The following is a 113,229-nucleotide window of genomic DNA, read 5'->3' on the forward strand; positions in this document are numbered from 1 at the left end:
TGCGGTGTACCCGCGGCTAGACGGAAAGACCCCGTGAACCTTTACTACAGCTTGGCACTGAACATTGAACCTACATGTGTAGGATAGGTGGGAGGCTTTGAAGGCGTGACGCCAGTTGCGCTGGAGCCGTCCTTGAAATACCACCCTTGTATGTTTGATGTTCTAACGCAGGGCCCTGAATCGGGCTCGCGGACAGTGCCTGGTGGGTAGTTTGACTGGGGCGGTCTCCTCCCAAAGAGTAACGGAGGAGCACGAAGGTTGGCTAATCCTGGTCGGACATCAGGAGGTTAGTGCAATGGCATAAGCCAGCTTAACTGCGAGACGGACAGGTCGAGCAGGTACGAAAGTAGGTCATAGTGATCCGGTGGTTCTGAATGGAAGGGCCATCGCTCAACGGATAAAAGGTACTCCGGGGATAACAGGCTGATACCGCCCAAGAGTTCATATCGACGGCGGTGTTTGGCACCTCGATGTCGGCTCATCACATCCTGGGGCTGAAGTCGGTCCCAAGGGTATGGCTGTTCGCCATTTAAAGTGGTACGCGAGCTGGGTTCAGAACGTCGTGAGACAGTTCGGTCCCTATCTGCCGTGGGCGTTGGATGATTGAAGGGAGTTGCTCCTAGTACGAGAGGACCGGAGTGAACGAACCTCTGGTGTTCGGGTTGTCACGCCAGTGGCACTGCCCGGTAGCTAAGTTCGGAATCGATAACCGCTGAAAGCATCTAAGCGGGAAGCGAGCCCTGAGATGAGTCATCCCTGACCCCTTGAGGGTCCTAAAGGGCCGTTGGAGACCACAACGTTGATAGGTGGGGTGTGTAAGCGCGGCGACGTGTTGAGCTAACCCATACTAATTACCCGTGAGGCTTAACCATACAACACCCAAGAAGTGTTCTGGGCCTTGTAGCGAATGAACGAACTACTTAAAAAATTCAGTGATAGCGACAAGCATCAAGCAACATCGTTATTCACGTCAGCTTTCCAAGATTGAAGAATTTGCCTGGCGGCCATAGCGCCGTGGAACCACCTGATCCCATGCCGAACTCAGAAGTGAAACGCGGTAGCGCCGATGGTAGTGTGGCATTCGCCATGCGAGAGTAGGACACTGCCAGGCACCCAATACAAGAAACCCCGCTCGATGAGCGGGGTTTTTTATTGCCTGATATTCAGAAAGTCGTCTGATAATTAAACTGTTTTACCCCTTATCCTCTGAAATTCTTGTCGCTCGCCGTTGTTTTCTGGTTCCACATCTCCCTTCACTGAACCGTTGTCGCGCTGTATGGCGGCTCTGGCGTAGTCATGACCCACGAATCCTATGCTCGCCTGTACGCCACGAGATCTTTCCTGGGTATCTGCGTCCTGTGTTAGCTGAAGTCTTTCTTTTTGAGCCCTCTGCTTGCCCATGACTGTGTTAGTCGCCCGCTGACGTTATGCCAGAGAGTGTGTTGGCTGCTCTAACATTGGTTGCTGTGTTATGTCGTTGTGGTTTGGGGTAATAAGGAAATGGGTAGGGATGTGTGCAGGAGCGCAGAGGTTCGAGGTTGATTGGTGATTTTCTGGTGGTTATTGAGCCTGCAGGCGAGAAGATTAGGAGGGTGTTGAAGAAGACTAATGTGTTGAAATCTATGAAAAATGGCAAATCGTAGGCAAACAAAAAGCCCACGCAACATGGTTGCATGGGCTCGGTATGAATGGCGGAGGAGGTGGGATTTGAACCCACGGATGGTCGCCCATCGCCGGTTTTCAAGACCGGTGCATTCAGCCGCTCTGCCACCCCTCCGCAGCAGTGCGGCGAATATTACCATGCTGATCCGGCTTGTAAATCCCTGCCCGGTTCGATTGCTGGTTAATTGCGCGAAATGACATGAAAAAGTGGCAATCAGGGCGCATCAAGCGCTTTTTTGGCCAGATAACTTGACTTGAAAACAGACTCAACCACTATAGTGCCCTCTATCATATCCTCTGCAAGATAACGTTATGACTATTAAAAATGCCCTGTTTTGCGCGCTGGCTGGTGTGACCCTGTTGGCGACGCCGGTACATGCGAGCGAGCTGACCAAAAGCGATGTTGAGCAAATCGTTCGCGACTATCTGGTCAAGAATCCCGAGATCCTGGTCGAGATGTCCAATGCCCTGCGTGCCAAGCAGGAGAGTCAGCAGGCCGAGAGTGACAAGTCGCTGATCAAGGCTCACTCCAAGCAGCTTTATGCCAATCAGGATCCAGAAATGGGAAATCCGAAGGCATCGCTGACCATTGTGGAGTTTTTCGATTACAACTGCGGTTACTGCAAACGGGCCCATCCGCTGGTCAAGCAGTTGATGGCGGAAGATAAAGACATCCGTTACATCTACAAGCAGTTCCCCATTCTGAGCGAATCCTCCTACTTCGCTGCCCGTGCTGCGCTGGCGGTTCAACTGGGCCAACCTGACAAGTATCAGGCGTTCCACGAAAAGCTCTATACCCATCAGGGCCCGCTCTCTGATGAGGCTCAGGTCAAGCAGCTGGCGCTGGCGGCCGGTGTTGACTGGAGCAAGGTGGAAGCCAAGATCAAGGATGGCAGCATTGACCAGAACCTCGGCACCAACCGAGCGCTGGCTGAAGCGCTCGGTATCTCAGGTACCCCCGCCTTCATCATCGGTGATCAGATCCTGCGCGGTGCGCCCCGCGATCTGGCCAGCCTGAAGGGGTTTATCAAGGACGTGCGTGCCGGCAAGAGTATTCAATAAGCGCGTGTAATGGTCGGGGGTTTTGTACTTCGGCCAGATACAGAAAGAGGGTCGGTATCACTACCGGCCCTCTCTTTCATTATGTCCTTTGGCACAGGTGGTCGTCGCGAAAGGACCATAACAACGTGCTCAGGACCCGGCCTGTTGGCCTCAGTAACAAGTATTAGCAGAGTCGTTCGACTTCCATCTGGAAAAGTTTCAACTCCTCTTGGCTGGCTGCGAAGCTTGCTTAATTACAGCCAAGACTTTTTCTGCGCCCTGCCTTAGAATCGCCGCCCGGTGCAGGAGAAACCCATATGTTAGTTGATATTTTGCGGATTATTTTTATAGCCGGTGGCTTGGCATTTGTCTTTATGCTGGTGCAGGCCTGCTGGCAGAAGAGGTGCAACGGCACGCTCGAATCTACTCCCTTCTGGCCGGTGGCGTTGATCGGTGGGGTTGCCAACTTCCTCGATACCCTGGGGGTGGGCAGCTTTGCGGTAAAGACCGCCTGCTACAAGCAGTTCAAGCTGATCGACGATCGCCTGCTGCCGGGCACCCTCAATGGGCAGTGCGTGCTGCCGACCGTGACCCAGTCGCTGATCTTCATCGGGGCGGTGGCGGTCGAGCCAATGACGCTGATCAGCATGATGATTGCCGCCGCAGCGGGCGCAGCCTGGGGCGCTCGTCATGTGGCCTCGTTTGATCGGCAGACCATCCGGCTGGTGATGGCCATCTCCCTGCTGGTCGTCGCCGGGTTGATCTTTGCCGGTCTGCTGGGTCTTTTCCCCGTTGGTGGGGATGCGATGGGGCTCGGTGGCTACAAGCTGGCGATCGCCCTGCTTGGCAACTTTATCTTCGGGGTGCTGATGAATGTCGGTATCGGCCTGTTTGCACCCTGCATGACGCTGGTCTATCTGCTGGGGATGAATCCGCTGGCGGCATTCCCCATCATGATGGGCTCCACCGCCGTGCTTAGCGTCTTCTCTGCAGGCACCTTTATCCGCAAAGGGGCGTTCGATGCCAAAGCGGTGCTGGCGGTGGCCATCTTCGGCCCCATCGGTGTGGTGCTGGCCGCCATGCTGGTCAAGTCCATGGATATGGAGATGCTGAAGTGGTTGGTTGCCTTTATCGTCATCTATACCTCCTGGACCATGTACGCCTCCTGGCGGGCGGCGCGTCGCTCCCCTGTGCAACTGGCGGTGGAGAGCGCAGGCTAGCCTGTACCAGTGCCGCTTCGGCCTTGGCCCCCAGAAAGACATAGAGGCCGAGCGCCAGCAGCAAACCCACCGCACACCCCATCACTCCGACCGCAGGCCAGAGCAGCTCGCTCTGGCCAAGCGACCCTTTGAACAGCAGCAACAGCCCCTCGATGGAGACCGCGATCAGAATGGCAGCGATAAAGCGGGTGATGGTGCGACGAATGGCGCTGTGGCGGAAGATATCCTTATGCAGCAGCACCTCCTCTTCCAGAATGGTCTTGCCCAGATCGAACACCGCCAGTGCCAGCGTCAGGAAGATGATGGCGCTAAAGGCGCCGAGCCGGTTCTGCTGCTCGCTGCACAACAGCTGGTAGAGCTGCTCCAGCCCGTGCCAGATCAGGGTGGCGACGATGAGAAACAGCGCCATGCTGAGCACCACATAGACCGCCTTGAACCAGGGCATGGCGCGGCGGCGTTCCCTGTCCCCCATCAACCAGCCAATCAGCTGATTCAGACAGACGGTGATCTCCCGTCCCTGCCCCTGCACGATGAGGTGCAGCCGGTTATGGGCCGCCGGTGCCGCAGGCTGGATGCACATCGGCCCCTGATAGTGGTCAATGCTGATGACAAAGGGATACCGCTTGAGCGAGGCAAGGGGGGCGCTGAGCAGCCCCTGCAGTAGCGGGGTCAACTCCTCCTGATACTCCTGATAGCGCCGCAGCACATCGATGGGGCTCATCTCTGCCATATGGACCTCGGTGACGTGGGCTCTGTTGCGGATGTGCAAATAGTGGGCCTGCTTTATGACAGGGATGGCGGGGCAGGTTGCACCAGAGGATGACAAAGCGACGGATGACGAGGGGGGAATGCACCAGAACTGGGCGTATTGCCGCCCTGCGTGATGATGGAGGCACTTCGATAGAAAAGGGCCCATGACGGGCCCTTTGCGACAACCGGCGGCGATTTAGCCTGCAAGCTTGGCGAAGCTGCGCTCGGCGGCAGCCAGGGTGTGTTCAATCTCCTTGTCGCCATGAGCCAGCGACAGGAAGCCCGCCTCGTAGGCGCTCGGTGCCAGATAGACCCCCTCTTCCAGCATCAGGTGGTAGAAGCGCTTGAAGCGTTCCATGTCGCAGCGAGTGACCTGCTCGTAGCGGGTAATTTCTGGTTCGTCGGTGAAGAAGAAGCCGAACATGCCGCCCACATAGTTGATTGCGAGCGGAATGCCATGCTTGGCGGCGGCCGCTTTCAGCCCTTCTGCAACCCGTGCAGTCTTGGCGCTCAGTTGCTCATAGAGGCCCGGCTCCAGCAGCAAGTCCAGCATGGTCAGACCGGCAGCCATGGCCACCGGGTTGCCGGAGAGAGTGCCGGCCTGATAGACGGGGCCGGTCGGGGCAATGTATTGCATCACCTTCTTCTTGCCGCCGAAGGCGCCGACCGGCATGCCGGCACCGATGATCTTGCCAAGGGTGGTGAGATCCGGGTCGATGTTGTAGTGGCCCTGAGCGCCGCGCAGGGAGACACGGAAGCCGGTCATCACCTCGTCCAGGATCAGCAGGGCGCCGAACTCGTCACAGATGGCGCGCAGCCCTTCCAAGAAGCCCGGCACCGGTGGGATGCAGTTCATGTTGCCTGCGACCGGTTCGACGATGATACAGGCGATCTCGCTGCTGTACTGGGTGAAGGCTTCGCGCACCGACTCCAAGTCGTTGAAGACGCAGGTCAGGGTGTGTTTGGCGAAATCAGCCGGAACGCCCGGGCTGTTAGGTTGACCCAGGGTCAGGGCGCCGGAACCGGCCTTGACCAGCAGAGAGTCGGCGTGGCCGTGGTAGCAGCCCTCGAATTTGACGATCTTGTCGCGGCCGGTGTAGCCACGGGCCAGACGAATGGCGCTCATGGTGGCTTCGGTGCCGGAGTTGACCATCCGCACCTGCTCCATGGAGGGGACGATCTGGCGTACTTTCTCGGCCATCAGCACTTCGATCTCGGTCGGCGCACCGTAGCTCAGCCCCTTCTCCACCGCCTTGATGACGGCGGCTTTGATGGCCGGGTGGTTGTGACCCAGCAGCATGGGGCCCCAGGAGCCGATGTAATCCACGTAGGCCTGACCATCCACATCATAGAGATAGGCGCCATCGGCGTGATCGATGAAGCGGGGCGTGCCGCCGACCCCATTGAAGGCGCGGACCGGTGAGTTGACGCCACCCGGAATGGTCTGGCGGGCCTGTTCAAACAGCTGATCTGATTTTGACATGGATCATCCTTAATGGGATTTTGGGCGTCACACAAGGGATTGCAGCCGATTGAGACTCGGCAGGCCGGGGCATGAGGAGTATGCTTTGCGCTCTCGCCACCCGGACTCTCGGTCTGCTCCCGTGACAAAAATTTAACGGGCCGACTATAGCAGAAAGCCCCAGCCCTTGGCAGCCGAGCAACGTGCCGGGTGATCCTGATCTCAGCTAGCTGACGATATGGTTTTTCCAGGTTGGTGTAACAAGATGGCGCAACAAGCTCTCTCCTCTGAACCCGAAACCGCTTCGCGGGGGCCGCTTTCCCGCATTATCCGGCAAGACAAGATGCCCTTGTTGGTACTGCTGCTGGCGGCGCTGGTCGGTACCCTGGCCGGATTGGTGTGCGGTCTGTTCGAATCGGGTGTCCACTGGCTGGCAGAACAACGCATCGCCTTGCTGGCCGACCGTCCCTGGTGGCAGCTCGGTCTGCTTGGCTTTGGCTTCAGCGCCTTGCTGGGATTTGTCGGCTACTTCCTCACTCATACCTTTGCCCCCGAGGCAGGCGGTTCCGGCATTCCCGAGATCGAGGGGGCGATGGACGATCTGCGCCCGGTACGGTGGTGGCGAGTGTTGCCGGTCAAGTTCTTCGGTGGCATTTGCACCCTGAGCTCCGGTATGGTGCTGGGGCGGGAGGGGCCCTCGGTACAGATCGGCGGCAACCTCGGCAAGATGGTGGCGGATATCTTCCGGTTGCCCAAGGAGCATGGCCACGCCCTGTTGGCTGCCGGTGCGGCGGGCGGTCTGGCGGCCGCCTTCAATGCGCCGCTGGCGGGCATTCTGTTTGTTATGGAGGAGATGCGACCGCAATTCCGCTACTCCTTTCTGGCCATCAAGGCGGTGGGGATCTCCGTCATCATGGCGACCCTGATGTTGCAGAACATGAAAGGGCAGGGGGCGGTGATCTCTCTGCCCCACTTCGATGCGCCCGCCCTCAAGGCACTCTGGCTGTTCCTCTTTATGGGGGCCACCTTCGGGGTGCTGGGTTTTGTTTTCAACAAGCTGGTGCTGGCCTGTCAGGATGGCTATCTGGCGCTGCATCAGAACAAGCGCCACCGTTTCGTGGCCATCGGCATGCTGGTCGCCGGGACCTTTGGTGTGCTGTCGCTGTTCGCCCCCTCGGTGACAGGCGGCGGCACCGAGCTTATTCCACATCTGATGGGGGATGAGTATGCGATGGCGACCCTGTTTCTCATCTTCTCGGTGCGGCTGGTCGCGACCCTTATCTGCTTCTGCTCCGGTGCGCCGGGCGGGGTGTTTGCGCCGACCCTGGCGTTGGGCACCCTGTTTGGCGTGGTGTTCGGCCATCTGTTTCATGCGGCGTTTCCCGAGCTGGGCATCGAGCCCGGCGCCTTTGCCATCGCAGGGATGGGAGCGCTGTTTGCCGCCACCGTGCGAGCCCCTATCACCGGCATCGTGCTGGTCACCGAGATGACTGACAACTATCAGCTGATCCTGCCGATGATGATCACCACGGTCGGGGCGACCCTGGTTGCCCAGTGGCTGGGTGGCCGACCCATCTATTCCCAGATCCTTGAGCGAACTTTAAGGCTCGCCGCGCGTCAAAAGCGGGGTGATGGCAGCGCCACGGCCAGTTAATTTTTCCCTTTATCGCGTTTGACCCCGGTCCGGGCGGTATAGTGAAGGGAGAGGCGCTGCCGTAAATGGCGTGATAACGGGATGAGGGGCTATGTCCAATCTATTGAAGTTATTGGTCGTGTTAGCCGTTGGCGGGCTCATCGGTTACTTTGTCGGTAACCGTCAGGAGCTGGCCCAGAGCAGTCTGTTGGTGGTGCAGCAGGAGACGCTGGATCGCCAAGGCAAGGCCATCGGCCAGCTCAAGACCGAGCTGGGAGTGAAAGATACCCGGCTGGCGACCCAGAAAGCGGCATTCGAGCAGTTGCAGACCACCCTGAAGAGTCAGGAGGCGCAGGTGCAGGAGCTCAAGCGCCAGCTGGCCTTTTTCGAGCGGATCATGCGCCCTACCGGCGAACAGGTGGGGGTAGTGATCGACAACCTGACCCTGCAGGAGACCAGCATTCCCGGTCGCTATCACTACCGTCTCGCCCTGACCCAGCCCGCCAAGAAGCGGGAGCTGTTTCGTGGTCAGGTGCAGATCCGGGTCGAGGGGAGTCTGGCCGACAAGCCGAAGACACTGACCGGTCGCGATCTCGGGATGAAGGTGAGCGAGTGGCGCTATGCCCTGCGTTATTTCCAGCTGCTGGAAGGGAACTGGCAGTTGCCGGAAGGCTTTGTGCCGGATCGGATCCGTGTCACCATCAACAAGGACGGCAGGCAACCGGTACAAGAGCTGCTGGTTGAGTGGGGCGAGGTGATCAAGCCGCTGGTCGCCGCGCCGCCTGCTCCGGTTCCCGCTGCCGGTTAAACGTGGTGAATACTTGAACTGAATGGTCGGGTATTGGATAATTTCGCGGTTTCCATGTTTGTGGATCTAATGGTTGTGAGGTCAGTAATGAGTGCAGTAGCAGAAGCCCCGCTGCCCATCCAGATGACGGATGCGGCGGCCAACAAGGTGAAGAACCTGATCACCGAGGAAGAGAATCCCGAGCTGAAGCTGCGGGTGTACATCACGGGTGGGGGCTGCTCCGGTTTCCAGTATGGCTTTACCTTTGATGAGAAGATCAACGACGGGGACACCGTGGTCGAGAAGAACGGCGTCACCATGGTGATCGATCCCATGAGCCTGCAATATCTGGTAGGCGGCAGTGTGGATTACACCGAGGGTCTGGAAGGTTCACGCTTCACCGTGACCAACCCCAACGCCACCACGACCTGTGGTTGTGGCTCCAGCTTCTCCATCTGATCGGCGTTATCGGTCTGATGAAACGGCTCTCGGCGACGAGGGCTGTTTTTGTTTGTGGTGATCAGTGAACGTCATCAAACAGCATTCCCTTAAGACAACAAAGGCGCCTCGATGGCGCCTTTGTTGTTTGCAGGATGGCTTAGCGGGAGCTTGCCGCCGCGACCAGCGGGATCCGGTTCACTGCCTTGCCCATGTAGGCGAGGGTGATGGTCACAATGATGCAGGTGAAGCTCAGCCACATATAGGGCAGGTAGTCGAGGGTCGCAACCCCCAGTACCCCGGCCATGAAGATGCCGTTGTCGCTCCAGGGCACCATGCCGCAGGTGAGGGTGCCGCCAAACTCGGCGTTGCGAGAGAGGTTCTTGCGTGCCAGTCCCAGCCGATCGTAGTTTTTGGCCATGATCTTGGGGGTCAGGATCAGCGACACATACATGGCCGAGCCAAACACGTTGGCCAGAAACGCGGTGGCTATGGTGTGGCTGGTCAGGCTGCCGATGCTGTTGATGCGCTTCTCGAAGGCGCTGGCGATCACTTCCAGAATACCGACCTTCTCCAGCAGGCCGCCAAACCCGAGGCCGAAGATGATGACCGCGACCGAGCCCAGCATGGACTCCATGCCGCCGCGGCCGAGAATGTTGTCGATAAAGTCGATGCCGGAGGTGATGGCAAACGGACTATAAGCCGAGTGCATCGCCTTGACCGGATCCATGCCCTGGAAGGCGATGGCCCAGATCAGGCCCAACAGGGCGCCGAAGCTGATCACCGGGAAGGCGGGCTTGCGATTGGCCAACAAGCCCAACACCAGTACCACCGGCACTATGGCCAGCGGGGTGATGTTGAACTGGTTGTCGAGAGCCTCCATCACCAGATTGACCTGCTCCAGGCTGACATTACCCGAATACTGCATGCCCACCACGGTGAACAGCACGGCGGTGATGACATAGGAGAGCAGGCTGATAGGCAGCATCCCCTTGATATGCTCCACCACGTCGACGTTGGACATGGTCGAGGCCAGCACCACTGAGTCGGAGAGCGGGGAGAGCTTGTCACCGAAGTAGACGCCGGAGAGCACGGCACCGGCTACCAGCGGCGCAGGCACGCCGAGGCTGTGGCCGATCCCCATCATGGCGATACCGGCGGTGGCGGCAGAGCCCCAGGAGGTGCCGGTAGCCAGCGAGGTCAGGGAGCAGATGATCAGGGTTGCCAGCAGGAAGATGGACGGATGGATCACCTTGAGGCCGAAGTAGATGATGCTGGGGACAATGCCGCCGGCAATCCAGGTGCCGACCAGGGCACCGACGGAGACCAGGATCAGGATGGCCCCCATCCCCTTGGCGACACCGTCAACGGCCGCCTGCTCCAGGGATTTGTAATCGTGGCCGAGCTTGATGCCGAGCCCCATGATAACGAACCAGGCGATGAACAGCGCCAGCTGGATCGGCAGATCGAGCACGCTGGTGAACGAGAATGCCAGGGCCAGGAAAATGGCCAGACAGATGAACACCTGCGCCATGCCCGGTAGTCGGATGTGGTTTTGTTGGTTTTGCATAGATACTTCCTAAACTCTTGCTCGCCAAGGTCAGTCCCTCTCGTCCTGTGGATACACGTATCCCGAGGGGCCAACCCAAAAAGAGGCCGCAATCTACCACAAACCTGATGGGTTAAAGCCCCATCAAATTGGTAAAAATGCACATTTGATTGAAAAAATCACAAATTAGTTGATCTCATAACCCGTTTTTGAGCGCCCTGTTGACATAAATGGCCACATACGAAGCCTGCTCACGACGCGACTTGCATCCTCGATATATGAAGATGATAATTATTATCAATTGTTGGTCGGGGAGAAAACAATGCGCTGGATATTGCGGGGGATGATGTTGCTGGTGGCGGTGGCCGTACTCGCATGGGGTCAGGATAAAGAGTACTGCACCTGGAGTGCCGGTTTTCTGCTGGCTGCCTGGGTGATGCTGGAGCCCGGATTGCGGCCTGCCTTGATCTTGCTGCCAGTCGCTGGCTTGACCGGTATCGCCACCCTGCTCTGGCAGCAGCCTTGGTTATGAGGTTTTGGCGGGAGCCTGCTCGATCTTCTGTAGCGCTTGCTTAAGGGAGGTGACGACCAGCTTTTCCATTTCGGTGCGCTTGGCATCGGTCAGGAAGTAGATCATGTCGACATCGTGGCGAATATAGTGGGAAGGGAGCTGGTTGAGAGTCAGGCAGCAGAGATCGGCCATCTGGTCGCCGGTGAGCTTCTGTTGCAGATCCTGCTTCTCAATCTCCTTGAGCACCAGATGTTCGTAAAAGTTGTGAATGTCGGTATCCAGTATCATATGCGTTCCTTGGCATGACGATGAGCGGGGAGTCGTCAAAAGCATAGCCATAACAAGGAGTAAAAACAAAAGGCCCGTCACTTTCGTGATGGGCCTTTTGCGTAATGAATGGTGCGAAGAGAGGGACTCGAACCCTCACATCCGTGGGACACTAACACCTGAAGCTAGCGCGTCTACCAATTCCGCCACCTTCGCACACTGATTTTCTCCAGCTGGTTTTTAAATGCGGTTGGAGCGCATTGCTCTGTTTTTACATGTCAGAATCATGGTGCGAAGAGAGGGACTCGAACCCTCACACCCGGGGGGCACTAACACCTGAAGCTAGCGCGTCTACCAATTCCGCCACCTTCGCACATTCGGGTTTCCAGTCTGGATTTACATGCTGTCTGGATAAAGCATGGTGCGAAGAGAGGGACTCGAACCCTCACATCCGTGGGACACTAACACCTGAAGCTAGCGCGTCTACCAATTCCGCCACCTTCGCACATTGTGTTACCAGTTTTGATTTACATGCTGTCTGGAGAAGCATGGTGCGAAGAGAGGGACTCGAACCCTCACACCCGGGGGGCACTAACACCTGAAGCTAGCGCGTCTACCAATTCCGCCACCTTCGCACATTCGGGTTTTCTAGTTGGATTTACATGCTGCTGAATCAGCATGGCAGTATTGGTGCGAAGAGAGGGACTCGAACCCTCACATCCGTGGGACACTAACACCTGAAGCTAGCGCGTCTACCAATTCCGCCACCTTCGCATCACTGCGGAGGGGGATTCTATAGAGTTTTGGGGGAGCGTCAACAGCCAAAGGGGACTTTTTTCGCTGTTGACGCCCAAAGTGGCGCCAAGGGTACAAAACTTCAGCAATTAGCCGACGTTTGGTGCTCAGTAACGGCCCAATGCGCTCTGATACATCAGCTCATACTGGGTGACCGAGTCAGGCCAGTTGAAGCGGGTCTTCATGGCATTGTGCTGCACCTTGGCAAAACGCTCCTTGTCCTGCAGGAAATAGAGCAAGCTGCGGCGCATGGTATCGAGCAGGATGGCGGCCGTTGGATCGTTGAAGCAGAAACCGGTGGCCCGCTCGGGATCGGCATCCCAATCCACCACGGTATCTTTGAGACCCCCCACGGCGCGCACCAGCGGCAGGGTGCCGTAGGCGAGGCTGTACATCTGGTTGAGGCCGCAAGGCTCGAACAGCGAGGGCATCAGGAAGAAGTCGGCACCGGCTTCGACCAGATGAGCCAGCCGATCGTCATAGGTGTTGATGAAGGCGAGCTTGTCCGGGTAATCCCGGGCCATGGTTTGCAGTTGTGTGGCGAGCGCAGGATCGCCAGAGCCGACGATCACCACTTGCACCTGATGGTGGAGGAATTTCTCCAGCGCAGGGAGCAGCAGGGGAACACCCTTCTGTTCGGTCAGGCGGCAAACCATGCCGTAGATCGGCAGATCTGCCACGGCCAGCCCCGCTTCCTGCTGCAGGCTCTGCTTGCAGATCTGTTTGCCAGCCATGTTGTCGATGCTGTAGGTCGCAGGCAGGAACTCGTCGAACTCAGGATCCCAGTCCTTGTAGTCGCAGCCGTTGAGGATGCCGCAGAGATCGGCCGCCCGCTGCTGGAAGATGCTGGCCATGCCGTGGGCGCCGAGGTGAGTCAGCAGCTCCTGGGCATAGTTGGGGCTGACCGCATTGATCTTGTCGGCGTAGAGCACCCCGCATTTGAGCAGATTGACGTGGCCGTAGTCGTAGTTGATGCGGCGTTCGTAATCGGCGATCTCGGGCATGGCCCAGAACTGCTCGCGGCCAAATACTCCCTGAAACGCCGCGTTGTGAATACTGATCACGCTGCGGGTCTGCTGGAAGAAGGGGTTCTGAGCATGGCGGGTTTTCAGCAGCAGCGGCAGCAGGCCGGTGTGCCAGTCGTTGCAGTGGACGATGTCCGGGGCGAAGCCGAGCTGCTCGCAGGCATGGAGGGCTGCCGCTGAGAAGAAGGCAAAGCGCTCGCCGTTATCCGGATAGGCCTGATTGTTCTCGGCGTAGAGCTGGGGACGATCGAAATATTGCGGGCAGTCGAGCAGATAGACGCAGACGCCATCCAGCTCCATCTGGTAAATGCGATAACCGATATCCGGCAGCCCCGGATGGGTGGGCAGCCAGCGGGACGCGACCAGTTTGGCCTCATCCCGTCGCTTTATCGTCTTGTAGAAGGGCAGCATGATCCTGACATCATGTCCCTTCTGGGCCAGGTACATCGGCAGGGCTCTGGCAACGTCTGCCAGGCCCCCGGTCTTGACCAGCCCCTCAACTTCCGAGGCAACAAACAGGATTTTCAGTGGGTTAATAGCCAACTCTTGCTCCCTTAGGTACCACCACGATACCGCCTTCGGATACGGTAAATCGCTCTCTATCGTGGTCGAGATTTTCACCGATAACGGTGCCGGGCGCAATTTCAACGTTTTTATCTATGATCGCGCGCCGGATGGAGCACCCTTCACCAATCTTCACATCCCCCAGCAGCACGGATTCACTGATGTGGCTGCAGGGGCCGATATTGCAGCGAAAACCGAGGATGGAGCGCTGGATCTGGCTGCCCTGAATGAAACAACCGGCGGAGATCAGAGAGTTGGCGATCTTCACCTTGCACTCGTCGCTGTCGATGAAGGTGGCCGGTGGCAGCGCCGGGTAGTGGGTGTGCAGCGGCCACTTGCGGTTATAGAGGGAGAAGGGGGGATTGTCGGCTACCAAATCCATGTGCGCCTGCCAGTAGGAGTCCAGAGTCCCCACATCTCGCCAGTAGACGCTCGGTCTTTCACCGGGGATGACGTTGGTGCTGTAGTCGTAGACATAAACGGGGGCGCGCGGGTAGAGGCTCGGGATCACATCCTTGCCAAAATCGTGGCTGGAGTTCTCCTCGGCGGCATCCCGCTTCAGCTCGCGGCAGAGGGCGTCGGTCTCGAAGATGTAGTTGCCCATGGAGACCAGCGCCTGGGTCGGATCGCCGGGGATGTGTTTGGGCTGCTTCGGTTTTTCCTGAAAACCGATCATCCGTCCTTCGGTATCCACCTCGATCACCCCGAAGGCGCTCGCCTCTTCGATGGGCATGCGCAGGGCGGCGACCGTCATGGCGGCATTTTTTTGCTTGTGGAAGGTGACCATCTGACTCACATCCATCTTGTAGATGTGGTCGGAGCCGAAGATGCAGACGTGATCCGGTTCGGCCCGCTCGATAAAGCCGAGGTTCTGGTAGATGGCGTCGGCGGTGCCGTCATACCAGCGTTTGCCCATCCGCATCTGGGCCGGGATGGGGTCGATGAAGCGGTCGGTGATGCCGACGATATTCCAGCCCTTCTTCATGTGCAGATAGAGGGATTGGGATTTGAATTGGGTCAGTACATAGATGCGCAGAAAGTCTGCGTTGACGAAGTTGTTGAGGACAAAGTCGATCAGCCGGTAGCTGCCACCGAAGGGGACGGAAGGCTTGCTGCGGGTGGTGGTCAGAGGCTGCAGGCGAGTACCTTCGCCACCAGCCAGGATCATGGTCAAAATGCCTGCCATCGTATTTCTCTCCCTGAATGAACCACATGAAAAGGTTTTCAACATCCGGTATAAAAACACCCCTTAAGGGGTGGTTTTTATAGTGCTCTTAGTACCTTATCAGATCCCGTATGGCGCTCTCTAGCTGTTTTATTGTGCGGCTTACACTTATTTACACTTTGCTCAGATAGACCTTGAATTTGGCATCACTGCTGATTACTTCAGTCCGTTTGAAGTGTGTCTCCAGTATAGGCTGGTAGCGCAAGAAGGCGTTGGCAACAATGGTCAGCGAGCCAGTTGGCAGCAAAAATTCCGGAGCCTTGGCCAGGAACTGCTCGGTCGCCGCATAGAAGGTTTTGAGACCCGCATGGAATGGCGGGTTGGAGACGATGTGCTGGAAACGGGTGGAGACATCGGAATAGACATCGGAAGGGGAAACCTTGCCCTCTAACCCATTGATCGCCAAGGTGCGGCGGCTCGATTCCAACGCCAGCGCACTGATATCCACCATGTTGACCCGCAGATCCGGATTGCGCTTGGCCAGCACAGACCCAATCACCCCGGCGCCGCAGCCGAAATCGAGCAGCTCGCCCTTCATCGGTGGCACCGCGGCCAGCAGCATCTGGGTGCCGAGATCCAGCTCGGCGGCGCTGAAGACGCCGGGCAGTGCCAGCACGGTCAGCTCGGTATCACCGGCCTTGCACTGGTAGCGGCCAAACCAGCTATCCAGCTCGAACGGGGCGACCGGTTTGCTCAGCTCACCGTGATAGAGAGAGCAGCGGCGGGCCGAATCGCGCTTGATCGGCTTTTCGCCATAAGGGGCCAACAGCTTGTCGGCGCCATTGATGCCGCCGCGGTTGTCACCGGCCAGAAACAGGTCGGCACCTGCCTCCAGCAAGGGAGTCATCATGGCCAGCAGATATTGCGCCTCGGCCTTGGCCTTGGGCATCAGCAGCAGCAGGGCATCGAAACGGGGGGCGCCAGCGAGCTGGTGGTCGAACAGGATGGCTTCATCGAGGGCGGCCTGCTGGCTGCGGTAGTAGCAGTAATCGGTGGTAAAGACGGTCAGGGTCTGGGCCAGGGTCGCCAGCTGGCGGGGGTAGTCATCCTCCAGCGCGCCACAGACAAGTAGCCGCTTGCCGACAAAGAGGGCTTGGTTTCGTTCCAGCATCTGGCTGACGGCACTGATAGGGCTGCTCATCGGGTCTCTCCACGCAATTTTGGGCGGCCATTATACATAGCCCCTTTCGCCTTGACATTTATGCCGTGTTCCCGAAATATGCCCAGACACCATTTTTTGACCAGAGATGACGAAATGCGGTTCAACGGGTTGAAACGAAAGCACAAAAAAAGCCTGAAATTCGGGCCTGCCGACGTTCGCGCGTAACCTCTCATCCCTGAGAAGCTTCAAACCCCGGTTGCGCACATCGTACCGGGGTTTTTTATTGCCGTATGCGCGTCATTTAGGAGAAGGAGATCCCATGTTTCAAGGTTCAATCGTTGCGTTGATCACCCCGTTTCGACAGGGAAAGCTGGATGAAGAGGCGCTGCTGCGTCTGGTGGAGTGGCATATCGAGCAGGGCACTCACGGCATTGTGCCGGTGGGCACTACGGGTGAAAGTCCGACCCTGACCCATGACGAGCACTGCCGGGTGGTGGAGCTGGTGGTCAAGCAGGTGGCGGGGCGCGTTCCTGTCATTGCCGGGGCCGGTTCCAACAACCCGGTCGAAGCCATTGAGTACACCCTCCATGCCGAGCGGGTCGGCGCCGATGCCACCCTGCATGTGGCCGGTTACTATAACCGTCCCAATCAGGAGGGGCTCTACCACCACTTCAAGGCCGTCCACGACGCTACCGCCAAGCCGATCATTGTCTACAACATTCCGCCGCGCGCCATCGTCGACGTGCAGCCCGCGACCCTGGCCCGTCTGGCCGAACTGCCGCGCATTGCCGGGGTGAAAGATGCCACTGGCGATCTGGCCCGCCCGTGGACCGAGCGCCAGCTGATCAAAAAGCCCTTCGCCTGGCTCTCCGGTGAAGATGCCACCGCCGTTGCCTACAACATCGGTGGCGGTCAGGGCTGTATCTCGGTGACCGCCAATGTGGCACCCAAGCTGGTGGCCGAGGTGCAGAACCTTACGCTGGCGGGCAAGTGGCAAGCCGCGCGTGAACTGCAAGACCAGCTCATTCCGCTCCATCAGGCGATGTTTGCCGAACCGAGCCCGGCCGGTGCGAAATATGCCGCTTCCCTGCTCGGTTTCTGTAGCGAGGAGTGCCGCTTGCCGGTGATGCCGCTGTCGGACGCAACCCGCGCGCGCATTCGCAGCGCCATGCAGCAGCTCAACCTGCTGTAATGCAAAACGGGTGAGCCAAGGCTCACCCGTTTTATTTCTGGTCTTTAGTTCCGACCTTGGGTTCCTACATAGCCCCGCTCAGGCGGTGTGATGCAGCCAGGCGGCGATGGCCAGCTGCAACTCGACATACGCCGGATAGAGGAAGAGATCGGCCAGCTCGGCAGGCCACTCGTCATGCTCGCCCGATTGGGCTTGCAGATGGGCTTGCAGGCTGGTCAGGGCGGGCAGCCAGGGCGTTGGTTGTGGCAGCGTGGCCGCACTGCGGACGATCAGATCAACTCCCTGACGCAAGGCGTCGAACGCCTGCTGTTGAACGCCTTCATCCTGCAGATGCTCCAGCCAGAGTTGTTCGTGATGCTGCCAGTGGCGCAGCCCCTCGCTTACCCCCGTTATGCCATTCATACCTTCATGCTCGACCAGCGCTTGCAGGGCCAGCGGTTTGCCAAGGCCTGCCAGCCGATAGCCGCGCTGGGCCTTGGATTGGGCGCCAAGGCGCAACCCGCCAAGCTTGGCGAGGTGTTGGGCCAGTGCAAACAGCGCCGTGGTATCGCCGGATTTGAGCTCCAGTTCCAGTTCGTTGATGGTGGTGCGGCCCTGACTGCCGACAATCTCTCCCTGATCCCAGGCCAGCTCAATCTCGGCGTTCTCGAAGGCGATCAACCAGTGGCGACGCAGGAAGTCGGTGCGAAACTGGGCGACCAGCTGCTGCTGGATGTGGTCGCGCTCGGTCAGGGTCGGCCAAATCTCATCGGGAAAGGCCGAGAGGGTCGGCAGATCGCCGCTGACGGGGGCGTTGTACTCGGGTCTGGCGTGCAGGCCGCCTACCACCTGACCGCGGCATTTGATGGTCTGTTCGGCGAAGGCATCGCAGCGGCGGATCCGCAACCCCATCTCCAGCTGGCGCAGGGCAAGGGTCGGCGTATCGAAATAGACGTTGCCGAGCTGCTGTCGGGAGGATTCCTTAATTTCAAGAGAATTCAGCAGGTTGGATAACGCGGTTTGAATGTCGCTGGCGACAAAAAACTTTATCTCGATCTCAGTTTGCATAGTCATTCCGGGCTGGCAGGCAACTTTGGGGGGCAGGATTCGGGTCGCGGGGATATAATGCCCGCGATACAACCAGATTAATTCGCGGTTTAATTGAGTGCGCAGTTCGGTTATCCTGCGCGCCTCATAAAATCGTATCGAGTGTTTTTTCACCGACACAGGTTTGGCCATGCCAGTAAATACTATTTTGGGGCTTTTTGCCAAGTCCCCCATCAAGCCGCTGCAGAAGCATATCGTCAAGGTTCACCAGTGCTCCCAGCAGTTGGTTCCTTTCTTTGATGCCGTTGCCGAAGACCGTTGGGAAGATGCCGAGCAGATCCGGCAGCAGATCGCCCAATTGGAAAAAGAGGCGGACATCCTCAAACGTGAAATTCGTCTGAAACTGCCTCGCGGCCTGTTTCTGCCGGTTGCGCGTACCGACCTGCTGGAGCTGTTGACCCAGCAAGACAAGATTGCCAACCGTGCCAAGGATATCTCCGGCCGCATGCTTGGCCGTCGCATGGAATTCCCCTCAGAAATGCGGGCGGATTTCATGGCTTACCTCAAACGTTGTATTGATGCGACCGCTCAGGCCGAGAAAGCGATCGGGGAGCTCGACGAGCTGCTCGAGACCGGCTTCAAAGGACGGGAAGTGGAAATGGTTGCCGAGATGATCCACCAGCTGGATCTGATCGAGGACGATACAGACACCATGCAGATCGGTCTGCGCCAACAGCTGCAAGCGGTTGAGCAGAAGTACAATCCGATTGATGTGATGTTCCTTTACAAGATCCTCGAATGGGTAGGTGACCTGGCAGATCAGGCCGAGCGTGTAGGCGCCCGTCTGGAACTGATGCTGGCTCGTTCGTAATCGACTGACTGGGTAAACACTATTAATGGACATTATCGCGAATTACGGCACCACTCTGGTGCTCGTGGCGGCCTTGTTCGGCTTTTTGATGGCCTGGGGCATTGGCGCGAATGACGTTGCCAACGCCATGGGCACATCGGTCGGCACCAAATCCCTGACCATCCGTCAGGCGATCATCATTGCCATGATCTTCGAGTTTGCCGGTGCCTATCTGGCCGGTGGCGAAGTGACGGCCACCATCCGTAACGGCATCATCGACAGCAATGCCTTTGTCGACAGCCCGGATCTGCTGGTGCTCGGTATGATCGCCTCCCTGCTGGCGGCGGGCGCCTGGTTGATCCTGGCCTCCTACTTCGGCTGGCCGGTCTCGACAACTCACTCCATCATCGGCGCCATCGTCGGTTTTGCGGTAGTGAGCATTGGCCCGGAAGCGGTGCAGTGGAGCAAGTTTGGCGGCATCGTGGGCTCCTGGGTCATCACCCCGGCCATCTCCGGTGTCATCGCCTACTTCATGTTCATCAGTGTTCAGAAGCTTATCTTCAACACCGATGATCCGCTGAACAATGCCAAGCGCTATGTGCCGTTTTACATGTTCCTGACTGCGCTGGTGATCTGTCTGGTGACCATCAAGAAGGGGCTGACCCACGTTGGTCTGCACCTGACCGATGGCGAGGGCATTCTGCTCTCCGTTGCCATCTCCATCGCAGTGGCCTTTGCCGGCTGGATCTACATTCGCGGCCAGAAGTACAACCCGCAGGATGACAGCAAGATGCACTTCGCCAACGTGGAGAAGGTGTTCGGCATCCTGATGGTGATCACCGCCTGTGCCATGGCCTTTGCCCACGGCTCCAACGACGTGGCGAACGCCATTGGCCCGCTCTCTGCGGTGGCCTCTATCGTGGCTTCCGGCGGCGAAATCGGCGGTAGCTCCCACATTGCCTGGTGGATCCTGCCGCTCGGCGGTATCGGTATCGTGATCGGTCTGGCGACCATGGGCGAGAAGGTGATGGCAACGGTCGGTACCGGCATCACTCACCTGACCCCGAGCCGTGGTTTCGCCGCCCAGCTGGCGACTGCCGCGACCGTGGTGATTGCCTCCGGCACCGGTCTGCCCATCTCCACCACCCAGACCCTGGTCGGTGCAGTCATGGGTGTGGGTCTGGCGCGCGGTATTGCGGCGCTGAATCTGGGTGTGCTGCGCAACATCGTAGTCTCCTGGGTCATCACCCTGCCTGCCGGTGCCATTCTGGCCATCGTCATCTTCTACGTGCTGCAGGCCTGCTTCTCCTAATCGAAGCGCCATTCAGCAAAAAGCCCGAGTCATCGACTCGGGCTTTTTTATTGTGCGCGGGAGCTGAGCTGCTCCCTTTGCATTATCTGCCTTAGAGGCTGGCGCAGATCTGCCACAGATCGTACTGGATAGCGGCGGCGGTCACTTCGCGACCCGCCCCCGGCCCCTGGATCACCAGCGGGTTGGTGCGGTAGCTGTCGCTCTCGATGGCGAAGATGTTGTCGCACGGCAACAGGTTCGCAAACGGGTGGTGGGGCTCCAGCGCCTCCAGCCCGACCCGCGCCTTGCCATCGTGCTCGAAGCGGGCCACGTAGCGCAACACCTTGCCAAGCCGCCTGGCCCCTTCGAAGGCGGTCTGGATCGGGCCATCCAGCTCTTTCAGCCGGTCCATGAACTGATCGGCGGTCACCTTGCGCAGCGGGACGGGCACCAGATTCTCCAGCTCGATATCGGCGGAGTCGAGTTCGAAGCCCGCTTCCCGCGCCAGAATGAGCAGCTTGCGGCGCACATCCTGACCGGAGAGATCTTCGCGGGGATCCGGCTCGGTCAGGCCGTGCTGCCACGCCTCATCCACCAGCTCGGAGAAGGGGCGGGTGCCGTCATACTGCTGGAACAGCCAGGAGAGGGTGCCGGAGAAAATACCCGAGACCCCCTGAATGCGGTCGCCGCTCTGGCGCAGCATCTGGATGCTGGACTGGATCGGCAGCCCGGCGCCCACGGTGGCGTTGTAGCGCCACTGCACCTGATGGTCGCGGCAGGTCTGCTTGATGCGCTGGTAGAACTCGCTGTCGGCGGCACCGGCAAACTTGTTGGCGGCGATGATGTGAATGCCGAGCTGGGCAAAGTCCGGGTAGTAGCGGCTCACCGTCTCGCTGGCGGTCATGTCCAGTGCAATCAGCGCATCGAAGCCGTGTTGCTCAAGCTGGGAGAGCAACTCCGGCCAGATCAGCGGTTTGGGGTTGAAGTTGTCCTGTACCTTGAGGGGGTTAAGCCCCTCTTCATCCAGCAGACCCCCTTCCGAGCTGAACACCCCGTAGAGGGTAAGCGCCAGATTGAGTTCATGTTCCAGCCGTGACTTTTCCCGGGCGTAGAGGCTCAGCCAGTGGCCGCCGATATTGCCCTTGCCGAACAGCACCAGACCGACCCGGGTCGGGCGACTGAACAGGGCGCTGTGCAGGGCGATCAGCAGCGGCTCCAGCACCACCTGACGCAGCACAGCCACCAGACTCAGGCCATCTCGGGCCACCTGGACGAACTCCAGCGGCTGATCCGCCAGCAGCTGATAGAAGCGGTGACACTGCTCGGCGTTGTCGGTGACACCGGCCCCCACCAGCGCCACCAGACTGTACCCCTCTTTCTGGATGAGGCCAGTGAAGCTCCCCTGCAACTGGAAGTCGCGCAGCAGCTCGAAGGCTCCTTGTGCCACTTCGAGGGTGTAGGCGAGGCGCAGGATCCGGCGATCCGGCTGGCGCTGCAGGGTGAGCGGGTTGAGGCGGTGACGAGCGAGATAAGCCTCGATGGTGGCCACGGTTTGTTCATAGTTGGTCTGCGGCAGCACCTTCAGCTCGATGAGTGCAATTTGATCTACCGAGGAGACGATGCGGGCGCCGCCGGAGCGCGGAGCGCGGCGCAGAATATGGGTACAGCCCTCGTCCGGGTTGTAGCTGCAGCGCAGAGTGAGGCGCTGGCGGCTGTCGGCCACCGGTTGCAGGGTGCGTGAGTGCAATACCGATGAGCCAAGGCGGGCCAGCTCGTTCGCTTCGGCCAGACTGAGACGCTCCAGCAGGCGCGCCTCCTTCACACGGCGCGGGTCGGCGCTGTAGACACCGGCCACGTCGCTCCAGATGGTGGTGGATTCACCGTCCGCCAGCAGCGCCAACAGGCTGGCGCTGTAGTCGGAGCCATTGCGACCGAGCAGCAGGGAGCGTCCCTCCATGTCGGCGGCGATAAAGCCGGTCACCACGATACGACCGGCGTGCTCGGCCAGTCGCGCCTTGAGCAGTTCGCTGGAGAGCGCGGTATCCACCTTGACCAGTGCGCCATCCTCGGCGCGCAGGAAGCTGCGGGCATCTAGCCAGATAGCCTTGTCGCCGCGGCTGGTGAGCAGCGCCGCCAGCAGGCGCGCCGACCACACCTCGCCAAAGGCGAGCAGGCCGTTGCGGGCGAAGCGGTCAAACTGCCCCTCCAGCGTCTTGGCGATCAGCTGCATGTCGTCGGCCAGCTGCTTGCTCAGGTCGAGCTGCAGTTCACCTTCCAGCAGGCCGTCGATCAGGCTCTGTTGATAGGCCTGCAGGGCCGAGATGGCTTCACCGGCGGCTTCATCCCCCGCTTCGGCCAGTTCAACCAGCTGGATCAGCCGGTTGGTGGTCTTGCCCGCGGCGGAGACCACGATCAGCTCATCCCCGCCCACCTGTTGTTCAACGATACTGGCGACCCGGCGATAACAGACCGGATCCGCCAGACTGCTGCCACCAAACTTGTGGACGTGACGTCGCTTCAATCCTGCTTCTGCTGCCACCGCGATCTCTCCTTGTTGCTGCTGTTCCATTACTTCGCTACCTGTTCTGCCTGCTGCGCCTGTTCAAAAGCCTGAGCCAGATCGGCCACCAGGTCTTCACCGTGTTCAATACCGACCGACAACCGCAGCAGCTGGCTGCTGATGCCTGCTGCCTGCTGCGCCGCCGGGGTCATGGCCCTGTGGGTCATGCTGGCCGGATGGGCCACCAGACTCTCCACCCCGCCGAGGGACTCGGCCACCGAGAAGAGGGTGAGGGCCGCAAGGAAGGCGCGAATGCCCGCCTCGCTGCAATCGAGTTCAAAACTTAGCATGGCGCCGAAGCCGGACTGTTGACGGCGCGCAATATCGTGGCCCGGATGGCTCGGCAGGCTGGGGTGATAGATGCGTTTCACCAGCGGCTGCTGTTGCAGGAAGGCGAGAATGCGGTCGGTGTTCTCCTGATGGGCGCGCAATCTGGGGGCCAGGGTGCGCAGGCCGCGCAGGGTGAGGTAGGAGTCGAACGCCCCGGAGGTGAGCCCAAGACAGTTGGCCCACCACACCAAGGATTCGGCCAGTGCCGCCTCTTTGGCGATCGCCACTCCGCCCACCACGTCGGAGTGACCGTTGATGTATTTGGTGGTGGAGTGCACCACCACATCGGCACCGAGGGCCAGCGGCTGTTGCAACAGGGGGGAGAGGAAGGTGTTGTCCACCACCACCTGCGCACCCACCTCGTGGGCGGCGCTGGCGATGGCGCTGATATCCACCACCCGCAGCAGCGGGTTGGAGGGGGTCTCGACCCATACCAGCGCAGGCTTTTGCGCCAATGCGGCGGCCAGTGCGGCCCCGTCACCCTGATCGACAAACTGCACCCGGTAGTGGCCCTTGGCCGCCAGATACTCGAACAGACGCCAGGTGCCGCCGTAGCAGTCGTGGGGGGCGATCAGCAGATCCCCCGCCTTGAGCAGGGCGGTAGTGACCAGATGGACGGCGCCCATGCCGGTGCCGGTGACCACGGCGCCGGCGCCCCCTTCCAGCGCCGCCAGCGCGTCCGCCAGATTGGTGCGGGTCGGATTGCCGGAGCGGGCATAATCGTATTGACGGGGCTCGCCAAAGTCGGCAAAGGTGTAGTTGCTGGAGAGGTAGATGGGGGGCACCACGGCACCGTGCTGTGTGTCTGTCTCAATCCCGGTGCGAACCGCCAGGGTGGCCTTGTGGGTCATGTTACTCTCTCCTTGAACTGTCTCTGGGCGATGGCTGCGTTGCCTGCGCCACGGCGATCCTGCCATTACTGGCCTATGGTGAACCACCTTACGCCAGCGCAAAAAAGCCGTCAACACTTCCAGACGTCTAAATGGCTTTGCTGTTGGATTGCCATTAATTTCCTTAAGGGTTAAAATCCGCGCTCACGGCTAAATGAGAACAGGTGAGTCATGGGAACAGAGTGGAACGGCGACTACGTCAGCCCCTACGCGGAACACGGTAAGAAGAGCGAACAGGTCAAGAAGATTACCGTCTCGATCCCGCTCAAGGTGTTGAAAGTGTTGACCGATGAGCGCACCCGCCGTCAGGTGAACAACCTGCGTCATGCGACCAACAGCGAGCTGCTCTGTGAAGCCTTCCTGCACGCTTTCACCGGCCAGCCGCTCCCTTGCGACGAAGACTTGCGCAAGGATCATCCGGATAGCGTCCCCGCCGAAGCGCGCGCCATCATGGAAGCGCTGGGCAAAGAGATCGAAGATTTCGACAAAGAGTAAGCGATTTGCCATGCACAAGAGGCGACCCTGGGGTCGCCTCTTGTCGTTTCAACGGCCCCGTTTACGGGGCTGTGATTATTTCAGCAGGCTGAAGATCAGCGCCGATACCGCCAGCGAACCGGTCAGCAGGATAAAGCCGTTGGTCCAGCCGTGACGGAAGCGGGCCAGCGCCTCCACCTTGTAGATGGCAATGACCGGCATGATGAACAGGATCATGGCGATGACCGGGCCGGAGAGGGTCTCCATCAGCCCCAGAATGCCCGGGTTGATGACGGCGGCACCCCAGATGGCGAAGAACATCAGGGCGATGCCCAGCTTGTCCGCCTTGGCCAGCGGCAGGCCGGTGGGCTTGGCGATCAGGCTTTTCAGGCTCTCACGGGCACCGAGGAAGTGGCCTAGGAAGGAGGAGCTGATGGCGATAAAGGCGATCAGCGGCCCCAGAGTCACGATCACCGGGTTGTCGGTGATGTTGGCGAGATAGGAGAGTACCGAGACGTTCTGGGCTTTGGCTTCAGCCAGCTGGGTGGGCGAGAGGCTCAGCACGCAGGAGAAGACGAAGAACAGCACGAAGCCCACCAGCATCACTGTGGTGTTGCGCAGGATCAGGCCGCTCTTGGCTTCCGCCTGCTCGCCATACTCACGGCGCTGCACGTTGGCAAAGCCGGAGATGGCGGCGGCGTGGCTGAAGGCGAACACGGTGACCGGCAGCGCCAGCCAGACGGTATTGAGGAAGCTGACCCCTTCAAACGCGGTCACTTCCGGCCACTGCCACTGGGGAATGAGATAGCAGGAGAGCGCCGCCAGAATAGCCGCCAGCGGATAGACCATAAAGGCGAAGGCGCGCAGCATCGCTTTCTCACCCGCCAGCATCACGGCGATCATGGCGAACACCAGCACGCCGGAGAGCATCACCCGATCCGGGGTTGCCATGCCGAGCTGGTTGACCATGAAGCTCTCCACCGTGTTGGTCAGCCCGACCCCGTAGATGAGCAGGATCGGGAAGATGGAGAGGAAGTAGAGCGCCGAGATGAGGCGACCGGCCATCTTGCCGAAATGCTCCTCCGCCACTTCGGTGAAGTCGGCGTGGGGGCGTGAAGAGGAGAGCACGAAGCGCGCCAGCCCGCGGTGGGCGAGGAAGGTCATGGGGCCCGCCAGTACCGCAACGATGACGAGGGGCCAGATCCCGCCCAGACCCAGATTGATGGGCAGGAACAGGATGCCGGCGCCAACGGCGGTGCCAAACAGGCTGATAACCCAGTGGGTGTCGTGACGGCGCCAGCGGGTGGTGCTGGCCGTGGTGGAGCAGGAACCGGATAGCTCCTTGGTAGCCTCTACAGATAAACTCATTACTAATTCACTTTTTGTCAGTGTTTTAATCTGAGTTCATTGTGGTTTATCGGGATTTAATTCTCAAAAAGCGAGACTGAAACATATCACTGCCATTGCAGGCTTTAGCCAGTGAGATTGGGAATGGAATCTGGATCACGGAATGCAACAAAACTGAAATTAATCTATTTTGCAAAATATAAAACCAAAATTTGATCTGGTCTCATTTTTTTATTTTGGCTAATTAGGTGTTTTCAGGATTACATGAAAAACAGCACCATTTCTCACCGACCGATTGTGATGTTTCACTATCATTTTGCTGCTTTGCCAGCGTATCACGCTGTTCAAAAGCGCCTTGGGTAGCGGATCACACCGGCCATCACCCCGGACCACGACTCTGAAAAAGCAGGCGGCCATCGGGCCGCCTGCTTGTCTGGTGTGGTGACATCGCTATCCGTCTAGTGAGCCAGAATGCTGCCCCAGGCGAGATCCGGATCTCCCATCACGATAAAGTCCGGGTTCTCCAGCGACTCTGTTTCGTTGTAGCTGAGTGGCTGCAACGCCAGGCTGAGGATACGGCCACCGGCCGCCTCGACGATGCACTGGGCGGCGGCGGTATCCCACTCGCCGGTGGGGCCGAGCCGCACGTAGCAATCGGCTGCCCCTTCCGCCACCAGACAGGATTTGAGGGAGCTGGAACCAAGCGGGATCAGCTCGTAGTTGATGGCCGGGTTGAGACGGCGGGTGAGGTTCTCCAGCTTCTGGCGGCGGCTGATGGCGACCACCAGCGAGTCGGGCTGATCATGCTCGTGGTGCATGGCGCTGATGGGCAGCACCTCGCCGTTCACCTCCTTGAAGGCGCCGTAGCCGCGCACCGCCCAGTAGAGCACGTTGGACTCGGGGGCATAGATGACTCCGAGCACTGGCACATTGTCCCGCACCAGGGCGATCAGGGTGGCGAAGTCGCCGCTGCCCGCGATAAATTCGCCAGTGCCGTCGAGGGGATCCACCAGCCAATACTGCCGCCAGTTGGATCGCTGGCTGAAGGGGATGTCGGCCGCCTCTTCGGTCAGCACCGGCACATGGGGGGTGAGCGCCGACAGTGCCTGTTTGAGGTAGGCATCGGCAGCAAGATCGGCACTGGTGACCGGGGTCGCATCCTCCTTCAGCTGACGCTCGAACTGACCGCCGTGATAGATGTCGTGAAGGATCCTTCCGGCTTCGCGGGCAATCTCCTTGACCCCCGGCACCCAGGCCAACAACTCCTGCATCTCGTTATCCTCTGTCTGTTAACTGCCCGTCTGCGGGCTACTCTGCCTGCTCCGCCAGCCACTTCTGGGCCAAGAGCAGGGCACTGATGCTACGCGACTCGGTGAAGTCGGGTCGTGCCAGCAATTCGTCGATCCGGTTGAGGGGCCAGGGGATCACCTCGAGGGGCTCAGGCTCGTCGCCGATCCGTTGCTCGGGGAAGAGATCCCGGGCCAGCAAGATATCCATCCGGCTGGAGAAGTAACCGGGCGCCAGCGACACCTGCTTGAGCAGGGTCAGGTTATTGGCGCCAAAGCCCGCTTCTTCCATCAGCTCCCGGTTGCCCGCCTCGAAGGCGTTCTCGCCCGGGTCGATCAGCCCCTTGGGAAAGCCCAGCTCATAGGAGTGGGTGCCCGCGGCGTATTCGCGCACCAGCAGCAGGGTGTGGGCGTCGAACAGCGGCACCACCATGACGGCGCCCCGGTTACCGCCGCGCATCCGCTCGTAGACCCGCTCTTCGCCGTTGGAGAACTTGAGGTGTAGCGATTCCACCTTGAACAGTCGGCTCTCGGCCACGATATCGGCCTTGAGGATCTCCGGCTTGCTCTTGGGGTGATCCAGTTGGTCGGCTGAGATGTGCTCGGGTTTGCTCTTGTGGGGGTCGCTCATCGGACGCTGGCTGCTCGTTAAAAAATCGTGCTTCAAGAGTAAACGACTCTCACACCGAACACCACGGGCCAGGGAGGGCAAAAGGGGAGGAAAAATCCGCTATACTGCCGCTCCATTTCTTTCGCGACACCGAGATCAAGAGGCCCGATGCCACACTCCCGCTCCACCACCTTGCCCTGGCACCAGATAGATACCGTCTTGCTCGATATGGATGGCACCCTGATCGATCTCCATTTTGACAACCACCTCTGGCAACAGCTGGTGCCGGAGCGTTATGCCGAGCGGCGCGGTCTGCCGCTGGATGAGGCAAAGGCGCAGATCGAGGTGCACTATCAGGCGGTCAACGGCACCCTCAACTGGTACTGCGTGGATTACTGGAGCGAGACCCTGGGGCTCGACATTCGCGCCCTCAAGCAGGAGTTGCTGGCGAAGATCCAGTGGCGTCCTCACGCCATCCCCTTTCTGGCCGAGCTGCGTGCCGCGGGCAAGCAACTGGTGCTTTTCACCAATGCGCACCCAGCCAGCCTGTCGGTGAAGGATGCGCAGCTCGGCCTTGCCGAGCATCTGGATCTGATGGTGAGCACCCACGAGCTGGGCTGGTCGAAGGAGAGCCAGCACTGCTGGCAGGCGCTGGCACAGCGGCTGGCGTTCGATCCGGCCCGCACCCTGTTTGTGGATGACAGCGAGCGGATCCTGCGAGCAGCTGCCGACTATGGCATCGGCTATCAGTTGGCGATCCAGAATCCCGACAGTTGCAAGCCCGAGCAGAGCATTACCGCTTTCCCGGCGATCCGCGACTATGCCGAATTGTTGCCGTTAGCAATCTGAGTCAGCAGAAACGACAGAGGGCTGCATCATGCAGCCCTCTTTCTTTGATTTGAATTTTGTTTATCTGACGCCTGATGGCGAAAAATCACAGTTCCCGAAATGGGCGCCGTTTCTCTTCCTCTATGACGATCGCCTCCAGATTGGCGACCCGCTCCTGCAGCTCCCGGATGACCAGATCCTGCTTGCCGAGGCGGTCGGTGATGCGGGCATCCCCCATCTGGTAGCGCGCCCGCTTGCCGAGATATCCGAACAATACGCTGATAAATACGATCAGGACTATGCCTGTCCACATGGTCATGTCACGACTCCTTGTCGATATCAATATGGTCGTCATAAACGGCGAAAACGCTGATGGATCCGCTCTGTTTTCTCACAGCCGTCGGGCGGCCGCAATGGGGCCCATTGTCCCTTTGTGACGCAGACAGCTATTGCTGCCAGAGGGGGCGGCCAAGCCAGAGCGCCCACAGGGTCAGGTGCAGCAGCACGATAAACCAGAAGACCAGCCGGTAGCTGCGCTTCTGGGTCTTGTGGCGCAGCCACTGGCGGGCCACCAGCGCCCCCGGCCAGCCGCCGCACAGCTCCAGCAGATGGAGCCTCGATTCGGGAATGCGCCACTCACCGCGCACCGCCTGCCGTTTGTCCCAGGCGTAGGCGGCCACCGTCAGCAGGCTCATGGTGAGCAGCATGGCCAGCGGCCACCACTGCTGCTCGCCGAGCCCGAGCCAGAGGACGGCGCCCAGTGGCAGCAGCGCCAGTACCATCATTGGGCCAGCTCCCAGCAGCGCTCCTCATCCTGCTTGAGGGTGCGGATCACCCTGGCCGGATTGCCCACCGCTACCGAGTCGGCCGGGATGTCGCGGGTCACCACGGCGCCCGCGCCAATGATGGATCGTGGCCCTATGGTGACGCCGGGGCAGATAATGGCGCCGCCGCCAATCCAGCAGTCGTCACCGATCCGCACCGGCTTGTTGTAGGCAGTCCAGTTGCGCCGCTCCAGATAGTTCATGGTGTGGGTGGCGGTGTAGATCTGCACGTTGGGGGCCAGCAGCACATGGCTGCCGATGTGCACTTCGCCTACATCGAGAATGGTGACGTTGAAGTTGAAGAAGGTCTTCTCGCCGATATGGATGTTGCGGCCAAACTCGCAGGTAAACGGCGTGCTGATCCAGCAGGAGTCGGGGCAGTGGCCGAAAAGCTCGCGGCAGATCTGCTGGCGCAGAGGGCCATCACCTGCAGGTGAACCATTGAGTTTGGCCAGCAGCGCCTGACCGCGGATCCGGTCGTTGGCTATCTCCTCGCTCTGGCTATCCAGTGCCCCGCCTGCCAGTACCTTGTCCCAGTCGCTCGCCATTACTACCTCCTCATGCTGCAAGAGCAGGCAGTATACGTGACTGTCAGGGGCGCCGTCAGTCTGTCACTTGTTGCAGGTGATCCCCGTCAACCTGCGGGCCAGACGAGGGGCAGGATCAGCAGGGCCGAGACGAAGTAGGGGAGCAGCACCCGCAGTCCCAGCCGGCGGCCGCCGATACCGAGGGCCAGCAACCCCTTCACCAGCGAGTTGACCAGCCCGGCTAGCAGGATTCCGCGGGCCGCCACCTCCAGCGCCAGCTCCTTGTGGGAAAGCTGGGAGAGCGACAGCGTGATGGCGTCCACATCTGTGATCCCCGACACCAGCGACAGCAGATAGACCCCGGAGTTGCCCACCTTGTCTTGCAGCAGCGTTGCCATAAAGCCGATCAGCGCCAGCAGCAGGCCGAACTTGATGGCGGTGGCCAGATCGAGCGGGTTGCTGGTTTCCGGTTTTACCGGGCCGTCGGTCAGCTCCTCGCGCTGACGCCAGAACCAGAAGGCAAAGCCGTAGACTGTGGTGGCCAGCAGCAACAGGGGGGCGACGAGGCGCATCGCCAGTTCGCTGTGAATGAGCAGCACCAGCACCAGCAACCGCAACCACATGGTGGCCCCCGCCAGCAGGATGCCGGTGGCCAGCAGCCGCTCCAGCCCGCCCTGCTCCTTGTTAAGGCGGGCAAACTGCAGGGTGAGGGCGGTGGAGGAGGCCAGCCCGGCCAGTATGCTGGTGAGCACCAGCCCGGAGCGGGTGCCGAGCAGCCGCACCGCGAAGTGGCCACAAAACGAGATGCCGGCGATCACCACCACCATCAGCCAGATCTTGAAGGGGTTGAAGGCATCGAGGGGCCCCATCTCCTCGTTGGGCAGCACCGGCAGCAGCACCAGCGAGATAAGCAGAAAACGCAGGGTGGCGTGGAATTCGGTTTCACTGAGAAACAGCATCCCCTGCTGGATCTGCCCCTTCAAGCCCATCAACAGGGCGGCCAGTACGGCGCAGGCGACCGCCTCGCTCGGGCTGAGCAGCACCGACATCAGGCCGAGCAGGTAGGTGAGCAGCATGGCCACCGAGCTGGTGAGGCCGAACTCCCCCTGCCAGCGCTGGGCCAGCCAGACCGAGAGGCCGCAGCCGGTTACCACCGCCAGCAGGCCGAGCAGCGGTAGCCAGGGGCCCAGGGTGGGCAACAGCAAACCGCACACCCCGCCGAGCAGGCCGATAAGGCCGTAGGTCCGCATCCCGGCGATGCGCTGGTTATCCCCCAGCTGGCGTACCTGCCAGCCCCGCTCCAGCCCGATGATAAGGCCGATGGCCAGCGAGACCAGGGCTCCGTTGACGGGTTCGGCATTGATCCACATGGCGGCTTCCTTTTCGCGTTGTTGCTGCCTGATCCCATGATGGCACAGGGCGTAAGGAGGCAGAGGGGCATGGCTCACAGAGTCTGCGTCCGGCTCCCGGTGCAAGTGGCTGATATGAGCAAAAGAGATAAGCAAAGAGTTATTTCTTCCTTCTGGGCATAACAACTCCACGGCATGCTGTTCTCAACCCAACAAGATATGGAGAATCACCATGAAACTGCGAATGACCGCCCTGACCCTGCTCTCCCTGCTGGCATTTGGCCAGGCCAATGCCGCCGAGATCCGTTTGCTCAACGTCTCTTACGATCCGACCCGCGAGCTGTTTCAGGAGTACAACGCCGCCTTTGCCAAGGAGTGGAAGGCGAAGACCGGCGACGACGTGGTGGTGAGCCAGTCTCACGGTGGCTCCGGTAAACAGGCCCGCGCCGTAGTGGATGGACTGGAGGCTGACGTGGTGTCGCTGGCGCTCGCCTACGACGTCAATGCCGTCGCAAAGGCGGGATTGACCGCCGCCGACTGGCAGAGCCGCCTTGGCAACAACGCGGCGCCCTATACCTCTACCATCGTCTTCCTGGTGCGCAAGGGCAACCCCAAGCAGATCAAGGATTGGGACGATCTGGTGCGCAAGGATGTCGCCATCGTCACCCCCAACCCCAAGACCTCCGGCGGTGCCCGTTGGAACTATCTGGCCGCCTGGGGTTACGCCCTGAAGAAGAGTGGCAGTGAAGAGGGGGCCAAGCAGTTTGTCGGCGATCTCTTCAAGAACGTGAAAGTGCTGGACTCCGGCGCTCGCGGTGCCACCACCAGCTTTACCGAGCGCGGGCTCGGTGACGTGCTGCTGGCGTGGGAGAACGAAGCCCTGCTGGTGCTCGGTCAGGCGGGGGCCAGCGACAAGTTCGAGCTGGTGGTGCCTTCGGTCTCCATACTGGCGGAGCCGCCGGTTGCGGTGGTGGACAAGGTGGCCAGGAAGCACGGTACCGAGGCGGTCTCCAAGGCCTATCTCGATTATCTCTACTCTGACGAGGGGCAGCATATTGTCGCCAAACATCACTATCGCCCCAGCAACCCGGCGATCCTGAAGGAGACGGCGGCCCAGTTCCCGAAACTTGCCCTCTTTACCGTCAAGGATCTGGAAGGGGATTGGGAGAAGGCCCAGAAGAAGCACTTCGCCCAGGGCGGTCTGTTTGACCAGATCTATCAACCGGGTGGCTGAGGCTGACCAGCACTTATCCCATCTTTAGCACTGGCCCCTGTGCCAGCCGATAGGAGCACCAAGATGAACAAGATCCTCCTGGTTCCCGGTCTGCACAACAGCGGGCCGGATCACTGGCAGAGCCGCTGGCACGATCACTTTCCCCACTGGCAGCGGATGACCGGGCTGCCGTGGGACAAGCCGGACCTCAGGGTCTGGAGTGCCAAGCTGGCGAGCAAGCTGAAGAGTCGCCGCAGCCGGGTCCATCTGGTGGCCCACTCCTTCGGCGCGCTGACCGCCATCGCGGCGGCCCGCTTGCAGCCGGAGAAGGTGGCCTCGATCTTTCTGGTGGCCCCCGCCGATCCCGCCCGTTTTGGCATTGCGGATGAGGTATTGGCCGGGCCGCTGCAGGTGTCGGCCCAGTTGGTGGCCAGCCGCAACGATCCCTGGATGAGCTTTGAACGTGCCGAATACTGGAGTCGTCAGTGGCAGGTGCCGCTGTTTGATGCCGGTGAGGCGGGCCATATCAATGCCCAGTCCGGTCATGGGGACTGGCATCAAGGGCTGCATTTGCTGGGTGCTCTCTATCGCCGTGGCGAGTTGGTGGTGGCTCCGGTCAAGGCCGCATCGCCCCGGCCGGTCGTACTGGGCTTTCGCTAGGTATCTGTGAAGTGGTTGGAGGGTTGGCGATCGCGCTGTTCGCTGGCTACTCCATGCCCCCGTTCTTTGAATGCTCCGCTCCGTATTGCTCCATTTCTTAGGTCTTTTATTTATATAAAAGACCTTTTTTTATTTGGATCGCTCTAAAAGCCTTGTCCTACCGTTGTTAGACAAAAAAGTGATTAGCAAAGTCGCAAACGATGTTTGTTGCTGATTGGAAGAGTGCGCAGAATCACCATATCGAAAATTCTTCATAACAGATGGATGTGTTATGCGATTTGGTTCTTATTCTGTCCTGCCCGGTTTTGGCCCCACCCTGGGGTTCAGCCTGCTCTATCTGGGCCTGCTGGTGCTGTTGCCGCTCTCGGCCTTGGTGCTGTTTGCGGTCAACAACCTCACCGCCGCCGAGTTCTGGCAGGTGATAGGTTCACCCCGGGTGCTCGCCTCTTTTCGTCTGAGCTTCGGCGCGGCCTTTATCGCTGCGCTGCTCAACAGCCTGTTCGGCTTGATCCTGGCCTGGGTACTGGTGCGCTATACCTTCCCCGGTCGTCGGTTGGTGGATGCGCTGATCGACCTGCCATTTGCCATGCCGACCGCCGTCTCCGGCATCGCCCTGTGCGCCATCTTCGCCCCCAACGGCTGGATCGGCCAGCTGCTGGCGCCGTTCGGCATCCAGCTCGCTTACAACCCCATCGGGGTGGTCATCGCACTCACCTTTATCGGCTTGCCGTTCGTGGTGCGGACCCTGCAACCGGTACTGCGGGAAGCGGAGAGCGAACAGGAAGAGGCTGCCGCCAGCCTCGGTGCCGATCGCTGGCAGACCTTCCTGCGGGTGCTGTGGCCAACTCTGGTGCCAGCTCTGCTCACCGGGTTTGCGCTGGCATTTGCCCGCGCGGTGGGGGAGTACGGCTCCGTCATCTTTATCGCCGGCAACTTGCCGATGGTCTCCGAAATCGCGCCGCTGATGATCATGAGCCATCTGGAGGAGTACGACTACGCCGGTGCTTCCGCCATCGCCGTGGTGATGCTGCTGATTTCGTTCATTTTACTACTGCTAATCAACAAGTTGCAGGCCTGGAGCTGGTCTCGCATCGGAGGGAGCCGGATATGAGTTCATCTGCTATCGCCATTGAGGTGGCCCCTGTGGAGACGGCCTCCGTTCGCAAGGCGCCGGTCGTGATCCGTGAACCCCAGTGGGTCAAGTGGCTACTGATCACGGTGGGTCTCGGTTGGTTTTCCGCCCTGTTGCTGCTGCCGCTGGCGACCGTCTTTATTCAGGCGCTGACGCCTGGGCTGGTCTTCTTCTGGCATGCCATCAGCGAGCCGGATGCCCTGAGCGCCCTTGGCCTCACCGCACTGGTGACCCTGTTTGCCGTGCCCCTCAACCTGCTGTTCGGGATCGCCGCTGCATGGGCCATCGCCCGTTTCCGCTTCCCCGGTCGTCAGTTGCTGATCACCATCATTGACCTGCCATTTTCGGTGTCGCCGGTGATCGCTGGTCTGATGCTGGTGCTGCTGTTTGGCAGCCGCGGCTGGTTTGGCGACTGGCTGAGCGAGCACGACATCAAGATCATCTTCGCCACTCCGGGGATCATCCTGGCCACCACCTTTATCACTGTGCCCTTCGTGGTGCGCGAGCTGCTGCCCCAGATGGAGGCGCGCGGCCCGGAAGAGGAGGAGGCGGCCATCATGCTGGGGGCTAGCGGTCTGCAGATGTTCTGGCGCGTCACCCTGCCCGGCATCCGCTGGAGCCTGATGTATGGCCTGCTGCTCTGTACCGCCCGCGCGGTGGGGGAGTTTGGCGCCGTGTCGGTGGTCTCCGGCCATATTCGCGGCCAGACCAATACCCTGCCGCTGCATATCGAGATCCTCTACAACGAGTACCAGACCGGCGCCGCCTTCGCGGTGGCCAGCCTGCTGGCCCTGTTCGGGATCTTCACCCTGCTGGGTGAAACCCTGTTGGCCCGGTTGCGTGGTCAGCCCACCAAATCTCACTGAATCACCGTATTAAAGAGGCAGCCATGAGCATTCAGGTTCAACAACTCAACAAGCATTTCAATCAGTACGCGGCGCTGGCAGACATCAACCTCGACTTTCACGACGGTGAGCTGGTGGCGCTGCTCGGCCCCTCCGGTTGCGGCAAGACCACGCTGCTGCGGATTATCGCCGGGCTGGAGCAGGCCGACAGTGGCAGCGTCATCATCCGCGGCGAGGACGCCTCGGATCTCCATGTGCGCGAGCGTAACGTCGGCTTCGTGTTCCAGCACTACGCCCTGTTTCGCCATATGACGGTGTTCGAGAACGTAGCCTTTGGCCTTAGAGTCAAACCGCGCAGCGAGCGCCCGGCCGAGGCGGCCATTCGCGCCCGGGTCAAGGAGCTGCTGGATCTGGTGCAGCTCAGCCATGTGGCCGAGCGCTATCCGACCCAGCTCTCCGGCGGTCAGCGTCAGCGGGTCGCGCTGGCTCGCGCGCTGGCGGTGCAGCCCAAGGTACTGCTCTTGGATGAGCCCTTCGGTGCCCTCGATGCGCAGGTGCGCAAGGAGCTGCGTCGCTGGCTGCGCGAGCTGCACGACGAGCTGCACGTCACCAGTCTGTTCGTGACTCACGATCAGGAAGAGGCGCTGGAGGTAGCGGATCGGGTGGTGCTGATGAATGCCGGACGGGTCGAGCAGATCGGCACCCCGGCCGAGGTCTACGACCAGCCCGCCAGCTCCTTCGTCCACAGCTTCCTCGGCAGTGTGAACCAGTTCCGCGGTCGGGTGGCGGAGCAGGGATTCGGTGTCGGCGAGCAGCTGCTCGGCGGGCCGTCGGCTTCCCATCTGGCTCACGGCAGTGCCGCCATCGCCTATGTCCGCCCCCATGAACTGGAGATCTTGCCAGCCGATGCGCCGGGCGGGATCCGCGCCACCATTACCCGTCTGCTGCCCATGGGGCCACGCATTCGGGTGGAGCTGCGTGGTGACGGTGAGACCAAAGGGGCTCACTATGAGGCGGAGCTGAGCAAGGAGGCGGCCAAGCTGTTTGCCCCGGGTCAGGGGGTGAAGCTGGTGGCCAGACAGGCGCAGTTCTATCCCGACTATCAGATTTGATGCTGTGTTGCGGGCGGTGTGGCCGCCGGGTTCAGGCTGTCAGCCGGGCATGATCCGGCCAAATAACAAAAATGAGAGGGGCGAGCAGATTGTGTCGCCCACTCTTCGCAGGAGGCGACAAGGTGAATTTCCAGCAGTTACGTATTATCCGGGAGGCAGCGCGGCGGGATTACAACCTGACCGAGGTGGCCAATGCCCTTTTTACCTCGCAATCCGGGGTGAGTCGCCATATCCGCGAGCTGGAAGAGGAGCTCGGTATCGAGCTCTTTATCCGCTACGGTAAGCGGCTGCTCGGTATGACCGAGCCTGGCAAGGAGCTGCTGGTGATTGCCGAGCGCATTCTCAATGACGCCAACAACATCCGCAAACTGGCCAGCACCTTTGCCAACCGCGACTCGGGCCGTTTGCTGGTGGCGACCACCCATACCCAGGCGCGCTATGCCTTGCCGCGGGTGGTGAAGGCGTTTCGCGAGCAGTTCCCGCTGGTACAGCTGGAGCTGCGTCAGGGCAGCCCGGAGGAGATAGTGCGGCTGGTGCAGACCGGCGAGGTGGATATCGGCATCAGCAGCGAGCAGCTCGACAAGAGCGAAGGGGTGGTGGCATTCCCCTACTACCGCTGGCACCACAATATCGTGGTGCCCGAGCAACATCCGCTGGCAGGCGAGCGGGATCTGACGCTGGCGGCGCTGGCCAACTGGCCCATCGTCACCTATCAAGCCGGGTTGACCGGGCGGGTGCGGGTGGATGAAGCCTTTGCTGCGGCTGGCATCGAGCCGCAGATCCTGCTGACGGCGCAGGACTCCGATGTCATCAAGACCTATGTCGAGCTGGAGATGGGTGTCGGCATACTGGCCGACATGGCGTTCGACGCGCAGCGTGATCAGGGGCTGGTACAGCTCGACGGCAGCCATCTGTTTGCCCCCCACACCGCCTGGATTGGCCTCAAGCAGGGGCAGTTCCAGCACAACTTTGCCTGGCAGTTTATCCAGCTTTGCAACCCCGAGCTGGCGCTGGCGGACATTCAGGCCCGCGCCATGGGCAGCGAGCCCGCCCTCGACTTCCAGATTTGAATGGAAAGAGAAGACAAGAAGGGGAGCCAATGGCTCCCCTTTCTTTATTGCTGGCAGATGAGATTGCTAGCGAAAACAGACGGTTTCATATGAATTTTTTCACTTAGGTTTGCCAGTTAATTTTGTTTGTTATCCGGTACTTGGGTTGCAGGATGGAATAAGTAACTGACCAAAGTCGACCCATTCAGGATAAAGCATGCCGTATAGCTACCTATCACATCTGCGTTGCAGCAAGAGTGGCGAGATCCATGATGCCGACCAGCCCTGGCAACTGAGCCGAGCAGGTGCGCCACTGTTGGCCAGCTACGATCTCGATGCGCTGAAGAGATCCTGGCACCCGGCGGCATTGCTGGGTCGCCCTGCCAGCCTGTGGCGCTATCACGAGTTGTTGCCGGTACGGGATCCCGCCCACGTCGTGACACTGGGGGAGGGGTTCACCCCGCTGCTGCCACTCCCCACGCTCGGCAAGCAGATCGGTATTCCGGATCTCTGGATGAAAGACGAGAGCGTCATTCCCACCGGTTCCTTCAAGGCCCGTGGTGCTGCGGTGGGCATCTCCCGCGCGCGGGAACTCGGTGTCACTCACTTCGCCATGCCGACCAACGGCAACGCAGGCGCCGCATGGGCGCTCTATGGTGCCCGCGCCGGGCTGCGCAGCACCATAGTGATGCCGCAGGCGGCCCCCGCCATCACCCGGCTGGAGACCTCCCTCGCCGGTTCCCGCCTCTATCTGGTGGATGGCCTGATCAGCGATGCCGGTCGCCAGGTGGCGCAGGCGGTAGCGGAGCAATCCCTGTTTGACGCCTCAACCCTGAAGGAGCCTTACCGGATTGAGGGCAAGAAGACCATGGGGCTGGAGATTGCCGAACAGCTGGGCTGGACGTTACCGGATGTGATCCTCTATCCCACCGGCGGCGGGGTCGGCCTTATCGGTATCTACAAGGCGCTGCGCGAGCTGCAGGAGCTGGGCTGGGTCAAGGGGGCGTTGCCCAGACTGGTCGCGGTACAGGCGAGTGGCTGTGCGCCCATCGTGCAGGCGTGGCAACAGAGAGCCACCGAATCGAGCTTCTGGCCCGACTCCCAAACGCTGGCGTTCGGCATCAATGTACCCAAGGCGCTGGGGGATTTTCTGGTGCTGGATGCCCTCTATCGCACCGAGGGTTGCGCCATCGCGGTGGATGACAAGGCCATCCAGAGCGAGATCCGTCAGCTTGCCTCTCGCGAAGGGAGCTTTGTCTGCCCGGAAGGGGCCGCTGCGTTTGCTGCCGCGCGTCAACTGCGCGAGGCTGGCTGGATCCGTGGGGGAGAGCAGGTAGTGGTGCTCAATACCGGTGCCGGTATCAAGTACCCGGATGCGATCACTGTGCTGCCCCAGCGTCTGCAGCGTGACGGGAGGATCCCGGCATGAATCTGGACTTGCCTTTCATCCTTACGACGCTGCCCGCCTTCGGCAAGGCGGTCTGGGTCACCTTGCAGCTGGGAACCCTGGTGATCCTCACCTCGCTGGCGGTCGCCCTGCTCAATGTGGTGCTGTTGAGCCTGCACAAGCGGCTGCTCAGCGCGCTGATCCGTGGGTATGTGGAGCTGGCCCGCAACACGCCGCTACTGATCCAGCTGTTCTTTCTCTATTTCGGGCTGCCTGCGCTCGGCTTGTCGCTCTCCGGGTTTGCCACCGCAGTGATCGCCATGACCTTCCTCGGCGGGGGTTATCTGACCGAGGCGCTGCGTGCAGGCATTCAGGCGGTGCCCGCCAGTCAGCTGGAGGCTGGCCGAGCCATCGGCCTCTCTCGCTGGCAACTGCTGCGCCACGTGCAACTGCCTCAGGCCTGGCTCGCCACTCTGCCCGCGCTGTTTGCCAACTTCATCTTCCTGCTCAAGGAGACGACGGTGGCTTCGGCAGTGGCGGTGCCAGAGCTGCTCTACACCACCAAGAATTACATCGCTCTCTACTACAAGACCTACGAGATGCTGGCGGTACTGACCTTGATGTGCGTGCTGATTTTTCTGCCGCTCTCCCTCGCTCTGCGAGTCGTTGAAAGGAGGCTGCAACATGGTCAGTTCGGTCACTGAGCAGCTAATGCAGGCGAGGATCCCGATGTGGGCACTTATCTTCCTGCTGCCGCAGTCACTCGCCACCGAGACGCAGGAAAGGAGGGATCAATATGGCCAGTTCGCTCTCTGAGCAGCTGACGCAGGCGCTGCCACTGTTGGCGGTGGGCGCAGGCCAGACTCTCGCCATCTCGCTGCTGGCTATCCTGTTTGCCACCCTCGGCGGCGTCGCTTACGGCGTGCTGGCGCAGCAGGGCGGTCGGTTGGTGCGGGGGCTGCTGCGCCTCTATCTCGAGCTGTTTCGGGTGGTGCCGGTGCTGGTGTGGCTCTATCTCTTTTTCTTCGGGTTGCCGATCTTTTTCGGCTTCGATATTCCGGCCTTCTGGTGCGCCGTGCTGGTGCTCGCCCTGTGGGGGGCCAGCGAGGTGGGGGAGGTGGTGCGCGGTGGCCTTAACTCCCTCGCCCGTGGTCAGCAGGAGGCCGGGCTGGCGCTCGGGCTCTCGACCTGGCAGCTCTATCGCCATGTGTTGCTGCCGCAAGCGTTGCAGCGGCTGACGCCGCCGACCATCAACATCTACACCCGCATCATCAAGACCAGTTCGCTGGCGGTGCTGATCGGGGTGGTGGAGGTTATCAAGGTGGGCCAGCAGATCATCGAGCGCACCTATGGCTCGCTGCTTATTTACGGTCTGCTGTTTCTGTTCTTTTTTCTGGTCTGCTATCCGCTCTCGCTCGCCTCGCGCCGGCTGGAGCAACAATGGGGTAATGCGGTATGACACCTCTGCTTGAACTCGCTTCTGTCAGTAAACAGTTCGGCCCGAATCTGGTGCTGGATCGGATTAGCCTCAGCGTGCGCGCCGGGGAGGTGATCGTCATCCTGGGGCCAAGCGGCTGCGGCAAGAGCACATTGCTGCGCACTCTCAACGGGCTCGAGCCCATTCAGGGGGGCGAGATCCGCTTCGATGGTGTGTTGCTGGATGGTGCCACCGACTGGCAACGAGTGCGCCAGCGGATCGGCATGGTGTTCCAGAGCTATCACCTCTTCCCCAACCTGACGGTGCTGGAAAATGTGCTGCTCGGCCCCCAGCAGGTGCAAAAGCGGGAGCGGGCAGAGGCGCTGCTGCAAGCCGAGCAGCTGCTGACCCGCATCGGCCTGTGGGAGCGGCGCCATGACTATCCGCGCCAGCTCTCCGGCGGCCAGCAGCAGCGCATCGCCATCGTGCGGGCGCTGTGCATGAACCCGCAGGTGATGCTGTTTGACGAGGTGACCGCCGCCCTCGACCCCGAGATGGTGCAGGAGGTGCTGGAGGTGATCCGCGATCTCGCCGGCAGCGGCATGACCCTGCTCATCGTCACCCACGAGCTGGCCTTCGCCCGGGCGGTGGCGGATCGCATCGTCTTCATGGATGGCGGCCACATTCTGGAGCAGGCCGCACCCCACCAATTTTTCGACAATCCCGGGAGCCTGCGTGCGCGCCAGTTCCTCGCCAAGTTTTCTTATACAAATGTCATCAAACGAAAGGAGTCAGCATGAAAAAAATAACCTCGGTTCTGTTTAGTGCCTTGTTGGGGCTGGGTCTCGCCAGCGGCGCTGCCCATGCGGCGGACGGTTCCCTCGACAAGATCAAGGCGCGGGACAAGCTCATCGTCGGCGTCTTCACCGACAAACCACCGTTTGGCTATGTGGACGAGAAGGGGAACTATGTCGGTTTTGACACGGATCTGGGTCGCCGCTTCGCCAAGGACCTGCTGGGGGACGAGAACAAGATCGAGTTCGTGGCGGTGGAGCCCGCTAGTCGCATCCCCTTCCTGCAGAGCGACAAGGTGGATCTGATCCTCGCCAATATGACGGTGACCCCGGAGCGGCGCGAGGTGGTGGATTTCACCAACCCGAACCTGCGAGTGGCGGTACAGGTGCTGGTGCCGGAAGGGAGTCCGGCCAAGAAGCTCGACGATCTGGCCAGCAAGACCCTGATCGTGACCACCGGCACCACGGCCGACATCTGGCTGACCCGCAACCACCCGGAGTGGAAGGTGCTCAAGTTCGAGAAGAATACCGAATCCTTGCAGGCGCTGGCCCAGGGTCGTGGCGATGCCTATGCCCAGGACAACCTGGTACTGTTCAGCTGGGCCAAGGAGAATCCGGGCTACCGGGTGCTGCCCGAAAAACTGGGCTCGGAAGATCCCATCGCCCCGGCGGTGAAGAAGGGCAATATCGAGCTGCGTGACTGGGTCAACGACCGTCTCGCCAAGCTGGGGGAAGAGAAGTACCTGCTGAAACTCTATGACCAGTATGTGCGTGACAAGCTCAGCCCTGATACCGATCCGAATGATGTGATAGTCGAAGGAGGAAAATGGCAGGGTTAATGGACAAACCCTGTTTCGAAGAGTGTGTTGAGTGTGTGAAGTAAGTGAAGAGTGAGGTCTTGGTTCCGTTGGTATGCAAACCGCAAGGTTTGATTTTTCCGGGCGTCCCCTGCTAGAGAGGACGCCCTTTTTTATGTGCCCAAGCGTGGATTAGTGCACTTCATCCCACGCCATCTGCCAGTGGGAGCCGATGCCCGGCTCGTACTGGGTCGCGGTGGTGGTCCACTGCTGGCAGTAGCCGCTGTAGGGGAAGGGCTTGCACTGATAGATCTTGCCATTTTTCGGCTGCTGCACCTTGGTGCCGGCGGCATAGGATTTGAGCGAGTTCGGGAAGACAAAGTCGTATTCGCCGCCGCTCCGCTCCTTGAACATCAGATCCAGGGTCTGCTGGAGGGTCTCGCCGCCCGCTTTCGGGGTGGCTTTGATCACCAGCTGGTGGTGACCTGCCGTGAGCCCTTCCAGCGCCATGGTAAAGGTGTGGCTGCTGTCTTTGATATCTGCACGGCTTTCACCCTTGGCGACGCCGCCGTGATCATAGAGGGTGTTGGAAACGGCCAGATCGCCCTGTGCGGTGACGGCAAAGTCGAGGGTTGCCTTGCCGTTATCCAGCACATAGTCGCTGGCCAGACCGCTGACGCTGATGCTGTCCACTACAGGCGGTTGCAGCTGTTGCAGGTCAATCTCGACCCGCTCCAGTTTGCTGTCATGCTTCAGATAGACGGGGTTCATGCCGTAGACAGGATTGAACTGGCCATCGGCCCCTTGCTGACCGGCGCGGATCTGGCTCTGCTCGGCGTTGATCTTGCTGGCGAGGGCGTGGGCCCAGCTGTTCTTCTGGCCCTGCTCGGCAGTGGCGATGGTCAACACGGTTTGCAACTCGGGGCGCTCGCCGTTGGCATCGAATACCCGGGTCATCGCCTTGTCACCCACCGCGAGGTCGATGGAGGGGTAGATAGTGCCTGCCTGGTTCCACTCCAGCGGCGGCTGGCTGCCATCTTTGAACTTGGCATCGATGATGTTGTAGAAGCTGTTGCTGGTGTCGCCCACTTCCCACACGCCGAGGATCAGTTGATAACCGCTGCGCTCCGGCAGGGTACAGTTGTGGGTCACCTGCTTGGGCGGTTGCACCATGTTGCCGTCGATGACGCAGAAGGGGGTCAGATCGAACGAGGCGCGGGTGAGCGGCTGGTTGGGGTTCCAATCCTGCTTGGTGAGGTAGTAGCGCCAGTTGCGGGTGACGTGGTTGGCGGTGAAGGTCCAGCTGATGGCGAAGGGGCCGGGCTGTACTTCGCGCTTGGTCCAGCGATCGCTGGTCTGGATGTTCAGCTCGCTCCAGCGCGGGCTGCCCGCCGAGGCGATTTGACCATCTTGCGGGCCGCTCTGCGGGAAGCCGGAGGGACCTTCCACGCTTTGCGGTTCCCACTGCACGCCGCCACACTGGCTGTTGCCGCCGGTGTTGCACAGGTAGTTGCGGCTCTCGGGCTGCTTGATGTAGCCATGCGCCAGGGCGCTGCCGCTGGCCAGCAGGGCCAGCACCGCGGCGATGTGATTGAGTTGGATTTTTGCTGCCATACATTCCTCTGTTCGACAGATGTGGGCAGTCAGTTGGCCGGGGAGTTCCCCGATGCACACTGGCGTGTGGCAACCCCGCTATCCTGGACAACACGTCTGTAGACCGGAGGCTTTGCGTCCCGACCTTTCGGTCGGTTTGCCAAATGACTGGATGGGTATTGATGGGCCAAATGTTCGGCCATCAGCATTGTGCACCTCATTGATTAATTATTTGAAGTTAAATGTTTAAATACGCCGTCAAACTGAGTGCTGCCAATCCTAACCAGTTGTTTTTAAATCGTTCTCTTGTGGGTGAACTGTGCCGATCCCCGTTGAATATGCCGATAAGATGCATGCTGATTGCGTGTTGCTGGCGCAAAAAAAACCTGCCAGTCGGGCTGGCAGGTCGGGTGACAAGGCGACACGGGTTGACGCCGTCAGTGACGGGCGCGCTGCTCGCCTGAGGCGTGAGGTACGGGCGCCATCATCGGGGCTGCGGTTGACGCCTTGCCCAGTTTGAATACCGCAAGCCGCTCATCCAGGCTGCGGGAGAGACCGGCCAGCAGCTCGCTCTCCTGCGCCAGTTGCGAGGCGGATTGTGACATCTCCAGCGCCGAGTCATTGATGCCGCTGACGTTGCGGTTCATATCCTCGGCGACCATGCTCTGCTGTTCGGCGGCGGTGGCAATCTGGGTCGCCATGTCGCTCACATGCTGGATGCGGTTGACGATCAGGGTGAGATCCTGCCCCGCCTGCTGCGACTGGTTGACGCTGCTCTCCGCCAGTTTGCGGCTGGTATCCATGGCGTTGGCAGCGGTGACGGCCCGTTGCTGCAGTTGGGCGATGGTGCTCTGGATCTCTTCGGTAGACTGGCGAGTGCGGCTGGCCAGCTGGCGCACCTCGTCGGCCACCACGGCAAAACCGCGGCCCTGCTCACCGGCCCGGGCTGCCTCGATGGCGGCGTTGAGGGCCAGCAGGTTGGTCTGCTCGGAGATGGCGCTGATGACGGCGGTGACCTCGCTGATCTGCATCACCCCCTCCTTGAGCTGATTGACCTGCACGGTGGCCTGTTCCACCTCGGTGGCCAGCGCCTTGATGCCGTGCACGCTGGCGTGCACGTCACGGTTACCGAGTCCGGCTTCACCGGTGGCCTCTTGAGTATCCCGCGCGGTATTTTCGGCGTGACCGGCCACATCGGAGATGGTAGCGCTCATCTCGTTCATGGCGGTGGCGAGCTGGGCCAGCTGATCCCGCTGGCTGGTCACCGCCTGATTGGTCTGCTCGGCAGAGGCGGCGATGCGCAGGGCAGCATCGGCCACGTTGCGAGCCCCCAGACTGGCCTCCAGCAGGGCATGACGGATGGCATCGAGACTCTGGTTGGTGCAGCGGGCGACCACCCCCAGCTCATCCTTGCCCTGTACCGGAATGCTCACCATCAGGTCGCCTTTGGCGACCCGCTGCATGGCGTCGTTGATCTGGCCGAGAGGGGCGACGATAGAGTGGGTGATGCGCCAGCCCAGCAGCCCCATCAGCAGGATGGCGATGGCGGTGGCGGTGCCCATCTTCATGTATTGAGCCCAGATGGTCTGCTGAATATCTTGCAGCAACATGCCGGAGCCGAGGATCCAGCCCCAGGGCTGATAACCGGAGACCATGGAGAGCTTGTCAGCGGTTTCGCCCGACGGGCCGGTCCAGACATATTGCAGGGTGCCCTGTTTGCCCCCCTTGGCGATATCCACCATCTGGAACCAGAACTGCCCAGCGGTGGCCGCGCCACCTTCTCCCATTTTCTGGCCGACCAGTTCCGGGCGGATAGGATGCACCAGCATCTTGCGGCTCTCGTCGATGACAAACAGGTAGTTGTTGCCATCAAAGCGCATGTGGGTCAGCAGCTTGCGCGCCTCCTGCTGGGCCTGCTCCGCTGGCAGGGTGCTGGCCAGAAACTGGATCTGGCTCATGGCCTGGCCCAGCACCGCATTGAGCCGCGCCTCTCGCTCGCTCATCAGATTGAGTTTGAGCGCGTTGGCCGAGATGAACAGCAGCGAGACAAAACCGACAAACGCCAACGTGAGCAGCAAGATCAATTTGCGGCTCACGGTGATATCACCGAGCTTGAACATGATTAAACCCTCGTTATCCCGTTTTATGGTGGCTCTGTACCGCTGCAGCCAGTTTGTCAAAGTTAACAACTCATTTACTTTCAGCCGTTTGCCGACCTTTTCTAATGAGTGTTTGAACAACAGTATAGCCAGCAGACAGCGCGCCCCACTTTTTGGTAGCGTGTTCAGGCGCATCCCTGCGCAATTTTTGCCGAAGAGTGTGAATGATTTGGCATTTCATCAAAAAAGGAGTGGGCCCCGCTCTGGGTGATCCCGTCACAAGAGGGAATTTATGAGTTCCATTGCCAGGAATTACTTCAACCAGCTCAACGCCGACTACCTGCAGGTACACAGGCGCAAGGAGGATCTGTTCTGGTCCACCTATATGGGCACCAGCGACGATCAGGTTGGTTTCACTGCGGCCGAGCAGACCTACAAGGCGTTCTGTGCCAATCCGGCCCGCCTGCCCGCATTGCGGGATATGCTGGCCCAGGCCGAACAGGATGATCTCAAGCGCGGCCTGCAAGGCTGGATCGCCTTCTTCGAATGCAATGTCATCGAGGATCCGGCCGCCGCCGCCCTGATGGACGAGCTGGTGGCCGCCGAGGCGGAGCTGTTCGCCCGCCGCAAGGGGCTGAAACTGACCCTGTTGGATGAGCAGGGCCAGCAGGTGGCCGGTAGCCTGCCCGCCGCCAGCACCTCCCTTGCCGCCAGCCCGAACGAGGCGGTGCGCCAGAGCGCGCTCGCCATGTTCCACACCCTGGAGCAGTGGGTGGTCGGCAACGGTTTTCTCGAGGTGGTGGCGATCCGCAATCGCTTTGCCCGCGCCATGGGCTATCGCGACTACTTCGACTACAAGGTGCGCAAGAACGAGCAGATGAGCCCGGAGCAGCTGTTCGCCATCCTCGACGACTTCATTGCCCGCACCGACGCCCGGCTGCAGCAGAGTCTGGCCGAGCTGAAGGCCACCAAGGGGGAGGCGGCGCTGCTGCCCCACAACCTGCGTTACAGCGTGAGCGGCGACGTGACTCGCCAGCTCGATCCTTATGTGCCCTTCTCGCGGGCGCTGAAGGATTGGGTCGAGAGCTTCCGCCGTCTCGGCATCCAGTATCGCGGGGCGACCCTGACGCTGGACCTGCTGACCCGGGAGGGGAAATACGAGAACGGCTTCTGCCACGGCCCGGTGCCGAGCTTCTTCCAGCAGGGGGAGTGGGTGCCGGCTGTGGTCAATTTCACCAGCCTGGCCGACCCGGCGCAGGTGGGCAGCGGCTGGAACGGCCTCAACACCCTGTTCCACGAGGGTGGGCATGCCGCGCATTTTGCCAATGTCACCGGCAACGCCCCCTGCTTCTCACAGGAGTTTCCACCCACCTCCATGGCCTATGCCGAGACCCAGTCGATGTTCTGCGACAGCCTGCTGGACGATGCCGACTGGCTCAAACGCTACGCCAGAAATGCGGCGGGAGAGGCAGTTCCCGATGCCCTCATCAAGGAGGTGCTCGCCGCGCGCCAGCCATTTCGGGCCTTTAACGAGCGCCAGATAGCGCTGGTGGCCTACTTCGAGCGGGATCTCTACGCCATGGATGAGGCCGAGCGCACCCCCGCGGCAGTGCTGGCACTGGCCCGCCAGTGGGAGCGCCAGATCGTCGGGGTAGAGAGCCCGCGCCCGCTGCTGGCCATCCCGCACCTCCTGAATCAGGAGTCGGCCTGTGCCTATCACGGTTACTTGCTGGCGCTGATGGCGGTGGAGCAGACCCGCGCTTACTTCCTCAAGCGTGATGGCTACCTCACCGACAACCCGCGCATCGGACCGGATCTGGCCACTCATTACTGGGGGCCTGGCAACGGCATGAGCCACGATGCGACCCTGCGCAGCCTGACCGGCGAGGGATTCAGCGCGGTGCCGCTGGCGGATGCGTGCAACCTGAGCGCCGCCGAGGCGTGGCAACAGGCTCAAGCCTGCATGGCCGCTGCCCTGCAACGCCCCGCCGCCGGTGAGGGTTCCCCGCTCGACGCCCATATCCGGGTGGTGCACGGCGCAGAGCTTATCGCCGACAACCGCGAGTCGGAAACCCGCATGCTGGCCGATTTCGAAGCGTGGATCGTTAACCATTACCGACGAGCGTCAGCTGCGTAATTCACGGTGCTCCCGGCGATCTGGTCGGGAGCATCGCTTTTCGTGGCTATTTGTTGTCGCAACAGCGTCTGGTGTTGCCATTTTGCGGGTAGGTTGCGACGTGCCCTGTCGCTTTGTAGATTGGGACTGCAATCTTTTCATCAGATATGTATTCGTATGAACATGAATACGAATAGTGGGTGGCACTGTCATGGAGCCCGCAATCCACACGGTTTTGCCTAATTTATCAATAGTGTTTTTTGTCGCTATCTTTGTGCATAAATATCAAGCAGACCAATCCATTTGATAACCATTCCCATTTTTCCGGATTGACTAAATTGTCCACAACGGCAGAATCGCCCGTCTTGCCACTCCCGATGTGAATCGGGTTCGGAAAGCCTCAGATCTCCGCTCGGAGATGGCTGGGCCGCACATAGGAAAGGTGCTGGCCCACTGCCCGCCTTTCACCCTCGAAATCAGCACACAAGTCAGGAAGCCCTCTTGCTCATCAGGCAGGAGCGGACGGGTGTGTATATCCGTATGGCCGTGCAGGGACGATACGACCAGCGTTTGTTATGGGTGGTATGTTGCGAATGAATCGCATCTTTTTGATGTTGGCGCTGTTGCCCCTGCTGGTGTGTGCCAGTGAGGTGGACAGGGCGCGCGAAGCCTGGGTGATCAAGGCCCGGGCGGGGGAGCTGGATGCGGCGGCGCACGGGCTGAGCGCCCTCTATCGCCAGAGTGCGGATGGCAAGGTGCTCGATGACCTGATCGCTGTGCAGTTGTGGCGGGGGGATCGCAAGGGCGCGCTGGTTGCCTGTGAGCCGTGCGAGTTCAGCCCCATCAGCAACAGTACGCTGGAAGGGGTGGCGCGTGCCGCCCGCGACGAGAAGCGCTACTCCGAGGCAATCAGCTATTACCGCATCCTGCAGGGGCGCGATCCTGCCAACCGCAATGGCTGGCTCGGGCTGTTTCTCACCGCCAGTGACCAGGGCGACCGCGAGCTGGCCCGCAGCGCAGCGGCTGATTATGAAGCCCGTTTCGGCCGCGATCAGGCGATCCTCGATGCCCGCATCTATGCTGCCCGTCAGGGTGAAGATCCTATGGGTGAGCTGCTGGCCCGCCAGCAGTGGCTGGAGCTGGAGCCGGACAACCCCGAGCAGGTGCTGGCGCTCTATCGGGTGGCGGTGAGCCTGGGGGCGGGCCCTGCGGCAGCGGAGCTGATGGGCCGTTACCCCAAGCTGTTCAAACCGGTCGACCGGCTCTGGCTCGACTACTACCAGGCGGTCAACCTGCTGCGGATCTCGGCCCAGACCGAGGATCCGGCGCTGGCCCGTCGCTCCCTGACTCGCACGCTGGCGTTGCAAGACAGGATCCTGGCCCGCGCACCACGCGATCATGTGCTCTACATCAGTGCCCGCCGCGATGTGGTGGTGACGCTGGTGGCCCTCGGTGATTTTGTCCGGGCCGAGCAGGAGTCCGCCGCGCTGCAGGCCGAGGGGCCGCTACCCGACTATGTGCTGGAGGCGCGCGCCGATGCGCTGGCCGGACTGGGACGGGTGGATGAGGCCTCCGTGATTTACCAGCAACTGGCGACGCCGGCGCGCGCCAAAGACAAGCTGCTGCTGGAGAAGCGCTTCTACGCCTATAGCGATGGCGAACGCTATGGCGCGGCGCAGGGGCTGCTGGCTGGTTGGCAGGAGCCGCCGACGCGCTGGGATTTCACCGGCAACATGCGAATGGCCAACGATGACTACGAGAAGGTGTTGCAGCTGAAAACCCTGCTGCAGGCTTGGCGTGGTGAGGCGGGCACCGCAGAAAAACAGTTGGAAGGGTGGCTGAAAACCGCGCCAGCCAACCCCTGGCTCTGGCTGCAACTTGGGGATATCCGCCGCTGGCGGGGTCATCCCGATGAAGCCGAGCAGGCTTATCAGCAGGCGGTGCGCTGGCTACCAGCCGGCCGCACCGTGCTGGCCGAGCCCGGTCGCCTCAATGCCCGGCTCGACAAGGGCGACTGGCAGGGCACGCCGCAGGCCGTGCGCACCCTGGGTAACCTGACCCGGGATCGTCAGGAGCTGCAGCAGCGGCTGACTCTGGAGCAGGCCCCGCAATTGGTCACCGAGGTTACCCACGGCCGCAACGAAGGGGGCTCGGTGCAGGCCAGCCGTGACTGGAGCTACGACAGCCGCCTCTACAGCGCTCGCACTGATGGTGGCGATCGGCTGTTTGTCCGCCGTCAGGGCAGCTTTGGTGAGTTCGATCAACAGCCCGAGCGCGCCGCCTATACCGGGCTGGGGGCCGAGATCTTTTTCTACCCGCTGCAGCTGACGCTGGAGGGTGGCACGGGTAGCGAGCTCAACCACAAAGGCTATCTGTGGAGTCGCCTCGACTGGCGGCTGGACGATCGCTGGACGCTGGGCACTGCCATCAACCTCAACAGTGCCGACACTCCGTTGCGGGCACTGGCGCGCGGCAACTACGCCGATCAATACCAACTCGATCTGGGCTGGCGTCAGGATGAGACCCGCGAGGGGGCGCTGCGGCTGGAGCGGATGGATATCAGCGATGGTAACCGGCGGCTGACCGCCTCCGGCTGGCTGCGTCAGGATCTCTGGCGTCGTGATCGCTGGTGGTTCGATACCACCTTGCGCGGCGCCACCTCCCGCAACGAGGCGGTGGAGGTCGACTACTTCAATCCCCTGCAGGATCGCAATCTGGAGCTGGAGCTGGCGGGGCGCTACCGGCTGCCGCTGGATAGGCGTCGCTCCCTGCTGCAGAGCCTCACCATGAGTGGCAATCACTACTGGCAACAGGGCTATGGCAGCGATCAGGGGTGGCAGCTCAGCTATCGCCACGACTGGATACTCTCTCCCGCCCTCAGCCTGGGCTATGGCCTTGGCCGCCGTCAGGCCATCTATGACGGCAATCCCGAGTTCGGAAATTTCATCTTCGCCAATCTGCAATGGAGTTTCATGTGATGAGACGCTGGCTTGCTCCTTTTGTTGTGCTGCTTGCACTGCTGCCTTCGCTGACGCAGGCGGCCCGGCAACCCGATGACTATGTGGTGCTCTGCTACCACGATATCGTCGATCTGAAATTGACCCCCAACCTCAAGCTCTACCCCCAGACCATCCGGCGCGACACCCTGATCCGCCACTTCAACTGGATCAAGCAGCAGGGCTATCACCCGGTCAGCTTCCAGCAGATCCTGGATTCCAAAGCGGGCAAGGCACCGCTGCCGGAGAAGGCGATCCTGCTCAGCTTCGATGACGGTTACGAGAGCTTCTACCGGCTGGTCTATCCGCTGCTCAAGCTTTACAACTACCCGGCAGTCTTTGCGCTGGTGGGCAGCTGGCTGGATGTGGCCGATGACAAGATGGTCCCGTATGGCAATGACAAGCTGCCACGCAGCTACTTCGTCGGCTGGCCGCAGATCCGCGAGATGCAGGACTCCGGGCTGGTGGAGCTGGCTTCCCACACCTTCACCTCCCACTACGGGTTGCTCGCCAACCCGCAGGGCAACGTGCAGCCGGCGGTGACCACCGCAGGCTGGAGCCAGCATGGCTACGAGAGCATGGCCGACTACCGGGCCCGGATAAAAGCCGACTTCGATGCATCGGCCAGTCAGCTCAGGGAGCAGACCGGTCGGGCACCACGGATCCTGGTCTGGCCCTACGGCGCCTTCAACCAGACGGCGCTGGAGCTGGCCAGTGCGGCCGGGATGCCCTACACCTTCACGCTGGCCGAAGGGCTCAACAAGCTGAGTGACTCGGGCAGCACGGTGCGCCGCTATCTGCTGGAGGAGGACACCAGCCTCGAAACTCTGGACGAGATCATGGGAGGCAATACCTGGGAGCGGCAGGTGGAGCGCTTGGTGCACGTGGATCTGGACTATGTCTACGACAAGGATCCGCTGCAGATGAACAAGAACATCGACATGCTGCTGGATCGGATCAAAGGCTACGGCATCACCACCGTCTATCTGCAGGCCTATGCCGATGACAATGGCGACGGGGTGGCGGAGGCGCTCTATTTCCCCAACCGTCATATGCCGGTCAAGGCGGATCTCTTCAACCGGGTGGCCTGGCAGCTCAAGACCCGGGCCGGGGTCAAGGTGTTTGCCTGGATGCCGGTGATGGCCTATGACATGGGACCGAACCACGCCTATGTCACCGACAGCCGTACCGGCGCCCCCGCCAAGGGGCAGTATCTGCGCCTCTCGCCCTGGGATCCTGCCAGCCGTCAGCTGTTGCTGGATATCTATGAGGATCTCGGTTTTTACACCAAGTTTGACGGCCTGCTGTTCCACGATGACGCCTTCCTCAGCGACTACGAGGGGCCGATGCCGCTGGCGCGCACTCCTGACGCGCTGCAGGCGCAGGGGGAGCAGAAGACCGATCTGTTGATCGACTTCACCATGGCGCTGCGCGATGCCGCCGCCCGCTACCGCCAGGGGGGCGCCGACGGGCTCAAGACCGCCCGCAACATCTATGCAGCGCTGGTGACCGAGCCGCAATCCCAGCAGTGGTTTGCCCAGAGCATGGCGGCGTTTGCCAAGGCCTATGACTACACCGCCGTGATGGCCATGCCCTATATGGAGCAGGCGGAAAACCCCGATGAGTGGCTGGCCAAGCTGGCGGAAGATTCACTGGCACAGGTGCCGGCCAATCGGCTGGTGTTCGAGCTGCAGAGCCGCAACTGGCGTACCGACCAGCCCATCCCCGATGCCGAGCTGGCGCGCTGGATGGAGATCATCCAGCGCAAGGGGGTGACCAATTTTGGTTACTACCCGGATGATTTTCACAACAATCAGCCGGATCCGGCGGTGCTCAAGCCGGTCTTCTCGGTGCAGACCCAGCCTCAGCCGACCCAGCTGCCAGCCACGCCGGTTGCAGTCAGTGCCGCCACGGCGACCCACGGGGAGGCGCTACGGTGAAGGAGCTTCTGGAAGGCATCGCCATCTTTACCCTGGCCTATCCCAGCCTGATGGCGATGGTGTGGGTCTGTGGCGGCCTCTATTACTACTTTCAGTGGGAGCGCCGGGATATCGCGCTGGCCAAGCAGGGGTTGGAGCTCCCCTATTACCCCAAAGTGACGTTAATGGTGCCCTGCTACAACGAGGGCGCCAACGTCGAGGAGACCATCGGCCACCTGCTGCGCCAGCGTTATCCCGATTTCGAGGTGCTGGCCATCAACGATGGCAGCAAGGATGACACCGGCGTGCGGCTGGATCGGCTGGCGCAGCAGGATCCGCGCCTGACCGTGCTCCATCAGCACAACCAGGGCAAGGCGATGGCACTCAACAACGGGCTAGCCGTGGCCAGTGGGGAGATCCTGGTCGGCATCGACGGGGATGCGGTGCTGGACTATGACGCGGTGCGCTGGATGGTGAAGCACTTCATCGAGAGCCCGAGGGTCGGGGCGGTTACCGGCAATCCGCGGGTGCGTACCCGTTCCACCATCATCGGCAAGATCCAGACTGGCGAGTTCAGCTCCATCATCGGCCTCATCAAGCGGGCCCAGCGGATCTACGGCACCGTCTTCACCGTCTCCGGGGTGGTGGTGGCCTTTCGCAAGCAGGCGGTCGAGGCGGTCGGCGGCTGGAGCAATGACATGGTGACCGAGGACATCGACATCAGCTGGAAGTTGCAGCTGGCCGGTTGGCTCATCCACTACCAACCGCAGGCGCTCTGCTGGGTGCTGATGCCGGAGACGGTGCGTGGCCTCTACAAGCAGCGGCTGCGCTGGGCGCAGGGGGGCGCCGAGGTGTTTCTGCGCTACGGGTTGCAGGCGATGCGCTGGCGCAACCGCCGCTTCTGGCTGCTGCTGCTGGAGTATCTCTCCAGCGTGACCTGGTGCTACAGCATGTTGCTGCTGGCGCTGATCTGGCTGATGGAGCCGAACCTGAGCGGGCTGGCGGTGGGTCACCTGTTCCAGTGGACCGGGGTGATGATGACTGCCATCTGCCTGCTGCAGTTCGGGGTCAGCATCTTTATCGACCACCACTACGACAAGAGCATGGCCCGCAGCTTTATCTGGTGCGTCTGGTATCCGCTCATCTACTGGCTGCTCAATCTGGTGACCGTGGTGGTGGCTGTGCCCAAGGCGATCCTGCGTCGCCGTGGCCAGTTGGCCGTGTGGGAGAGTCCTGACCGAGGAGAGTCATTCCGTGACAAAACATAAGCTGGCGAACGAGATGATCATCAGCAACGGCACCCGGCGCAGTTGGAAGTACCGGCTGCGGGATCTGTTGCTTCTGCTGGTGACCTGGAGTGGCTGGTTGTTTCTGGCGCTGCAACCCTGGCTCAACTATCTGGAGACGGAAGAGAATCAGAGCTTTATCGGCTCGCTGGATGCCGTCGAGGTGGGGCAACTGTTTCTGGCCCTGCTATTCGGCATCTTCCTGCTGATCCACTCCTGGGCGAAATACAACAAGCTGCTGTATCGCTTGATGCGAAAGCGATCCACAGCGACCAAGTCATCATCATAAGGGGCCGGTTGGCCCCTTTCTGTTTTATAACCGGTCACTCACTGCGAGGCGGGCAGTTCGCTGTCACGTGTCTTTTTTGGTCATGATTGGTCATTCATCAATGACTTTATTGCCGCAATGTTCACAGATGACATGGCGTTCAAAGCGATCCATGTTGGCCAGAAAGGGGCCTGCTGCCCAGCCGGTAATGAAGTCCTTGATAAACGCTTTGCGCTTTTGCTCCGGTGTCGGCTGTTTGCCAAAGGATTTGTCGACCAGCACCACGACATGGTTGGTCTCGCGCTGACAGTGGGGGCAGAAGCGTTTTTCGGTGGATGCAAGCAAGGGGGGCTCCTTGTCCGGAAGAGTGGGCTGCAGGTTTTCCGCCGCAGATATGTGATGTCCCCATTTGATTCCTTTTTCTGGCAGGTCGTCAATCACAGCGGAGGTGGATTGTGCGCCATCTCCTATGAAGAGAGGCGAGCCTGCAAGCGTGATCACGAGGGGCCAGTCGGCCCCTCTTTTGTTTCCGTTTGTCACACATTGCCACACAACCTTCCCCCTCTGGCAAAGTCTTGTGACCGGACGGGTGTGTAATGGCGCCATGAGCAGGGAGATGAGGCCCTGCAGCGATGGAACCAGGGAGCATGTTATGACGGATAAACGGGTTTGGTGGCTGTTGCCACTGCTGGCGGTCGGGGTCTGGTGGCTCGGTTATGCGGGGGATGCCAACGGGGTGTGGCCCTGGCGCCATGAGATGTTATTGCTGACCGGCCTGCTGGGGATGACCTATATGGCAATTTCGCTGTTGCTGGCGTTGCGCCTGCCGCAGCTGGAGCTCTGGTGTGGCGGTCTGGATCGGATGTTGCGATTGCACCGTCAGACGGCCATCGGCGGCGCATTGGCGCTGACCGCCCACTGGCTGCTGGTGGAGGCCCCCAAGTGGGCGGTCTCGGCAGGTTGGCTGAGTCGTCCCGCATGGCGTGGGGCCAGCGCTGCCGAAGTGGGTGTCGGAGCAGGCAATGGCATCTCGCTCCATGCCTTTGGCAATACCCTGGGGGAGTGGAGTTTCTATCTGCTGATCGCGCTGGTGGTGCTGAGTTTGCTGGCACTGGTGAGTTATGGCCGTTTTCGACTGATCCACCGGCTGGCCCCGCTCATCTATCTGGCGGGCTGGTGTCACGGGCTCTGCCTGTTGCCTCAGGTGGGGGCCATGACCCCGGTGGGGGTGTCGATCTGGCTGGTTGGCGGGATCGGCGCTATCGGCGCCCTCTACTCCCTGCTGGGGCAGGTAGGAGCGCGGGATCGCCATCCGGGCCGGGTCATTGCGGTGCGGGCGCTGGCGGATCAGACCTGCGAGCTGACCATGCAGCTGGAGCGGCCGCTCGCCCATTACCGCCCGGGCCAGTTTGCCTTCTTCGAGTTTGACGCCAAGGAGGGGCCGCACCCCTTTACCCTGGTGCGGGTGTCAGCGGATCGGCGCCAGCTGGTGATAGCGGTGCGGGCGCTCGGGGATCATACCCGTCAGCTGGTGGCACAGGCGCGCGCCGGGGATGGGGCGGTGGTGACCGGGCCCTATGGCGCCTTTGTCGTCCCGCAAGGGGGAGGGCGAGCCCTCTGGCTGGGGGCCGGGATCGGCATCACCCCGTTTGTCGCCTGGTTGGAGGGGTTGGCTGCCCGTGGCGAGCGCAGCGAGGGGATCACTCTGATCCAGTGTGCGCCGGATCTGGCAGGCGCCGTCTACCACCGGCGGTTGGCCGAGCTCTGTCATCACACCGGCGTGCGCTATCAGCTGCATCTGGACAAGGCTGCCGGGCGGCTGGATCTGACCCGGATCGCGCAGGATGCGCCCGAGCAGGTGTGGTTTTGCGGGCCGGAGGGGATGGCAGATGCCCTGACCCGGCTGTTGCCGGACGGGCATCTGCATCGCGAGCTGTTTCGCTTTCGTTGAGCTCGACGGGGGCCATTATTTGGCGCTGGCTGGCAACTGCTTGAGGGCGGCTTGTACCGCCGCCTCCAGTTGCGGGTCACGCCCGGCCACCATGTCGGCGGGGGTGAGCGGCACCTGCAGGTCTGGTATCAACTCCTGATTTTCGTAGAAGGTGCCGTCCGGTTTGCGTAGCCCCAGGGTCGGAATGCCGTAGGCGAGCCCCGGGATCAGCCGGGAGTCGTGGTTGTAGACCATGGTGCCGGTGCCGGGCACCGGATCGCCGACGATGGGGCCGACCTTGAGGGCGCGGTAGTACTCGGGGAAGGCGGAGCCTTCCGAGTAGCTGGCGGCGTTCACCAGCACCACCGAAGGCTTGGTCCACTGGCGGGTGGCTGCGTCGGTTTCACCCTTGCCCTGACGGGGCCAGCTGCTGCCCATCCCCTTGGTGCTGCCGCTGCCGGTCAGAAACTCCACCAGGGTATTGGCCAGATAGCCGCCGCTGTTGAAGCGGACATCGACGATCAGCGCATCGCGATTGCGCTGTCTGCCGAGGGCATCCGCCACCACCGTATCGTAGACCTCGCTATTCATTGCAGGCAGATAGACGTAGCCGACCCGTCCTCCGCTCAGCCTGGCCACCTGCTCCCGCCGTTTCTCAATCCAGCTAGCCTGTTGCAACTGGTACTCCTGCTGTTTGTCGATGGCGGTGAGCACCACCTCGTCAGTTTGCTTGTTGCCCGCCTGCTGGAAGGTGAGGGCGAGCCGGGCATCGACCTGATGGTTGAGGGCCCGATCCAGCTCGGCCTGATTGGCAATCGGGCTGCCGTTGATGGCGAGCAGGCGGGCGCCCGGGGCGATATCGCTCTCCTGATCCAGCGGGCCGCCAGAGAGCAGGGCGGTGAGCTCCACCCCTTGCTCGCCATCCTGCCAGTAGCCGCCGAGGCTGGCGGTCTCGTCCGCCATGCGCGGGAAGGGAGCGGGGCCGTTGCCCCAGGTGTGGGAGACATTGAGCTCACCAGCCAGCTCCGCCAACAGGTTGCCAAAGTCCCGCGGGTTGCCAATGCCCGGCAGCAGGCGGCGGTAAGCGGCGACATAGCTGTCCCAGTTCACTCCGTTCATATCGTCCAGATAGAACTCATCCCGGGTGAGCCGGGCGATCTGATCGAAGGCGGCGGTCATGCGTTCCTGCCAGCGGCCGGTGGGTTGCAAGGCGAAGGGGGCGCTGGTGGCGTCGCCGGAGTCGAGGTGGATGCGGGTGATCTCCCCATCCCGCACCAGGGTGGCGAGGGTGCCCTGCTGGTTGAGGCTTGCCAGCGCGGGGCCGGGCTGTTCACCAAACAGTTCGCGGGTTTTGCCCTTGCGCAGATCCAGGCTGTAGCCCTTGATCTCGCTCTCGCTGTTGACCCCCATCTCCTCCACCAGATAGATCAGCTGGTCGCCGATGATGCGGCTGGCGAGCAGGGTGCCGGTGGGTTGCAACAGCAGTGCTTCTCTATGGTTGAGGCGATCGCTCTCAAAGCCGTATCCCCCTTTCGGCGGATCCAGTTCGGCCATCGCATCGGCTCTGGCGGCGCGGCTGCTGTAAATGCCGAGCAGGTTGGTGACGAGGGGCTCGCCATCTGGCCCCAGTGCGCCAAACCGGGTCGATTGCCAGTAGAGGATGGCGCCATCCTGACTCCAGCTAGGTTGCCCATCCTGATAGCCATTGAGGCTGACATTGACCGGTTTGGCCTTGGGATTGGCCGTATCGATCACCGCGATCTCCTGCTCCGCCGCATCGGGGCGGAAGGTGAGCGCCAGATGGCGGGAGTCGGGGGCGAAGGCGAGATGCACCTCGTGGCGCGAGGGGTTGAAGCTGGCCGGTACCAGCTCCCGCTGCTTGTTGCTCGCCAGATCCAGCAGATGGATGGCCTGGCCATCTACCACGAAGGCGAGCTGCTTGCCGTCGGGGGAGAGCACCGGACGACTGATCCCCTTGTCGGGAATCGCCAGCAGCAGACTCTCGGTCAAGGTGCCGGGATCGCTGAACAACAGATCCGGATCCCCCTTGCGCAGGCGATAGAGGGCGGCATGCCCCTGCTGCTCCGACAGATAGATGAGGGCGCGCCCCTGCTCGGCGAAGAGAGGACTGGACTGCTCGCTCGGGTCGCGGGTCAGCTGGCGCACCCGCTCCCGCTCGGGGTCGACGGCAAACAGGTTGCCCTCGCTCACCAGGATCAGCTCGTCCGCCTCCTCGCTGACCAGCGCCTCGTCCGCCAGGGTCAGTGCCTCGCTCGCCTCATCCGGCGCGCTTGCCACCTGCGGGGTGAGGATCAATTTGCGCGGCTCGCTGCTACCGGCATCGAGGCGATAGAGTTCACCCAGCCATGACCAGACCAGATCGCCATTGCGGGAAGCGCTGAGCCCCCGCACCGGATGGCCCTGATAGTGGGTCAGCTGCTGCTCCTTGCCACTGGCAAGATCCCGGCGCCAGACGTTGAAATCACCGCTGCGCTCGCTCAGGTAAAAGAGGGTATCCCCCTGGTCGCTCCAGACCGGATCAGTGGCGGCGACCCGATCTTCGGTCAGCTGCTTGTGCTGCTTGCCATCAAACAGCCAGAGGCGGGGCACCGCAAAGGAGTGTTGATGCTTGCGAAAAGGTTGATCCGCCGTGGGCATCTGATAGGCGAGCAACTTCCCGTGCGGGCGAGCCAGGGTCGCTGGCAGCGGCAGATCGGCCTGCAAGGTGCCGCCGCTGATCGGAGTCCAGTAGAGCTCGCCCCACTGGTAGCCTTCCGCGACAAAATGGTCGGCATCGGGGGACCCCGGCCGCTGGCTGCTCAGCAGCAGCCGTTTGCCATCGGCGCTGAAGGCTTGCGGCAGATCGGTGCGCGAATCGCGGGTGAGGCGCACCATCTCGCCGCCGCTGGTGGGTACCACGAACACATCCTCGTTGCCGTAGAGATTGGCGGCAAAGGCGAGCCGTTTGCCATCCGGCGACCAGACTGGCCGCTGGCTCAGGTAGTCGCTGCCGGTGAGCGCTGTAGCGGGGCCGCCCTCGGCACTGGCGACAAAAATGCGCCCCTGCCAGGTGAAGGTAAGCTGCTTGCCATCGGGGGAGAGGGCAGGCTCGCGCAGCCAGAGCGCATCAGCGGCGACACTGGCGGGCAGCCAGAGCAGCAGCGGCGAGCACAGTAGCGAAGAGAACAGCAGGGTGGCGAGGCGGCACGAAGAGCGCATGGCATAAACCTGTCGGGGAGTGGAGTGTTATCTTCGCCGATCATTGCCCCGGGTGCCAGCGCGATAATGTTTTGTATCTTGTTGTTTTAACTGTTAATTACCAATGCCAGATGACGGCGCTCAGGGCCGGTGTCGCCGCAGTTGCAAGATATGTTTTACCGGGCATATTGAGTATTGATGGCGATCCAATATCATGGCGCTCGCTCGCCGCTCGGCGGGCATAGTTCAGATGATCTGGTAACAAGAAAAGCCCGCACCAGAGGCTTGTCGAGGGATGGAATGAGAGCCGTATTACTGTGTTTGTTGGGGCTTTGGCCCGCACTGAGTTTTGCCAACCTGTCTGCCGACATGGTGATAGTCAAGAAGTCGACCTATAGCCTGACCCTGATGAAGGATGGCAAAGAGGTTAAACGCTACTGGATTGCATTGGGCCCGGCGCCCAAGGGGCACAAGCAGCAGGAAGGGGATCAGCGTACGCCGGAAGGGCGCTACACCCTCGACTACAAGAAGACCAATTCCGGCTACTACAAAGCCATCCATATCAACTATCCGAACCTGGATGACATCAAGCGAGCCAATGAGCTGGGTGTGCGTCCGGGTGGCATGATCATGATCCACGGCCAGCGCAACAGCATTGGCAACCGCAGGGTTCAGCCCTCCAACTGGACCAACGGCTGCATCGCCATGCTCAACCACGAGCTGGACGAGGTGTGGAGCGCCATCGAACCGGGCACGCCCATCATCATCGAGCCCTGATCCGCACAACGGGGGCCTTGTCGGCAGACAAGGCCCCCGTTCTGTTTGGGGTGTGATCGTTTCTTTCGGATGTCTTTTTGAGACATTCGTATTGTTGTGAATGTCACTTCAAAAAAAGCCTGCAAACGGTGAGGATATGGGCTCTGTCCGTGAAGGAGTGTCCCATGTCTTTGACCGAAACCTGTCAGCGTATCGTGCGCGATCCCCATCTCTCCGCAGCCCAGAAGAGCCATGCACTGGCGCTGGCCGCCGAGAATGCGTTGCCCTACCCCGACCTGCCTGCTGCAGTCGCCGAGGCGATGGAGCAGGGATTTATCTGCGACATGTTCGAAGGGCATGCCCCCTACAAGCCGCGCTATGTGCTGCCGGACTATGAAAAATTCCTGAGTCAGGGCTCTGCCTGGTTGGAGCTGGCACCACCGCAGGATTTCGACGAGGCGCTCAACGCCCTGCGCATCCTCTATCACCATGTCCCCTCCGTCACCGGCATGCCGGTCTGGCTGGGTCGGCTCGACCATCTGCTGCTGCCGTTCGTCGGCGAACTGGATGACGAGACCCTCTATCGCAAGCTGAAGGGGTTCTGGGTCTATCTGGACAGGGTGCTGCCGGACGCCTTCATGCACGTCAACATCGGGCCGGATGACAACCGCATCTGCCGCCTGATCCTGCGCATCGACAACGAGCTCAAGCAGGTGGCACCGAACCTCACCTTCTTCCACGATCCGGAGCAGACCCCGGACAGCCTGCTGCTGCAAGCGGTGAAGAACATCGCCGAGTGCAGCAAGCCGCACATCGCCAACTACCCGATCCACCGCGATACCTTCGACAACCGTGGTTTTGGCATCGTCAGCTGCTACAACGCCCTGCCGCAGGCCGGTGGTGCCAATACCCTGGTGCGCATCTCCCTCAAGCGGGTCGCCGAGCAGTGTCAGGGGATCGATGATTTCCTCGGCTGCCTGCTGCCCCACTACTGCCGCCTGGCCTCCCAGTTGATCGAAGCGCGGGCCGCTTTCCTGCATCAGGAGTCCGGTTTCTTCGACAGCTTCCTGGTGAAAGAGGGGCTGCTGGATGAGGATCGTTTCGTCCCCATGTTCGGTATCTACGGCATGGCGGAAGCGGTCAATATCCTGATGGATAAAGAGAACCTGCCGGATCGCTATGGCCATGGCGAGGAGGCGAACCAGCTTGGCTATCGTATCTCGGCCCAGCTTTCCGCCTATGTGACCAGTACCCCGCAGCCCCACGCCTGGGGTGGTCATGCGCTGCTGCACTCACAGGGTGGCCTCAGTATCGATGTGGCGGTGACTCCCGGGGTGCGCATCCCTTACGGTCATGAGCCGGATCCGGCCAGTCACGTGCTGGCGCTGGCGCCGCACCACACTTATTACCACTCGGGGATCAGCGAGATCCTGACGCTGGATCCCACCATCCGCCAGAACCCGCAGGCGCTGCTGCAGCTCTGCAAGGGGGCGCTCGCCATCGGTATGCGCGAGTTCACCGCCAACGTGGCCGACAGCGATCTGGTGCGGGTGACCGGCTACATGATCCGCAAGAGCGACATGGCCCGCTTCGCAGAAGAAGGGTCGCGGTTGCAGACCACCTGTCTCGGAGCCGAAGCGAGTGAAGTGACCGCCATCCGTCAGCGTGCACCGCGAGTGGTCGCCCACGAATCGACCATCTGCGAGTATTGAGTTCGTCCTGATGGCTGATGTCTTGCCAACACGTAGCGCCCTGGTAAGCAGGGTGCTGCCGTTCTCCTGTGTTGACGGGCCGGGCAACCGGCTGGTGCTGTTTCTGCAAGGGTGCAACTTTCGCTGCCCCGGCTGCCACAACCCGCACACCATAGGGCTGTGTGATGATTGCGGCGACTGCCTCGCAGTCTGCCCGAGTGGCGCCCTCTCTCTGGATGAGGGCCCCCCTGGCAAACGCAACGTGCGCTGGCAGGCGGTGCTCTGCACCGATTGTGATGCTTGTCTGGATGCCTGCCCCCGCAGCGCCAATCCCAAGACCACCACCATGACGGTGGCCGAGGTGCTGGCCCTGCTGCGCCGCTACGGCCCCTTGCTCAGCGGGATTACCGTCTCCGGTGGCGAGGCGACCACCCAGCTCCCCTTCGTGGTTGCCCTGTTTGCCGCCATCAAGGCCTCACCGGATCTGGCCCATCTCGGCTGTCTGCTCGACAGCAACGGCTCGCTGGCTGAAACCGGCTGGCAGCGGCTGCTGCCGGTGCTCGACGGCGCCATGCTCGATCTCAAGGGGTGGCGCGACTCGGTGCACCTCTCCCTGACCGGCTATGGTCGTGAGCGGGTGCAGGCTTCGCTGAAACTGCTGGCAAGCCACGGCAAGCTGACCGAACTGCGGCTGCTCCATGTGCCTGGCAAGAGCGATTTTCTGGATGCGAATGGTGAGCTGGACGCAGATCTTGCCGCGTTTTTGCAGCAGCTTGGGCCTGTGCCCATTCGCCTCAACGGCTTTCGCCACCACGGAGTACGTGGGGAGGCGGCGCAATGGCCAGAGGCCAGCCAAACCGAGCTGGAACAGCTGGCCAGCCGCTTGCGCGCAGCAGGATTGGGGCCGGTCTCACTGCCTGCCCTGATGCGCTGAGTGGCTGCGTCATCCGGTGACCGTTATGGCGTGAGGAGCGGCATGGAAAGGCCGTAACTGTGATTTCTGTCTATTGGAGGGGGCGAGAACGGCGGCTAGAATAATGGCCATCTTCTTCCCCCTCAATGACAGATAATCATGAGTGAAAGCAAGGCGTTATATCGGGTTCAGTTTATTTGCCACAGCGAGCGCTACGAAGTGTATGTGCGCGAAGTCAATCAGGGCTCGCTGTTCGGTTTTATTGAGATTGCCGACTTTGTCTGGGACAACCACACGGCGCTTATCGTCGATCCCGGCCACGAGAAGCTAAAGAGCGAATTTGCCGATGTGCGCCACACCCTGATCCCCATGCATCAGGTGCTGCGCATCGATCAGGTCAGAAAACAGGGGGCGGCTCGCATCACGGAGCTGGGCAGCAACGTCGCCTCCTTCCCCAGCCCCATCTATACCAAACGCCCCTGATCCCTCATTGCCGTTGATGTTTCGCCGCGGCGAAACATCAACTTCTTCTCGCTGTCGCCCGGCTCAGGGCTCAATCAATTCGCGACCCAGTTGCAGGATCCGCTGGCGGAACCAGTGACGGGCCGAACCGTCTCCGGCCGGGCCATACCAGACCAGACTGTGGCTCACCTTGCCGTAATCGAACGGTGCAGGACGCAGCACCAGATCCGGCTGACTGGCCATGCAGGCCGCCCAGCCACCGATGGCGGTGAGGATCAGATCGGTCTGGGGCAGCAGGGCTGCGGCGCTGGCAAAATCGGGCAGAGTGGCGCCAATCTGGCGACGTACCTGCTGCTGGGCCAGGCTCTGCTCGAAGAAGGGGTTGGCCAGCTCCTGATCCCGGATGGCGATATGGCGCCAGCCCAGGTAGGCATCGAGATCCCAGGGCTTGGCCAGCGCCGGGTGATCTTTGCGCAGCAGGCAGACCAGTTTTTCTTCCCGCAGGGTCTCCCACACCAGCCCCGGCTGGCGCGGCAACGGTTGGCTCTGGTCATGAGGCAGGATCACGAAGTCGAGTTTGCCCGCCGCCAGTGCCTCCAGCCCCTGCTCATCCTTGTTCCAGATCTCCGGCACCATGCCCGGCACCTCCTGCATCAGCCGACCCAGAATGGGGCCTACCGGCCAGGTCATCACGCTCTCGCGCAATCCCAGCCGCAAGCTGCCCTGCCACTGCTGGGGGTTGAAGGCATTCTGGCGGGTGAGGCCGTTCAGCTCACCCAGCAGCCGGTGCAGGGTCGGGGCCAGTCGCTCGGCCATAGGAGTGAGCAGCAGCTGGTTGCCCTGACGGTAGAGCAGCTGATCCCCCAGCAGATCCCGCAGCTGGTTGAGGGTCTTGCTGACGGTGGAAGGGGTGGTGCAGAGCCGTTCGGCGGTGCGGGTGACGCTCTGGTTGTCGAGCAGCAGATGCAGGGTGACCAGATGGCGACCTCCCAGCCGAGAGAGAGCAATCAGATCCATGGTGGCTCCTGAAATTGATGAAGATAAACAGGCTCGGAATCAGGAAGATTCAACGTTACCCGCTGGCATTCTCTCACAGCAGGGGGAAGGTGAGCAGACCCCTCGAGAGGTGACTGCGAACGCAACAGACAAAAAGCCCCGCGTGAGCGGGGCTGGAGCGGATTAGCCCTTGAGCACCGCGGCCATGGCGTCGGCCACGTAGTCGACGTTGCGGCTGTTGAGGCCCGCCACGCACATGCGGCCGGAGCGCACCAGATAGACGGCGAACTCCTCGCGCAGGCGATCAACCTGCTCCGGCGTGAAGCCGGTGTAGCTGAACATGCCGCGCTGGTTGATGAAGTAGCTGAAATCACGGCCCGGCACCTTGGCGCTCAGCACCTCGAACAGCTTCTCGCGCATCCCCTTGATGCGGGTGCGCATCCCGGTCACCTCGCCGACCCACAGGGCGTGCAGCTCGGGCTGGCTCATCACCGCCGCGGTGATCTGGCCACCGTGGGTGGGGGGGCTGGAGTAGTTGCGGCGCACGGTGGCCTTCATCTGACCCAGTACGCGGCTGGCCTCTTCGGCATCCTGGCAGATGACCGACAGGCCGCCACAGCGCTCGCCGTAGAAGGAGAGGTTCTTGGAAAACGAGTTGCTGACGAAGAAGCTGACACCGGCGGCCACCATGGCGCGGATGGCGTAGGCATCCTCTTCCAGTCCGTCACCGAAGCCCTGATAGGCGATGTCCATAAAGGGGATCAGGTTCTTCTCGACCACCAGAGTGATGACCTGATCCCACTGGGCGCGGGAGAGATCCACCCCGGTCGGGTTGTGGCAGCAGGGGTGCAGCAGCACGATGCTCTTGGCCGGCAGGCTGCTCAGGCAGTCGATCATCGCATCGAACTGCACGCCGCCAGTGGCCGCATCGTAGTAGGGGTAGTCGTGCACCTTGATGCCGGCGCCTTCGAACATCGCCTTGTGGTTATCCCAGGTGGGATTGCTGACCCACACCTTGGAAGCCGGGAAGTAGCGCTTGAGCAGATCGGCGCCAATCTTCAGCGCGCCCGAGCCGCCGATGGTCTGGATGGTGGCGATACGTCCCGCCTTGACCGCTTCATGGTCGGCACCAAACAGCAGGTGCTGCACCGCGGTGCGGTAGTTGGCGGCACCTTCCATCGGCTGGTAGGGGCGCGGCGCTGGGGCGGCGGCACGCTGGGCTTCGGCCTGCTGCACCGACGGCAGCAGCGGAATACGCCCCTGCTCGTCGTAATAGAGGCCAATCCCCAAGTTCACCTTCTGCTCGCGGGTGTCTTTGTGGAAGGTCTCGACTAGCGTCAGGATGGGGTCGCCAGCATAGGCATCGACGTGTTCAAACATGGGGGATCCTTGAAATTGACTGTCCAGTAAAACCGGCGGTCAGCCGGGCTGGACATCATGGCGTAATCCCCATTACGCCTCAAGCAGTTCGCGTTGGTGGTTGCGTCCCGAATTTGTTGTTGGCGGGTAGATGTATCGGCATATTTTGAAACCAACGTGACTGGTACAAGGTTCCATTCGGCATGTCGTGCATCTCTAGTAACAGTGACGTACTTATATGTTTGTTTGGTTGACTGTAAACGGAATCTAAAACTGCTCATTAACCATACTAAAAGATATTTCACTTAGTTCATGGTATGATTGAGGGCTAAGTGAATCCAAGATCAATCAGGAACTGTGCCCAAGTCGCAATGATCCGGTTTGGTGGCTGCAGGTAAACCGGTTTCAATGACGCAATATACACCTTCTGATTCTTTCTCTGCCTCCGGTGCTGGCTGGCGCGGGCTGGGCGGCTGGAACCTCTATTTTCTGGGCAAACTGGCGCTGTTGTGGGGGGGATATCTCAATTTCCATCCGCTGGCCAATCTGGTCTTTGCCGCTTTTTTGCTCTTTCCGCTTCCGTCTCGGCTGGTGCGAAGGGCTCGGGCATTCATTGCCCTGCCGGTGGGGCTCGGGCTTCTCTATCACGACACCTGGCTGCCGGGGATCGAGAGCATCATGGGGCAGGGCAAGATGGTGTTCTCGTTCACCTTCGATTACTTCCTCGAGCTGTTGGGTCGTTTCATCAACTGGAACATGGTAGGGGTCGCCTTTGTCATGCTGACGGGGTACCTGTTTTTGGCCAGATGGCTTCGCTTCACCCCCTGGATGCTGCTCTCCCTGTTGTGGCTGACGCTCTCGCCCCACCTTGCTTCGCTGGGGTTGCAATCTCCCTTCCCTGAGGTACAAGCACAAGCCAATGTGCCGGACGGAGTGGCGGGATCCCCGATGCCGGTTGCTGCCAGTCAGGCGCCGGATCAGGGGGCTGCGCCGACCAGCGACAATCTCAATGCCTATCTTGAGCGTTTCTACCAGTCGGAGCGGGAGCGGCGGGTCAGCTTTGCATCATCCCTGCCAGTTGGTGCCGAACCGTTTGATGTGCTGTTGCTGCAAATCTGCTCCCTCTCCTGGAGTGATATCGAGGCGAGTGGCCTGACCGATCATCCCCTGTTGAGCCGCTTCGATGCCCTGTTCAAAAGCTTCAACTCGTCGACCTCTTACAGCGGGCCTGCCGCCATCAGATTGCTGCGATCCAGCTGCGGTCAGGTCAGCCATCACGATCTCTATCAGGCGCCCCAAGCGGAATGTTTGCTGATGGATAATCTGGCCCGGCTCGGGTTTGCAAAAGAGATTGTGATGGATCACTCGGGCACCTATGGCAACGACCTCAAGTCATTGAAGGCTTACGCCGGGGTCAGCAGCGAGCCCATGGACAAACAGGGTCTGCCCTTTGAGGTGACCTCCTTTATCGGGGAGGAGATCCCCAACAGCGACGCCTTGCTGGCGCGCTGGTTGCAGCGGCGTGTCGAGAGTTCCTCCAGCCGCAACGTCGCCTATTTCAACATCACCACCCTGCACGATGGCAATCGCTGGGCCAGCTCCCGGCAGATTGCTCCCTTCAAGGCGCGGTTGCGCGCCTTGATGGATCAACTCGATGAGTTCATCACCAGGCTGGAGCAGTCCGGTCGCAAGGTGATGGTGGTGATGGTGCCGGAGCATGGCGCTGCCCTTTCCGGTGATCGCCTGCAGATGCCCGGCTTGCGCGATATTCCCAGCCCCGCCATCACCCGGGTGCCGGTCGGTATCCGCTTGGTGGGGGCTCGTGCAGAGCATGCCCCCACACGGATCATCGATCAGCCCAGCAGTCTGCTGGTGATCTCGGAACTGGTCTCCAGAGTCGTGGCTGGCAACTACTTCGGCAGCGACACCATCGACTGGGGCGGGCTGTTCAATAACTTGCCCCGGACACCGGCCGTTTCTGAGAACCAGGGGGCCAGCGTCATCCAGTATCAGGGGCAGTACTTCATCAAGCAGGGGAGAGGGGACTGGGTTCCCTATCCCCGTTAACGGAGCAATCAGCGATGAATCAGGGGATGTTGACGGTCAATCCGCCGCTGGCTGTCGGCACGGGCAAGCCGGAGAGCCAGAGCGATGTGGGTCGTTTGCAGCAGGAGTTTGCCCTGCATCTGAGCTATCAGGATATCCTGCTGGAAGAGCAGTTGGCCGCCATCCGCCAGCACTATCCCCTGTTGGTCGAGTGTGACATGAGGCGTCGCGGCCAATGAGGGTGATCGGTGTGCGGGGATTGCGCGGTGGCGTGGGGGCGACCTCTATTGTGGCCGGTCTCGCCTGGGCTGTTGCCCGGCAGGGGGCCCGGGTGCTGGTGGTCGATCTCTGTCAGGATAATCTGCTCGGGCTCCATCTTGGCCGTCCCCACGATGAGCAGTCTGGCTGGAGCCAGCTGACTGACCCCTCCCTACAGTGGCACGACACGGTACTGAAGTGCACCGTCGATATCGATCTGCTGGCCCACGGTGGTGCAGATGCGATGGCCTCCCTCGACTGGCTGCAACAGTTGTCGGGATATGACCTGATCTTGCTGGATATGCCGCCCGGACTCGCTCTGCCGTGGCTGAGTCTGCAACTGACGGTGATCCATGCCGATGCCAATTGCCATGTGCGTCTTTATCGCCATCGGCTGGCCCCCAATGAGCGGCTGTTGTTGACCCAGTTCAGCAGTCGCCGTGCCCTGCAGCAGGATCTGCTGGAGCTCTGGTTGCAGGCCGGACTGCCGATCCTCAGCGTCAGGTTGCATCGGGATGAGGTCATGGCCTGCGCACTGGCGGCCAAGCAACCGGCAGGGGCCTATGCGCCAGAGAGCATGATTGCCCATGAACTGACGGAAATTGCCAGTTGGTGCCTGCGGGGCGAGCTGGCACAGTGAGTCTGTTCTGGTTGGTGACCCCCGAGGCCAGCACGCGGATCCGTACCCGCTACCGGCTGCTGCGCCTGCGCCACGCCTCCCGTTGGGCTGCCTTCACCCTGACCACTTGCTGGTTGCTGGTCTGGGCGCTCTTCCCCCTTGAGAATGCCAACTGGCAGTGGCTGCTGGCTCAACGTTCGGTATTTGCATCAGCGAGAACGCGCCCCGGCGCCGGTGATCCACTTCGTATGTTGTTGCAGGGACTCTGGCTGCTTTGCTGGCGAGCAGACGCGGGGAGTCGGGTCGCTGGTCGCTCCCGCTGGTGGGTCAGGTTTGGCGAGGCTCGCAAGACGCTCTCGCTGCGAGTGCAACGGGCGACGGGAAATCTGGTAGGGCGCTATGAGGCTCCATTGACGGCCCGTACCCTGACCTGGCAGGGCAAGGTACTCGGTACCATTGCTGGTTTGCTTTCGCTGCTCTGCATCACCCAGCCTTTTGATCCGCAGGCCCAGCTCTTTTTTGTGCTGTTGCTGGCCCTTGTCGCACTGCTGCTGCGAGTGGTGCCGGGTCGCTACCCTGCGCTGATGCTGATCGTGCTGTCGGTGACCGTCTCCTGCCGCTACATCTGGTGGCGTTACACCTCGACCCTCGACTGGTTCGATCCCGTGAGCCTGTTTTGCGGCTTGCTGCTGTTGCTGGCGGAGACCTACGCCTGGCTGGTGTTACTGCTGAGCTACTGGCAGACCGCCTGGCCGCTGCATCGCAAACCGGCCCCTATGCCAAGCGATCGTTCGTGCTGGCCGACGGTGGATCTGATGATCCCGACCTACAACGAGGATCTCTCCATCGTCAAAGGATCCGTCTATGCGGCTCTGGCGCTCGACTGGCCGCAAGAGAAATTGACCGTCTGGCTGCTCGATGACGGGGATAGAGAAGCGTTCCGACAGTTTGCCGAAGAGGCCGGGATCCGCTATGTGGCACGTCCCACCCATGAGCATGCCAAGGCGGGCAATATCAACCATGCCCTGCAGATGGCGAGTAGCGAGCTGGTGGCCATCTTTGACTGCGACCACTTGCCGACCCGCTCTTTCTTGCAGATGACGGTGGGGTGGTTTTTCAAAGATCCCGCTCTCGGGCTGGTACAAACCCCCCATCACTTCTTCTCGGCCGATCCCTTCGAGCGCAATTTGCGCAGATTTCGCAAAATGCCCAACGAAGGGGCTCTCTTCTACGGTCTGGTACAAAATGGCAATGATATCTGGGATGCCAGCTTCTTCTGCGGCTCCTGTGCGGTGATCAAGCGCAGCGCCCTCGATGAGATTGGCGGCATCGCGGTTGAGACGGTGACCGAGGATGCTCACACCTCGTTGCGACTGCACCGCAAGGGCTATCACTCCGCCTATATCAACATTCCCCAGGCAGCCGGCCTGGCGACCGAGAGCCTGTCGGCCCACATCGGCCAGCGGATCCGCTGGGCGCGCGGCATGGTGCAGATCTTGCGGTTGGACAACCCCTTGTTTGGCAAGGGGATAAGCCTGGGCCAGCGGCTCTGCTACTTCAACGCCATGCTGCACTTCCTCTCCGGGATCCCGCGCCTGATCTTCCTGACGGCGCCGCTCGCTTTCCTGATCCTGCATGCCTACATCATCTACGCCCCGGCCATGACCATCGCCCTGTACATGCTGCCCCACATTTTCCACAGCGCCATCACCAACTCGCGACTGCAGGGCAAGGTGCGTCACTCCTTCTGGGGGGAGGTCTACGAGACAGTGCTGGCCTGGTATATCGCCAGGCCCACCACGGTCGCCCTGTTTGCTCCCCACAGGGGCAAGTTCAATGTCACCGCCAAGGGGGGATTGAACGAACAGGGCTATCTCGATCTGACATTGTCACGCCCCTATCTGGTGCTGGTGTTGCTCAACTTCTGCGGGTTGGGATTCGGGCTTTGGCGTCTGCTCGCCGGGCCGGCGGACGAAGTGCCCGCGGTACTGCTCAGCATGGTGTGGACCCTCTACAACCTGACCATTCTGGGCGGGGCGCTGGCGGTGGCATTCGAGGCGAGGCAGGTGCGCAGCAACCCCAGAGTGGAGATGAACATGAGCGCCGCCATCAAGCTGGGCAGCGGCTTTATCTACCCCTGTACTCTGACGGATTACTCCAACGGTGGTGTCGGTCTGCAACTGACGGCAGAGCTCCCCCTACGGGAGAACGAGCGGGTCTGGTTGTTGCTACGCAATGGTCTGCGGGAGTCGGCCTTTGCCGCTCGGGTGCGGCGTGCGACAGGGCATCGGGTGGGGTTGGCGCTGGAGGAGATGGACAAGGCACAACATATCGCCTTTATCCAGTGCACCTTCGCCCGCGCGGATACCTGGTCGCTATGGCAACAGGGATTGGGTAAGGATCGCCCGTTGCACAGTCTGCTCGATATTGCCCGGGTCGGGTGGGGGGCCTATGGGCGCCTTGTCCGGGGCACTCCGCTACTCCCGCTTTGCAATCAGTTCGAGCGCCTGGCCCGCTGGCTGCTCTCCTATGTTCCACGTCGCGTTGCGCCTGCAGGCCGGTCGCCGACATCGATGACCCAGACGGTGAAAGGATAATGAAACTACAACACCTAATGCTTCCGCTTCTGCTGGCTGCCCCGGCGGCGCTCGCTACCGGGCTGCCTGAGCGTTCGCCAGAGATTGGGCCGCAGCCGTCCGTTCCGGCGCCTGTGCGCACCTTGTCGCTGACCCTCGAGCAGTTGACCGCCGCACCCGGGACCCTTTCCCTGCGTGGTAACCTGCCGGATGGGCTGGCCGATTTCACCGTGCGGCGCGACGAGGTGGTGACAAAGGCGGAGGTCGATGTGGACTTCACCCCATCGCCCGCCTTGTTGCCGCTAATCTCCCAGCTCAAGATCTACTTCAATAACGAGCTGATGGGGGTCTCGGCATTTGCCAAGGAGCAGATGGGGCTGCGCAGTCAGGCCCGTTTCGAGCTGGAGCCCCGTTACGCCAAGGATTTCAACAATCTGAAGTTCAACTTCATCGGTCACTATCAGCGGGTATGCGAGAATCCGGCCAGCGATACCCTCTGGCTCAACATCAATCGTGACTCCCGACTGACGCTGCAGTTGCAGACCCTGCCGGTGCGCAACGAGCTCTCCTTCTTTCCCATGCCTTTCCTCGATACCCGGGATGAGGGCAAGCTGGTGCTGCCCATGGTGTTTAGCGGTGAGGTTTCCCTCGTCCAGCAGCAGGCGGCGGCGATCCTCGCCTCCTGGTTCGGGGTCAAGGCTCAATGGCGGGGGCAACACTTTCCGGTGCTGCTGGACAAGGTGCCGGAGCGCAATGGCATCATCTTCGCGACCAATGGGCAGCGTCCCGCGTTCTTGCGCGACTACCCCGAGGTCAGCGGGCCGACCATCGACATGATCAGTGCCCCCGATAACCCCTATGTGAAATTGCTGTTGATCCTGGGGCGGGACGATCAGGACCTGGTCACTGCCAGCAAGGGGATTGCTCAGGGCAATGTGCTGATGCGCGGCCAGAGCGTGCAGGTTGAGGCTGTCACGCCGCTGGCGCCGAGAGTCCCCTATGACGCGCCAAACTGGGTGCGGCTGGATCGGCCGATGCGCTTTGCCGAGTTGCTTGACTACCCGACCCAGCTGCAAGCCTCTGGCTATGCCCCCTGGCCGATGAATCTGACCCTGCGATTGCCCCCCGATCTCTATATGGCGGGCTCGCAAGGGGTAAAACTCAATCTCGATTATCACTACAGCACGCCGACCCAGCGCAACGGCTCCCGGCTGGACATGATGGTCAATGGCCAGTTCATGAAGTCATTTCCCCTCGAGCCGGATGCAACCCGTGGCCAGCAATGGCTCACTCTGCCGCTGTGGCTGGCGGGGGATGACGGCTCCCGGGCGCTGACCATGCCCGGCCTCAAGACCAGTCAGGCCAACAGTCTGGGATTCAAGTTCGAATATGCGCGCCAGATGATGGGCGGGGATGAGGAGGGGCGCTGCGATCTGACCCTGCCGCCCCCCCATCTGGTGCGTATCGATGACGAGTCGACCATCGACTTCACCGGCTATCGCCATTTTATCGAGATGCCGGATTTGCGAGCCTTCTCCGGCGCCGGTTTCCCCTTCAGTCGGCTGGCTGATCTCTCACAAACCCAGATAGTGATGCCGCTCAATCCATCGCCAGAGCAGATAACCACCCTGCTAGACACCCTGGGGGCTATCGGTGCCGAGACCGGTTATCCGGCGCTGGCGGTGACCCTGACCAGTGATTGGCTGCAGGTGCGGGATGCGGACCTCGACACCTTGCTGATCGGCGAGCTGCCCGCCGAATTTCGCCACGATGCAAAACCGGATGCCCTGTTGGTATCGACCCGCAGCTGGGTCAACCAGCCAAGACGCGAGCGCCGGCCGGATCTGGCGGGCACCCCGAGCGATCGCCAGCCCGAGAGCCGGGTCGGTATGACGGGCAACCGCGCCATTGCCGCCATTGTGGGGCTGCAATCCCCGGTCCACCCCCAGCGCAGTCTGGTGGCCATGCTGGCCGATGGCCCTGCTGGTGCCAAGCTGCTCAATGAGACGTTGCAGCAGAACGAGCTGCGGGCGCAGGTGGCGGGGTCGGTAGCCATCATCCGGGCATCCGGGGTGAGCAGCCTGGCAGTGGGGGATCGCTACACGGTGGGCTACCTGCCCTGGTGGGAGCGCATCTGGCAGCAGTTTGCCCGCCATCCATTGCGGCTGGTTGGTCTGACCGTGGTTTGCATGCTGTTGCTTGGCTGGGGGCTGCGGGTCCTGCTGGCCGGGATCAGCCGTCGTCGTTTGAAGGAAGAGTAAGAGATGAGAAGCAGTTTGCGTATCTGGGGTTGCCTGCTGTTGTGGGCCTGTTCGCTGCTGCCTGCCCGGGCGGGCTGTGACTGGCCCGAATGGGAGCAGTTCAAGCATCACTACATCAGCGAGGAGGGGCGGGTCATCGATCCTGCCGATGGCCGCCGCATCACCACCTCGGAGGGGCAGAGCTACGGCCTGTTCTTTGCGCTGGTCAACGATGATCGGGAAACGTTCGAGCAGTTGTTGCAGTGGACCGAGGTGCAGCTCGCCAGAGGGGATCTGACCGGTTTCCTGCCGGCCTGGCAGTGGGGGACGCGCAGTGATGGCAGCGTCGGTGTACTCGATGACAACAGCGCCGCCGATTCGGATCTCTGGATTGCCTACAGCCTGCTGGAGGCGGGGCGGCTTTGGCAAAACCATAGCTACCAGTCCATCGGCACCATGCTGCTGCGTCGCATTGCCCGTGAAGAGGTGGCCCGGCTGCCGGGCCTTGGCCCTGTGCTGTTGCCTGCTCCCCGTGGCTTTAGCGGGGAGGGGCGCTGGACCCTTAACCCGAGCTACCTGCCGCCGCAGTTGCTGGCCCGTTTTGCCGCCATGCAGGGGCCGTGGCAGGAGATGCGCACCCTGTTGCCTGCGCTGCTGATCGCCACCGCGCCCCATGGTTTTGCCCCTGACTGGATCGACTGGCAGCAGGAGTCTGGTTGGCAGGTGAGCGAAGCGAAAGGCAGCGTAGGCAGTTATGACGGGATCCGGGTCTACCTCTGGCTAGGCATGCTGAGCGAGGATGATCCGGCCAGAGAGGCGCTGGTGCGTCACTTCAACCCCATGCTGGCTGCACTGACCGAGCAGGGCGTGCCGGAACGGGTAGATACCCGGACCGGCGAGGTGCTGAGCCGTAGTGAGCATGGCTTTGCTGCCGCATTGCGACCTCTGGCCCGCGAGTTGCCGGGGGCAGCGCAACTGCCGCAGCAGCCGCTTATCCGGGGCGATGGCTACTACGCCAGTGTGCTGACCCTGTTTGGTCATGGCTGGGCGCAGGGGCGCTTCCGTTTCGCAGCCGATGGTACCCTGTTGCCGCGCTGGAGTGATGAATGCCAGCGCGCCCGTTGACCCTGACCTGGCTGCTGGTCAGCCTGCTGGGGAGCGCGCAGGCGAAGGAGGTGGTAGAACCGGTTGAGTGGCTGTTGTCCCAGATCCGGCTGGGTGAAGTGACCCATAACGAAGAGTTGCTCGGCAATTCACTCTATTCACTCTCCCTCATTGAGCCGCAACATCCCGAGTTGCTGGCCGCCCGGGCAAGGCTTGCTCTTGCCAGCGGCAAGCTGGAGGAGGCTGAGACGCTGCTGAATCAGCTTGGCAAGCTGATCCCTGACTCCTCCCTTTATCGTTTGAGCATGCTGAACCTGCGGATCAATGAGCCGGCGTCGAGAGCCCGGTTACAGCAGGCTCGCCAGCTGGCTAATGAAGGAGACCTTGAGGGGGCTCTGGCACGCTATCACGCTCTGTTTGGCGGGAATGAGGCGCCCAACCTTGAGCTGGCGGTGGAATATGCGGTGCTCAATGACCAGATCCCGGCTCGTCGTAGCGAGGCGCTGGTCATGATGCGGGCGCTGGAGCAGCGTTATCCGGGGCATGCCAGATTGCGTGCCACCCTGGCTCATCGTCTGCTCTCATCCGGCCCTCGTGACGAGGGGATGGCTCTGCTGCTCAAGATGGCGGCCAGTCATGCGACGCGCGACAGCGCGGCCAGGATCTGGCTGGCGGATATTCGCCGCATGCCGGTTGGCCCCGCCAGTCTGGCATCCTTGCAGCAGTTTATCGTCACCTTTGCGACCGACAGCCACAGTGACGAAGCCCAGACCCTGCTGGCGCAGCAGGAGGCGCTCTGGGCCTCTCCCGCATTTCGCCAGCGTCAGGCCACTTTGGCGCGAGCGGCAGACCAGCGCGCCCCCCTGGTTGAGTTGCAGCGACTGCACACGCGCTATCCGGAGGATCCCGAAGTGATGGGGGCGCTCGGGTTGGCCTATGCACGCCAACATCAGCGCGAGCAGGCCAACCGCCTGTTTGAACGGTTGTTGCGCCACCACGATCTCCCCCAGCGAGGTCGCTGGGAACGGCAGTGGGAGAGCAATCGTTACTGGCTGATCCTCGAACGGGCAAAACAGGCGCAGGCCAGCCAGCAGTGGGAGCAGGCCAGCACGCTCTATCGGCAAGTGATCGGGCTGGATGGCAACAGGCCGGAAGCCTGGTTGGGGCTGGGGGATTGCGAATTGGCGCGTCACCAGCACGGTGCCGCCGAGCAAGCCTATCTGCGGGCTCTGAACATAGCCCCCAAGAATGAACGTGCACGGCTGCGGCTGTTTGCGCTCTATCGGGATCAGGATCCTGAGCGGGCGCTGGCGCTGCTCTCCCCGGGGGGGTCTGCGGCATTGCAACAACAGGGAGCTCGCCTCAGGGCCGATCTGCTGGAGCGGGATGCTGCGGCGCTGGAGCAATCCGGCTATCGGGCACAGGCATTGAACAAACGCCATGCCGCACTGGCATTGACACCGGAGGATCCGTGGCGGCGTTATCGCACTGCTGTCGCCATGGCGGCGGCCAGCGATACCACTGCCGCCAGCGTGTTGTTGCAGAGTGCGCTGGCAGCCAATCCACAAGATAGTGATTTGCGCTATGCCACTGCGCTCTATCTCTCCGGGCAGGGGGCGCTATCCCGTGCCCGCAGGGTGCTGGCCGAGGTGCCCCCCCAACGCAGGAGCAGCCAGATGGTACAACTCGATAGCCGCTTGGCAAGGCGGGAGCTGATGGCAGAGGCCAGAGCACGCCATGACCATGGGGAGGTGGCGGCGGCCGAGCATCTGCTGATCCCCCTGCTGCCGGATGATTCGGTGGCGCTGACGCTGGCTGGCTGGGCTGCCGGTCGCGGTGACAGGTCGCAGGCCGAACACTACTATCGTGAGATCCTGAGCAGAGACGAGGATCATCAGGGGGCTCGCCTTGGCATGGCGGAACTGGCTATTGCGCAGGAAGACAAGGCCGGGAGCCGTCACTGGCTGCCTGTCTGGTCGCCCCGCGCTCCGGTCGGCGATGATTTCAACCATTACCGCCGGGTCGCCAATCTCTATCAGCAAGTGGGTGAGCCCGAGGTTGCCCGCGAAATCTTCACCGCTTATGCCCCCGCAGTGGCCGCTGGCACCCCTTCCCGCGAGAGTGCGCTGTTCTGGCGTGATGCGGCTCGCCAGCGTTTTGCCACTGGTGATACGCAGGGCGCGCTGGAGCTGGATCGCAAGGCGCTCACCGCCGCAGGACTGGCACCCGCTGAGCCGCTGGATGATGCGGCACTGACTGCCCGGGCGCTCAGTCGGGATCAGGATGACTGGCTGGTCGGCAGCGTGCGCCGTGACCTCGACCGCCACTATCGACAGAGCCAAACCTCGGTGTCGTTTGACAGTGACTACTGGGGGAGCAAGGGATCGGAGGGAACCTCGGATCTGAACGCCCTGACCCAGATGCTGCAGCTGGATACCCCTTTGGCCGGAGGTTCTCTGTTTGGCCGTATCGAACGGGTGGCGATGGATGCAGGATCCTTCCCTGATTCTCCTTATCGCGCCATTTTTGGTACCTGCAGTTCGCGCGATTGTTGGGGCAACGAGTCACAACAGGCGACGGGTCACACCCTGGCTGTTGGTTGGAAAGGGGAGCAGTGGCAGGCGGATCTCGGCACTACGCCGCTGGGATTCGAGGTGGTGGACTGGGTTGGCGGGGCGACTGTGCGCGGCAAGTGGCATGAGGTTGGCTGGCGTGCCACCCTGTCGCGGCGGCCGTTGAACAGCTCGCTGCTCTCCTATGGCGGGGCGGTGGATCCTGCGACCGGCATCCGTTGGGGGGGGATCCGGGCTAACGGCGTGCGCCTCAATCTGAGTCACGATCGGGGCGGCGCGCTGGGTCACTGGGGCAGCCTGCAACAACACCTGCTGACGGGCGAGAATGTGCCGGATAACTGGCGTACCCGCCTGATGGGGGGCAGCAACTACAAGCTAATTAACGAGGCCAACCGACGGGTGACCATAGGGGGGCGGGTCATGGCCTGGTACCATGAACAGGATTTGAGCGGTTACACCCTGGGGCGTGGCGGATATTACAGTCCGGAGCGTTATCTCTCGTTCGGTGTGCCAGTGCGATTCAGCCAGCGCAGTGGCGACTGGTCATGGGATCTGGGCGGGACGCTCGCCTGGTCCCGCTCTCACAGCGACGCGAGTCGCCGCTATCCTCTGCCCGGCCTGTTGCCCGATGGTTTGCCGGATCAGGATGCTACCGTGGCCGGTGGCGGCAGCAGTGGCATGGGTTATACCCTCAACGCGATGGTCGAGCACCGGTTGACCGATCACTGGCGCATCGGCGGTCGAGTTGATATCCAGCAGGCGGATGACTATGCCCCCAGCCATGCCACCCTGTTTTTGCGCTACACCTTCAAGCCGTGGCGGGGGGATCTCGATATGCCGCCACAGCCCCTGACACCCTACGGGGAGTTTGATTGACGAGACGCCCGGCATGTTGTCTGGCGTCTTTGCATTGCGCTACTTCAAATAGGAGCGTAGGACGCTGACCACCTGATCCAGATCCTCCAGCCGCTCGGCCGGGGTGGCATCGGGGGCGCCGAGATGTTCACGCATATGCCCCTCCAGCACCTCCAGCATCAGGCCGTTGACGGCGCCGCGGATGGCGGCAATCTGCTGCAAAATGGCGGCGCAGTCGCTCTCCTGCTCCAGCGCGCTCTCCAGCGCACCGGTCTGTCCCTTGATGCGGCGCACCCGTGTCAGCAGCTTCTTTTTGTCGTGAATGGTGTGGGACATAACGGATCCTCTCGATCAATAAAACTATACTGGGGTATAGTATATTGCATCATCGCTCTCAGGAGAAATCCATGTCATCCCTCGCTCAATCCCACTGCCATCAACCCGTCATTCACGAGGGCAATCCGCTGGCCGAACAGAAGACCCGCTGGGCCGTATTGCTGACCGTCATCATGATGGTGGCGGAGATCGGCGGCGGCTGGTTCTACAACTCCATGGCGCTGCTGGCGGATGGCTGGCACATGAGCTCCCACGTGTTGGCGCTCGGTCTCTCGGTGCTGGCCTATCGCGCCGCCCGCCACTTCGCTCGCGACCACAGATTCAGCTTCGGCACCTGGAAGATCGAGGTGCTGGGTGGCTTCACCAGTGCCCTGTTGCTGGTGGGGGTGGCCGGGTTGATGCTGTTCGAGTCGGTATTCCGGCTGCTCGATCCCAGCCCGATCCACTATCAACAGGCGATCGTCATCGCGCTGGTGGGGCTGCTGGTGAACCTCGCCTGTGCCTGGTTGCTCAAGGATGATCATGGCCATCACCACCACGGCCATGGGCATGACCACCATCATGATCATCACGACCACGCTCATCATCATGACCATGACGATCAGCGCGGCCATCAGGATCTCAACCTGCGCGCCGCCTATATTCACGTGTTGGCGGATGCAGCCACCTCGGTGCTGGCGATCCTGGCGCTGGTGGGGGGCATGTTGTGGGGGGCCGACTGGCTCGATCCGCTGATGGGCATAGTCGGTGCCGGACTGGTGGCGGTATGGGCCTGGGGTCTGCTGCGCGACTCCGGTCGGGTGCTGCTGGATGCCGAGATGGATACCCCGCTGGTGGCGGAGATCCGCGAGCTCATCGCCGAGCTGCCGGGCACCGATATCCGCGATCTGCACGTCTGGCGGGTAGGGCAGCAGCAGTATGCCTGCGTGCTCTCTTTGCTGATGGTCAATCCGCTGCCGGCGCAGCAGATCCGTGAGCGGCTGGCGATCCATGAAGAGCTGGTGCATGTGACCATCGAGATCGCCAGCGCATAGGATAAATAGCGGGGGCCGTTGGCTCCCTTGGTTTCAGTGCCGTTGGCTCCCAGATATCAGTGCGGTTGCCCGCTGATCTCCTCCTGGGGCTTGTGTTGCCACACTGCGCCGAGCAGCAGCTTGAGCAGCAGTCCGGGCGGGTTGTCCAGCAGCTTGCCCGACTCCAGCAGCAGCTGGCCATCGGCGCGAAACCCGAGGCTGGCATCGATGGTGCCATCCTCCGAGACCACCTGGATCAGGCCATGAAGGGCGGAGCGCTCACCGGGCTGACAGCGCAGCCGCAGTTCGCGGGGTTCCCCCAGCAGGGTGAAGGCGCGGCTCAGCGGGGGCGAGTCTTCATAATCGGGCCAGTTGAAGAAGTGATACTGCTCGGCCAGGGCGCCCGCCTGCTGGCAGAACTGGTCGAATAGCTGCCCGATCGCCTGATACTCCTGATCGAGTCGTTGTGCCTGCTCTTCAATCCGTTTCATTGTTTACTCCTTGTCTATCCACTTGATCAGACATTGCTTTTCTGACCCCGTGACTGCCGTTTTCCAGATATGAGGCCAAATGGTCGCGAGGTCTGTGAGCCGGATCGAAGTTTCAATCTGAAAACGTTATCTTGTTGAAACTGGATGGTTTTTTTGCCCTTCCGCTCACATTTGAATCGATTGCCGCTGATTAGAATTGCGCGCTTGAAATGGGAGCTGATATGCATTGAGCCCGGGGGATGGCTCGGCGTCCCCGGGTTGAATTCCACCTCGCCAAGGGTGGGATAACTCCGAGAGAGTAAGCAAAGCGCGACTGCCGACCGGCAGGCGCGCTTTTTCTTTGTCGGGTGCGTCGCTTGCATAGAAATAGAAAAGCCGTCCCGGTTGGAGACGGCTTCTGGGGGATAGGTATTGGCTACCTTGTCCGGATCAGCGTTTGCGCAGCAGTCGCAGGGCGTTGGCGGTGACCAAGGCGGTGGCGCCGGTATCGGCCAGCACCGCAATCCACAGGCCGGTAATGCCGAGCAGGCTGGTGACCAGGAAGATGGCCTTCAGCCCCAGCGCCAGCGCGATATTCTGGTGAATATTGGCCAGTGCCGCCCGCGACAGCCGGATCATGGCGGCAATACCGCCGAGCTGGTTGTGGGTCAGCGCCGCATCGGCGGTCTCCAGCGCCACATCGGTGCCGTCGCCCATGGCGATGCCGATACTGGCCCGCTTCATGGCGGGGGCATCGTTGATGCCATCACCGATCATCGCGACTTTCTGCGAGCTGGCGAGCTTGGCGATCTCTTCCACCTTGTTCTCCGGCAGCAGACCGGCGCGCCAGCCCATGCCCAGCTCGGTGGCGATCGCCTCGGCGGCGTTGGGGTTGTCACCGGTCAGCATGATGCTGTTGAGCCCGAGCCGGTTGAGCTCTTGCAGCGCGGCTGCCGCTTCCGGCCGGATCTGGTCGCGCAGCGCCAGCAGGGCAACCGGCAGCGCCTGGTCGCCGCTGCTCTGGCAGAGCACCACGACGGTCTTGCCCTGCCGCTCCAGCGAACCAATCCGGGTCTGCTGTTCCATATTCAGGGTCGCCACCCGGCTCGGTGCCAGCAGTTGCCACAGTTCATCGTCGATGCGGCCCTCAACCCCCATGCCTGGCAGGGCACGCAGGTCGCGGGCCTCCGCCAGAGTCAGTCTCTGCTCGGTCGCGCTGGCGACCACGGCGCGGGCCAGCGGGTGGTGGGAACCTTGCTCGATGGCAGCCGCCAGCGCCAGCAACTCGGCCTCCGGCTGGCCATTAAGGCTCACCAGTTCGGTCAGTTGTGGCTTGCCCAGCGTCAGGGTGCCGGTCTTGTCAAAGGCGACGGTATCGATATGGGCCAGCCGCTCCAGCGCTGCACCGCCCTTGATCAGCGCCCCCTGACGGGTAGCGGCGGCCAGCGCCGAGGTAACCGCTGCCGGGGTGGAGATAACCAGCGCGCAAGGGCAACCGATCAGCAGCAGCGCCAGTCCGCGATAGATCCACTCGTCCCAGCTCTGGCCGAAGGCGAGCGGCGGGACAATGACGACCAGCAGGGCGATCAGCATCATGGCCGGGGTGTACCAGCGGCTGAAGCGGTCGATAAAGCGCTCGATAGGGGCGCGCTGACTCTCGGCCTCTTCGATGAGGTGCAGAATGCGGTCGATGGCGTTGTTGCCGGGCTCGGAGACCACCTCAAGGCGCAACACCCGATCGGCGGCCAGACTGCCAGCAGGCACCTTGTCACCCTGACGGCGTTCCACCGGAATGGATTCGCCAGTCAGGGCGCTCTCGTCAAACGCACCGAGCTCATCGAGCAGGCGGGCGTCGGCGGGGAGGCGGGCACCCGGGGCGATTTCGATGATATCGCCGGGACGCAGCTGATCGGCAGCTACCTCTTCCCGCACCTCGCCCTCGGCAGTGGTACGGATGCGCAGCGCCTTGTCAGGCACCAGCGCCATCAGGGCGGTTACCCCGGCACGGGCGCGCCCGGCGGCGTAGGCCTCCAGATGTTCCCCCAGCATAAAGAGCAGCAGCACCATGGCCGCTTCGGCGGTTTCACCGAGGAACAGGGCGCCCAGCGCTGCCACCGTCATCAGGGTCTCGATGGCGAAGGGGGAGCCGCTTTTGGTCAGCGCCCACGCCTTGCGGGAGATAGGCCACAGACCCCACAGGGTCGCCAGGGTAAACAGCGGCTTACCGATTTCGCTCGGTAGCAGAGCTGCGACCAGCATCAGACCCGCCAGTGACAGGGGCTGCCAGTATTTGGCCAAAACGTTGCCGAGCTCCTTGCCAAACAGATTGCCCAACAGGGTCGGTTGTGAAGCTTGCTCGCGGCCAGCGCTTTCCCCCTTGAGCTGGAAACCGGCGGCCAGTACGGCGGCGGTGACGGGATCGGGGGAGAGGCCGGGGGCCAGATCCACAACCAGCTTCTCGGTGGCAAACAACACGCGCGCCTGCTGCACGCCGCTCACCCGGCTGACGGCGGTCTCGATCTTGCGAGCGCAGCTGGGGCAATCCATCCCCATGACTTGCCAGCTGTGGCGGCTGTTGCCTTGCTCTGGCGCAACCAGCGGGTCGGCAGGTGGCATATCGTGCTCGTGATCATGTTCATGATCGTGAGCCGGCGATAAGGGGGCACTGCAGCACGCTTTATCGTGGCAACCTCCTCGGGGAGGCTCATCATCCCCGGGGGATTCATTACCATCACGGGATGCGTGCTCATGAGGCGTCGTGGCTGAGCAGCCACTGACGGGCGTAGCGTTGTCGCAGCAGTGGCTATTGTGGTGATGTTCACTCTGGCCGGAGGCCGCCTTGCTGACGGCCTTGATGGGGGCGGCGTGCTGATGATTGCAGCAGGATTTGCTCATGATGAGTCCCTCTTGATGGATCCCGCCCCTGCGAGATCCCTGATTACTGAGGGGGAGTCTAAACCTTGGTGTTAAGTCCAAGGTCAACCCCTTTTATTCCCCTGATGTTGTCGGGTGTTTGTGAGGACGTGACAGGCTTATACTGGAGCACAGATTTTTACTACACCAATAAAAAGGACATAACACATGAGCAACACAGTCACTCTGCAAGGCAATCCGGTTTCCGTCGCGGGTCACTTCCCGGTCGCCGGTGAGCAAGCCAAGCCCTTCTCCCTGGTGGCCAAGGATCTCTCCGATGTGACCCTGGCAAGCTTTGCCGGTCAGCGCAAAATCCTGAACATCTTCCCGAGCGTCGATACCCCGACCTGCGCCACCTCAGTGCGCAAGTTCAACGAGCAGGCAAGCGCGCTGGAGAACACCGTTGTGCTGTGCATCTCCGCCGATCTGCCGTTCGCCCAGTCCCGCTTCTGCGGCGCTGAAGGTCTGGACAAGGTGGTGACCCTCTCCACCCTGCGTGGTGCGGCCTTCATGGAAGATTACGGCGTTGCCTTTTCCTCCGGCCCGCTGGTCGGGCTGACCGCTCGCGCCATCGTGGTGCTGGATGGTGACAACAAGGTGCTGCATAGCGAGCTGGTCGCCGAAGTGGCCGACGAGCCGAACTACGCCGCAGCGCTGGCCGTGCTGTAAGGCTGCAAGCAATAAAAAAATCCCGCTTCGGCGGGATTTTTTATGCGGGAATGGCCTGTTCAGGGCGTTGCGGGCGGGGTGGTCGCTGGCTCAGCCTTGGCGGGAGGAGATGGTTGCCACTCCACATAGGGGCGGTGGATCTTCTGGTAGATCTCGGCCAGTTTGCCGCTCGCTGCCAGCTGGTCGATGGCGTTGCGGAGAAATTCGTCCATCTCGTCACCCGCCGCCCCTTTCTGGATGATGAAGACATCTTCGAAATCACCGAAGAATTCGCGGCGGATATTGGTCAGCCCCAGATGCTTCAGCATCAGGTCGGCCTCCTCTTGCGCCCAGACAAAGGCGTCGATACGCCCACGGGAGAGCTTGCGCAGTGACTGTTCGATGCTCATCGAGCGCTGCACCGGGAAGGGCATATAGTCGGACACCGCTTCTATAAGCAGATCCCGTTTGGTGGGGATTATGCCGTAGGCCATATCTGTGGTAACCGGATGGGTGGTATTGCTGTAAATCACATGAGCCACCTTGCCGAAACTACGGGTGCTGAAGCGATAGGGCAGCATCTCGGCATCTTTGAGGTTGCGGATGGCGGGCAGGCCCAGGTCAGCCTTGCCGGCAATCACCCCCGCCATGGCGCGGGCGATGGGGTAGATGGTGATCTTGATGGTCACATCGGGGTAGAGATCATCGATGGCGTACACCAGATCGACGAAGGGGCCGGTCTTGTCGGCATTGATCAGCCCCGGCAGCTCGCCAAGGTGGGCATTGAGAACACGCACAGGTTTCGGTTGCTCTGTGCCCTTGTCGCTCGCCGTCGTTTGCGACAGACCGAGCGTCGCGCTGCCGAGCAGGGCTGCCACGAGCAGCAGGAGGGGGAGGTGTCTGGTCATGGCGGGTCTCTCTTGGCAAGGTGTCAGGTGAAGTGTAGTCAGCCTGCCGCCCGCACCGTGCGGTCGGCCCATGGTGGATAGGGTTTTACTTCTCTCCCCCCGCTCACTAGACTTCGCCTCCCACTTCTTTGTTGACGTAGCGCCATGACCTTTAGCGAACTAGCCCTCCATCCCGCCCTGTTGGCCTCTTTACCCGCCACCTTGCAGACGCCGACCCGCATCCAGCAGCTGGCTATTCCGGCGGCACTGGCGGGGCAGGATCTGCTGGCGCTGGCCCAGACCGGCAGCGGCAAGACGCTGGCGTTTGGCTTGCCACTGCTACAGCGGCTGGATCCTGCGTCCAGCCAAGTGCAGGGGCTGGTGCTGGTGCCGACCCGCGAGCTGGCGATCCAGGTCACTGCCGCGCTAAAAGAGGGCGCCGAGGCGTTGGGGCTGCGCATCGTTACTCTCTGTGGCGGTGTGCCTCAGGAGCGGCAACAGGCCGAGCTGGCGCAGGGACCACAGCTGCTGGTGGCGACGCCGGGGCGGCTGCGGGATCTGCTGACCCAGCAACTGCTGGGTCTGGATGGCCTGCAATTGCTGGTGTTGGATGAGGCGGATCGTCTGCTGGAGATGGGGTTTGCTCCCGACATCAAGGCGCTGCTCGGTTTTATTCCGGCGGATCGCCAGACCCTGCTCTTCTCTGCCACCCTGCCTGCCGAGCTGGAGGCACTGGCCAACGGCCTGCTGCGCGAGCCCACCCGTATCGAGGCCAACCCCCTCAACAGTGTGGTGAACGAGATCGAAGAGCGGCTCTATCTGGTCAACAAGAGTAGCAAGGTGCCGGCGCTCATCAGCTTGCTCAAGGATCAGGCGTGGCCGCAGGTGCTGGTCTTTATCAGTGCGCGGGATGATGCCGACGGGGTTGCCAGAAAGCTGGCCAAGGCGGGCATTGCGGTGGCCGCCCTCCATGGCGAGAAGGAGCAGGCGGTGCGCGAGCAGGCGCTCAATGATTTCAAGGAGGGTCAGGTGCGTGTGCTGGTCGCCACCGACCTGATGGCGCGCGGCATTCATGTGGAGGCGCTGCCGGTGGTGATCAATCTGGATTTGCCCGCCAGCGCCCCTGTCTATGTACACCGCATTGGCCGGACCGCCCGGGCTGGCCGTGAAGGGCTGGCCATCTCGCTGGTCTGCCATGGCGAAAGCGACATGCTGCAAGCCATTCGTACCCTGACCGGCCGCGAGCTGCCGCTGGGGGATCTGGCCGGATTCCCGGTCACCGACCAGCCCGCCAGCGGGGAGGGCAAGCGCCCGGCCCGCGACAAGCAAGCCAATCGGCGCACGCAGGCCAAGCGCAGCGTCAAGGCGTTCAAAGGCAAGGCGCCACGCGGCTGAGATCAGGCCCGTGCCAGCGGGTAGGTAAACAGCGCCAGATGGGCGAAGTTGAAGGCGAAGTGCAGCAGGATCGCCACCGTGAGCCGCCCGCTCAGCTGGAGTGCCAGACCGTAGCAGATTCCCGCCAGCGTGGCGAAGAGAGCCAATAGGGCGCCACCCGCCAGATGACCCGCCCCGAACAGGCTGGCGGCCACCACTATGCCGACCCAGGGGCGGTAGCGTTCGGCCAGCCCTTGCTGGATCGCCCCCCGAAACAGCGCCTCCTCCGCCACACAGGTGAACAGCAGGTTGTTCAGCGCGAACAACCACCACCAGTGAGGCAGCCCCACCTCCGGTTTCAGTGCCCCCAACTGCCAGGCGATGACCAGCAGGGCGGCCAACGGCAGCAACAACAGGGCCAGCGGGCGCCAGCGGATGCTGCCTCCCTTGCCGAGCAGCGTCGGGCAGGCCAGCAGCAAGCCAAACAAGAGCAGCGGCTTGTCGAGGTTCAGATACATATTGAACGGCACGCTGGCGGGCCCTGCCAGAGCCTGATCCAGTACCTTGAGATTGCTGAATCCGGGGATCAGATGCAGGGTCAGCGCTACCGCCCATATCAGCAAGGCGCCCCATGCGATGGTACGGCCATGGCCGGGCTGTGAGGGCAGGCGCCAGGCTAGCAGCAGTGCGGCCAGTGTCACCAGCAGGGCGGTCGGAGTGATGCGAGCGAGCCAGAGCGCCAGCAGCAGGGCTACCCCCAGCAGCAGGAAACCGGGCCGCCGTTGCCGTGCCAGACAGAGCAGGGTGGCCAGCGCCAGCGCTCCCCAGATCAGTGTGTCGGGTAGGGGTAACATCGGAACTCCTTTGTAACAAAAGGGCCGCACCTTAGCAGGTGCATCGGCGCAAAGGCAACCAGAGCGGGTTATCCGGGCCAGCCTCCTATACTCAACAAGAGAGTAAAAAGAGGGATGGTGATGAAGCACTATGGCTGGTTGTTCTGTTGTTGGTGTGGATGGTTGTCATGCGCCCCCTTGTCGCTGGTGACCGGGGAGTTCTCACCCTATTCGGGGGCTGCACTGCCTGATGGCGGCCTGAGTACCCGGCTGGTCACCACCCTGCTGCGTGAGGCGGGCTATGACGAGCTGAAGGTGGAGTTTTTGCCCTGGAACCGGGGTTACGAGTTGACGCGCAACGGTCTGGCGTCCGCCACCTTCCCCTATGCCTGGACGCGCGAGCGGGCCAAGCTCTTCTATTTCAGTGCTCCGCTCCATATCGATCACCTTTCCTGGTTCACCTATCAGGGCAGCGATGCAGTGCTTGACGGCAAATGGCAGGGATTGCGGGTCTGCATTCCCGCAGGCTGGAGTACCAGTCACGCGGATGAGGTCATTGCCCGTTTTTCCTTGCAACTCACCCGCCCAAAGAGTCTGGCGCAGTGCTTGAAAATGCTTGAACTCAAACGGGTTGATCTGATGCCAATGAACGATGCGGTGACGGCAGAAGTCAGCATGCAGGTGTTCGGTGATCCCAACTATCTGCAACCGCTCCCCTATTTTCGCCAGCGCGATACCTTCTATCTGCTGGTTTCGCGCAAGTTGCAAGGGGGGCATGAGCTGATTGAACGCTTCAACGAGGTGCTGGCTGAAGCTCGCGCCAGCGGTCATTACGACAAGCTGGTTCCCGGAGCCTTACCCCGGTTGCCCCGTTGTGATAGATGATGAGTGGGGGAGCATAAAACCAGCAAGCCGGAGCCGTGACTCCGGCTTGATGGATCTTGGAGGGTCATCACAACGCAGATATCGGGATGCCGTGAAGCAACGGTTGAGCGGTGTGGGGGGCCAGACCTGCCCAGATACTGATAACGGCGTCAATTACCGGTGTTGCGGCTAATATCAGGATCGTCTCCCTGTTCGCATGCACTGAATTTCAGAGGTCGGGATGAAGCACGCTTGGTGGCTGCTCGGTTGTTGGTGTGGATGGCTATCCAGTGCTCCGTTGACGCTGGTGACCGGGGACTATTCCCCCTATTCCGGCGCCGATTTACCGGGGGGCGGGCAGAGCACCCGACTGGTGACCAGGGTGCTTCACACTGCCGGCTATCACGATCTGGCTGTGGACTATCTGCCCTGGGCCCGGGGCTATCAACAGGCCCTCAATGGCCTGGCCACAGCGACCTACCCGTATGCTCGCACCCGTGAGCGCGAGCTTGATTTCTATTACAGCGATCCCATCCATCTCGATCACCTCTCATGGTTCACCTACCGCGGCAGTCAGGCCGTGCTGGATGGCCGATGGCAGGGGTTGAAAGTGTGTATGCCTCTGGGCTGGAGCTCCAGCAACTTTGATAGCGTGGTAAAGCAGTTCGGGTTGATCGTACAGAGCCCCAAGACCCTGACGCAGTGTCTGCAGTTGCTGGCGCGTCAACGGGTTGATCTGATCACCATGAATGATGCCGTGATGGCGGACGCCAGCCTGCAGGCATTTGGCGACCCCTGTCATTTGCAACCCTTGCCCTATTTTCGCGAGGCCGAGGCACTCTATCTGATTGTCTCGCACAAATTGCCCGATGGGGCCGATGTGGTACGGCGCTTCAACAGCGCGCTGGCAACATTACATGCCAACGGAAGTTATGATGAGCTGGTAGGGGGGCGTAACGGCGGGCGGTGCCATCTATGGCAGAAAAAATAAGCCGGAGCAATCGCGCCGGCTTATTGGCATTCAGAGGGAGGGATTAGCGGCCTGATTCGGCGATCACGCGGGCGATGATATCGGCGCGCTTGCTGGCTTCTAGCTCACCCAGGGCGATCAGGCCAGCCTTGAAGATGACGTTCTTTGGCAGGCTGACGTCGTCCAGGGTGGTGATGGCTTCAACGTGCATGCCGTTGAGGCGGCTGGCATCGCGCGGGCTCAGGTTGACCTGGGTGTTCATCACCTGCTTGCCTTTCTTCTTGGCAGGCGCAGCGGCTTTCTTGGTGGATTCCTGTTCTTCGTCTTCCGGCAGTTCGTCATCAAAATCGTAAATAGACATAGTCAATCCTGTTGAGTTAGGCAAAAGGGCATGTTTGCCCGACATATTCATTTCGTATTTTAACCCGATATCGGGTCAATCAGCCCATATCCTCGTTACGGATAAAGGCGCGCCAGGAGGCGAGCACCTGGGCAAAATCTTCCAGCCCGCACATGGCCAGCTGTTCATCATCGTAGTAGGCGAGATCGTCGAGATCGTCATCCAGCTCGATATTGAGGGCGTTGGCTTTCACCTCCGCCTCTTCGTGGGTCAGCAGCAGGGAGTAGTCACCGCCATTGAGCCGGTATTCGACTCGGGTGCGGTTGGATAGCTGGTCAATGATGGAGAAAAGCTCGTCGAGCTTCTCTTCATCCTTGCCAACCTCGTCGATCAACCACTGACCGATGGCTTCATGGCCCATGGAGAACCGGGCGCGATAGCCACCAAACGGGTCGCGGCGAAATTCATAATCCATAGCACAGTCCAGATCGGAGGGATGGGCCATCATGGGCAGGCGGGTGCAAGCACGCAATTCCTGCTCCATGGCGGGGCCCACATCGGGTAAAGTGGCCTATTCTAGCGATCCCCCTCTCGCTTGTCTTGATGATGTGGCATCTTTGCGCCCATCTGCTGCCGGTTAACGCGGGGAGCGCAGCCTGATCTGCCTCTTGTCCGGAGATGTTATGCAACTAAATGAGAGTCTTGCCCGTCAGATCGTCGCGCGGGCGATGAAGATCCTGTCGTTCTCGGTCAATGTGATGGATGAGCCACAGAGACTGGTCATCGCCTCTGGTTATTCCCGGTTGGTTCAGCGGAGTATCTATGCAGCTAAATGACATGCTCGCACGCCAGATTGTGAGCCGGGCGATGAAGATCCTCTCCTTTTCGGTCAACGTGATGGACGAACACGGCCTCATTATTGCGTCCGGCAATCCGGAGCGGATCCATGAGCGCCACGAAGGGGCCGTACTGGCGCTCACCGAAAACCGGGTGGTGGAGATCAGCGAAGCGACCGCCCTGCAGCTCAAGGGGGTGCGGCCCGGCATTAACTTGCCTATCGCCTATCAGGGGGATCTGATCGGGGTGATCGGTATCTCCGGCGATCCGGAGGAAGTTCGTGCTTACGCCGAACTGGTGCGGATGACGGCAGAACTGATCCTGGAGCAGGCGGCGCTCACCGAGCAGTTGCAGTGGGACAAGCGCCACAAGGAGGAGCTGGTGTTGCAGCTCATTCGGGGCGAGGGGCGAGTCGACCAGTTGCAGCAGGCGGCCCGCTTTCTCGGACTGGATCTGGCCCAGCCTCGGGTGGTGGCGGTGCTGGCGCTGGAGGAGGCCGACCCTGCTCGTCTGCGGGAGCTGGTCCATCAGCTGGAGAACCCGGAGCGGGACAATCTGGTGGCCATCAACGGGCTCGACGAGATAGTGGTGCTCAAACCGGCGCAATTGAGTGAGGGGGTCTGGCAATCGGCGCAGGAGCGCAGCCGGATCAAGCAGTTGCTGGCGCGCATTCCCCACTTCAAGGTGCATATCGCGGTGGGTGATTACTTCGCCGGGATCGACGGGCTGGCGCGCTCTTACCAGACGGCGCGGGATACCCTGCGCCGTGGCATGCGGCAGGCGCCGCGCAAGCAGGTCTACTTCTTTGAGGACTACCGTTTGCCGGTATTGCTGGGGAGTCTGATGGACTCCTGGCAGGCGGATCAGCTGCGAGCCCCCTTGCTGAAACTGGCCGAAGAGGATAGCAAGGGGGCGCTGCAGAAGACCCTGCGCCACTATTTCTTGCAGGATTGTGATCTGCATCGCTGTGCCGAAGCCTTGTTCATTCACCCCAATACCCTGCGTTATCGGCTGGGGCGGATAGAGCAGATAACCGGTTTGAATTTCAACAAGTTAGACGACAAATTTCAGCTTTACCTGGGACTTAATCTGAGCATGTAATTGTTTTTTTTTACAATTAACGTGCTTTTTAGTGTCTTTTATTTGTCGTTTCGTCTAAAGATTTATCGTTTTGCATCCCCATAATGGCGAGCACTCTATCTATTCAAGGTGTCCGTCATGATCCCGGTTACAGCCCTTGGCGCCATCGCGGCGCTCTCCATCGCCATCATCCTCATTTTGAAGAAGGTGCCGCCTGCTTACGGCATGATCGTGGGTGCCCTGGCCGGTGGCCTGATTGGCGGTGCCGATCTGACCCAGACCGTTGCCCTGATGATCGGCGGTGCCCAGGGGATCACCACCGCGGTGATGCGGATCCTGGCGGCCGGTGTGCTGGCTGGCGTGCTGATCGAGTCGGGCGCGGCCACCACCATCGCCGAAACCATCGTCAAGAAGCTCGGTGAAACCCGCGCCCTGCTGGCGCTGGCGCTGGCGACCCTGATCTTGACCGCGGTTGGTGTATTCGTGGACGTGGCCGTCATCACCGTTGCGCCCATTGCGCTGGCCATCGCCCGCCGTGCGGATCTCTCCAAGGCTGCCATCCTGCTGGCGATGATCGGTGGCGGCAAGGCGGGTAATGTCATGTCCCCCAATCCCAACGCCATTGCCGCGGCTGACGCCTTCCATCTGCCCCTCACCTCAGTGATGGCTGCGGGCATCATCCCGGGTCTGTTCGGTCTGGTGATGGCCTACTGGCTGGCCAAGCGTCTGAACAACAAGGGCAGCAAGGTTGCCGCCGACGAGGTAGTGAGCTTCGAGGGCACCAAACTGCCGGGCTTTGCCGCCGCCATCAGCGCACCGCTGGTCGCCATCCTGTTGCTGGCCCTGCGTCCGGTTGCCGGTATCGTGGTGGATCCGCTGATTGCGCTGCCCCTCGGTGGTCTGGTCGGCGCCCTGATGATGGGTAAATTCAGCAAGGTGAACCAGTTTGCAGTATCCGGCCTCGCCCGCATGGCGCCGGTCGCCATCATGCTGCTGGGTACCGGTACCCTGGCGGGCATCATCGCCAACTCCGGCCTGAAAGATGTGCTGATCAGCGGCCTGACCGCCTCCGGTCTGCCTTCTTACCTGCTGGCCCCCATCTCCGGTGCCCTGATGTCGCTGGCAACCGCCTCGACCACCGCCGGTACCGTGGTGGCCTCCAACGTCTTCAGCTCCACCCTGATTGAACTGGGGATCAGCGGTCTGGCCGGTGCTGCCATGATCCATGCCGGTGCCACCGTGTTTGACCACATGCCCCACGGCTCCTTCTTCCATGCCACCGGTGGCAGCGTCCACATGGGGGTGGGTGAGCGCCTGAAACTTATCCCTTACGAAACCGCAGTCGGTCTGACCATTGCCACTGTCTCCACCCTGATGTTTGGCGTGTTTGGCCTCGCCTAAGGAATTGATATGAAAATTGTTATTGCCCCCGATTCATTCAAGGAGAGTCTGAGCGCCATGGCGGTGGCTGATGCCATCGAGGCCGGTTTCAAGCAGGTGTTGCCAAACGCCACCTACGTCAAATTGCCGATGGCCGATGGCGGCGAAGGCACGGTGCAATCGCTGGTCGATGCCACCGGTGGCCGCATTCTGCCGGTCGAAGTGACCGCACCGCTTGGCAACAAGGTACAGGGTTTCGTCGGCCTACTGGGTGATGGCGAGCGTGCCGTCATCGAGATGGCCGCGGCCTCCGGCATCCATCTGGTGGCACCCGAGCAGCGCAATCCGCTGCTCACTTCCAGCTTCGGTACCGGCGAGCTGATCCTGGCCGCGCTGGAGATGGGAGTGAAACACCTGATCCTCGGTATCGGCGGCAGCGCCACCAATGACGGCGGTGCCGGCATGATCCAGGCGCTCGGTGGCAAGCTGCTCAAAGCCGATGGCTCTGCCATCGAGCTGGGCGGTGGTGGTCTCGCAGAGCTCGCGACTATCGATCTGAGCGGTCTGGATCCGCGCCTGAGCGATTTGGTTATCGAGGTGGCGTGCGATGTGAACAACCCGCTGTGCGGCCCGAAAGGTGCATCTGCGGTGTTTGGCCCGCAAAAAGGGGCTACTCCCGAGATGGTGGCACAGCTCGATGCCAACCTCTCCCGTTACGCTGACTGCATCGAGCAGGCGCTCGGCAAACAGGTGAAGGATATTCCGGGGGCGGGCGCAGCCGGTGGCATGGGCGCCGCGCTGGTTGGCCTGCTTGGTGCCGAGCTCAAGCCCGGTATCCAGATCGTCATCGAAGCCCTGAAACTGGCCGAGGAAGTGGCCGATGCGGATCTGGTCATTACCGGTGAAGGTCGTATCGACAGCCAGACCATCCACGGCAAGACGCCAATCGGTGTCGCACGCTGTGCCAAGCAGTTCGGCAAGCCGGTGATCGGTATCTCCGGTTGCCTGACCGATGATTGCGGAGTGGTACACGAGCACGGGCTGGATGCGGTATTTGCCGTGGTCAACCGCGCCATGTCCCTGCCGGAGGCGTTGGCCACCGCCAGCATCAATATCGAGCTGACCGCGCGCAACGTGGCCGCGCTCTATCGGTTGCCCCGCTGATATTTGGGTCTATGCCTGCTACCCGGGCATCGACCATCCCTCGCCCCGTGAGGGGGCCTTTCTCATTTGATGAGAAATCCGGTTGCCCTTAGCACTTTTCGCCGACCCCTCGAGGTCGGCTTTTTTGTCTCCTTCACGTTCCCCGTATCCTGCCCTGTCACTGGTTTCTATAGGCGCATCTCTCCCTTTACGGCATAGTGGTCGTACCAAGTACAAGGAGAGACGCATGTTCCTGCTGACCCTGGGGGTTGCGCTGTTTACCCTGATCCATCTCTACCCCTGTTTTGCCGTGGCCCATCGGATGCGGCTGCGCGAGCGGCTGGGTGAGAATCGCTACAAGGGGCTCTTCTCCCTGCTGGTGTTTGTCGCCATCGCCTGCATCATCGCCGGTTGGCGGTCGGCCAGCGCATTACCGCTCTACTTCCTGCCGGATTGGGGGCCGATGACCATGACGGTGATGATGCCCTTTGCGCTGATCCTCTTCTTCTCCGGCCAGGGGTCCAACCACCTGCGCCGTTGGCTGGTGCATCCCCAACTGCTCGGCACCCTGATCTGGGCGGTGGCTCATCTGCTGGTCAACAGCGAGGCGCGATCCTTGGTGCTGTTTGGCGGCATCGGGCTCTGGGCGCTGGTGAGCATCGTCTGGATTTCGGTGCGGGAGTGGCAACAAGCGCCGCGCCCGGCGGCCAACTGGACGGGCACCGGCATCAGCGTCGGGGCGGGCTTGGCGGCCACCGCGCTGCTGGTCTTCTGGGGCCACGGCTGGCTGACCGGCATTCCCCTGCATTGAGCGTGAACTGCAGGCTTGGTAACCGCGTATGATGGATAAAACAAAAGGAGTCTTGGCGATGAAATGGTTCACTCTGTTGCTGTTATTGGGTGCCGGTGCGGCCTCTGCGGCGTGCCCCGATTATTTCAATGTGGAGATGCGGGAGCTTAACAACTCTCAACGCCACAACCTCTGTCAGCTGACCGAGGGCAAGGTGGTGCTGGTGGTCAATACCGCCTCCTACTGTGGTTACAGCGGCCAGTTCCGCGATCTGGAGAAGCTCTACCAGAGCTACAAAGATAAAGGGCTGATTATTCTGGGTTTCCCCTCCAACGACTTCTGGCAGGAGGCGGGTAATGAGACCAAGACCGCCGAGGTATGTCGCCGCGACTATGGCGTCACCTTCCCGATGTTCAATCGGGTGGCGGTACGTGGTTCCGATGCGGTACCGCTGTTCAAGGGGCTGGCGGCGGCCGCTGACGGGGATGAGCCGAACTGGAACTTCCACAAGTATCTGGTGGGGCGCGATGGCAAGCTGATCGCCAGCTACGGCGCCAACCAGAATCCGGCTGACGATCCCCTCAAACTGCAGATCACCCGGGCGCTGGGGCTCTGACCCTACCCCTTGGCGGGCGGCTCTGGAATAATGGGCGCCCGCCACTCACTCTGGTTATCTTGTGCTGCAACGTCTTCCCCAAATGGTCATTTTCGATGCGCTGGTGCGCGAGCAGGGGATCTCTGCTGCCGCCCGTCGTCTCGGAGTCTCCAAATCCCATATCAGCAAGCAGCTGGCGCTGCTGGAGACCACCCTCGGCGCCCAGCTGGTGCAGCGAACCACCCGCCGCTTTGCCCTGACCGAGCTGGGGCAGGAGTATGCCCGTCACTGCCATGCGTTGGTTGCGGTGGCGCACGAGGCGGACTCCATGATCGCCGAGCGGCGTGGCAAGGTGAGCGGTGTGCTCCATCTCGGGGTAGGCCAATCCTTCGGTCGTTTGCATGTCATTCCCCATCTCAAGGCGTTTCAGGACTGCTATCCCGAGCTGGAGCTGGAGGTCTCGCTGTTTGACCACAGAACCAGTCTGGTGGATGAGGGGCTGGATCTCTGGATCACCACTTACGAAGACAAGCCGGAAGGGCTGGTGGGGCAGCGGCTGGCCGACATTGGCTTCGTACTGGCGGCCTCGCCGGATTACCTGCTGAGCCACGGTACCCCGCTCCATCCGAAGGATCTGGCCCAGCACAACTGCATCACCTACCAGAGCCGGGAGCGCCGCTATCATCAGTGGGCGTTTCGTCAGGGCAAGGAGCGCCAGACGGTGCAGGTGGCGGGCAACTATCGGGTGGATATGGCGGAAGCTGTGCGGGATGCGGCGCTGGCCGGTCTCGGCATCGCCTATATCGCCAACTACCTGCTGGACAAGGAGCTGCAGAGCGGTCAGCTGATCCCGCTGTTGCCCCAGTGGCGGCCAAATCAGCAGATGGCGGTACACGCCGTTTACGCCCGGCGCGAACATCTGGATCCCAAGATCCGTCTCTTCATCGATTTCCTCAAGGCCCGCTTTGGTCCAGAACCCTATTGGGAGCAGCGGCTGGCCCCCTGGCTCGGCGGTAAATTGTCCGGCAGTGAGGAATGATCGTTTCCATATAAAAACACTGGCTTTCGCGTGATACTAAAATTGAACCAAATCAGCCAGTTGGCGCAACCGATATCGTGAAAACGTTTTTTCTAACAGAGCTGTAACCAAGCGGACTTGCAGTGACGGGGTGAGAGGCGCAGAATCCGCGCCCATCTTTTGCCCCACCTGATGGAGTCCCTATGATTGCCCTGCTCGGCATCCTGAGTATCCTGGCGCTTGCCGTGATCTGCTCTGATAATCGTCGTCGTATCCCGCTGCGAACAGTTGGCTTTGCCCTCTGCCTGCAAGTCATGTTTGCCGGTCTGGTGCTCTGGCTGCCTGCCGGTCAGCATGTGCTGAACGGGGTCAGCGAAAGCGTCAGCAGCGTGATCGGTTATGGTCAGGAGGGGATCGCCTTCCTGTTCGGTGATCTGGCCAAGTTCAAACTGGGCTTCATCTTTGCCTTCAACGTATTGCCGGTCATCATTTTCTTCTCTGCGGTGATCGCCATCCTGTATCACATCGGCATCATGCCGCGGGTGATCGCCCTACTGGGCGGTGGTCTGCAAAAGCTGCTGGGTACCGGTCGCGCCGAGAGCCTCTCCGCGACCGCCAACATCTTCGTCGGCATGGTGGAAGCGCCGCTGGTGGTCAAACCCTACCTCTCCAAGATGTCAGATTCCCAGTTCTTCGCGGTGATGAGCTGCGGCCTCGCCTCGGTCGCTGGCGGTACTCTGGTGGGTTACGCGAGTATCGGTGTCGAGCTGAAATACCTGATCGCCGCCGCCTTCATGTCGGCGCCTGCCGGTCTGGCGATGGCCAAGGTCCTGGTGCCGCCTGAGGCTGAAGAAGTTGACCACTGTCAGGATGTAGAGATCCCCCGCGCCACCAACGTGATCGAAGCGGCGGCCGATGGCGCCATGTCCGGCCTCAATATCGCGGTGGCAGTCGGTGCGACCCTGCTGGCCTTCGTCGGCGTGATCGCCATGCTCAATGGCCTGCTCGGTTGGGCTGGCGGTCTGGTAGGGCTGGATCTGAGCTTCCAGATCATTCTGGGCTGGCTGTTTGCCCCCGTCTCCTGGCTGATCGGTGTGCCCTGGGAGCAGGCGCAGGCCGCTGGTGCCCTGATCGGTACCAAGATCGTGGTCAACGAGTTCGTCGCCTTCATCGGTCTGGTACAGGATCAGACCCTGAGCGAGTCGAGCAAGGCCATCGTCACCTTCGCCCTGTGCGGCTTTGCCAACATCTCCTCCATGGCGATCCTGATCGGCGGTCTGGGTTCCATGGTACCGGAGCGCAAATCCTTCATCGCCCGTTACGGCATGCGCGCCATCCTCTCCGGCGTGCTGGCGAACCTGATGAGCGCCTGTCTGGCCGGTCTGTTCCTCGCCCTGTAACGGACGGTGGCACGGACTGAATGCAACAAGGGCGCCGCGATGGCGCCCTTGTCATATGGATAACAAGAAGCCCAGACCTTGGTCGGGGCTTCTTGTTGCTGCTCAGTCGACGTAGAAGGTCTGCTGGAAGGTGAGGTTCTGCTGCTGCCAGCCGCCCATGATCTTCAGGGTGAACTGATAGGTATCTTCGTTGCGGTAGGGGAGGGTTGCCAGATAGTAGATGGCATCGCCCTCTTTTACCTCCTGAAAGCTCAGGGTGCGGATGGTGCCGGTCAGGTTCTTGGCCTCACCGGTGATCCCCACGGCTTGCGCCACTTTCTGCTTGTCCTGTACCGCGATATTGATGATGGCGTTGTAGCGGCTGCGCTCCAGTCCATACGCCTTGGCGACCTCGGGGGTGAGGAAGCTGGAGTTGAAGGCGTTATAGTGCACCAGCCAGGGGCCCAGCTCCTTCATCTGTTCTGCCTTGAGCGGCAGGGTCATCAGCAGTGCCAGCAGGCCACTCATCCAGGCTGTTTTCATCTGTCATCCCTCTCATATCTACGGTTGGCGCAGGCCGACTCATTCAGCCTTGCGCGTCATTCAGCAGTGCACTCACTTCTTGCGGCAACTGTTTGGGGCTGTCGATGGCGACGGTTTTGTGTCGCCCCAGCTCGCCCCGCACTATGGTGACCTGTCCCTTGGCCACCTTGAACTGCTTGGCCAGAAACTTGATCAGATGGCTGTTGGCCTGGCCATCGACCGGCGGCGCCGTGATGGCCACTTTCAGCTCTTCGCCATGCAGTCCGATGATCTGATCCCGACTCGCCTTGGGCTGGATCACCAGATGCAGTACCAGTTCATCCCCTTGTTGCAGGACGGCTGGCATCAAATCATCCACCACAGCTGGCCGAACAGGTCACCCAGCAGGTAGTTGATGGCTTGCAGGCCGATAAAGGCGACCAGCACCGAGAGATCCAGCCCGCCCAGTGCCGGCAGTACACGGCGGATAGGGGCGAGGAACGGCTCGGTCAGCTGATGCATCACATATTCGATGGGGTTGCGGCCCTGGCTGACCCAGCTCAGGATGGCGCGGATCAGCAGTACCCAGAAGATCATCGAACCCGCTTTCTTCAGCACGGTCAGCGCGGCAAACAGGCTGATGCTGAGCCAGTCCGCCAGCAGCACGTTCATGCTCTTGAGCAGGGCCAGCTTGGCGAAGGCGATGACCAGCGCCAGCACCACGGAGGCGAGATCGATGCCACCAAAGCCCGGGATAACGCGGCGTAGCGGGATCACCAGCGGATTGGTCAGCTTGACCACCATCTGGCTCATCGGGTTGTAGAAGTCGGCGCGGGCCCACTGCAACCAGACGCGCAGCAGGATCACCATCAGGTAGAGATCGAAAACGGTGTTAATCAGAAAGTAAGCAGTGTTCATCTGGGCTCCTGTTAGAAGAGGGTTTCCATTTCGGTGGCACGAGCGACGGCCGCCTGCATGGCTTGCGCAGTCAGCGGCATCAGCCCCTGCTGCTGGAAGGTGTTGATGGCTTCGGCGGTGGTGCCGCCCTTGCTGGTCACCTGCTCGCGCAGGGTTTGCAGCGCCAGCTCGGGGTTCTGCTCCACCATGGCGGCAGCGCCCAGCGCGGTCTGCTGCACCAGCAGGCGTGCCTGCTCGGGTGAGAAGCCCATTGCCTCTGCCTCTTCGGCGATGGCCTGCATAAAGAGGAAGAAGTAGGCCGGGGCACTGCCCGCCGCGGCGATGACGCCGTTGATGCCGGACTCTTGATCCACCCAGAGGGTCTTGCCGACCGCCTGCATCATCTGCTCGGCAAAGTCGCGATCACTGGCTCCAATATGCTCGGGGGCGTAGAGGCCGGTCATGCCCAGGCCCAGCAGGGCCGGGGTATTGGGCATGGTGCGGATGATGCGGTCATGGCCACCGGCCATCTCGCCAAGGCGCGCCACCTTGATACCAGCCGCGATGGAGATAAGCAGCTTGCCCTCAAGGGAGCCCAGCTCGGCAACCAGCGCTGCCAGCATGTCGGCCATCAGCTGCGGTTTGACCGCCAGCACGATCACTTCGGCGCCGCGGGCCGCCTCGGCATTACTCTGGGTGATGTGAATACCGTAGTCGCTGGCCAGCGCCTCCAGCTTGGGGCGGCTGGGGTTGGCGGCCGTGATCTGCCCGGCGGGATAGCCCGCCTTGACCAGTCCGGCAATGATGCTGCGGCTCATGTTGCCCGCGCCGATAAAGGCCAGCGTTCTATGCTGCATCAGATGCTCCTGTAGCACATGGGGTCGCGGCGAGGTGGGTGCTGCCTGCACTACCTGACGCCAGAATTCGGTGTTCCATCAAACGCTCCTGTTGATGAAGTCGCGGGGATCTATCGGTTATCCACCAGCCTGCCTATGAGTAGTCACGGGCGCCGAAGATGGCGGTGCCGACCCGCACCATGGTACTGCCATGGGCGATGGCCAGCTCGAGATCTTCGGTCATGCCCATCGAGAGGGTATCCACCGTGGGGTATTGTCGCGCAAGCTCGGTGAACAGAGTCTGCATGCGGGTCATTTGGGCGGCCAAGACGGTCTCGTCACTGGTGTGTTCGGGAATGGCCATCAGCCCCCGCAGCACCAGTCGGTCACTCTGGGAGACCAGCTCGGCAAGGCGGAAAATCTCTTGTTCCGACGTTCCGGATTTGCTGCTCTCTCCGCTAATATTGATTTGCAGACAAACATTTAGCGGTGCCATGCTGGCGGGACGCTGGTTGTTGAGGCGGTCGATCAACTTGTCCCGATCCACGCTCTGCACCCAGTCGAACCGTTCGGAGACCAGTTTGGATTTGTTCGATTGCAAAGGGCCGATAAAGTGCCACTCTATGTCGCAATATTCCGGCTGCTGGCGCAAGGTATCGATCTTGGTCGCCGCTTCCTGGGCGTAGGATTCGCCAAAGCAGCGCTGACCTGCGGCATGGGCGGCCATGACGGCCTCGACGGGCTTGGTCTTGCTCACGGCCAGCAGGCGGATCTGCTGCAGGTTGCGGCTCGCCCGTTCGGCGGCCTGGGCAATACGTTCCTTTACCTGAAACAGGTGCTGGGCAATCTGGTTCATATTTCGTTAGTGATCTTGTGATGGGAGAATGACAAGTCTATGGATATCACAGAGTTATTGGCTTTCAGTGTAAAGCATAAAGCCTCGGATCTACACCTCTCGGCCGGGGTTCCCCCGATGATCAGGGTTGATGGTGAGGTTCGCAAGATCAATTTGCCCGCCCTGGAACACCGGGAAGTGCATGCCCTCATTTATGACATCATGAACGACCATCAGCGCAAGGAGCTGGAGGAGAACTTCGAGGTCGACTTCTCGTTCGAGGTGCCCAATCTGGCTCGTTTCCGGGTCAACGCTTTCCAGCAGGCGCGCGGTTCCGGCGCGGTATTTCGTACCATCCCCAGCACGGTCTTGAGCCTCGAGGATCTCGATGCGCCGGAGATCTTTCGCAAGATCTCCGAATACCCGCGCGGTCTGGTGCTGGTGACCGGCCCGACCGGTTCCGGTAAATCGACCACCCTGGCGGCCATGGTCAACTACATCAACGAGAACTTCCATCACCACATTCTCACCATCGAAGACCCCATCGAATTCGTTCACGAGAACAAGCGCTGTCTGGTGAACCAGCGGGAAGTACACCGCGATACCAAGAGCTTCAGCAACGCCCTGCGCTCGGCACTGCGGGAAGACCCGGACATCATTCTGGTGGGCGAGATGCGTGACCTCGAGACCATTCGTCTGGCCATGACGGCCGCCGAAACCGGCCACCTGGTGTTTGGCACCCTGCACACCTCGTCGGCGGCCAAGACCATCGACCGTATCATCGACGTCTTCCCCGGTGCGGAGAAGGACATGGTACGTTCCATGCTTTCCGAATCCCTGCGGGCGGTTATATCCCAGACCCTGCTCAAGCGTATTGGTGGCGGCCGGGTGGCGGCACACGAGATCATGATGGGCATTCCGGCGGTGCGTAACCTGATCCGTGAGGACAAGATCGCCCAGCTCTACTCGGTGATCCAGACAGGGATGACCCACGGCATGCAGACCATGGATCAGAGCCTCAAGCAGCTGGTGAGCCGCGGCGTGGTGGCATCCCTCGATGCCAAGGCCAAGGCCGTCGATCCCAACAGCGTTTAAGAGCGTCGAACCCAGGGAGGGATAAATGATGAATCTGGATGAATTACTGACCGAACTGGTCGAACGAAAGGGCTCGGATCTGTTTGTGACGGTGGGCTCGCCGCCCACTCTCAAGGTCAATGGCCATCTGGTGTCGCTGGGGGGCGAGGCGCTCGACAAGAAGGGGGCGCTGACGCTGGTCAGAGATACCCTCAGCAGCGATCACTTCGAGCGCTATATCCGCACCAAGGAGGCCAACTACGCCATCTATCGCGAGGCGCTTGGCCGTTTTCGGGTCAGCGCCTTCTGGCAGCAGGAGCTGCCCGGCATGGTGATACGTCGCATTGAGACCCGCATCCCCACCTTTGAAGATCTGCAGTTGCCCAACATCCTGCAGGAGGTCGCCATGGCCAAGCGGGGGTTGGTGCTGTTTGTCGGGGCCACCGGCGCGGGTAAGTCCACTACTCAGGCGGCGATGATTGGCTATCGCAACCAGCATGCCGATGGCCACATTCTGACGGTGGAAGACCCGGTGGAGTTCGTCCATCAGCATGGCCGCAGTCTGGTGACCCAGCGTGAAGTGGGGATCGATACCGAGTCGTTCGATGTGGCGCTGAAGAGCTCGCTGCGTCAGGCGCCGGACGTGATCCTGATCGGCGAGATCCGCAGTCAGGAGACCATGGAGTTTGCTCTGCAGTTCGCCGAGACCGGTCACCTTTGCCTCGCCACTCTGCATGCCAACAACGCCAACCAGGCGCTGGATCGGATCCTCCATCTGGTGCCGCAAGACAAACACCGTCAGTTCCTGTTCGATCTCTCCTTCAACCTGAAAGCCATCGTTGCCCAGCAACTGGTGCCAAGCATGGATGGCAAGCGGCGTTTTGCCGCGTTCGAGGTGCTGCTCAATACCCCGCTTATCACCGACATCATCCGCAAGGGTGAGATGCACCGCCTCAAGGAGGTGATGACCAAATCCACCGAGCTGGGCATGCAGACCTTCGATCAGGCGCTGTTCAGCCTGTTCTGTGCCGGTCAGATTGGCTACAGTGAGGCCCTAGCTCACGCCGACTCGGCTAATGATTTGCGTCTGCAAATCAAGCTCTCTGGTCAGGATACGCTTGGCTCCGGTACGCTGGAGAATGTGACGCTGGATGAATGAATCATGGGGCCGACCTGCTGTTCGGCCCCTCGCCATAAAGGAACGTTATGCTGATTGTGGTTTCCCCGGCCAAGACGCTGGATTACGAGTCACCGCTGGTGACCCCCCGTTTCACCCAACCCGAGCTGCTGGATCACTCTGCCGAACTGATTAGCCGGGCCCGTCAACTGAGCCCGGATCAGATCGCCAGCCTGATGAAGATCAGTGACAAGTTGGCAGGCCTCAACACCGCTAGGTTTGCCGAGTGGCAGCCAGATTTTACCCCTGCCAATGCCCGTCAGGCGCTGCTGGCCTTCAAGGGAGATGTCTACACCGGATTGGCAGTGGAGGATTTCAGCGAGGCCGATTTTGACTTCGCTCAGGCGCACCTGCGGATGCTCTCCGGCCTCTACGGCGTGCTGCGCCCCCTCGATCTGATGATGCCCTACCGGCTGGAGATGGGCACCAGGCTCGACAATAGCCGCGGTAAGGATCTCTACCAGTTCTGGGGCGAGGCGATCACTCACCATCTCAATGAGGCGCTGGCTGCACAGGGGGATGAGGTGCTGATCAATCTGGCCTCCGACGAGTATTTCAAGTCGGTATGGCCCAAGAGCCTGAAAGGGCGGATCGTCACCCCGGTGTTCAAGGATGAGAAGAACGGCCAGTTCAAGATCATCAGCTTTTACGCCAAGAAGGCGCGCGGCATGATGGCCCGCCATATCATCAAGCACCGTCTGACCGAGGTGGAGCAGCTGACCGGTTTCAACGCCGAGGGCTACTACTTTGTGCCAGAAGAGTCGGATGCCAATACCCTGATGTTTAAACGCGCCGAAAATTAATTACAAAAAGAGGGAACCAATCTTTCGACCCGCGGGTCTGAATATGTGAATCCTCTGTTGTAAGCACTTTTTATTCGCCGACGTTTGATACGTCGGCTTTTTTATTGCCGTTTTTATTGTCCATCGATTGCCTTCGCCGGGCCTATGTGGTTCAGATAGACTCAAGACAGGGAGTGAGTTGTCGCGAGGTGAATATGGAACAGAAAAATGCCATTCGGCAGCTTGCCGTACCTTGGGCTCCGTCCCGCCAGCTACCGCCCGGTCTGGTTGTGGCCGAGTTGCATCAGGATCTCTGGAGTGACTCCCTGACCATCATGCTGGGACGGGCACGCAGTATCGATCTGCCCCCGCAAATCCTCTGTCGGGTCTATTTTCGCCACATCTATGCCCTGCGGGTGATCGAGGATTGCGATCTGGCCGAGGGGAAGGATAGCCACGCCATCGAAGAGCAGATCCAGCTCATCACCCCATCCCGTTTTGCCAGCTGGTTTCATCAGGAGTCGGACGGTCTGCATCTGGACGAAGATCTGCAGCACTATCGCATCTCGACCTGGGATTATTGCGCCGATGTGCTGACCTCCTCGGCGCCGGAACTGCAGTTCCTGCCCCAGAGCGAGTAGCCAGCGGTCACGTCAGAGGCGAAGGGGATCCTTCGCCTCTTGTCTTTGTGGAGGTGCAGAGCGTGCGATGCTCAGGTCACTCAGTCAGAGGGATGGCCTGTTGCGTTGGCACAAAAAAAGCGCCTCAGAGGAGGCGCGGGGAAAAAGACAGATTGGAAGCGTCACATGGGTGCTACTTGAATCAGCGAATGAGCCGTGCCATTCAAGTATGAAGCCATCATGCCAAGCTCAATCTGAAGGTGTTCTGAGGCGATTCTTCATTTTCTGTTCATCTTGTCAGTAAACACCGAACACTGGCTGAAAGCCTTTTCATTTCTGCGGCCAGAGGATGTGCAACTGGAGCATGAACAACACACAGGTTTACGGTGCCAGCTCGAATGCTGTGCCGGTCTGTTCCAGAGCCAGCAACCAGCGCTTGATGGGAATGCCGCCTGCATAGCCGGTCAGATCGCCGCTGCGTCCGATCACCCGATGGCAGGGCACTATGATGCTCAGCGGATTGCGGCCATTGGCGGCGCCCACCGCCCGCACCGCTTTGGGATTGCCGATAGCCTGGGCAATCTCGAGATAGCTGACGGTCTCACCATAGGGGATATCGCACAAAGCGTTCCACACCGTTTGCTGGAACGGGGTGCCCCGAGCGGCCATAGGCAGGTCGAACTGCTGCAACTTTCCGGCGAAATAGGCGCTGAACTGAGCAAGATAGGGTGCCAGCGCCTTGTCATCCCGTTGCCAGTCAGCTTGCGGCATGACGGGCCGCTCCCCGTGCATAAACTCGACGTGGCGCAGGCCATCCTGATCGATGGCGACCAGCAGAGGGCCGCGGGCGCTGTCGCAAAAACTGTATCTCATCGGCTGACATCCTTTGTAGGCTGGAGGCTTAGTCCAGAACCGGCTTGCCGCGGGCGGATTTGATATCTCCCTTGCGCTTTTTGGCATCGACCCGTTTGCGCTGGGAGCTGCGGGTCGGTTTGGTGGCATGGCGAGCCTTGGGGCGCCAGGCTGCTTTCTTCAGCAACTCCACCAGACGGCTCATCGCCTCCTTGCGGTTCATGTCCTGGCTGCGATGGCTCTCGACCCGGATCATGATAAAGCCGTCGTGTACCCGGCTGTCGCTCAGCTTGTCGAGACCCTCCTTGTAGAGGGGCGTCAGGCTAGGAGAGCTGCGGTAATCGAAGCGCAACCAGACGGCGGAGTCGGTCTTGTTGACGTGTTGTCCGCCGTTGCCCTGTGCTCGCATGGTCTGGAATTGCAGCTCATGCCAGGGAATCGTGACGCTGTTGGAGATAACTAACATGCTGTTTTGCTCTTGTTTGGTGCATACCCGCTGGCCGCTGCAGCATGGTGCCTCATTATGGGGCGCACTGGCCGGTTATGGGGATGTGCCTGGCGCATGGCGCTGGCATTAAACTCTATCTATATGAAATAAAACAATAAAAATACTTGGCATAAGAATTGAAACCCGATTCATGACACACCATGGATTGGGAGCAACCAGATGAAGCTGATTAGTGCGATTATCAAACCGTTCAAGTTGGACGATGTCCGCGAGGCTATTGCCAACCTGGGGGTGGAAGGGCTGACCGTGTCCGAGGTCAAGGGATTTGGCCGCCAGAAGGGACATACCGAATTATACCGGGGAGCCGAGTATCAGGTCGACTTCCTGCCCAAGGTGAAGCTGGAGATTGCCACCGCTGATGATAACGTGGAAGGGGTGATCGAGGCGATCTGCAAGGCGGCCTATACCGGCAAGATCGGCGACGGCAAGATTTTTGTCTACGACTTGCTGCAGGCGGTGCGCATCCGCACCGGCGAGAGTGACGACGAGGCGCTGTGATGAATTGCATCCGTGACGTGCAGATCTGCTGACCTCCCGACCTCGGGGGAATCCGATGGGGTGAGCGCTTATTGAAGCCTGATTAACAGGATGTGCTGGTCAGAAGAGGCCGGATGGGATTCCATCCGGCCTCTTTAATTTTATTGGCGATTAAATATGTGAAGTACGATGGTAAGCGTTCTTGATCCGCTCATAAGATGTATGCAGAATGCAAACGGCAATCGTTATCACTCTGTATATCTAATCAAGGAATGGATGATGAAAATGAAGATGTTGGCACTGGCTTTCTCTGCGTTGGCAGCTCAGTCGGCATTGGCGGCCGGGGAAGTGAATGTCTACTCCAACCGGCAGGATGAGCTGATCAAGCCCATCATCCAGCAGTTCGAGAAGGAATCGGGCATCAAGGTGAATGTGGTGTTCGCCAAAGAGGGGTTGAACGAGCGTCTGGAGCGGGAAGGCAAGCTATCTCCGGCCGACCTGATGCTGACCGTCGATATCAGCCGTCTGACCGATCTGGTGGACAAGGGGCTGGTACAGCCGGTAGATAGCAAGATCCTGCAGGAGAACATCCCCGCCATCTATCGTGATCCGGAGAATCGCTGGTTTGCGCTGACCACCCGGGTGCGCGCCATCTACTCCAGCAAGGATCGTCTCGGCAAGCTCGACACCATCAGCTACGAAGATCTGGCCAAGCCGGAATTCAAAGGGAAAATCTGCACCCGCAGCGGCAAGCATGAGTACAATGTGGCGCTGGTCTCCTCGATGATCGCCCATCACGGCATGGCCGAGACCAAAACCTGGCTGGAAGGGGTCAAGGCCAACCTGGCGCGCAAACCGCAGGGCAACGACCGGGATCAGGTCAAGGCGATCAAGGATGGTATCTGTGACGTGTCGCTCGGCAACAGTTACTATCTGGGCGCCATGTTGAAAGATCCGGCGCAGAAGTCCTGGGCGGATGCGGTTTATATCAACTTCCCGAATCAGGCTGACCGCGGTGCCCACGTCAACGTGAGCGGCGTGGCCATGACCAAGTATGCCAAGAACAAGGCCGAGGCCCAGAAGCTGATGGAGTTTCTGGCTGGCGATACCGCCCAGCACATGTATGCGGACGTGAATGCCGAATATCCGGTCAAGGCCGGGGTCGAGCCTTCCGCCATGGTCAAGTCCTGGGGCAGTTTCAAGTCTGACGCGCTACCGGTCAGCGATTACGCCAAGCACCGCAAGGACGCCTTGCAGTTGCTGGATGAAGTGAAGTTCGACTTGTAATTCAGATGGGGCCAACGGCCCCATCAACATCTGTGGTCTCATGAAAAATTTTGGATGGATGACCGGCAGTTGGGCCATCGCCCTGCTGCTGGGTTTACCGGTTATAGCCCTGCTTTTCTCTGCCTTCTCGGCTGAGGGAGATCTCTTTCGCCACCTCGCCGATACTGTGCTGCTCGACTATCTGGCCAATACTCTGGGGCTGGTGGTCGGCGTGGTGCTACTCAGCCTGCTGTTTGGCGTGCCCACCGCCTGGCTGGTGGCCATGTGTCAGGTGCCGGGGAGGCGAGCCCTGCAGTGGGCCTTGATGCTGCCGATGGCCATGCCCTCCTATATCGTCGCCTACGTCTATACCGACCTGCTCGACTATTCGGGCCCGCTACAGGCCGGGTTGCGCGCCCTCTTTGGCTGGAACAGTCCCGCAGATTACTGGTTCCCCGCCATTCGCTCCCTTGGTGGCGCCGCTTGGGTGCTGGCGCTGGTGTTGTTCCCCTATGTCTATCTGCTGGCCCGAGCCTCCTTTCTGGAGCAGTCGGTCAGCCTCATTCACTCCAGCCGCCTGCTCGGCTGTACCCCGTGGCAAAGCTTTCGTCGTCTCAGCCTGCCGCTGGCACGCCCCGCCATCATGGTGGCGGTATCGCTGGTGGCCATGGAGACGTTGGCTGATTTTGCCACCGTTCACTTCTTTGCCATCAACACCCTGACCACGGCGGTCTACGACACTTGGCTCGGTTACGGCAGTCTGGCCACTGCGGCCAAACTCTCCTGCCTGATGCTGCTGGCAGTGGTGCTGTTGATCGCGCTGGAGCGCCGCTCGCGCAGTCGGCAGCAGGTGTTCCAGAAGTCGATGGGCCATGAGCAGCCGCTGCGCTATCCGCTCAAGGGGATGAGTCGTTGGCTGGCCGGCCTCTGGTGCTGGGGGCTGGTGCTGGCCGGTTTCGGCCTGCCGTTTGTCATCCTGCTCGATTACGGGGTGCGCTACTTCGAATTGTCGTGGACGCCGGAGTTTGTTCGCTTTGCCGGTAACAGCCTGCTCATCTCGGCGATGACCGCCCTGATGGCCATGGGGATTGCCCTGCTGCTCGGCTTCTTCCGCCGCCTTGATGGCGGGATCAAGAGCCTGCTGCCCCTGCGCATTGCCGCCATGGGTTATGCCATGCCGGGCACCGTGCTGGCCATCGGCGTGCTGGTGCCGCTCACCGCCCTCGATTTTGCCATCAATGATCTGGCCGAGTGGCTGGGGCAGCAAGGACCGGGTCTGCTGCTGACCGGCACCATCACCGCCATCGTGTTCGGCTATCTGGTGCGCTTCGTGGCCATCGCCATCGGCTCGGTGGAGAGCAGCATGGGCAAGATCTCCCCCAGCCTCGACATGGCGGCCCGATCCCTGGGGCAGGGAGATGGCGGCATGCTGCGGCGGGTTCATCTGCCGCTGGTGCGCCGTGGTCTGTTTGCCGGTGCCATGCTGGTGTTCATCGAATCCATGAAGGAGCTGCCCGCCGCCCTGCTGCTGCGGCCGTTCAACTTCGATACCCTGGCGACCCACGTCTACCAGTTCGTCTCGGACGAGATGCTGGAGCGCGGCGCGCTGGGGGCCATCGTCATCGTGCTGGTGGGACTGTTGCCGCTGATCTGGGTCAACCGCAGTCTGGACAGCCCGGGCCACTGAGTCGCCACGTCGGCCAATGAAATTGCATGCGGTGTGCTGATCCGAAAGGGTGCGCACCGCCAGAAACGAGAGGAAGTCAGCCTTGTCCTGTTTGCAGGTTGAAAATGTCAGCTGCCGTTACAACGGCCGCAATGTGCTGGAGCAGCTCTCCCTGACGGTGGCAGACAACGAGATCGTCTGTTTGTTGGGGGCGAGCGGCTGCGGCAAAACCACGCTGCTCAAGGCCATCGCCGGGCTACTGCCGCTGGCAGAGGGCACGATTCGCCTCGGCGATACTCTGCTCGACGGGCCGGGTGCCAGCGTACCGCCCGAGGCGCGCAATATCGGGATGATCTTTCAGGATTACGCCCTCTTCCCCCACCTGACGGTGGCCGACAACGTCGGCTTCGGTCTGACCCGGCTCGATCGCAGTGCCCGCCAGCAGCAGGTTGACGAGTCGCTGGCGCTGGTCAATCTGCAGGGGCTCGGGGATCGTTATCCGCACCAGCTCTCCGGTGGCCAGCAGCAGCGGGTGGCTATCGCCCGGGCGCTGGTGTGCAAGCCGCGGCTGATGCTGCTGGATGAACCCTTCTCCAACATCGATACCCAGGTGCGAATGAAGTTGATCCTCGAGATCCGCGCCCTGCTCAAGCAGCAGGGGATCGGCGCCATCTTCGTTAGCCACAGCAAGGAGGAGGCGTTCGCCTTCGCCGATCGGCTGGCGCTGTTTCGCGCAGGCCACATCGAGCAGGTGGGTCAGCCGGAGCAGCTCTATCGCCGCCCGCAGAACCGCTTCGTGGCGGAGTTTCTCGGCGGGGTCAACTATCTGTCCGCCGAGGTGGTGGACAGCCACTGTGTGCAGACGGCGCTCGGGGTCATCTGTGGCAGCGAGCCCCATGGTCGGGCGGTGGGTGAACAGTTACAGCTGATGCTCAGACCTCAGCAACTGCTGCTGGAGAGCGCCGCAGAGGGGGAGCTCAAGGTGGTGGAGCAGCAGTTCCTCGGCCATCACTGCCGGGTGCTGTTCGAGTGTGGCGATCTGCAGCTGGAGGCGAGCATTGGCGAGCCCCTTGAAGGGATGCGGGCACGGATCAAGGTCGCCCCTCATGGACTGGTGTTGTTTGACGCTTTGCCCTGAACGCGTGATATCGTCGTGAAATCAAAGAACTGGAACAACTCTGGTTTATAATCGCGCAACGCTAATAGCCCGTAACGCTAACGCCTACTCAGGGGAGAGATATATGAAAGCCCAAGCCGGGATCTGCGCAGAGCCGAATCTGCACGCCCTCTATCTGATGTTCAATCGCACCGGTGACGCCGCCGAACTGGTCGGCCGTCTGGCCAAACTGCCCGCCCTGTGGCAGGCGGTCGCCGCCGATTTCCCCGATGCCGGTTTCAGCGGGCTGGTTGCCGTTGGCGCCGATGCCTGGGATGGTCTCTACCCGGCCGCCCGTCCGCCTCAGTTCCGCGGCTTTATGGCGCAATCCGCCAATGGTCAGGAAGCCCCCAACACCCCGTTTGATATCTTCGTGCAGCTGCGTGCCGATCGGATAGATGTGCTGCACCACGCCGGTCACCGCGTGATGGCGCGGCTGGCCGGAGTGGTCGAGCTGGCCGAAGAGGTTCGCGGTTTCCGCAATCTGGATTGCCGCGACCTGACCGGTTTCGTCGATGGCACCGAGAACCCGCAGGATGAGCACCGCGCCGAAGTGGCGCTGCTGGCCGAGGGCGAGTTTGCCGGTGGCTCCTACATCCACGTCCAGCGCTGGGTCCACGCCATGAGCGACTGGGAGAAGCTGGCGCAAAAAGAGCAGGAAGACATTATCGGTCGCACCAAGCCTGACAACATCGAGTATGAGTCTGCCGCCAAGCCGCTGACCGCCCACATCAAGCGGGTCAACCTCAAGACCCCGAAAGGGGAGTCTATGGAGATCCTGCGCCAGAGCATGCCCTGGGGCACCATGCGTGAGCAGGGGCTCTACTTCATCTCCTGCTGCCGCACTCAGCAGCACTTCAACGCCATGCTGGCCAGCATGTACAAGGGGGAGGGCAGCCACTTCGACCACCTGCTGCGCTTCACCAGGGCAGTGACCGGCGCCGCTTTCTTCGCCCCATCGGAGGGTTTTCTGATGGCGCAGGGTAAATAAGCCCGCCTGACGAAGACTCAGAAAACAAAAATCCCGGCCTTGGCCGGGATTTTTCGTTCTGGTGTGACCGCTATGAGGCGGTGGCGGCCATTACGGGGTCTGTTCGAACAGCTCGAGGGCGGAGAGGTAGAGCTCTTCGATATCGGTGTCGCTGGTCGGAGTGATGAAGATGGTGTCATCACCGGCGATGGTGCCGAGGATCCCCTCTGCCTTACCGAGAGAGTCGAGCAGGCGGGCGATCAGCTGGGCCGCGCCCGGGCTGGTGTGAATTACCACTAGTGCGCCGTTGTGATCGACGTCCAGTACCAGATTCTTGAGCGGGCTGGAGGTGGTGGGCACGCCCAGTTCCACCGGCAGGCAGTAGACCATCTCCATCTTGGCATTGCGAGTGCGAACGGCGCCGAAGCGGCTCAGCATGCGCGATACCTTGGACTGGTTGATGTTCTCGAAACCCAGCTCTTGCAGGGCGGTGACGATTTCTGCCTGGGAGCCAAAGCGCTCTTCTTTCAGCAAGGCTTTAAAGGCCTTGGCCAGTTTTTCTTGCTTGTCGTTGTGTTTCATCTTGGTCTCACGAATGAGGAGGTGTGGCGGCCTGTGTGGCACAGGCGGCAGATACGAACAGCGAGGCCATTTTGCATTCATATGCCGTTTTTTGCAAGGAAGCGGCGCTTGTTCTGCATATTGATTCAAAAATGGCTTGCATCAACCTCTATTAGGGATAGAATCGGGATGAAATTTTGAAAACTTATTCAATTGGGCTGTATGGGTATTGAATTAATAGGTATCGAGAAATCCTGGCACAAGGTGCCGGTTCTGCAACAGGTCAGCTTTCGGACATCTCCCGGTGAAACCTTGGTGTTGCTGGGCCCGAGCGGTGCTGGCAAGAGTTCCCTGCTACGGATGATGAACCTGCTGGATACCCCGGATGCGGGTGTTCTGCGGATTGGCGAAAGTGAATTTTCTTTCCCGAGCGCCCTCTCTGCTGCCGAATTCAACCGCCAGTCCCAACTGCTGCGTCGCAAGGTGGGCATGGTGTTCCAGCAGTACAATCTCTGGCCACATCTCACTGTGATGGAGAATCTGATTGAAGCGCCGGTCAAGGTGCTCGGCATGAGCAAGGAGGCCGCCATCGAGAAGGGGGCCTATCTGCTGGCCCAGTTGCAGCTGGCCGACAAGCGCGATGCCTGGCCTGCCCGTCTCTCCGGCGGCCAGCAGCAGCGGGTGGCCATTGCCCGTACCCTGATGATGGACCCGGAAGTGCTGCTGTTTGACGAGCCGACCGCTGCCCTCGATCCCGAGATCACCAAAGAGGTGGCCGAGATCATTCGCAACCTGAGCCAGACCGGCATTACCCAGGTGGTGGTGACCCACGAGGTCGATTTTGCCCGCAAGGTGGCCAGTCAGGTGATTTATCTGGAGAAGGGGCGGATCATCGAATCCGGCACCGCCGCCATTTTCCAATCCCCGCAAACCAGCCGGTTTGCCGAATTCTTGATGCATTGATATTGAATCGATAAGGAAGCTGTCATGAAAAAGAGTCTGTTGTTGGTTGCTGCCATGGGTCTGTTGAGTACCTCCGTCATGGCCAAGGAGATCAAGTTCGCCACCGAGGCCACCTACGCGCCGTTCGAATACCTGGATGACAAGAACGAGTTTCAGGGTTTTGACATCGATCTGGCCCGCGCCATCTGCGAGCAAGCCAAGCTGGAGTGCAGCTTCCACAACCAGGCCTTTGACAGCCTGATCCCCAGCCTGAAATTCCGTCGCTACGATGCCGCCATCGCCGCCATGGATGTGACCCCGGAGCGCTCCGCTCAGGTCGATTTCTCCGACATCTACTACGAAAATTCGGCGGTATTCGTCGCCAAGAAAGAGGCCTTCAAGGGGCCGGAAGAGATGGTCGACAAGACTGTCGGTGTGCAGAACGGCACCTCTCACCAGTCCTATCTGGTGGATAACTGGGTGAGCAAGGGTCTGCTGACCGTGCCTTACGCCAGTTACCAGAGCGCCTTCCTCGACATGATGAATGGCCGTACCGACGGTGTCTTTGCCGATACCGCCGTCGCAGCCGACTGGCTCAAGCAACACAAGGAGTATGCGGTGGTGGGTACGCCGGTGACGGACGCCAAGTACTTCGGTACCGGCTTTGGCATCGCGGTCGCCAAAGGCAATCAGGAGCTGCTGACCCAGCTGAACAAGGGGCTGGCCGAGATCAAGGCCAACGGCACCTATCAGAAAATCTTCGACAAATACTTCGCGCAGTAAGCCATGTTGAGCCTGTTGTTGGATGCAGCCTGGATGACCCTCGGGCTGGCCTTGGCATCACTGGTCGGGGGCATGGTATTGGCACTGGCATTCAGTGCCGCCGAGCTCAGCAAGCAGCGTGCGCTGGTGTGGCCGGTGGCCACCCTGACCACGCTGATCCGTGGCCTGCCCGAGTTGCTGGTGGTGCTGTTTATCTACTTCGGCTCGACCCAGGTGCTGTTCCTCATCACCGGCGAGTATGTAGAGTTCAGCCCGTTCGCCTGTGGCGTGCTGGCGCTCTCCCTGCTGTTTGCCAGCTATGCGACCCAGACCCTGCGGGCGGCGCTCAATGCGGTGCCTTCAGGTCAACGGTTGGCGGCGATGGCGCTGGGTCTTGGCAAGAGCCACATCTTCTTTCGCATCGTGCTGCCGCAGGCGTGGCGTCACGCCCTGCCGGGCCTCGGCAACCAGTGGCTGGTGCTGCTGAAAGACACCGCGCTGGTGTCGCTGATCGGGGTCAACGAGATGATGCGTCAGGCGCAGATGGCCTCGGCCAGTACCTATGAGCCCTTCACCTGGTATGCCGCTGCGGCCCTCATCTATCTGGCTATCAGTCTGGTGAGCGAGTACGGCCTCGGGCTCGCTGCTCGCTACACCCGCCGCTACGGAGGCTAACCGATGCAAGAGTATCTCGTCACGTTGCTGGGCGGTCTGGTCACCACGCTGGAGCTGACCCTGTTCAGTCTGCTTCTGGGGATAGCTCTGGCGGCCCTGATGACCTG

The 113,229-nt window shown here is 61.0% G+C and carries 102 protein-coding genes, 6 tRNA genes, 2 rRNA genes, 1 pseudogene and 1 riboswitch (2 of these 112 cut by a window edge); of the genes and pseudogenes, 67 read left to right on the top strand and 44 right to left on the bottom strand.

What is annotated here, in order from left to right; all coding sequences use genetic code 11:
* Together I6G90_RS18190 and rrf are read left to right on the top strand one after the other, a co-directional pair.
* Positions 1-872 (top strand): 23S ribosomal RNA (locus I6G90_RS18190); it begins 2,015 nt to the left of the window's first position.
* Positions 873-996: 124 nt separating this feature from the next.
* Positions 997-1,111: ribosomal RNA gene (gene rrf, locus I6G90_RS18195) — 5S ribosomal RNA — on the top strand.
* A gap of 578 nt (positions 1,112-1,689) precedes the next feature.
* Here rrf and I6G90_RS18200 read toward each other — a convergent pair.
* A tRNA-Ser gene (locus tag I6G90_RS18200) sits at positions 1,690-1,777 on the bottom strand.
* Positions 1,778-1,974: 197 nt separating this feature from the next.
* Here I6G90_RS18200 and I6G90_RS18205 point away from each other — a divergent pair.
* Both I6G90_RS18205 and I6G90_RS18210 read left to right on the top strand, forming a co-directional pair.
* Complete coding sequence (locus tag I6G90_RS18205) at positions 1,975-2,724, top strand: DsbA family protein (protein ID WP_111805963.1); 750 nt, start codon at positions 1,975-1,977, stop codon at positions 2,722-2,724.
* Between the two features lie 296 nt (positions 2,725-3,020).
* Positions 3,021-3,923, top strand: a complete 903-nt coding sequence (locus tag I6G90_RS18210; RefSeq protein WP_197928603.1) for a sulfite exporter TauE/SafE family protein — start codon at positions 3,021-3,023, stop codon at positions 3,921-3,923.
* On the opposite strand, the gene I6G90_RS18215 is transcribed toward I6G90_RS18210, so the two are convergent.
* Both I6G90_RS18215 and hemL read right to left on the bottom strand, forming a co-directional pair.
* Entirely contained in the window at positions 3,838-4,653 is an 816-nt protein-coding gene (locus I6G90_RS18215) for a hypothetical protein (RefSeq protein ID WP_197928605.1), read from the bottom strand. The two genes, I6G90_RS18210 and I6G90_RS18215, sit on opposite strands and share 86 nt — an antisense overlap.
* A 216-nt stretch (positions 4,654-4,869) precedes the next feature.
* A complete protein-coding gene (gene hemL / locus I6G90_RS18220; RefSeq protein WP_197928607.1) occupies positions 4,870-6,156 on the bottom strand; it encodes a glutamate-1-semialdehyde 2,1-aminomutase in 1,287 nt (428 codons plus the stop codon).
* Between the two features lie 244 nt (positions 6,157-6,400).
* Between hemL and clcA the strand changes: the two genes are divergently transcribed.
* The 3 genes from clcA (at position 6,401) to erpA (ending at position 9,014) form a co-directional block, all read left to right on the top strand.
* The gene (gene clcA / locus I6G90_RS18225; protein WP_197928609.1) at positions 6,401-7,789 is read left to right on the top strand and encodes a H(+)/Cl(-) exchange transporter ClcA; all 1,389 of its coding nucleotides are present in this window, start codon (positions 6,401-6,403) and stop codon (positions 7,787-7,789) included.
* A gap of 91 nt (positions 7,790-7,880) precedes the next feature.
* A complete protein-coding gene (locus I6G90_RS18230) occupies positions 7,881-8,576 on the top strand; it encodes a DUF6776 family protein (RefSeq protein ID WP_197928611.1) in 696 nt (231 codons plus the stop codon).
* 87 nt (positions 8,577-8,663) lie between these two features.
* Positions 8,664-9,014 (top strand): iron-sulfur cluster insertion protein ErpA, encoded by a 351-nt coding sequence (gene erpA, locus I6G90_RS18235; protein ID WP_005340225.1) that lies wholly within the window; start codon positions 8,664-8,666, stop codon positions 9,012-9,014.
* A gap of 139 nt (positions 9,015-9,153) precedes the next feature.
* On the opposite strand, the gene nhaC is transcribed toward erpA, so the two are convergent.
* A complete protein-coding gene (nhaC, locus tag I6G90_RS18240; RefSeq protein WP_197928613.1) occupies positions 9,154-10,563 on the bottom strand; it encodes a Na+/H+ antiporter NhaC in 1,410 nt (469 codons plus the stop codon).
* A gap of 301 nt (positions 10,564-10,864) precedes the next feature.
* Here nhaC and I6G90_RS18245 point away from each other — a divergent pair, with 301 nt between their 5' ends.
* A complete protein-coding gene (locus tag I6G90_RS18245; RefSeq protein ID WP_197928615.1) occupies positions 10,865-11,074 on the top strand; it encodes a hypothetical protein in 210 nt (69 codons plus the stop codon).
* On the opposite strand, the gene I6G90_RS18250 is transcribed toward I6G90_RS18245, so the two are convergent.
* From I6G90_RS18250 to rsmC, 9 genes are all read right to left on the bottom strand, one after another.
* A complete protein-coding gene (locus I6G90_RS18250) occupies positions 11,069-11,341 on the bottom strand; it encodes a late competence development ComFB family protein (RefSeq protein ID WP_058053883.1) in 273 nt (90 codons plus the stop codon). The two genes, I6G90_RS18245 and I6G90_RS18250, sit on opposite strands and share 6 nt — an antisense overlap.
* Before the next feature lie 109 nt (positions 11,342-11,450).
* Positions 11,451-11,536 (bottom strand) — tRNA-Leu (locus tag I6G90_RS18255).
* Between the two features lie 71 nt (positions 11,537-11,607).
* Positions 11,608-11,693 (bottom strand) — tRNA-Leu (locus tag I6G90_RS18260).
* A gap of 46 nt (positions 11,694-11,739) precedes the next feature.
* Positions 11,740-11,825 (bottom strand) — tRNA-Leu (locus I6G90_RS18265).
* Positions 11,826-11,869: 44 nt separating this feature from the next.
* A tRNA-Leu gene (locus I6G90_RS18270) sits at positions 11,870-11,955 on the bottom strand.
* 53 nt (positions 11,956-12,008) lie between these two features.
* A tRNA-Leu gene (locus I6G90_RS18275) sits at positions 12,009-12,094 on the bottom strand.
* Between the two features lie 128 nt (positions 12,095-12,222).
* The gene (gene glgA, locus I6G90_RS18280; RefSeq protein WP_042059551.1) at positions 12,223-13,683 is read right to left on the bottom strand and encodes a glycogen synthase GlgA; all 1,461 of its coding nucleotides are present in this window, start codon (positions 13,681-13,683) and stop codon (positions 12,223-12,225) included.
* The gene (glgC, locus tag I6G90_RS18285) at positions 13,673-14,890 is read right to left on the bottom strand and encodes a glucose-1-phosphate adenylyltransferase (RefSeq protein ID WP_042059554.1); all 1,218 of its coding nucleotides are present in this window, start codon (positions 14,888-14,890) and stop codon (positions 13,673-13,675) included. Before glgC ends, glgA begins: the two co-directional genes overlap by 11 nt.
* A 151-nt stretch (positions 14,891-15,041) precedes the next feature.
* On the bottom strand, positions 15,042-16,070 hold the full coding sequence (gene rsmC, locus I6G90_RS18290) for a 16S rRNA (guanine(1207)-N(2))-methyltransferase RsmC (RefSeq protein ID WP_197928617.1): 1,029 nt from the start codon (positions 16,068-16,070) through the stop codon (positions 15,042-15,044).
* A gap of 280 nt (positions 16,071-16,350) precedes the next feature.
* On the opposite strand from rsmC, the gene dapA reads away from it, so the two are divergent.
* Complete coding sequence (dapA, locus tag I6G90_RS18295) at positions 16,351-17,223, top strand: 4-hydroxy-tetrahydrodipicolinate synthase (protein ID WP_042059559.1); 873 nt, start codon at positions 16,351-16,353, stop codon at positions 17,221-17,223.
* 78 nt (positions 17,224-17,301) lie between these two features.
* On the opposite strand, the gene I6G90_RS18300 is transcribed toward dapA, so the two are convergent.
* The gene (locus I6G90_RS18300; RefSeq protein ID WP_197928618.1) at positions 17,302-18,270 is read right to left on the bottom strand and encodes a CYTH domain-containing protein; all 969 of its coding nucleotides are present in this window, start codon (positions 18,268-18,270) and stop codon (positions 17,302-17,304) included.
* A 169-nt stretch (positions 18,271-18,439) separates the two neighbouring features.
* Here I6G90_RS18300 and I6G90_RS18305 point away from each other — a divergent pair, with 169 nt between their 5' ends.
* Both I6G90_RS18305 and I6G90_RS18310 read left to right on the top strand, forming a co-directional pair.
* On the top strand, positions 18,440-19,120 hold the full coding sequence (locus I6G90_RS18305; protein WP_042059563.1) for a TIGR00153 family protein: 681 nt from the start codon (positions 18,440-18,442) through the stop codon (positions 19,118-19,120).
* A 25-nt stretch (positions 19,121-19,145) separates the two neighbouring features.
* Positions 19,146-20,411, top strand: a complete 1,266-nt coding sequence (locus I6G90_RS18310) for an inorganic phosphate transporter (protein WP_042658053.1) — start codon at positions 19,146-19,148, stop codon at positions 20,409-20,411.
* A 91-nt stretch (positions 20,412-20,502) separates the two neighbouring features.
* On the opposite strand, the gene I6G90_RS18315 is transcribed toward I6G90_RS18310, so the two are convergent.
* Positions 20,503-22,959, bottom strand: coding sequence for a bifunctional aspartate kinase/homoserine dehydrogenase II (locus I6G90_RS18315; RefSeq protein ID WP_197928619.1), 2,457 nt, complete (start codon positions 22,957-22,959; stop codon positions 20,503-20,505).
* The gene (gene metB, locus I6G90_RS18320; RefSeq protein WP_197928620.1) at positions 22,959-24,131 is read right to left on the bottom strand and encodes a cystathionine gamma-synthase; all 1,173 of its coding nucleotides are present in this window, start codon (positions 24,129-24,131) and stop codon (positions 22,959-22,961) included. Before metB ends, I6G90_RS18315 begins: the two co-directional genes overlap by 1 nt.
* A 210-nt stretch (positions 24,132-24,341) precedes the next feature.
* Between metB and metJ the strand changes: the two genes are divergently transcribed.
* Positions 24,342-24,665 (top strand): met regulon transcriptional regulator MetJ, encoded by a 324-nt coding sequence (gene metJ / locus I6G90_RS18325; protein WP_005343046.1) that lies wholly within the window; start codon positions 24,342-24,344, stop codon positions 24,663-24,665.
* A 75-nt stretch (positions 24,666-24,740) separates the two neighbouring features.
* Here metJ and I6G90_RS18330 read toward each other — a convergent pair whose 3' ends face one another.
* The 3 genes from I6G90_RS18330 to nudE all read right to left on the bottom strand — a co-directional run bounded on the left by I6G90_RS18330 (position 24,741) and on the right by nudE (position 27,908).
* On the bottom strand, positions 24,741-26,012 hold the full coding sequence (locus I6G90_RS18330) for an aromatic amino acid transport family protein (protein WP_197928621.1): 1,272 nt from the start codon (positions 26,010-26,012) through the stop codon (positions 24,741-24,743).
* 437 nt (positions 26,013-26,449) lie between these two features.
* Complete coding sequence (gene cysQ / locus I6G90_RS18335; RefSeq protein WP_042053272.1) at positions 26,450-27,262, bottom strand: 3'(2'),5'-bisphosphate nucleotidase CysQ; 813 nt, start codon at positions 27,260-27,262, stop codon at positions 26,450-26,452.
* A 37-nt stretch (positions 27,263-27,299) separates the two neighbouring features.
* Positions 27,300-27,908: an ADP compounds hydrolase NudE gene (gene nudE / locus I6G90_RS18340; protein ID WP_042059576.1), complete on the bottom strand. Its 609-nt coding sequence runs from the start codon at positions 27,906-27,908 to the stop codon at positions 27,300-27,302.
* Positions 27,909-28,055: 147 nt separating this feature from the next.
* Between nudE and yrfG the strand changes: the two genes are divergently transcribed.
* Positions 28,056-28,736 (top strand): GMP/IMP nucleotidase, encoded by a 681-nt coding sequence (gene yrfG / locus I6G90_RS18345; protein WP_197928622.1) that lies wholly within the window; start codon positions 28,056-28,058, stop codon positions 28,734-28,736.
* A gap of 85 nt (positions 28,737-28,821) precedes the next feature.
* Here the strand turns inward: yrfG and I6G90_RS18350 are convergent, their stop codons facing one another.
* From I6G90_RS18350 to I6G90_RS18365, 4 genes are all read right to left on the bottom strand, one after another.
* On the bottom strand, positions 28,822-29,034 hold the full coding sequence (locus I6G90_RS18350; RefSeq protein ID WP_005348798.1) for a hypothetical protein: 213 nt from the start codon (positions 29,032-29,034) through the stop codon (positions 28,822-28,824).
* A gap of 127 nt (positions 29,035-29,161) precedes the next feature.
* Positions 29,162-29,500, bottom strand: coding sequence for a DUF1294 domain-containing protein (locus tag I6G90_RS18355; RefSeq protein WP_197928623.1), 339 nt, complete (start codon positions 29,498-29,500; stop codon positions 29,162-29,164).
* The gene (locus I6G90_RS18360; protein ID WP_197928624.1) at positions 29,497-30,087 is read right to left on the bottom strand and encodes a sugar O-acetyltransferase; all 591 of its coding nucleotides are present in this window, start codon (positions 30,085-30,087) and stop codon (positions 29,497-29,499) included. Before I6G90_RS18360 ends, I6G90_RS18355 begins: the two co-directional genes overlap by 4 nt.
* A gap of 86 nt (positions 30,088-30,173) precedes the next feature.
* The gene (locus tag I6G90_RS18365; RefSeq protein WP_197928626.1) at positions 30,174-31,436 is read right to left on the bottom strand and encodes an MgtC/SapB family protein; all 1,263 of its coding nucleotides are present in this window, start codon (positions 31,434-31,436) and stop codon (positions 30,174-30,176) included.
* 211 nt (positions 31,437-31,647) lie between these two features.
* Between I6G90_RS18365 and I6G90_RS18370 the strand changes: the two genes are divergently transcribed.
* From I6G90_RS18370 to I6G90_RS18420, 11 genes are all read left to right on the top strand, one after another.
* A complete protein-coding gene (locus tag I6G90_RS18370; protein ID WP_058053896.1) occupies positions 31,648-32,649 on the top strand; it encodes a sulfate ABC transporter substrate-binding protein in 1,002 nt (333 codons plus the stop codon).
* 63 nt (positions 32,650-32,712) lie between these two features.
* The gene (locus I6G90_RS18375) at positions 32,713-33,288 is read left to right on the top strand and encodes an RBBP9/YdeN family alpha/beta hydrolase (RefSeq protein WP_197928628.1); all 576 of its coding nucleotides are present in this window, start codon (positions 32,713-32,715) and stop codon (positions 33,286-33,288) included.
* A 271-nt stretch (positions 33,289-33,559) separates the two neighbouring features.
* A complete protein-coding gene (gene cysT, locus I6G90_RS18380) occupies positions 33,560-34,399 on the top strand; it encodes a sulfate ABC transporter permease subunit CysT (protein ID WP_182933424.1) in 840 nt (279 codons plus the stop codon).
* A complete protein-coding gene (gene cysW, locus I6G90_RS18385; RefSeq protein WP_197928630.1) occupies positions 34,396-35,286 on the top strand; it encodes a sulfate ABC transporter permease subunit CysW in 891 nt (296 codons plus the stop codon). The genes cysT and cysW overlap by 4 nt, the downstream gene beginning before the upstream one ends.
* A 23-nt stretch (positions 35,287-35,309) precedes the next feature.
* Positions 35,310-36,377: a sulfate/molybdate ABC transporter ATP-binding protein gene (locus I6G90_RS18390; RefSeq protein WP_123173833.1), complete on the top strand. Its 1,068-nt coding sequence runs from the start codon at positions 35,310-35,312 to the stop codon at positions 36,375-36,377.
* A 122-nt stretch (positions 36,378-36,499) separates the two neighbouring features.
* Positions 36,500-37,447: an HTH-type transcriptional regulator Cbl gene (gene cbl / locus I6G90_RS18395; protein ID WP_040067353.1), complete on the top strand. Its 948-nt coding sequence runs from the start codon at positions 36,500-36,502 to the stop codon at positions 37,445-37,447.
* A 196-nt stretch (positions 37,448-37,643) separates the two neighbouring features.
* A complete protein-coding gene (locus I6G90_RS18400) occupies positions 37,644-38,855 on the top strand; it encodes a threonine synthase (protein WP_182933426.1) in 1,212 nt (403 codons plus the stop codon).
* Positions 38,852-39,517, top strand: a complete 666-nt coding sequence (locus tag I6G90_RS18405; RefSeq protein WP_197928632.1) for an amino acid ABC transporter permease — start codon at positions 38,852-38,854, stop codon at positions 39,515-39,517. The genes I6G90_RS18400 and I6G90_RS18405 overlap by 4 nt, the downstream gene beginning before the upstream one ends.
* Before the next feature lie 92 nt (positions 39,518-39,609).
* On the top strand, positions 39,610-40,272 hold the full coding sequence (locus I6G90_RS18410) for an amino acid ABC transporter permease (protein ID WP_197928634.1): 663 nt from the start codon (positions 39,610-39,612) through the stop codon (positions 40,270-40,272).
* Positions 40,269-41,030 carry an amino acid ABC transporter ATP-binding protein gene (locus I6G90_RS18415; RefSeq protein WP_197928636.1) on the top strand — a complete coding sequence of 254 codons (762 nt, stop codon included), beginning with the start codon at positions 40,269-40,271 and terminating at the stop codon, positions 41,028-41,030. Before I6G90_RS18410 ends, I6G90_RS18415 begins: the two co-directional genes overlap by 4 nt.
* Positions 41,027-41,863 carry a transporter substrate-binding domain-containing protein gene (locus tag I6G90_RS18420; protein WP_058053906.1) on the top strand — a complete coding sequence of 279 codons (837 nt, stop codon included), beginning with the start codon at positions 41,027-41,029 and terminating at the stop codon, positions 41,861-41,863. Before I6G90_RS18415 ends, I6G90_RS18420 begins: the two co-directional genes overlap by 4 nt.
* Positions 41,864-42,013: 150 nt before the next feature.
* Here the strand turns inward: I6G90_RS18420 and gbpA are convergent, their stop codons facing one another.
* Positions 42,014-43,435, bottom strand: a complete 1,422-nt coding sequence (gene gbpA, locus I6G90_RS18425) for an N-acetylglucosamine-binding protein GbpA (RefSeq protein ID WP_197928638.1) — start codon at positions 43,433-43,435, stop codon at positions 42,014-42,016.
* Positions 43,436-43,500: 65 nt separating this feature from the next.
* A riboswitch (cyclic di-GMP riboswitch) is annotated at positions 43,501-43,586 on the bottom strand.
* A gap of 265 nt (positions 43,587-43,851) precedes the next feature.
* Positions 43,852-45,534 (bottom strand): methyl-accepting chemotaxis protein, encoded by a 1,683-nt coding sequence (locus I6G90_RS18430; protein ID WP_197928640.1) that lies wholly within the window; start codon positions 45,532-45,534, stop codon positions 43,852-43,854.
* 271 nt (positions 45,535-45,805) lie between these two features.
* On the opposite strand from I6G90_RS18430, the gene I6G90_RS18435 reads away from it, so the two are divergent.
* From I6G90_RS18435 to I6G90_RS18455, 5 genes are all read left to right on the top strand, one after another.
* Positions 45,806-47,650, top strand: a complete 1,845-nt coding sequence (locus I6G90_RS18435) for a M3 family metallopeptidase (RefSeq protein ID WP_197928642.1) — start codon at positions 45,806-45,808, stop codon at positions 47,648-47,650.
* 572 nt (positions 47,651-48,222) lie between these two features.
* Complete coding sequence (gene pgaA, locus I6G90_RS18440) at positions 48,223-50,607, top strand: poly-beta-1,6 N-acetyl-D-glucosamine export porin PgaA (RefSeq protein ID WP_232254371.1); 2,385 nt, start codon at positions 48,223-48,225, stop codon at positions 50,605-50,607.
* Positions 50,607-52,565, top strand: coding sequence for a poly-beta-1,6-N-acetyl-D-glucosamine N-deacetylase PgaB (gene pgaB / locus I6G90_RS18445; protein ID WP_197928646.1), 1,959 nt, complete (start codon positions 50,607-50,609; stop codon positions 52,563-52,565). The genes pgaA and pgaB overlap by 1 nt, the downstream gene beginning before the upstream one ends.
* On the top strand, positions 52,562-53,812 hold the full coding sequence (gene pgaC / locus I6G90_RS18450) for a poly-beta-1,6-N-acetyl-D-glucosamine synthase (protein ID WP_197928648.1): 1,251 nt from the start codon (positions 52,562-52,564) through the stop codon (positions 53,810-53,812). The genes pgaB and pgaC overlap by 4 nt, the downstream gene beginning before the upstream one ends.
* Positions 53,799-54,119 (top strand): hypothetical protein, encoded by a 321-nt coding sequence (locus tag I6G90_RS18455; RefSeq protein WP_163128837.1) that lies wholly within the window; start codon positions 53,799-53,801, stop codon positions 54,117-54,119. Before pgaC ends, I6G90_RS18455 begins: the two co-directional genes overlap by 14 nt.
* Before the next feature lie 90 nt (positions 54,120-54,209).
* On the opposite strand, the gene I6G90_RS21355 is transcribed toward I6G90_RS18455, so the two are convergent.
* A complete protein-coding gene (locus I6G90_RS21355) occupies positions 54,210-54,638 on the bottom strand; it encodes a hypothetical protein (RefSeq protein ID WP_232254372.1) in 429 nt (142 codons plus the stop codon).
* 112 nt (positions 54,639-54,750) lie between these two features.
* On the opposite strand from I6G90_RS21355, the gene I6G90_RS18465 reads away from it, so the two are divergent.
* On the top strand, positions 54,751-56,049 hold the full coding sequence (locus I6G90_RS18465; protein WP_197928650.1) for a ferredoxin reductase family protein: 1,299 nt from the start codon (positions 54,751-54,753) through the stop codon (positions 56,047-56,049).
* 15 nt (positions 56,050-56,064) lie between these two features.
* Here the strand turns inward: I6G90_RS18465 and I6G90_RS18470 are convergent, their stop codons facing one another.
* Positions 56,065-59,247, bottom strand: a complete 3,183-nt coding sequence (locus I6G90_RS18470; protein ID WP_197928652.1) for a S41 family peptidase — start codon at positions 59,245-59,247, stop codon at positions 56,065-56,067.
* A gap of 279 nt (positions 59,248-59,526) precedes the next feature.
* On the opposite strand from I6G90_RS18470, the gene I6G90_RS18475 reads away from it, so the two are divergent.
* The 4 genes from I6G90_RS18475 (at position 59,527) to I6G90_RS18490 (ending at position 63,069) form a co-directional block, all read left to right on the top strand.
* Complete coding sequence (locus tag I6G90_RS18475) at positions 59,527-60,003, top strand: L,D-transpeptidase family protein (protein ID WP_042059638.1); 477 nt, start codon at positions 59,527-59,529, stop codon at positions 60,001-60,003.
* 164 nt (positions 60,004-60,167) lie between these two features.
* A complete protein-coding gene (locus tag I6G90_RS18480) occupies positions 60,168-61,694 on the top strand; it encodes a YjjI family glycine radical enzyme (protein ID WP_197928654.1) in 1,527 nt (508 codons plus the stop codon).
* Between the two features lie 10 nt (positions 61,695-61,704).
* The gene (locus I6G90_RS18485; RefSeq protein WP_197928656.1) at positions 61,705-62,607 is read left to right on the top strand and encodes a YjjW family glycine radical enzyme activase; all 903 of its coding nucleotides are present in this window, start codon (positions 61,705-61,707) and stop codon (positions 62,605-62,607) included.
* Positions 62,608-62,745: 138 nt separating this feature from the next.
* On the top strand, positions 62,746-63,069 hold the full coding sequence (locus I6G90_RS18490; protein WP_042059647.1) for a DUF1820 family protein: 324 nt from the start codon (positions 62,746-62,748) through the stop codon (positions 63,067-63,069).
* A gap of 63 nt (positions 63,070-63,132) precedes the next feature.
* Here the strand turns inward: I6G90_RS18490 and I6G90_RS18495 are convergent, their stop codons facing one another.
* Together I6G90_RS18495 and I6G90_RS18500 are read right to left on the bottom strand one after the other, a co-directional pair.
* Complete coding sequence (locus I6G90_RS18495) at positions 63,133-64,065, bottom strand: LysR family transcriptional regulator (protein WP_197928658.1); 933 nt, start codon at positions 64,063-64,065, stop codon at positions 63,133-63,135.
* A 162-nt stretch (positions 64,066-64,227) separates the two neighbouring features.
* A complete protein-coding gene (locus tag I6G90_RS18500; protein WP_197928660.1) occupies positions 64,228-65,424 on the bottom strand; it encodes an amino acid aminotransferase in 1,197 nt (398 codons plus the stop codon).
* Positions 65,425-65,811: 387 nt separating this feature from the next.
* Here I6G90_RS18500 and bcsG point away from each other — a divergent pair, with 387 nt between their 5' ends.
* Genes bcsG through bcsC form a run of 7 tightly spaced genes read left to right on the top strand, consistent with a single transcriptional unit; the run spans position 65,812 to position 77,695 of the window.
* Entirely contained in the window at positions 65,812-67,470 is a 1,659-nt protein-coding gene (gene bcsG / locus I6G90_RS18505) for a cellulose biosynthesis protein BcsG (RefSeq protein ID WP_197928662.1), read from the top strand.
* A gap of 14 nt (positions 67,471-67,484) precedes the next feature.
* The gene (locus I6G90_RS18510; protein ID WP_197928664.1) at positions 67,485-67,688 is read left to right on the top strand and encodes a cellulose biosynthesis BcsR family protein; all 204 of its coding nucleotides are present in this window, start codon (positions 67,485-67,487) and stop codon (positions 67,686-67,688) included.
* Positions 67,685-68,347: a cellulose biosynthesis protein BcsQ gene (bcsQ, locus tag I6G90_RS18515; protein ID WP_197928666.1), complete on the top strand. Its 663-nt coding sequence runs from the start codon at positions 67,685-67,687 to the stop codon at positions 68,345-68,347. The genes I6G90_RS18510 and bcsQ overlap by 4 nt, the downstream gene beginning before the upstream one ends.
* Positions 68,344-70,923, top strand: a complete 2,580-nt coding sequence (gene bcsA, locus I6G90_RS18520; RefSeq protein WP_232254373.1) for a UDP-forming cellulose synthase catalytic subunit — start codon at positions 68,344-68,346, stop codon at positions 70,921-70,923. Before bcsQ ends, bcsA begins: the two co-directional genes overlap by 4 nt.
* Positions 70,924-70,940: 17 nt before the next feature.
* Complete coding sequence (gene bcsB / locus I6G90_RS18525; RefSeq protein ID WP_232254374.1) at positions 70,941-73,163, top strand: cellulose biosynthesis cyclic di-GMP-binding regulatory protein BcsB; 2,223 nt, start codon at positions 70,941-70,943, stop codon at positions 73,161-73,163.
* 3 nt (positions 73,164-73,166) lie between these two features.
* Positions 73,167-74,267 carry a cellulose synthase complex periplasmic endoglucanase BcsZ gene (gene bcsZ, locus I6G90_RS18530; protein WP_197928670.1) on the top strand — a complete coding sequence of 367 codons (1,101 nt, stop codon included), beginning with the start codon at positions 73,167-73,169 and terminating at the stop codon, positions 74,265-74,267.
* Positions 74,249-77,695 (top strand): cellulose synthase complex outer membrane protein BcsC, encoded by a 3,447-nt coding sequence (bcsC, locus tag I6G90_RS18535; protein WP_197928672.1) that lies wholly within the window; start codon positions 74,249-74,251, stop codon positions 77,693-77,695. Before bcsZ ends, bcsC begins: the two co-directional genes overlap by 19 nt.
* Before the next feature lie 39 nt (positions 77,696-77,734).
* Here the strand turns inward: bcsC and I6G90_RS18540 are convergent, their stop codons facing one another.
* Positions 77,735-78,010: a metal/formaldehyde-sensitive transcriptional repressor gene (locus tag I6G90_RS18540; protein ID WP_042062999.1), complete on the bottom strand. Its 276-nt coding sequence runs from the start codon at positions 78,008-78,010 to the stop codon at positions 77,735-77,737.
* Positions 78,011-78,081: 71 nt separating this feature from the next.
* Here I6G90_RS18540 and dmeF point away from each other — a divergent pair, with 71 nt between their 5' ends.
* Positions 78,082-79,044: a CDF family Co(II)/Ni(II) efflux transporter DmeF gene (dmeF, locus tag I6G90_RS18545; RefSeq protein ID WP_197928674.1), complete on the top strand. Its 963-nt coding sequence runs from the start codon at positions 78,082-78,084 to the stop codon at positions 79,042-79,044.
* Between the two features lie 56 nt (positions 79,045-79,100).
* Here the strand turns inward: dmeF and I6G90_RS18550 are convergent, their stop codons facing one another.
* Both I6G90_RS18550 and I6G90_RS18555 read right to left on the bottom strand, forming a co-directional pair.
* On the bottom strand, positions 79,101-79,514 hold the full coding sequence (locus tag I6G90_RS18550) for a hypothetical protein (protein WP_042658083.1): 414 nt from the start codon (positions 79,512-79,514) through the stop codon (positions 79,101-79,103).
* A gap of 429 nt (positions 79,515-79,943) precedes the next feature.
* Positions 79,944-82,388, bottom strand: a complete 2,445-nt coding sequence (locus I6G90_RS18555; RefSeq protein ID WP_197928675.1) for a zinc/cadmium/mercury/lead-transporting ATPase — start codon at positions 82,386-82,388, stop codon at positions 79,944-79,946.
* 186 nt (positions 82,389-82,574) lie between these two features.
* Here I6G90_RS18555 and tpx point away from each other — a divergent pair, with 186 nt between their 5' ends.
* Positions 82,575-83,075 (top strand): thiol peroxidase, encoded by a 501-nt coding sequence (tpx, locus tag I6G90_RS18560; protein WP_197928676.1) that lies wholly within the window; start codon positions 82,575-82,577, stop codon positions 83,073-83,075.
* Between the two features lie 59 nt (positions 83,076-83,134).
* Here the strand turns inward: tpx and I6G90_RS18565 are convergent, their stop codons facing one another.
* Positions 83,135-83,962, bottom strand: coding sequence for a type 2 periplasmic-binding domain-containing protein (locus I6G90_RS18565; RefSeq protein ID WP_197928677.1), 828 nt, complete (start codon positions 83,960-83,962; stop codon positions 83,135-83,137).
* A 144-nt stretch (positions 83,963-84,106) separates the two neighbouring features.
* Between I6G90_RS18565 and I6G90_RS18570 the strand changes: the two genes are divergently transcribed.
* Complete coding sequence (locus I6G90_RS18570; protein ID WP_197928678.1) at positions 84,107-85,336, top strand: DEAD/DEAH box helicase; 1,230 nt, start codon at positions 84,107-84,109, stop codon at positions 85,334-85,336.
* A gap of 2 nt (positions 85,337-85,338) precedes the next feature.
* Here I6G90_RS18570 and I6G90_RS18575 read toward each other — a convergent pair whose 3' ends face one another.
* On the bottom strand, positions 85,339-86,169 hold the full coding sequence (locus tag I6G90_RS18575) for a CPBP family intramembrane glutamic endopeptidase (RefSeq protein ID WP_197928679.1): 831 nt from the start codon (positions 86,167-86,169) through the stop codon (positions 85,339-85,341).
* Positions 86,170-86,331: 162 nt separating this feature from the next.
* Between I6G90_RS18575 and I6G90_RS18580 the strand changes: the two genes are divergently transcribed.
* Both I6G90_RS18580 and I6G90_RS18585 read left to right on the top strand, forming a co-directional pair.
* Positions 86,332-87,033: a substrate-binding periplasmic protein gene (locus tag I6G90_RS18580; protein WP_232254375.1), complete on the top strand. Its 702-nt coding sequence runs from the start codon at positions 86,332-86,334 to the stop codon at positions 87,031-87,033.
* Between the two features lie 361 nt (positions 87,034-87,394).
* Positions 87,395-88,003, top strand: a complete 609-nt coding sequence (locus I6G90_RS18585; RefSeq protein WP_232254376.1) for a substrate-binding periplasmic protein — start codon at positions 87,395-87,397, stop codon at positions 88,001-88,003.
* 43 nt (positions 88,004-88,046) lie between these two features.
* Here the strand turns inward: I6G90_RS18585 and I6G90_RS18590 are convergent, their stop codons facing one another.
* Together I6G90_RS18590 and I6G90_RS18595 are read right to left on the bottom strand one after the other, a co-directional pair.
* The gene (locus I6G90_RS18590; protein ID WP_033135544.1) at positions 88,047-88,343 is read right to left on the bottom strand and encodes a hypothetical protein; all 297 of its coding nucleotides are present in this window, start codon (positions 88,341-88,343) and stop codon (positions 88,047-88,049) included.
* A 79-nt stretch (positions 88,344-88,422) separates the two neighbouring features.
* The gene (locus tag I6G90_RS18595) at positions 88,423-88,797 is read right to left on the bottom strand and encodes a YacL family protein (RefSeq protein WP_197928682.1); all 375 of its coding nucleotides are present in this window, start codon (positions 88,795-88,797) and stop codon (positions 88,423-88,425) included.
* Positions 88,798-89,005: 208 nt separating this feature from the next.
* Here I6G90_RS18595 and I6G90_RS21505 point away from each other — a divergent pair.
* The 8 genes and pseudogenes from I6G90_RS21505 to I6G90_RS18635 form a co-directional block, all read left to right on the top strand.
* Positions 89,006-89,137 (top strand): annotated as a pseudogene (locus tag I6G90_RS21505) (sugar diacid recognition domain-containing protein); the annotation flags it as partial.
* 7 nt (positions 89,138-89,144) lie between these two features.
* A complete protein-coding gene (locus I6G90_RS18605; RefSeq protein WP_197928683.1) occupies positions 89,145-90,260 on the top strand; it encodes a sugar diacid recognition domain-containing protein in 1,116 nt (371 codons plus the stop codon).
* A 117-nt stretch (positions 90,261-90,377) separates the two neighbouring features.
* The gene (locus tag I6G90_RS18610) at positions 90,378-91,640 is read left to right on the top strand and encodes a GntP family permease (protein ID WP_042063189.1); all 1,263 of its coding nucleotides are present in this window, start codon (positions 90,378-90,380) and stop codon (positions 91,638-91,640) included.
* 9 nt (positions 91,641-91,649) lie between these two features.
* Positions 91,650-92,783 (top strand): glycerate kinase, encoded by a 1,134-nt coding sequence (locus tag I6G90_RS18615; protein ID WP_197928685.1) that lies wholly within the window; start codon positions 91,650-91,652, stop codon positions 92,781-92,783.
* Between the two features lie 226 nt (positions 92,784-93,009).
* Positions 93,010-93,573, top strand: a complete 564-nt coding sequence (locus I6G90_RS18620) for an NnrU family protein (protein WP_197928687.1) — start codon at positions 93,010-93,012, stop codon at positions 93,571-93,573.
* A 58-nt stretch (positions 93,574-93,631) separates the two neighbouring features.
* The gene (locus tag I6G90_RS18625) at positions 93,632-94,168 is read left to right on the top strand and encodes a glutathione peroxidase (RefSeq protein WP_005340333.1); all 537 of its coding nucleotides are present in this window, start codon (positions 93,632-93,634) and stop codon (positions 94,166-94,168) included.
* 82 nt (positions 94,169-94,250) lie between these two features.
* Positions 94,251-95,186, top strand: coding sequence for a LysR family transcriptional regulator (locus I6G90_RS18630; protein WP_075113897.1), 936 nt, complete (start codon positions 94,251-94,253; stop codon positions 95,184-95,186).
* Positions 95,187-95,368: 182 nt separating this feature from the next.
* Positions 95,369-96,565 (top strand): NupC/NupG family nucleoside CNT transporter, encoded by a 1,197-nt coding sequence (locus I6G90_RS18635; protein ID WP_197928689.1) that lies wholly within the window; start codon positions 95,369-95,371, stop codon positions 96,563-96,565.
* Positions 96,566-96,667: 102 nt separating this feature from the next.
* Here the strand turns inward: I6G90_RS18635 and I6G90_RS18640 are convergent, their stop codons facing one another.
* The 5 genes from I6G90_RS18640 to I6G90_RS18660 form a co-directional block, all read right to left on the bottom strand.
* Positions 96,668-97,087, bottom strand: coding sequence for a DUF4426 domain-containing protein (locus tag I6G90_RS18640; protein WP_197928691.1), 420 nt, complete (start codon positions 97,085-97,087; stop codon positions 96,668-96,670).
* A 43-nt stretch (positions 97,088-97,130) separates the two neighbouring features.
* On the bottom strand, positions 97,131-97,433 hold the full coding sequence (gene yggU, locus I6G90_RS18645) for a DUF167 family protein YggU (RefSeq protein ID WP_005341417.1): 303 nt from the start codon (positions 97,431-97,433) through the stop codon (positions 97,131-97,133).
* Positions 97,433-97,984 (bottom strand): YggT family protein, encoded by a 552-nt coding sequence (locus I6G90_RS18650; protein ID WP_042011910.1) that lies wholly within the window; start codon positions 97,982-97,984, stop codon positions 97,433-97,435. The genes yggU and I6G90_RS18650 overlap by 1 nt, the downstream gene beginning before the upstream one ends.
* Positions 97,985-97,995: 11 nt before the next feature.
* Positions 97,996-98,820 (bottom strand): pyrroline-5-carboxylate reductase, encoded by an 825-nt coding sequence (gene proC / locus I6G90_RS18655; RefSeq protein ID WP_197928693.1) that lies wholly within the window; start codon positions 98,818-98,820, stop codon positions 97,996-97,998.
* A 133-nt stretch (positions 98,821-98,953) separates the two neighbouring features.
* Positions 98,954-99,655, bottom strand: coding sequence for a YggS family pyridoxal phosphate-dependent enzyme (locus I6G90_RS18660; RefSeq protein ID WP_197928695.1), 702 nt, complete (start codon positions 99,653-99,655; stop codon positions 98,954-98,956).
* A 39-nt stretch (positions 99,656-99,694) separates the two neighbouring features.
* Between I6G90_RS18660 and tapT the strand changes: the two genes are divergently transcribed.
* From tapT to I6G90_RS18680, 4 genes are all read left to right on the top strand, one after another.
* Positions 99,695-100,729, top strand: coding sequence for a type IVa pilus ATPase TapT (gene tapT / locus I6G90_RS18665; RefSeq protein WP_042063177.1), 1,035 nt, complete (start codon positions 99,695-99,697; stop codon positions 100,727-100,729).
* A 28-nt stretch (positions 100,730-100,757) separates the two neighbouring features.
* Positions 100,758-101,867 (top strand): type IVa pilus ATPase TapU, encoded by a 1,110-nt coding sequence (tapU, locus tag I6G90_RS18670; protein ID WP_111806244.1) that lies wholly within the window; start codon positions 100,758-100,760, stop codon positions 101,865-101,867.
* Positions 101,868-101,914: 47 nt separating this feature from the next.
* Positions 101,915-102,688 (top strand): peroxide stress protein YaaA, encoded by a 774-nt coding sequence (yaaA, locus tag I6G90_RS18675; protein WP_197928697.1) that lies wholly within the window; start codon positions 101,915-101,917, stop codon positions 102,686-102,688.
* Between the two features lie 194 nt (positions 102,689-102,882).
* Positions 102,883-103,308 carry a hypothetical protein gene (locus I6G90_RS18680; protein WP_042063174.1) on the top strand — a complete coding sequence of 142 codons (426 nt, stop codon included), beginning with the start codon at positions 102,883-102,885 and terminating at the stop codon, positions 103,306-103,308.
* Positions 103,309-103,668: 360 nt separating this feature from the next.
* Here the strand turns inward: I6G90_RS18680 and I6G90_RS18685 are convergent, their stop codons facing one another.
* Both I6G90_RS18685 and arfB read right to left on the bottom strand, forming a co-directional pair.
* On the bottom strand, positions 103,669-104,160 hold the full coding sequence (locus I6G90_RS18685) for a methylated-DNA--[protein]-cysteine S-methyltransferase (RefSeq protein WP_197928699.1): 492 nt from the start codon (positions 104,158-104,160) through the stop codon (positions 103,669-103,671).
* A gap of 28 nt (positions 104,161-104,188) precedes the next feature.
* Positions 104,189-104,605, bottom strand: coding sequence for an alternative ribosome rescue aminoacyl-tRNA hydrolase ArfB (gene arfB / locus I6G90_RS18690; protein WP_075113904.1), 417 nt, complete (start codon positions 104,603-104,605; stop codon positions 104,189-104,191).
* 201 nt (positions 104,606-104,806) lie between these two features.
* Between arfB and glnK the strand changes: the two genes are divergently transcribed.
* From glnK to I6G90_RS18715, 5 genes are all read left to right on the top strand, one after another.
* A complete protein-coding gene (gene glnK / locus I6G90_RS18695; protein WP_005341406.1) occupies positions 104,807-105,145 on the top strand; it encodes a P-II family nitrogen regulator in 339 nt (112 codons plus the stop codon).
* A 258-nt stretch (positions 105,146-105,403) separates the two neighbouring features.
* A complete protein-coding gene (locus I6G90_RS18700) occupies positions 105,404-106,411 on the top strand; it encodes a Fe(3+) ABC transporter substrate-binding protein (protein ID WP_005340374.1) in 1,008 nt (335 codons plus the stop codon).
* Positions 106,412-106,451: 40 nt separating this feature from the next.
* Positions 106,452-108,077: an ABC transporter permease gene (locus tag I6G90_RS18705; protein WP_197928701.1), complete on the top strand. Its 1,626-nt coding sequence runs from the start codon at positions 106,452-106,454 to the stop codon at positions 108,075-108,077.
* Positions 108,078-108,159: 82 nt separating this feature from the next.
* Complete coding sequence (locus tag I6G90_RS18710) at positions 108,160-109,194, top strand: ABC transporter ATP-binding protein (RefSeq protein WP_197928703.1); 1,035 nt, start codon at positions 108,160-108,162, stop codon at positions 109,192-109,194.
* A 103-nt stretch (positions 109,195-109,297) separates the two neighbouring features.
* On the top strand, positions 109,298-110,203 hold the full coding sequence (locus I6G90_RS18715) for a Dyp-type peroxidase (RefSeq protein ID WP_197928705.1): 906 nt from the start codon (positions 109,298-109,300) through the stop codon (positions 110,201-110,203).
* A gap of 90 nt (positions 110,204-110,293) precedes the next feature.
* Here the strand turns inward: I6G90_RS18715 and argR are convergent, their stop codons facing one another.
* On the bottom strand, positions 110,294-110,764 hold the full coding sequence (gene argR, locus I6G90_RS18720) for a transcriptional regulator ArgR (RefSeq protein WP_005340378.1): 471 nt from the start codon (positions 110,762-110,764) through the stop codon (positions 110,294-110,296).
* A 201-nt stretch (positions 110,765-110,965) separates the two neighbouring features.
* On the opposite strand from argR, the gene I6G90_RS18725 reads away from it, so the two are divergent.
* The 4 genes in view from I6G90_RS18725 to artM are tightly spaced (at most 24 nt apart) and all read left to right on the top strand, a layout consistent with a single transcriptional unit that may run on beyond the window.
* Positions 110,966-111,706, top strand: a complete 741-nt coding sequence (locus I6G90_RS18725) for an ATP-binding cassette domain-containing protein (RefSeq protein WP_033135523.1) — start codon at positions 110,966-110,968, stop codon at positions 111,704-111,706.
* 24 nt (positions 111,707-111,730) lie between these two features.
* The gene (locus tag I6G90_RS18730; RefSeq protein ID WP_182933461.1) at positions 111,731-112,468 is read left to right on the top strand and encodes a transporter substrate-binding domain-containing protein; all 738 of its coding nucleotides are present in this window, start codon (positions 111,731-111,733) and stop codon (positions 112,466-112,468) included.
* Positions 112,469-112,471: 3 nt separating this feature from the next.
* Positions 112,472-113,122, top strand: coding sequence for an arginine ABC transporter permease ArtQ (gene artQ / locus I6G90_RS18735; protein WP_005340382.1), 651 nt, complete (start codon positions 112,472-112,474; stop codon positions 113,120-113,122).
* 3 nt (positions 113,123-113,125) lie between these two features.
* Positions 113,126-113,229, top strand: partial view of an arginine ABC transporter permease ArtM gene (artM, locus tag I6G90_RS18740; protein WP_058053931.1) — the beginning only. The gene runs 559 nt beyond the window's last position; only the first 104 of its 663 coding nucleotides appear in the window; it begins with the start codon at positions 113,126-113,128; its stop codon lies off the right edge, out of view.

Source organism: Aeromonas allosaccharophila (assembly GCF_016026615.1).
Classification (GTDB): domain Bacteria; phylum Pseudomonadota; class Gammaproteobacteria; order Enterobacterales; family Aeromonadaceae; genus Aeromonas; species Aeromonas allosaccharophila.

Bases quoted from the DNA above. Each gene is read 5' to 3' on its own strand.
- bcsC (WP_197928672.1), top strand. From the start codon at position 74,249: ATGCCAGCGCGCCCGTTGACCCTGACCTGGCTGCTGGTCAGCCTGCTG.
- yrfG (WP_197928622.1), top strand. From the start codon at position 28,056: ATGCCACACTCCCGCTCCACCACCTTGCCCTGGCACCAGATAGATACC.
- I6G90_RS18705 (WP_197928701.1), top strand. From the start codon at position 106,452: ATGAAAAATTTTGGATGGATGACCGGCAGTTGGGCCATCGCCCTGCTG.
- I6G90_RS18570 (WP_197928678.1), top strand. From the start codon at position 84,107: ATGACCTTTAGCGAACTAGCCCTCCATCCCGCCCTGTTGGCCTCTTTA.
- I6G90_RS18210 (WP_197928603.1), top strand. From the start codon at position 3,021: ATGTTAGTTGATATTTTGCGGATTATTTTTATAGCCGGTGGCTTGGCA.
- I6G90_RS18640 (WP_197928691.1), bottom strand. From the start codon at position 97,087: ATGAAAACAGCCTGGATGAGTGGCCTGCTGGCACTGCTGATGACCCTG.
- I6G90_RS18435 (WP_197928642.1), top strand. From the start codon at position 45,806: ATGAGTTCCATTGCCAGGAATTACTTCAACCAGCTCAACGCCGACTAC.
- pgaA (WP_232254371.1), top strand. From the start codon at position 48,223: ATGAATCGCATCTTTTTGATGTTGGCGCTGTTGCCCCTGCTGGTGTGT.
- I6G90_RS18565 (WP_197928677.1), bottom strand. From the start codon at position 83,962: ATGACCAGACACCTCCCCCTCCTGCTGCTCGTGGCAGCCCTGCTCGGC.
- cysW (WP_197928630.1), top strand. From the start codon at position 34,396: ATGAGTTCATCTGCTATCGCCATTGAGGTGGCCCCTGTGGAGACGGCC.
- arfB (WP_075113904.1), bottom strand. From the start codon at position 104,605: ATGTTAGTTATCTCCAACAGCGTCACGATTCCCTGGCATGAGCTGCAA.
- I6G90_RS18610 (WP_042063189.1), top strand. From the start codon at position 90,378: ATGATCCCGGTTACAGCCCTTGGCGCCATCGCGGCGCTCTCCATCGCC.
- I6G90_RS18205 (WP_111805963.1), top strand. From the start codon at position 1,975: ATGACTATTAAAAATGCCCTGTTTTGCGCGCTGGCTGGTGTGACCCTG.
- metB (WP_197928620.1), bottom strand. From the start codon at position 24,131: ATGACCCACAAGGCCACCCTGGCGGTTCGCACCGGGATTGAGACAGAC.
- I6G90_RS18680 (WP_042063174.1), top strand. From the start codon at position 102,883: ATGGAACAGAAAAATGCCATTCGGCAGCTTGCCGTACCTTGGGCTCCG.
- tapT (WP_042063177.1), top strand. From the start codon at position 99,695: ATGGATATCACAGAGTTATTGGCTTTCAGTGTAAAGCATAAAGCCTCG.
- I6G90_RS18555 (WP_197928675.1), bottom strand. From the start codon at position 82,388: ATGAGCAAATCCTGCTGCAATCATCAGCACGCCGCCCCCATCAAGGCC.
- I6G90_RS18230 (WP_197928611.1), top strand. From the start codon at position 7,881: ATGTCCAATCTATTGAAGTTATTGGTCGTGTTAGCCGTTGGCGGGCTC.
- rsmC (WP_197928617.1), bottom strand. From the start codon at position 16,070: ATGAGCAGCCCTATCAGTGCCGTCAGCCAGATGCTGGAACGAAACCAA.
- I6G90_RS18365 (WP_197928626.1), bottom strand. From the start codon at position 31,436: ATGTGGATCAATGCCGAACCCGTCAACGGAGCCCTGGTCTCGCTGGCC.
- I6G90_RS18390 (WP_123173833.1), top strand. From the start codon at position 35,310: ATGAGCATTCAGGTTCAACAACTCAACAAGCATTTCAATCAGTACGCG.
- I6G90_RS18465 (WP_197928650.1), top strand. From the start codon at position 54,751: ATGACGGATAAACGGGTTTGGTGGCTGTTGCCACTGCTGGCGGTCGGG.
- yaaA (WP_197928697.1), top strand. From the start codon at position 101,915: ATGCTGATTGTGGTTTCCCCGGCCAAGACGCTGGATTACGAGTCACCG.
- pgaB (WP_197928646.1), top strand. From the start codon at position 50,607: ATGAGACGCTGGCTTGCTCCTTTTGTTGTGCTGCTTGCACTGCTGCCT.
- I6G90_RS18590 (WP_033135544.1), bottom strand. From the start codon at position 88,343: ATGTCTATTTACGATTTTGATGACGAACTGCCGGAAGACGAAGAACAG.
- I6G90_RS18250 (WP_058053883.1), bottom strand. From the start codon at position 11,341: ATGATACTGGATACCGACATTCACAACTTTTACGAACATCTGGTGCTC.
- I6G90_RS18630 (WP_075113897.1), top strand. From the start codon at position 94,251: ATGGTCATTTTCGATGCGCTGGTGCGCGAGCAGGGGATCTCTGCTGCC.
- bcsZ (WP_197928670.1), top strand. From the start codon at position 73,167: ATGAGAAGCAGTTTGCGTATCTGGGGTTGCCTGCTGTTGTGGGCCTGT.
- dmeF (WP_197928674.1), top strand. From the start codon at position 78,082: ATGTCATCCCTCGCTCAATCCCACTGCCATCAACCCGTCATTCACGAG.
- I6G90_RS18305 (WP_042059563.1), top strand. From the start codon at position 18,440: ATGCCAGTAAATACTATTTTGGGGCTTTTTGCCAAGTCCCCCATCAAG.
- I6G90_RS18540 (WP_042062999.1), bottom strand. From the start codon at position 78,010: ATGTCCCACACCATTCACGACAAAAAGAAGCTGCTGACACGGGTGCGC.
- I6G90_RS18660 (WP_197928695.1), bottom strand. From the start codon at position 99,655: ATGAACCAGATTGCCCAGCACCTGTTTCAGGTAAAGGAACGTATTGCC.
- erpA (WP_005340225.1), top strand. From the start codon at position 8,664: ATGAGTGCAGTAGCAGAAGCCCCGCTGCCCATCCAGATGACGGATGCG.
- bcsB (WP_232254374.1), top strand. From the start codon at position 70,941: ATGCTTCCGCTTCTGCTGGCTGCCCCGGCGGCGCTCGCTACCGGGCTG.
- hemL (WP_197928607.1), bottom strand. From the start codon at position 6,156: ATGTCAAAATCAGATCAGCTGTTTGAACAGGCCCGCCAGACCATTCCG.
- I6G90_RS18400 (WP_182933426.1), top strand. From the start codon at position 37,644: ATGCCGTATAGCTACCTATCACATCTGCGTTGCAGCAAGAGTGGCGAG.
- gbpA (WP_197928638.1), bottom strand. From the start codon at position 43,435: ATGGCAGCAAAAATCCAACTCAATCACATCGCCGCGGTGCTGGCCCTG.
- I6G90_RS18500 (WP_197928660.1), bottom strand. From the start codon at position 65,424: ATGTTTGAACACGTCGATGCCTATGCTGGCGACCCCATCCTGACGCTA.
- I6G90_RS18215 (WP_197928605.1), bottom strand. From the start codon at position 4,653: ATGGCAGAGATGAGCCCCATCGATGTGCTGCGGCGCTATCAGGAGTAT.
- artQ (WP_005340382.1), top strand. From the start codon at position 112,472: ATGTTGAGCCTGTTGTTGGATGCAGCCTGGATGACCCTCGGGCTGGCC.
- I6G90_RS18575 (WP_197928679.1), bottom strand. From the start codon at position 86,169: ATGTTACCCCTACCCGACACACTGATCTGGGGAGCGCTGGCGCTGGCC.
- I6G90_RS18725 (WP_033135523.1), top strand. From the start codon at position 110,966: ATGGGTATTGAATTAATAGGTATCGAGAAATCCTGGCACAAGGTGCCG.
- I6G90_RS18700 (WP_005340374.1), top strand. From the start codon at position 105,404: ATGAAAATGAAGATGTTGGCACTGGCTTTCTCTGCGTTGGCAGCTCAG.
- I6G90_RS18715 (WP_197928705.1), top strand. From the start codon at position 109,298: ATGAAAGCCCAAGCCGGGATCTGCGCAGAGCCGAATCTGCACGCCCTC.
- I6G90_RS18510 (WP_197928664.1), top strand. From the start codon at position 67,485: ATGAATCAGGGGATGTTGACGGTCAATCCGCCGCTGGCTGTCGGCACG.
- cysQ (WP_042053272.1), bottom strand. From the start codon at position 27,262: ATGCAGGAGTTGTTGGCCTGGGTGCCGGGGGTCAAGGAGATTGCCCGC.
- I6G90_RS18355 (WP_197928623.1), bottom strand. From the start codon at position 29,500: ATGATGGTACTGGCGCTGCTGCCACTGGGCGCCGTCCTCTGGCTCGGG.
- nhaC (WP_197928613.1), bottom strand. From the start codon at position 10,563: ATGCAAAACCAACAAAACCACATCCGACTACCGGGCATGGCGCAGGTG.
- I6G90_RS18310 (WP_042658053.1), top strand. From the start codon at position 19,146: ATGGACATTATCGCGAATTACGGCACCACTCTGGTGCTCGTGGCGGCC.
- clcA (WP_197928609.1), top strand. From the start codon at position 6,401: ATGGCGCAACAAGCTCTCTCCTCTGAACCCGAAACCGCTTCGCGGGGG.
- cysT (WP_182933424.1), top strand. From the start codon at position 33,560: ATGCGATTTGGTTCTTATTCTGTCCTGCCCGGTTTTGGCCCCACCCTG.
- argR (WP_005340378.1), bottom strand. From the start codon at position 110,764: ATGAAACACAACGACAAGCAAGAAAAACTGGCCAAGGCCTTTAAAGCC.
- I6G90_RS18685 (WP_197928699.1), bottom strand. From the start codon at position 104,160: ATGAGATACAGTTTTTGCGACAGCGCCCGCGGCCCTCTGCTGGTCGCC.
- I6G90_RS18420 (WP_058053906.1), top strand. From the start codon at position 41,027: ATGAAAAAAATAACCTCGGTTCTGTTTAGTGCCTTGTTGGGGCTGGGT.
- I6G90_RS18620 (WP_197928687.1), top strand. From the start codon at position 93,010: ATGTTCCTGCTGACCCTGGGGGTTGCGCTGTTTACCCTGATCCATCTC.
- I6G90_RS18360 (WP_197928624.1), bottom strand. From the start codon at position 30,087: ATGGCGAGCGACTGGGACAAGGTACTGGCAGGCGGGGCACTGGATAGC.
- I6G90_RS18375 (WP_197928628.1), top strand. From the start codon at position 32,713: ATGAACAAGATCCTCCTGGTTCCCGGTCTGCACAACAGCGGGCCGGAT.
- tpx (WP_197928676.1), top strand. From the start codon at position 82,575: ATGAGCAACACAGTCACTCTGCAAGGCAATCCGGTTTCCGTCGCGGGT.
- I6G90_RS18370 (WP_058053896.1), top strand. From the start codon at position 31,648: ATGAAACTGCGAATGACCGCCCTGACCCTGCTCTCCCTGCTGGCATTT.
- I6G90_RS18415 (WP_197928636.1), top strand. From the start codon at position 40,269: ATGACACCTCTGCTTGAACTCGCTTCTGTCAGTAAACAGTTCGGCCCG.
- I6G90_RS18730 (WP_182933461.1), top strand. From the start codon at position 111,731: ATGAAAAAGAGTCTGTTGTTGGTTGCTGCCATGGGTCTGTTGAGTACC.
- I6G90_RS18495 (WP_197928658.1), bottom strand. From the start codon at position 64,065: ATGGATCTGATTGCTCTCTCTCGGCTGGGAGGTCGCCATCTGGTCACC.
- I6G90_RS18475 (WP_042059638.1), top strand. From the start codon at position 59,527: ATGAGAGCCGTATTACTGTGTTTGTTGGGGCTTTGGCCCGCACTGAGT.
- I6G90_RS18470 (WP_197928652.1), bottom strand. From the start codon at position 59,247: ATGCGCTCTTCGTGCCGCCTCGCCACCCTGCTGTTCTCTTCGCTACTG.
- I6G90_RS18315 (WP_197928619.1), bottom strand. From the start codon at position 22,959: ATGGAACAGCAGCAACAAGGAGAGATCGCGGTGGCAGCAGAAGCAGGA.
- nudE (WP_042059576.1), bottom strand. From the start codon at position 27,908: ATGAGCGACCCCCACAAGAGCAAACCCGAGCACATCTCAGCCGACCAA.
- I6G90_RS18245 (WP_197928615.1), top strand. From the start codon at position 10,865: ATGCGCTGGATATTGCGGGGGATGATGTTGCTGGTGGCGGTGGCCGTA.
- I6G90_RS18490 (WP_042059647.1), top strand. From the start codon at position 62,746: ATGAGTGAAAGCAAGGCGTTATATCGGGTTCAGTTTATTTGCCACAGC.
- I6G90_RS18635 (WP_197928689.1), top strand. From the start codon at position 95,369: ATGATTGCCCTGCTCGGCATCCTGAGTATCCTGGCGCTTGCCGTGATC.
- glgC (WP_042059554.1), bottom strand. From the start codon at position 14,890: ATGGCAGGCATTTTGACCATGATCCTGGCTGGTGGCGAAGGTACTCGC.
- I6G90_RS18430 (WP_197928640.1), bottom strand. From the start codon at position 45,534: ATGTTCAAGCTCGGTGATATCACCGTGAGCCGCAAATTGATCTTGCTG.
- proC (WP_197928693.1), bottom strand. From the start codon at position 98,820: ATGCAGCATAGAACGCTGGCCTTTATCGGCGCGGGCAACATGAGCCGC.
- I6G90_RS18605 (WP_197928683.1), top strand. From the start codon at position 89,145: ATGCAGCTAAATGACATGCTCGCACGCCAGATTGTGAGCCGGGCGATG.
- bcsQ (WP_197928666.1), top strand. From the start codon at position 67,685: ATGAGGGTGATCGGTGTGCGGGGATTGCGCGGTGGCGTGGGGGCGACC.
- I6G90_RS18615 (WP_197928685.1), top strand. From the start codon at position 91,650: ATGAAAATTGTTATTGCCCCCGATTCATTCAAGGAGAGTCTGAGCGCC.
- dapA (WP_042059559.1), top strand. From the start codon at position 16,351: ATGTTTCAAGGTTCAATCGTTGCGTTGATCACCCCGTTTCGACAGGGA.
- I6G90_RS18595 (WP_197928682.1), bottom strand. From the start codon at position 88,797: ATGGATTATGAATTTCGCCGCGACCCGTTTGGTGGCTATCGCGCCCGG.
- metJ (WP_005343046.1), top strand. From the start codon at position 24,342: ATGGGAACAGAGTGGAACGGCGACTACGTCAGCCCCTACGCGGAACAC.
- I6G90_RS18300 (WP_197928618.1), bottom strand. From the start codon at position 18,270: ATGCAAACTGAGATCGAGATAAAGTTTTTTGTCGCCAGCGACATTCAA.
- I6G90_RS18410 (WP_197928634.1), top strand. From the start codon at position 39,610: ATGGCCAGTTCGCTCTCTGAGCAGCTGACGCAGGCGCTGCCACTGTTG.
- I6G90_RS18330 (WP_197928621.1), bottom strand. From the start codon at position 26,012: ATGAGTTTATCTGTAGAGGCTACCAAGGAGCTATCCGGTTCCTGCTCC.
- bcsG (WP_197928662.1), top strand. From the start codon at position 65,812: ATGACGCAATATACACCTTCTGATTCTTTCTCTGCCTCCGGTGCTGGC.
- I6G90_RS18350 (WP_005348798.1), bottom strand. From the start codon at position 29,034: ATGACCATGTGGACAGGCATAGTCCTGATCGTATTTATCAGCGTATTG.
- I6G90_RS18650 (WP_042011910.1), bottom strand. From the start codon at position 97,984: ATGAACACTGCTTACTTTCTGATTAACACCGTTTTCGATCTCTACCTG.
- yggU (WP_005341417.1), bottom strand. From the start codon at position 97,433: ATGCCAGCCGTCCTGCAACAAGGGGATGAACTGGTACTGCATCTGGTG.
- I6G90_RS18550 (WP_042658083.1), bottom strand. From the start codon at position 79,514: ATGAAACGGATTGAAGAGCAGGCACAACGACTCGATCAGGAGTATCAG.
- I6G90_RS18480 (WP_197928654.1), top strand. From the start codon at position 60,168: ATGTCTTTGACCGAAACCTGTCAGCGTATCGTGCGCGATCCCCATCTC.
- I6G90_RS18405 (WP_197928632.1), top strand. From the start codon at position 38,852: ATGAATCTGGACTTGCCTTTCATCCTTACGACGCTGCCCGCCTTCGGC.
- glnK (WP_005341406.1), top strand. From the start codon at position 104,807: ATGAAGCTGATTAGTGCGATTATCAAACCGTTCAAGTTGGACGATGTC.
- I6G90_RS18485 (WP_197928656.1), top strand. From the start codon at position 61,705: ATGGCTGATGTCTTGCCAACACGTAGCGCCCTGGTAAGCAGGGTGCTG.
- tapU (WP_111806244.1), top strand. From the start codon at position 100,758: ATGAATCTGGATGAATTACTGACCGAACTGGTCGAACGAAAGGGCTCG.
- I6G90_RS18625 (WP_005340333.1), top strand. From the start codon at position 93,632: ATGAAATGGTTCACTCTGTTGCTGTTATTGGGTGCCGGTGCGGCCTCT.